The organism is Streptomyces mauvecolor (genome assembly GCF_039532965.1).
Classification (GTDB): Bacteria; Actinomycetota; Actinomycetes; order Streptomycetales; family Streptomycetaceae; genus Streptomyces; species Streptomyces violascens.
The window spans coordinates 1-99,633 of sequence record NZ_BAAASQ010000015.1; the positions used below are offsets into that span (position 1 = coordinate 1).

The following is a 99,633-nucleotide window of genomic DNA, read 5'->3' on the forward strand; positions in this document are numbered from 1 at the left end:
ACCGCTCTTGCCGAGGAATTGCTGGGGGAGGCCCTCCCGGTGCGTATCCGGGCGTGGGACGGCAGCGAGGCGGGCCCGCCCGGTGCTCCGGTTCTCGTCGTACGCCACCGGCGCGCGCTGCGCCGGCTGCTGTGGAAGCCGGGCGAACTGGGCCTGGCCCGCGCCTGGGTGGCGGGCGAGATCGACGTCGAGGGCGACCTGTACGCGGCCCTCGGCCTGCTGGCGGGGCTGATCTGGGAGCGCGGCGGCGAGCCCAAGGACACCGTCCACCCGGTCCGCGACCCGAGGCTGCGGGCCGCCGCCAAGGCGCTGGTGAAGCTGGGCGGCGCGCTGCCCCCGCCGGCCCCGCCCGCCGAGGAGATGCGCCGCCGCACCGGCCCGCTGCACACCCGGCGCCGCGACAAAGAGGCGATCAGCCACCACTACGACGTCGGCAACGACTTCTACGCGCTGGTGCTCGGCCCGTCGATGGTCTACTCGTGCGCCTACTGGGAGAGCCCCGAGGCCACCCTCGAAGACGCCCAGCGCGACAAACTGGACCTGGTCTGCCGCAAGTTGGCCCTGAAGGAGGGCGACCGGCTGCTCGACGTCGGCTGCGGCTGGGGTTCCATGGCCATCCACGCGGCCCGCGAGTACGGCGCCCGTGTCGTCGGCATCACGCTGTCGCGCGAACAGGCCGCGTTCGCCCGCAAGCGGATCGCCGAGGAGGGGCTCACCGACCGGATAGAGATCCGCGTCCAGGACTACCGCGACGTCAAGGACGGCCCGTTCGACGCGATCTCCTCCATCGGCATGGCCGAGCACGTCGGCTCGGTGCGGTACGCGGAGTACGCGGGCATCCTGCACGCGCTGCTCAAGGACGGCGGGCGGCTGCTCAACCACCAGATCGCCCGACGCCCCGAGCGGGACGAATCGGCGTACCAGGTGGACGAGTTCATCGACAAGTACGTCTTCCCCGATGGCGAGCTCGCTCCGGTCGGCCGCACCCTGGCCGCCCTGGAGGAGGCCGGGTTCGAGGCTCGCGACGTCGAACCGATCCGCGAGCACTACGCCCTGACGCTGCGTCACTGGGTGGCGAACCTGGAGTCCGACTGGGCCCGGGCCGTGCGGTACGCCAGCCCCGGCCGGGCCCGGATCTGGCGGCTCTACATGGCCGCCTCGGCGATCTCCTTCGAGCGCAACCGGATCGGCGTCAACCAGATCCTCGCGGTGAAGACCCCGGTGGGCGGCGCCTCGGGAATGCCACTGAGGGCCCGCACCTGGAACTGAGTGCGACCGCAGGGCGAAGCCGAAGGGCCCCGGGAGGCGCACTCCCGGGGCCCTTCGACTCGATTGTGTTCAGCGGTACTTGACGACTACTCGGTCTTGATGGCGGTCAGCATGTTGAGCTTCGCGGCGCTGCGGGCCGGCCACATGGCGGCGAGCACGCCCACCAGGCCGGCGAGCAGCAGGAAGATGCCGATGCGGTCCCACGGGATGACCAGCGCGTAGTTCGGGATGGACTTCTTGATGGTCTGGCCGATGGCCCAGGCGAGGAAGGAGCCGAGGCCGATGCCGATCACCGCGCCGAACATCGAGATGACGATGGCCTCCAGGCGGATCATGCGCTTGACCTTGCGGCGGTCCAGGCCGATCGCCCGCAGCATGCCGATCTCCTGCTGACGCTCGAAGACCGACATCGCGAGGGTGTTGACGACTCCGAGGACCGCGATGATCAGGGCCATCGCGAGCAGGCCGTACATGATGTTGAGCAGCGTGTTGATCATGCCGCCGAACTCGTTGCGGATGTCCTGCTGGTCCATGATGCTGATCGCCGGGTTGTCGCCGAGCGCGCTGACCAGGGCCTTCTCATTGGCGCTCGTCGCGCCGCCGTCGGTCTTGACGAAGATCTGCGGGATGTAGGGCTTGGTCTCGTGCGGGTCGAGCACGGAGGTCGGGGCGAGCACCGAGTCCAGGAACTCGTTCTCCTTGTACGTCGCCCCGATGGTGAGCGAGCCCTTCTTCTTGTCGGCGAACTCGACGGCGACCTTGGAGCCGGGCTTCCAGTTGTGCTGGGCGGCGGTCTTGTCGTCGACGGCTATCTGCCCCTGGCCGAGGGTGGCGAGGGAGCCGGACACCGGCTCGATGTTGAGGAGCTTCTCGATGTCGCCGGGCGTCACGCCGGCCACCGACCGGCCGTTACCGTCGATCTTCAGGTACGAGGACTCCTTGGGCGAGACCGCCGAGACGCCCGGGGCCTTGCGCAGAGCGGTGAGGACGTCCTTGTCGAGCCCGGAGCCGTTGGCCGCCATCTGGACCATGTAGTCGGCCTTGATGTTGTCGGTCGTCATCTTGTCGATGGCGGTGCCGAGCGTGACGCCGAGCACGGACAGGCCCGTGACGAGGGTGAGGCCGATGGCGAGCGCGGAGGCGGTGGCGCCGGTGCGGCGCGGGTTGCGCACCGCGTTCTGGCTGGCGAGCTTGCCGGAGACGCCGAACACCTTGCTGAGCGCGGGGCGTACGAGGGCGATGACCGGGCGGGACAGGAGCGGGATCAGGATGATGATGCCGACCAGGGCGAGGAAGGCGCCGAGGCCGATGAGCATCTTGCCGTCCTTGCCTGCGGCGGCACCGGCCATGACGGCGGCCGCACCGGCGAGGGTGATCACGCCGCCGATGGAGTTCCGTACGACCAGGGACTTGGTGGTGGCCACGCCGTGCACGCTGTTCATGGCGGCGACCGGCGGGATCTTGGCGGCGCGCCAGGCGGGCAGCAGGGCGGCGATCAGGGTGACGAGGACGCCGACGGCGAGGGCGGCGATCACGGGGGTCGCCGAGACGATCAGCGGGCCGTCCGGCAGCTTGGCGCCGAAGGCGCCCATCGCGGAGCGCAGCCCGGTCGCGAGACCCAGACCGAGCACGAAGCCGATCGCGGAGGCGATCGTGCCGACCACCAGGGCCTCGGCGAGCACCGAGCGGCGGACCTGGCCGCGCGAGGCGCCGACGGCACGCATCAGGGCGAGCTCACGGGTGCGCTGGGCGACCAGCATGGTGAAGGTGTTGGAGATCAGGAAGATGCCGACGAACAGCGCGATCGCGGCGAAGGCGAGCAGCGTCTGGTTGAGGCCGCTGAGGCCCTGCTCGATGTCCTTGGCCTCCTGGTCGGCGAGCGCCTGGCCGGTCTTGGCGTCGGCGTCCTCGGGGAGCAGCGGCTTGACCTCGGTGAGGATCTTCTGGGCGTCGGCGCCGGGGGTGGCGGCCACACTCACGTTCTGGAAGTAGCCCGGCTTGAGGTAGAGCTGCTGCGCGACGGCGGTGTCGAACAGGACGAGGCTGCCGCCCGCGTTGACCGCGCCGTCCTCGGTGGTGAAGACGCCGGCGAGCTTGTAGGTCTTGACCGGCCCGTTGGTGGCGACGCGCACGCTGTCGCCCACGCTGTACTCGCCCTTGTCGGCGGTGTCCTTGTCGAGGGCGATCTGGTCGTCCTTCACCGGGCCCGCGCCCTGGGTGAAGGTGTACGCCGGGTCCTTGCCGTCCTTGCCGGGGGCGAAGTTGCCGCCCTTGTTGGCCCAGCCCTGGCCGATCAGCTTGCCGTCGGTGCCGGCCACACCGGCGAAGCCGTCCACCCGGCCGGTGGCCGAGGCGACCCCGTCGAGCTTCTCGATCTTCTGCAGGGTCTGCTTGCTGACACCGGGCTCCCGCTCGGCGTCGTCACGGCTGCCGTACGTGGTGACGGCGACGGCCACCTTGTCGTAGCTCTTGGACGACTGGTTGCGGAAGGCGTTGCCGAGGGTGTCGGTGAAGACGAGCGTGCCGGAGACGAAGGCGACGCCGAGCATGACGGCAAGCACCGTCATCAACAGCCGGGCCTTGTGCGCGAGCACGTTGCGCAGGGCGGTCTTGAACATGGGGTTTCTCAGTCCTGGTTGATCGAGGGCCGGTCAGCGAGCATCGGGCGGCCAGCCCATCCGACTCCGGACGCCGGAAAATCAGCCTCTCCGGCGTTTGAGGAGCGGGGGTCTGGGGGCGGAGCCCCCAGCGGTACCGGGCGAGGGCGAAGGGGCCCGGCGACAAGGGGCTGGGGGGCCTGGGGGCAAAGCCCCCAGCGGCTCCGGGTCAGCTGGTGCGGCCCTTCGCATCGAAGGCCTTCATCCGGTCGAGCACCCCGTCCGCGCTGGGCCGGAGCATCTCGTCGACGATCCGCCCGTCGGCGAGGAATATGACCCGGTCCGCGTAGGACGCGGCGACGGGGTCGTGGGTCACCATGACGACGGTCTGCCCCAGCTCGCGCACCGAGTTGCGCAGGAAGCCGAGGACCTCGGCGCCGGAGCGCGAGTCCAGGTTTCCGGTCGGCTCGTCACCGAAGATGATCTCCGGCTGGGAGGCGAGCGCGCGGGCCACGGCGACGCGCTGCTGCTGGCCGCCGGAGAGCTGGGTGGGCCGGTGGCCGAGCCGGTCGGAGAGGCCGACCATGGCGATGACCTGGTCGAGCCACTGCTTGTTGGGCTTGCGGCCCGCGATGTCCATGGGGAGCGTGATGTTCTCCAGGGCGGTCAGCGTGGGCAGCAGGTTGAACGCCTGGAAGATGAAGCCGATCTTGTCGCGGCGCAGCTGCGTGAGCTGCTTGTCCTTGAGCGAGCCGAGCTCGGTCTCGCCGATGCGGACGGAGCCGGAGCTGAAGGAGTCGAGGCCCGCGACGCAGTGCATCAGCGTGGACTTGCCGGAGCCCGACGGGCCCATGATCGCGGTGAACTCGCCCTGCCGGAAGTCGACCGTGACCTGGTCCAGGGCGACCACCTGGGTCTCGCCCGTGCCGTAGACCTTCGACAGCTCGATGGCGCGGGCGGCCACCGCGGTCGCGCGGTGTGCGGTGGGGATGGTGGTCACGGAGGTACTCCTGTCGAACGGCTTTCGGGGACTTCTCCATCCTTGCGGCCGCACGGCGCCGGATCGTCAGTCCCTGTGCCCGTTCGCCAGCCCTCTTGAGTCGGACGGAAGAACCCCCTCCGTCCTCCTGAGGTATGACGGCACCCCTGAGAGGCGCGCGGGATCGATGCGGGCTCCGCCACGGCTCGAGGCGGGCTCCGGCGAGCCGTGCCAGCGTCGGGTGCGGGGCCGAACCGGGCATCGACTTTCCGTCATTCCGGACCCGTATTCCGGGCACCCCGGGCGCCCCTGCCAACCGCCTCCGGCATGTGCCAACACCGCCCCGAGCTGTGCTGACGCACCCTCAGGCGTCAATAAAATAAGACAACATCGGGTGGTTGTTCCGCTGTTCGGGGGATGCGTCGGGCTAGGCTCGTCCCGCGAAACGCGGAGCCGCGCGCCCTTGCCCGGATGGTGGAACGCAGACACGGCGAGCTTAAACCTCGCTGGCCTTCGGGCCGTGCCGGTTCGAGTCCGGCTCCGGGCACTCATGCAGGTTCCGGCTTCCCGCGCGTCGGGTCGTCGGACCCTTGCACCCCCCTCCTCCACGCGTGAAGATCCTCCCTAGGCATTACGTCGGTTTCTTTGCGAGCCCATTACTCTTGACGACAAGGCCGCGCACGGTGGCCATGGAGGAGTGAGATGAGGAGCAGCAACCCGGTCTTCTCGCGACGGGGCTTCAGCCGTGACAACGGCTACGCCGGTTTCAACACCGCGCAGCAGCCGCAGGCCGGGGGCAACCCGTACGCGCAGGCGCCCGCGAACCCGTACGCGACGAACCCGTACGCCCAGCAGGACACGCAGCAGGCACCGGCCCGCTCCGGTGCGATGACGATCGACGACGTGGTCACGCGCACCGCGATCACGCTCGGCACGGTCGTCGCCGGTGCGGTCGTGGCGTGGCTGGCGCTGCCGGTCGACGCCGCGAACATCGGCAAGTCGTACGGCATCGCCATCGGCGCCGCGCTGATCGCGTTCGTCCTCGCCATGGTCCAGTCCTTCAAGCGCAGGCCGACGCCGGCGCTGATCCTCGGGTACGCGGCCTTCGAGGGCGTCTTCCTCGGCGTGATCAGCTCGGCCGTCACGACGCATGTGTCGGCGGGCGCGGTCCCGCAGGCGGTGCTCGGCACGATGGCGGTCTTCGCCGGTGTGCTCATCGCCTACAAGACCCGGCTGATCCGGGTCAACCGCCGCTTCACCGGCTTCGTCATGGCCGCGGCCATCGGCTTCATGCTGCTGATGCTGGTCAACCTGCTGTTCTCGGCGATCGGCGGCGGTGACGGTCTCGGCTTCCGCAGCGGTGGCCTCGGCATTCTCTTCGGGATCATCGGCATCGTCCTCGGCGCGTGCTTCCTGGCCATCGACTTCAAGCAGGTCGAGGACGGGATCACGTACGGCGCTCCGCGCGAGGAGTCCTGGCTGGCGGCCTTCGGCCTCACCATGACGCTGGTGTGGATCTACCTGGAGGCGCTGCGGCTGATCTCCATCCTGCAGGGCAACGACTGACGCCTGCGCCGCCGTTCCGTGACGAGGGGCTCCGCCCCGGGCATGACGCCCGGGGCGGGGCCCCTCGCCCGTTGTGCCGAGCGGGCGGTCCGGCTCCCGGGGCTCCGCCCCAGACCCCGTTCGCGCCTGAAGGGCGCCCGTCCTCAAACTCCCCCAAGGCCATAAGGGCCGACCCCATGACGGGCTGAAGATGCTCGGCCCTGTCAGCAACACCCCGCTAGGGGCGCGGGGAACTGCGCGACCAGTCACGCACGGTCCGCAGCAGAAGTCCGACCCGGGGGCCGGGGGCAGCGCCCCTGGGAACGGACATCAGCCCACCTCCTCCCCCGGAGGGTCCGGGGAAGGGGCGGGGTGGGGGTCAGCGGCCGAAGGTGAACCAGTTCAGGTTGACGAAATCCGCGGGCTGACCGCTGCTGAAGGTCACATACACATCATGCGTACCCGTCACCCCGCTGATATTCGCCGGCACCGTACGCCAGCTCTGCCAGCCCCCCGTGTTGGCCACGGAGAAGCTGCCCACGGGCGCGGCGGCCGGGCTGTCCAGGCGTACTTCCACCAGACCGCTGACCCCGCCCGCCGCCCCGCCGGCCACCCTCGCGGAGAACTGTCTGGCCGGCGTCGTACCGAAGTTCACGCCCTTGTAGAGCGCCCAGTCGCCGTTCGCGGCCGAGCCGAGGTCCTGGCCGCCGCCGCTGTCGGTGGTGGTCTCCTTCGTCAGGCCGGACTGCTGGTCGTACGACTCGGCCTGGACCGTGCCGTACGCGTCCCGGCTCCCGGCGGGCGGCGTAGTGGAGCCGGAGCCCGCCGACTGCTGCACGGTGACGTAGTCGACGAGCAGGGAGTGGCCCGGCTGGGTGCCCGCGTCGGGGCCGCCGCCGAACGCGTCGGGGAAGCCGCCGCCCATGGCGACGTTCAGGATGACGAAGTAGCCGTGGTTCGTGGCGTTCGCCCACGTTGTCGCGTCCACCTGGTTCTGGTTCACGGTGTGGAAGGTGACGCCGTCCAGGGAGAAGCGCATCTGCTCGGTGGGGCCCGAGCGGTCCCATTCGACGGCGTACGTATGGAATCCGCCCTGGCAGGTCGTGCCGTCGCAGGCCTTCTGGCCGCCGATGCCGGTGGTCTCGTTGCAGGGGCCGCCGGGGCTGGTGCCGCAGTGCATGGTGGACCAGTTGTTGTTGAGCCCCTGGACGTTCTCCATGACGTCGAGCTCGCCGATGCCGGGCCAGTTCCACCAGTTGCCGCGGAAGGGCGCGCCAAGGGCCCAGAAGGCCGGCCAGTAGCCCTTGGCGGCGGGGCCCGTCACGTCCGGCATCCGCAGGCGCGCCTCGATGCGGAGCGTGCCGCCGGCCGGGGGCTGGAAGTCGGAGCGTCTGGTCTCGACGCGGCCGGACGTCCAGTGGCCCGAGGCGTCGCGCTGCGGGGTGATGCGCAGGTTCCCGGCGCCGTCGAGCGAGACGTTGCTGGTGGCCGAGGTCATCGTCTCGACCTCGCCGGTGCCGAAGTTGGCGGGGCCGCCGGGGTAGCTGGTGCCGGTCGTGTACTGCCAGTTCGCGGTGTTCACGCCGGACCCGGCCGGGCCGTCGAAGTCGTCGGAGAAGACCGTGGACCAGCCCGCCGGGGGCGGCGGGGCGGAGGCGTCGGCGGGCAGGGCGACCAGCGCGGCGGAGGCCGCTGCGAGGCCGAGGGTGGAGAGCACGGCGATCACGGCTCGCCTGGCCGGGCTGCGTCTGTGGGACGTCGGGCGCATGTGGGGGGTGCCTCTCTCGGAAAGAGAGCGCTCTGAGAGCGCTCTCAGCGACGGGCTGCGCGGTCACTGTGCTCCCCGTCGTCCGGAGCGTCAAGAGGTGAAGCGGTGAAAGTCCTTGCAGGGATGGGGAGTTCATCTACTGAAGGCGCGCGAGGTGTCGTGCGCTTCCGGGCAGCACTTCGCCCCGCCGACCGGTCGTCGGCGGGGCGAAGGGGCGGTGCGCTTCCCCTCGGGAAGCCTGGAAGCCGAGTGGATCGTCTCGGCAGCGGAACATTTCCTCCCGGAGCTAGAGCAGGCGGCGCGCGGCCCGCCTCAGGTCGTACTCATGGATGATCGCCTTGGCGTGCCCATAGGCGAGATCGTGCTCGCTCCGGAGCCAGCTGACCTTCTCCTCGAAACGGAAGAGGGAGGGGCCTTCCTCGACGGTGCGGAGCCAGTCGGACACTTCACGACCGGTGCAATGGGGGATGCGGGAGAGCAGGTTGCGATGGGTCTCTTCGGAGAAGACTTGGGACATCGGCGCCTCCGGAGGCATTGCGCTTACTGGTCCTTCACTGCACCGTGCCTGAGGGTTCGCGTATTGGCAACAGTGCGGGGGAGGCGCGTAGGGTCGCGGCGTGCTCGATGTGAACCCGTTGATCTTGTCCGTGGACCGCTTCGCCGACCGGCTGCGTGCCGCTCCCGAGAGCCGGCTGCGGCGCGGAGCCGCGGCCGAAGGGCTCGCGCTCGCCCGGGAGTTGGCCGTCCGCGCGCAGCGCGTCGAGGATGCCGGGCGCGAGCCGCGGATCATGCCGGACGCCGGCGTGTTCGCGGTGGCGGACCAAGTCATGGTCGCCGGACGGGATTTGGCGCAGGCGCTCCACACGGCGAAGACCCCGCCCGGCGGGGAGCCGGACGGGGCCGTGGAGCTGGTGGAAGCCGCGGGGAAGCGGGCCTTCGGTTAGGCCTCGCCTGCGCGGGAGGGTCAGCGCGAGGCGATGACCCGGTCCGCGAGGATGTAGACGCTCTCCTCGCCGCACGAGAAGGTCAGCGCGTACGCGCCGGACACTCCGGAGCCGCCGAGCAGCACCGGGGCGTCGCCGTCGCGCAGGGCGTCCGCGAGGCGCTCGGCGGTCTCGCGGTGGCCCGGGGTCATGCAGAGCGTGGTGCCGTCGGCGAAGACGTACACGTCGAGCGTGCCGAGCGGCCCGGGGCGTACGTCCGCGAGCGCGGTACGGGACTCGGCGAGCTCCTCCAGGCGGGAGACCGTGGCCTCGTGGTCGGCGACGACGGGCGTCTGGACCGGTACGAAGTCGGGGTGCGAGGGGTGGCGGCGGCGGGCCGCGGCCAGCTCGGGGGAGTCCTCGGGGAACTCCTCCGCGGTCTCCAGTGCCTCGGCCATCTCCAGGGCCTCGGCCTCCAGGCCCACGAAGTCCGCCTGGCGGGGCAGGAAGAACGCGGCGTCCTCACCGAGGCCCGCGAGCCCGCCCAGCATCGGCGAGGGCGCGTCGGCGGCGTCCCTGGCCTCCTGGGCGGCCCAGAAGGCGCGCGCCTCGGCCAGCTCGCGCTCCCGCTCCTCGGCGAGGGCCTCGGCGACGGCGGCACGTATTTCGGCGGCCGGGGTCGCGCCGGCGCGGGCCTGCTGGGGCAGGGAGACGCTGTGGTCGGCGCGGTGTTCGGCACGGGCGGCTGCCAGGTCTTCGCGCAGAGCCACGACCTGCTTGCGCAGCCCGTGGGCGGCGTGCAGGGCAGCGGCGCCCACGGCCGTGGCAGCGGCCGTGGTCAGCAGCAGGGCAAGAGGCATGGCGCTCACTGACTTACTCCCGGATTCAAACGATTCCCCGACTTCCTACATCAGCTTGTCGTGAGCCCGCGCCCGGTGTCAGTGCATTACGTCACGAAATGGACAGGTCTTTGGGCCTGGGGTTTCGCGGCACACCTGCGCTGACCTGGGGAAATGCTCTTCCCGCAGGAGATACGTCACATCCTGGGGGAGATTCGGTCACGGTTAGGACGCGGAACGATTGGCTGTGAGCTCCCTGTGGGACGCGAGAGCCCAGGTCAGGGGGCCGAGGGTCGCCCTGTGCGTTCAACCTGTGGCGGCCGGAGCGTCAACACTGCGTCGACCGTGCGTCAACGCAGTGCTCCGGCCGCCCGGGACCTCTTTCGGCCGAGGCCTTGGCCGAGGTCCGGTCGAGGTTCTGGCCCGGTCTCAGCTGAGGCGCTCGATGACCATGGCCATGCCCTGGCCGCCGCCGACGCACATGGTCTCCAGGCCGAACTGCTTGTCGTGGAACTGGAGGCTGTTGATCAGCGTGCCGGTGATGCGGGCGCCCGTCATGCCGAAGGGGTGGCCGACCGCGATGGCGCCGCCGTTGACGTTCAGCTTGTCCAGCGGGATGCCGAGGTCCTGGTAGGACGGGATCACCTGGGCGGCGAAGGCCTCGTTGATCTCGAAGAGGTCGATGTCGTCGACGGTGAGCCCGGCGCGCTTCAGCGCCTGGCGGGACGCCTCGACCGGACCCAGGCCCATGATCTCGGGCGACAGGCCCGTGACGCCGGTGGAGACGATGCGGGCCAGCGGGGTCAGGCCGAGCTCCCGGGCCTTGGTGTCGCTCATGATCACGAGGGCCGCGGCGCCGTCGTTCAGCGGGCAGCAGTTGCCGGCGGTGACGAGTCCGTCCGGACGGAAGACGGGCTTGAGGCCCTGGACGCCCTCGACGGTGACACCCGCGCGCGGGCCGTCGTCCTTGCTGACCACGGTGCCGTCCGGCGTCGTGACCGGGGTGATCTCGCGCTCCCAGAAGCCGTTCTTGATGGCTTCCTCGGCGAGGTTCTGCGAGCGCACGCCGAACTCGTCCATCTCCTGGCGCGAGATGCCCTTGAGGCGGGCGAGGTTCTCGGCGGTCTGGCCCATCGCGATGTACGCGTCCGGGACCAGGCCGTCCTCCCGCGGGTCGTGCCAGCCCGCACCCTCGGACTGCGCGACGGCGGCGGTGCGCGCCTCGGCGTCGGCGAAGAACGGGTTGTGGGTGTCGGGCAGGCCGTCACTGCTGCCCTTGACCGAGCGGGACACCATCTCCACACCGGCCGAGATGAACACGTCGCCCTCGCCCGCCTTGATGGCGTGCAGCGCCATCCGCGAGGTCTGGAGCGAGGACGAGCAGTACCGGGTGATCGTGCAGCCCGGCAGGTGGTCCATGCCCATCTGCACGGACACGATGCGGCCCAGGTTGTGGCCCTGCTCGCCGCCGGGGAGACCGCAGCCGAGCATCAGGTCGTCGATGTCGCGGGGGTCGAGCTCGGGGACCTTGGCGAGGGCGGCCTGGATGATCGTGGCCGTGAGGTCGTCGGGGCGGAGGTCCTTGAGCGACCCCTTGAAGGCGCGGCCGATGGGGGAGCGGGCGGTCGAGACGATCACGGCTTCGGGCATCACGGCTCCAGGGGATGGGAAGGCAGGACTCCCTGGGAAGTTACCCGTACGTACTGGATTGGTCATCCGGGGTGGCGTGTGATGCGGGACTCTTTTCTAAGCGGTTGCTCAGGGGGCTGCCGGGGGCCGTCACTGTTTCGTGTGCGAGCCGTTGCGGGCCGGCTCCACCGGGGCCGGAAGCCGCCGTCGGCGCCGGTGCTTGAGCAGGGCCCAGGGCGCGCGGGCCGCCGTGACCTCGGAGCCCGCCTGGGCCGCCGCGGCCGAGGCCGCCTTCGCCACCGGCAGGATGTCCTCGTCGCGCGAGGCGTCGGGGTGGTCGGATTCGGGCCACAGCCCGAGCGCGGCGCACAGCGTGGGCAGCACCGCCATCGCGGCGGTCGCGTACCCCTCGGCCGAGGGGTGGTAGTTGTCGGGCCCGAACAGCTCCCGGGGGTTCGCCTCGAACTCCGGGCCGAGCAGATGGCCGAGCGACACCGTGCGGCCGCCCTGCTCCACCACCACGATCGTCTGCGCCGCGGCGAGCTGGCGCGAGACACGGCGGGCCAGCCAGCGCAGCGGCTGGTAGACGGGCTCGATGGTGCCGAGGTCGGGGCAGGTCCCGACGACCACTTCGGCCCCGGCGGTACGCAGACGGCGTACGGCGGTGGACAGGTAGCGCACCGAGGTCGTGGGCGCCATCCGGGTGGTGACGTCGTTGGCGCCGATCATGATCACGCAGACGTCGGGGAGGCGGGCGGGGTCGTCGAGCAGCAGGGACACCTGGCGTTCGAGGTCGTCCGAGCGGGCACCGGGCAGCGCCACGTTCCGCAGCGTCACCATGCGCTCGGCGACCGCCGCGAGGCCCGAGGCGAGCAGTGCGGCCGGGGTCTGGCCCGCTCTTCGCACCCCCTGTCCGGCCGCCGTTGAGTCGCCCAGCATGCCGAGCCTGAGCGGCTGCGTACCGTCGGCGAAGGCCGTTCCGTACAGCCCGTCCGCGTTCGGGGCCTGCGGGGAGCCGCCGCCCACCGAGCGTTTCGCGAGCGCCAGCTCGGCCAGGACGACGCCGACCGCGGCCCCGGCGAGCAGCCCGATGCCGCCGCCGCCGAACGCCGCGCCCGTCGCGATCCGCCGTGCCGCCCTGGCTCTCGACAGAGTCCCGGCCACCGCCACCTCCCTGGAGCTTGCCGTCGTACACCAGCTAACTGCCCGGTAGCGGGTGTCGCTCAATCCAGCGCAAAGGTGAACACCCCGTCGTGGTCCGCATACGCTGGCGGTACCTAATCGGAGACCCGGAGACAACGGTGCGATTCCACGACTCGATGATCAGCCTCGTAGGCAACACCCCGCTGGTGAGGCTCAACAGTGTGACCCAGGGCATTCAGGCGACAGTCCTGGCCAAGGTCGAGTACTTCAACCCGGGCGGCTCGGTGAAGGACCGGATCGCCGTCCGCATGATCGAGGCGGCCGAGCAGTCCGGCGCGCTCAAGCCCGGCGGCACGATCGTGGAGCCGACCAGCGGCAACACGGGCGTGGGCCTGGCCATCGTGGCCCAGCAGAAGGGCTACAAGTGCATCTTCGTCTGCCCTGACAAGGTCTCCACGGACAAGATCAACGTGCTGCGGGCGTACGGCGCCGAGGTCGTGGTCTGCCCGACGGCGGTCGACCCGGAGCACCCGGACTCGTACTACAACGTCTCGGACCGCCTGGTGCGCGAGACGCCGGGGGCCTGGAAGCCGGACCAGTACAGCAACCCGAACAACCCCCGTTCGCACTACGAGACCACCGGTCCCGAGCTGTGGGAGCAGACGGAGGGGAAGATCACCCACTTCGTCGCGGGCGTCGGCACCGGCGGCACCATCTCCGGCACCGGCCGCTACCTCAAGGAGGCCAGCGACGGGAAGGTGCGCATCGTCGGCGCGGACCCGGAGGGCTCCGTCTACAGCGGCGGCTCCGGGCGTCCGTACCTGGTGGAGGGCGTCGGCGAGGACTTCTGGCCGACCGCCTACGACCAGGACGTCACCGACGAGATCGTCGCGGTGTCGGACAAGGACTCCTTCCAGATGACCCGGCGCCTGGCCAAGGAGGAGGGCCTCCTGGTCGGCGGCTCCTGCGGCATGGCCGTCGTGGCCGCGCTCAAGGTCGCCGAGGGCCTCGGCCCCGACGACGTGGTGGTCGTGCTCCTGCCGGACTCCGGCCGCGGCTATCTGTCGAAGATCTTCAACGACGAGTGGATGGCGGACTACGGCTTCCTGGAGGAGGCCGGTCCCTCGGCGCGCGTCTCCGACGTGCTCGGCTTCAAGGAGGCCGGCCACCTGCCCTCGCTGGTGCACATGCACCCCGAGGAGACGGTCGGCCAGGCCATCGAGGTGCTCCGCGAGTACGGCGTCTCGCAGATGCCCATCGTGAAGCCGGGCGCGGGTCACCCCGATGTGATGGCCGCCGAGGTCATCGGCTCGGTCGTCGAACGCGAGCTGCTCGACGCCCTGTTCACCCAGCGCGCGCTGCTCGACGACCCGCTGGAGAAGCACATGAGCGCGCCGCTCCCGCAGGTCGGCTCGGGCGAGCCGGTCGGCGACCTGATGTCCGTGCTCGGCAAGGCCGACGCGGCGATCGTGATCGTCGAGGGCAAGCCGACCGGTGTGGTCAGCCGCCAGGACCTGCTGGCCTTCCTGGCCCGCACCCCGCAGTAGTCGGGGCGCTGCCGCCGCTCCCGTAACTCCCCTCCGGGAAGCGGGAGTCGGCGAGGCAGCCGAAGTCGCACAACCGGTACGAGCGCGACATGTGCGCGCAGCACCCGCTTAACACGGCTCGTGCACAGTGGTGGATGTCGGCGGGGGAACCCGGGCAGGGGCCCCGGCCGACGACACCAGCGGCGTCGAGGAACCTCCGGAGCGGCTCCCGGACTTTCCCCCGTACGCCCAGGACGCGGAGACCGGCCCTGACCCGGACCGTGTCCCTCGCGGGGACCGCCGTCGTCCCGCCCCCCGGGCGACCGGGGGTGCGGCGGTCCCCGCGATCACCTTTCCGGGGCCGACGGGGACCCGACTCGCCACTCCCGTACGGCGGTTGCGGCTCAGTCGTCCTCGCGGGAGCGCCGGATGTGCTGCCACGGCCAGCGGTGCGCCGCATGCACGGCGTTCACGGCGACGATGCCGAGCCAGGTCACCACCAGACCCTTGAAGCCGGCGTTGACCCCGCCGATCGCGGACAGCGGTACGGCGAGGATCAGCGAGATCATCGCGAAGCCGAAGCGCTCGCCGAAGTTGCTCTCGGGGCCGCCCCGGTCCGGGCGGCCGCCGCGGGCCACGACCATCTGCTGCTCCGCCAGCTGCCGCCGCACCCGCCGGTCCACCGAGCCGTCGACCCGCTGCTCCACCTTCTCCAGGAAGGAGTCGACGAGCGCGGACTCGTACTCGGGGCCGAGGTCCCTACGGGCGTGCAGGGTGGCGTCGAGTTCCTTCTTGAGCTCGGCGTCCTTCAGGAGGCTGGGCCTGGGCTCGGTGTCACGGACATCCATGCATGTGACGGTACGGAGCGGAGGCCTTGTCCGCACTGGGGGTACCCCCCGTATTTCTCCCTCGTGCCAGCACGAAGAAGAGCGCCGCCGGTACGGCGAGCCCCACGATCCACGAGATGTCGGCGCCGCCGAGCCGCTCGACCAGCGGGCCTGTGTAGAAGCCCGTGGCCAGGAACGGGAGCTGGGCGAGCACGCCGACCGCGTACACCGAAAGCGCGTCCCAGCGCCAGGCGCCGTAGCGGCCGCGGGGATCGAAGAGGGCCGGGATGTCGTAGCGCTCGCGGGAGATCAGGTAGTAGTCGACCAGGTTGATCGCCGACCACGGGGTGAAGAAGGTCAGCAGGAACAGCAGGAAGTCCTTGAACGAGGCCAGGAACGAGTCCTTGCCCGCGAGCGCCACCGCCGTGCCGGCCAGCATGATGCCGCCGATGTAGAGGGCGCGGGCGCGCGGCCCGATCGTCTTCTGGGCGCGGAAGCCGCTCACGCTGGTCACCATCGACATGAACCCGCCGTAGGTGTTCAGCACGTTGATGGTGAGCTTGCCAAGCGCGATCGTGAAGTACAGGAACGAGGCGATCAGGCCGGTGCCGCCGAGCCCGACGACGTACCCGACCTGGTTGGCGAGGAAGGCGTCGCCCGCGGTGGCCGCCACCAGGACGCCGAAGGTCATCGACCACTGCGAGCCCAGCGCCGACCCCGCCAGCGTCCACCAGAACGTGGCGCGGGTGCTCGTCGTGCGGGGCAGATAGCGCGAGTAGTCCGCGACGTACGGGCCGAAGGCCAGTTGCCAGGAGGCGGAGAGGGAGACCGCGAGCAGGAACATCGGGAGGTGGAAGGCGCGGTCGTGCAGGACGGCCGTCAGGTCGATCCCGTCGAGCAGGCGTATGCCCAGGTAGACGAAGGCCAGCGCGCAGATCACGCTCGCCACCCGGCCCAGCGCGTGGATCACCCGGTAGCCGATTGTCGCCGTCACGGCGGTGACCAGGGCGAAGATGACGATGCCGGGGGTCTCGCCGAGGTGGGTGAGCTCGCCGGTCGCCTGGCCCGCGAGCACGCTGCCGCCGGCGAAGAAGCCGACGTACATCACGATCACCAGGAGCAGCGGCACCACCGCCCCGCGCACGCCGAACTGGGCCCGCGAGGAGATCATCTGCGGCAGCCCCAGGCGCGGGCCCTGCGCCGAGTGCAGGGCCATCACGGCGCCGCCGAGCAGGTTGCCGGCGACGAGGCCGATGAGCGACCAGAACGCGCCGCCGCCGAAGACCACCGCGAGGGCGCCGGTCACGACGGCGGTGATCTGGAGGTTGGCGCCGAGCCACAGGGTGAACTGGCTGAAGGCGCTGCCGTGGCGCTCGTCGTCCGGGACGACGTCGATGGAGCGGCGCTCGACGAGGGAGGCGCCAGGCCCAGGGGGTTCGGGGGATGCGGTCATGGGGTGCTCCTTCGTGACGAGGAGGCGGTGAAGGCTTGCCCGGCTGTATATCGTCATGCAGAGTTCTGGGTGTCTGAATAACTTGTCAATGGCTCACGCCCGGGCCGTTGATCCCGCGTCCGGAAATGGTGGTGTTCGCGCATGTTGTCGTCCCACGTCGTGGACGCTTCGCAGGATTCGCCGACGGGGATCGTCGTGCTCGACGGCGAGACCCTGCCCGTCGCCGACGTCGTCCGGCTCGCCGACGGAGCCGCGCGCCCCGTGCCCGGCACCGAGGCGATGCGGCGCGTCGAGCACGCCTGGCACACCGCGCGCGAACTCGCCGCGTCCGGGCGGGTGTACGGCCGCTCCACCGGCGTCGGCGCCAACCGCAACGAGGCCGTGCCCACCGAGGCCGCCGCGGGCCACGGCCTGCGCCTGCTGCGCAGCCACGCCGGGGCGATCGGCGAGGAGCTGCCCGCCCGCGAGGTCCGCGCGATGCTCGCGGTGCGGGCCAACCAGCTGCTCGCGGGCGGCGCGGGCCTGCGCCCGACCGTCGTCACCGCGCTGTGCGAGGCCCTTGAGGCCGGGGCGCAGCCGGTGGTCAACGCGTTCGGCTCGGTCGGCACCGGCGACATCGCCGCCCTCGCCCAGGTCGGCCTCGCGCTCGCCGGGGAGCACCCCTGGCAGGGCGGCCCCGAGCCCGAGGCGCAGCCCCTCGACAACAACGACGCGCTGGCGCTGATCAGTTCCAACGCCCTCACCCTCGGCCAGTCCGCGCTCGCCCTCGACGAGCTGCGCCGCCTGGTCGCGGCCACCGAGATCGTGGGCGCCTTCTCGCTGCTCGCCGTCGACGGCTCCTACGAGGCCTACGCGGAGCCCGTGCACGCGGCGCGCCCGCACCCCGGCTCGTACGCCACCGCCGCCCGCATGCGCCGGCTGCTCGGTGCCCCCGAGCGTCCGACCCCGCCGCTCGGCCGCATCCAGGACCCGTACGGATTCCGCTGCCTGCCCCAGATCCACGGGCCCGCGCACGACGCCGCCGACGCCCTGGAGCGGGTCCTCGCGATCGAGATCAACGCGGCCGCCGAGAACCCGCTGATCTCGCCCGACGACCTGGCGGCCTACCACCACGGCGGCTTCTACCTGGCCCAACTCGCCCTGGCGCTCGACCACTTCCGGCTCGCCGTCACCCAGGTCGCCCGCCTGTCCACCTCGCGCCTCTCGGCCCTCAACGAGCCCGCCTACACCCGCCTCAGGCCCTTCCTCGCGGACGCCGAGCCCGCCTCGTCGGGCGTGATGATCCTGGAGTACGCGGCCGGCGCCGCCCTCGGTGATCTGCGGGCCTTCGCCGCCCCGGCCTCGCTGGGCCACGCTGTACTCTCTCGGGGCGTCGAGGAGCAGGCCAGCTTCGCCTCGCTCGCGGCCCGCCAGGCGCTGCGGCTGGGCGGGGCGCTGCGGCTGGTGGTGGGGTGCGAACTCGTCGCGGCGGTAAGGGCGTTGCGCCAGCGCGCCCTGCGCCCGGACCCGGAACTCCCGGTCGGGCGGGCGTTCGCGCTCGCCGAGTCCGTGCTCGACGAGGACGTCACCGACCGGCCGCTGACCGCGGACGTCGACCGGGCGGCCGCACTGCTCGACCGGTTCAAGGACCTGTACGCATGAAGAAGGACCTGAAGGCATGAAGGGGGACGGCATGAGCGACAGCCCTGCCGCACGGCTGCAACAGCTCTTCGAGGGGCGCAGGCTCACCCCGACCCAGCGGCGCATCGCGCACTGCATGGTGCGCCGCGCCGCCGACGTGCCCTTCCTGTCCAGCGTCGAACTCGCCGAACTCGCCGGGGTCAGCCAGCCGTCGGTGACCCGGTTCGCGGTCGCCCTCGGCTTCGACGGCTATCCGGCACTCCGCCGCCACCTGCGCGAAGTCGCCCCCGCCACGACCGGCGAGGAGGCCGAGACCTCGTACAACGAGTACCAGCAGGCCGTCCTCGCCGAGATCGAGAACCTCCAGCACCTGGCCGGGCTGCTCGCCGATCCGCGCCCGGTCGAAGACGCGGGCCGGCTGCTCGCGGCCTCCCGGCCGCTGCCGGTGCTCGGCCTGCGCGCGGCCTCCTCACAGGCTCGCGGCTTCGCCTACTTCGCGGCCAAGGTCCACCCCGACGTCCGCCTGCTCGACGAGGGCGGCACCACGCTGGCCGACCGGATCGACGCGGCGCTGCGGGCCGGGGCCTCGGCGCTGCTGTGCTTCGCGCTGCCGCGCCACCCCAAGGAGGTCGTGGAGGCGCTCGCCTACGCGCAGTCCGTCGGGCTCACCGTGGTCACGGTCGCCGACTCGGCGTTCGCGCCGGTCGCCAAGTACAGCGACCTGCTGATCCCGGCGGCTGTCGGCACCGGCCTCGCCTTCGACACGGCGTGTGCGCCGATGCTGCTCGGCCGGGTCCTCCTGGAAGCCATGTGCGACGACCTGCCGGACGCACAGGCCCGCCTGGAGGAGTTCGACGCGAAGGCCGCGGCGCGGGGCCTGTTCGTGGAATAGCTCTTCGGGTCCCGGCCTCTATAGCTCTTCGGGTCCCGGCCTCTAAGGAACCGCTCAGATTGCCCGGCTAGCCTCCGCGCCAGTATTCGAGCGTGCGGAGGTGGGACGTGGGTCGCGGAGGGCAGGCGCTGGCGCGCGTGGCGGTGATCGTACGGGCCGGGGCGGCCCCGCTGTGGTGGTTCGGCCTGCTGGCCGCGGGCCTCGGAGCGGTGCTCCCGGTGAGCCTGACGGGCCGCCGGATCGGGCTGCTCGCGGGCGCCGCACTGTTCATCGTCTCGGCGGCCGTCGTGTTCCTGGCCGGGCGCCGCCGCTACACGCACTTCGCGAAGGCCGCGTCCCGCGCCGCCAAGGCGGACTTCCTCCAGGACCGGTCGGTGACCGTACGCACCTGGCGGCGGGCCTGGCGCTGGTGGCTGCTGCTCGGCTTCCTCGCGGCGGCGGGCTCCTCCTTCGCGCTGCCCGGCGCGGGCGGCCTGCTGATGGCCGGCGCGGGGGCGGGCCTGTGGCTGAAGGCGGGCTGGCTGGGGCGCCTGGAGCGTGCGGGCGACGCGCTGGTCTGGGTCCGCACGGACTGGGTGCCCAAGGGCGCGCCGGTGGGCAAGAAGGTGCGGGGCTTCCGGGCGACCGGGCCCGGCGCGGGGGACGCGGCGCCCGGCGGGGCCCGGCGCCGCTGACGCAGAGCTCTCTCAGAGCAGGGCGTCCGCGTGGGCGCCGCCCGCCTCCTCGACCAGGTCCGCGATGGACTGCGGGCTGCGCACCGTCGCGAACTCCACCCCGTCCGCCGTGGCCGTGAAGCCGTAGATCCCGGGCCGGGCAAGGGAGTTGTAGGAGTAGTGGTGGGCGAAGTAGTACGCGCCGGTGTCCAGGACTCCGGTGTAGTCGCCCTGGTCGAGCAGGGGCAGCGGGCGGTTCTCGGCGAGCAGGTCCCCGGCGAAGCAGGCGGGCCCCGCGATGTCCTGGGCGACCGCCGGGCCCTGCTTGGGGCGCCCCTTCGCGTCGTACGCCTCGATCCGCAGCGGCCAGGAGGCGGGCGCGTACACGGTGCGGGCGGCGATCTGCACCCCCGCGTGGGTGACCGCGATGGGGCGGCCGCCCGAGCTCTTCGCGTACTCGACCCGGGCGAGGACGAGACCGTGCTTGGCGAGCAGTGAGCGGCCGAACTCGGTCACCAGGCCGTACCGCCCGTCGAACAGTCCCGGCACCTCCTCCTTGAGGAGGCGTGCGTACGCGTCGTACGTGGGCGTCTCTTCGTCGGAGCCGAAGTTGACGGGGAGGCCGCCGCCGATGTCGATCGTGTCGACCTGCCGGCGGCCCACCGCCCGGTTGATCTCCTCCGCGAGGTCGAAGACGGCCCGCACGCCCCGCGCCATGAGGGAGAGCGCCACGCCCTGCGACCCGGAGTGCGTGTGCAGCCGGGTCAGCCAGGGGCGCTCGGCGTACGCCCGGACGACCCAGTCCCGGGCGCCCTCGTCGAGCAGGGCCACGCCGAACTTCGACGTGGCCGTCGCCGTGGACAGCGCGTCGATGGACCCGGCGCCGAGCTGCGGGTTGACCCGGATGCCCAGGGGCGAGGTGCTCGGCGCAGAGGAGATCAGCGCGTCCAGGCGGGCCAGTTCCTGGGGGTTGTCCGCGTTGACGGCGATGCCGAGGGCCAGGGCCTCGCGCAGCTCGGCCGGGGTCTTGGCGGGGGAGTCGAGCACGGTGGCCTCGGGGCGGATCCCGGCGGCCCTGGCCAGCGCGAGCTCGCCCGGGCTCGCCACCTCGGCGCCCAGGCCCTCGGCGAGCAGCAGCCGCAGCACGGGGACGAGCGGGCAGGCCTTCACGGCGAAGGCGTGCAGTACGGGGGCGGTCGTGACGGCGGCGAAGGCGGCCCGCAGGGAGGCGGCGCCCGCGCGGATGCCGGTGGTGTCGAGGAGGGCGACGATGGGGGCGTCGGGCCCGGCCAGACCCTGCTCCACCGCGGCCCGCACGGCCTGTTCGCGGCGCTCCGCCGCGGCGGTCCCGGCGGTGCGGGACGTTGCCTGGGAAGTCATGCGATCAAGCCAATCACCGGGTGGCTCCGAGCGCAGAGGGTACGCATCTATTGACTAGTTCTATTCAGTGACACAGGATGTGAATATCTGGATCAGGTCACGAGGAGGCATCGCCATGTCAGGACCCCGCCCCGTACGGGCACCGCGCGGCACGGAACTGAGCGCCCTGGGATGGCAGCAGGAAGCCGCGCTGCGCATGCTCCAGAACAACCTCGACCCCGAGGTCGCGGAGCACCCCGACAAGCTCGTCGTCTACGGCGGCACCGGCAAGGCCGCCCGCGACTGGCGCTCCTTCGACGCCATGGTGCGTACGCTGCGCACGCTCAAGCAGGACGAGACGATGCTGGTCCAGTCCGGCCGCCCCGTCGGTGTCATGCAGACCCACGAGTGGGCGCCGCGCGTCCTGATCGCCAACTCCAACCTGGTCGGCGACTGGGCCAACTGGGAGGAGTTCCGCCGCCTGGAGGCCCTCGGCCTCACCATGTACGGCCAGATGACGGCCGGCTCCTGGATCTACATCGGCACGCAGGGCATCCTCCAGGGCACGTACGAGACGTTCGCCGCCGTGGCCGCGAAGAAGTTCAACGGCACCCTCGCCGGAACGATCACGCTGACCGCCGGGCTCGGCGGCATGGGCGGCGCCCAGCCGCTCGCCGTGACGATGAACGACGGCGTCGCGATCTGTATCGACGTCGACCCGCGCGCCATCGAGCGCCGCATCGAGCACCGCTACCTGGACGTGAAGGCGGACTCCCTGGAGCACGCCCTCCAGCTGGCCGTCGAGGCCCGTGACGCCCGCAAGCCGCTCTCCATCGGCCTCCTCGGCAACGCGGCGGAGCTGCTCCCGCGCATGCTCGCCGAGGGCGCCCCGATCGACATCGTCACGGACCAGACCTCGGCCCACGACCCGCTCTCCTACCTCCCCGTCGGGGTGGACTTCGACGACATGGCGTCGTACGCGGCGAAGGACCCGGCGGGCTTCACCACCCGGGCCCGCGAGTCGATGGCCAAGCACGTCGAGGCGATGGTCGGCTTCATGGACGCCGGCGCCGAGGTCTTCGACTACGGCAACTCCATCCGCGGCGAGGCCCAACTGGCGGGCTACGAGCGGGCGTTCGCGTTCCCCGGCTTCGTGCCGGCCTACATCCGCCCGCTGTTCTGCGAGGGCAAGGGCCCCTTCCGCTGGGCGGCCCTTTCGGGTGAGGCGTCCGACATCGCGAAGACGGACAAGGCGCTCCTGGACCTGTTCCCGGAGAACGAGTCCCTGCACCGCTGGATCAAGATGGCGGGCGAGCGGGTCCACTTCCAGGGCCTCCCGGCGCGCATCTGCTGGCTCGGCCAGGGGGAGCGCGACAAGGCGGGCGACATGTTCAACGACATGGTCGCGGACGGCACCCTCGCCGCGCCCCTCGCGATCGGCCGCGACCACCTGGACTGCGGCTCGGTGGCCTCCCCGTACCGCGAGACCGAGGCGATGCTGGACGGCTCCGACGCGATCGCCGACTGGCCGCTCCTGAACGCGATGGTGAACGTCGCCTCCGGTGCGTCCTGGGTGTCCATCCACCACGGCGGCGGCGTCGGCATGGGCCGCTCCATCCACGCGGGCCAGGTGTCCGTGGCGGACGGCACGAAGCTGGCGGGCGAGAAGATCCGCCGCGTCCTGACGAACGACCCCGGCATGGGTGTCATCCGGCATGTCGACGCCGGTTACGACATCGCGGAGCGGGTCGCGGACGAACGCGGGGTCCGCATCCCGATGCGGGAGGGCGAGTGACCCCGCCGGGCCCCACCCCGGGGGCTCTGCCCCCGGACCCCTCCGACCCTGCCAGGGGCGCGGGGAACGGCGCGACCAGCCAGGTACGGTCCGCGGCCGACCGACCCGCAAACTCAGCCCCTCCGGCATTTGAGGAGCGGGGTCCGGGGCGGAGTCCCGTGGCCACCGGGTCGCACCCGGACTCCTCACCCCCGGAGGGTCTGGGGAAGGGGCGGGGTGGGGAATCCGCGTCCTTCCACGAGATGTGGCGCGAGCTCGCGCCCATCGGCCGCGACCCCGGCACCCACGGCTACCGCCGCTTCGCCTGGACCGCCGCCGACGCCGACTGCCGGGACTGGTTCCGCGCGCAGGCCGAGTCCCGAGGGCTCGCCTACGAGCTCGACCGCAACGGCAATCAGTGGGCCTGGGCCGGAGACCCGGAGGCCGGGGACGCCGTCGTCACGGGGTCGCACCTCGACTCCGTACCCGACGGCGGCGCCTTCGACGGCCCCCTCGGCGTCGTCTCGTCCTTCGCCGCGCTCGATGAACTACGGCGCCGAGGGGCCCGGTTCACCAGGCCCCTGGCCATCACCAACTTCGGTGACGAAGAGGGCGCGCGGTTCGGGCTCGCCTGCGTCGGGTCGCGGCTCGCCGCAGGACAGCTCACCGTCGACGCCGCGCACCGCCTGCGCGACGCGGACGGCGTCAGCCTCCCGCAGGCCATGGAGCGCGCCGGGTACGACCCGGACGCCATCGGCCCCGACCCCGAACGCCTCGCCCGCATCGGCGCGTTCGTGGAGCTGCACGTCGAACAGGGCCGGGCGCTCGACCTCAGCGGCGACGCCGTCGGCATCGCCTCCGCGATCTGGCCGCACGGCCGCTGGCGGTTCGACTTCGCGGGCGAGGCCAACCACGCCGGCACCACCCGCCTGGTCGACCGCCGCGACCCGATGCTGACGTACGCCGAGACCGTCCTCGCCGCCCGCCGCGAGGCGGAACTCGCGGGCGCCGTCGCGACGTTCGGCAAGATCTCCTGCGAGCCCAACGGGGTCAACGCGATCCCCTCCCTGGTGCGCGGCTGGTTGGACTCGCGGGCTGCCGACCAGTCCACCCTGGACACGGTCGTCGCCGCGATCGAGCAGGCCGCCGAGGAGCGCGCCGAGCGGGACGGCGTGGACCTGACCGTCGTACGGGAGTCGTTCACGCCGGTCGTGGAGTTCGAGCACGCCCTGCGGGACGAGCTGGCCAAGATCCTCGGCGGCCACACTCCCGTCCTCGGGACCGGAGCGGGACACGACGCCGGAATCCTGTCCGGCTCGATCCCGACCGCCATGCTGTTCGTACGCAACCCCACCGGCGTCTCGCACTCCCCGGCCGAGTTCGCCGGCGAGGACGACTGCGTCGCCGGGGTGCTCGCACTCGCCGATGTACTGGAGGGCCTGGCGTGCAGGTGACGTACTGGCTGGAACATGCCTGGCTCGACCCCGAGGTCGAGCCGGGCGTGGTCGTGGAGGTCGCCGACGACGGCCGAATCGCCGCTGTCCGCAGGGGAGTCGAGGCTCCACCGCCCGGCTCCGTGGTCCTGCGGGGGTTCACGGTCCCCGGGCTCGCCAACGCCCACTCGCACGCCTTCCACCGCGCCCTGCGCTCCACCGTGCAGGTCGGCTCCGGGACCTTCTGGACCTGGCGCGAGATCATGTACCAGGTCGCGTCCAAGCTCACCCCGGACACCTACCACGCCCTCGCCCGCGCCGTGTACGCGGAGATGGCGCTCGCCGGGATCACCGCGGTCGGCGAGTTCCACTACGTCCACCACGCGCCGGGCGGCACCCCCTACGCCGACCCCAACGCCATGGGCGAGGCGCTGATCGCCGCGGCCGCCGAGGCGGGCATCCGCATCACCCTGCTGGACACGGCGTACCTCTCCTCCGGCTTCGGCGCCGCACCCGACCCGCACCAGCTCCGCTTCTCGGACGGTACGGCCGAGGCCTGGGCGGAACGCTGCTCGGCCCTCAAGGACCGCGAGCACGCCCGCATCGGCGCGGCCATCCACTCCGTACGGGCCGTGCCCGCACGGGAGTTGGGCACGGTCGCGGAGTGGTCCGAGGCACGGCGGGCCCCGCTGCACGTCCACCTGTCCGAGCAGACGGCGGAGAACGACGCGTGCCTCGACGCGCACGGTCTGACGCCCACCCGGCTGCTCTCCGAGCACGGGGTGCTGGGCCCGCGCACGACGGGCGTCCACAACACCCACCTCACCGACGGGGACATTTCGCTGCTCGGCTCCACCGGCACGGGCACCTGCATGTGCCCCACCACCGAGCGCGACCTCGCGGACGGCATCGGCCCCGCGCTCGCCCTCCAGCGGGCAGGGTCCCCCCTGTCGCTCGGCAGCGACAGCCATGCCGTGATCGACATCCTGGAGGAGGCGCGGGCGATGGAGCTCGACGAGCGCCTCCGTACGCGGACGCGGGGGCACTGGACGGCGGCGGCCCTGCTGCGAGCCGCCACGGCCGACGGGCATGCGGCCCTCGGCTGGGCCGAGGCGGGCCGCATCGAGGCGGGGTCCCTCGCGGACCTCACCACGATCGCCCTCGACTCGGTCCGGACGGCGGGCCCGGTTCCTCGGCTGGCCGCGGAGACGGCGGTGTTCGCGGCGTCCGCGTCCGACGTCCGTCACGTGGTGGTGGGTGGGCGTCAGGTGGTGCGGGACGGGTCCCACGCCCTGATACCCGACGTGCCGTCGGAACTGGCGGCGGCGATCGGCGCGCTGAGATCGTAGGAATCCCCCACCCCGCCCCTCCCCGCTGTGACACTGTGCGGCTGCGCCGTGGGGCCTCCGGGGGGTGTGACGGACTGAGCTGGACTCCTGGGGCTCCGCCCCGGACCCCGTTCGCGCCTGAAGGGCGCTCGTCCTCGAACTCCCCCAAGGCCTCAAGGGCCAGGGGCGACCGCCATGACAGGCTGGGAATGGGCTGATGTCTGTCATCGCCTGACGGCAGGGACACCCCTGCCAAGGGGAAACCGGCCAGGGAGGCAACCCAGCAAAGACCAACCCTGTCAGGGGCGCGGGGAACTGCGCGACCAGCCCCCACCGGGTCGCAGATGGTCGACCGGCCTCTCAGCCCCTGGGGGTCCCCCCTGCTACAAAGTCCTCGGGGGAGTTTGAGGAGCGAGGTCCGGGGCGGAGCCCCGGGAGGCGACCACCGGGCCGCAGCCCAGACACTCACCCCCGGAGGCCCCGCGGCGGAGCCGCACAGTGTCACAGCGGGAAGGGGCGGGGTGGGGAACAAGGAAAGGACACCATGAGCAGCACCCTCGTACACAACATCACCACCCTCGTCACCAACGACCCCACCAGGGAAACCGGCCCCCTCGGCCTCATCCAGGACGCCGCCCTCGTCATCGAGGACCAGACCATCGCCTGGGTGGGGCGCAGTCAGGACGCACCGCCCACCGACACCGCCCACGACGCCCACGGCCGAGCCGTGATCCCGGGCTTCGTCGACTCCCACTCCCACCTGGTCTTCGCGGGCGACCGCACCCAGGAGTTCAACGCCCGCATGTCCGGCCAGGCCTACGCCGCCGGCGGCATCCGCACCACCGTCGCCGCCACCCGCGCAGCGAGCGACGAGGAACTGGGGGACAACGTCGCCCGGTACCTCGCCGAGGCGCTGCGGCAGGGCACCACCACCCTGGAGACCAAGTCCGGGTACGGGCTCACCGTCCACGACGAGGCCCGCGCGCTGCGCATCGCCGCCGAGCACACCGACGAGGTCACCTACCTCGGCGCGCACATCGTGGCCCCGGAATACGCCGACGACCCGGCCGGATACGTCGCCCTCGTCACCGGCGAGATGCTCGACGCCTGCGCCCCGTACGCCCGTTGGGTCGATGTGTTCTGCGAGAAGGGTGCCTTCGACGGGGATCAGGCCCGTGCCATTCTGACCGCGGGCCAGGCCAAGGGGCTGCTGGCGCGCGTCCACGCCAACCAGCTGACGTACGGGCCCGGTGTGCAGCTCGCCGTCGAGCTGGAGGCCGCGTCCGCCGACCACTGCACCCACCTCACCGACGCCGACGTCGACGCCCTCGCCAACAGCGCGACCGTCGCCACCCTGCTGCCCGGCGCCGAGTTCTCCACCCGGGCCCAATGGCCGGACGCCAGGCGGCTGTTGGACGCGGGCGCGACCGTCGCCCTGTCCACCGACTGCAACCCCGGGTCGTCCTTCACGTCCTCGATGCCGTTCTGCATCGCGCTCGCCGTCCGGGACATGGGGATGACCCCGGACGAGGCGGTCTGGTCAGCCACCGCGGGCGGCGCCGCCGCGCTGCGCCGCACCGACATCGGCCGCCTCACCCCGGGCGCCCGCGCCGACCTGGCGTTCCTGGACGCGCCCTCGCACGTCCACCTCGCCTACCGGCCCGGCGTCCCGCTGGTGAGCGAGGTCTGGCGGGCGGGCCGCAGGGCCTGATCGGTCGGCCGTTCGTTCACGCTGCCGCGGCCCGCCGCTCCAGGCGGGCCACCCAGCGGCGCAGCCCCAGCGAGAAAGCCCCGGCGAGCACGAAGAGACCGGTCGCGATGCCCACCGTCACCCAGCGCAGGTCCTTCGACACCAGGAGGTGCGCGCCCGCGCCCGGGTGCACCTGGCTCAGCAGCACGTGGAAGAAGAAGGTCAGCGCGACCAGATACAGCGCGTACCAGGCGGGCCTGTTCCACTCCTTGAGCACGCGCCCGTCCATCCCGGACAGCGGCAGCATCCCGAACACCACCACCTCGACCCCGCCCACCACCGCCAGGCCGACCGTGTACGCGAGCACGTACGACAGGTCCCCGGGATCGGCGTCGCGCCCCGCCTCGACCAGGGGCGCGCCCAGCGTCCACACCAGGAGCGAGGCCGCCAGTGTGCAGATCCCGCCGACCAGCACGGCCTGTCCCTTCGGCACACCGCCCGAGACGCGCGGCGGGGCGCCCAGTACCAGATACACTGCGACGAGCCCGTAGACGTACGGCACGGGGGACTCCAGCCACCTCGACAGCGCAGCCATCACCACGGCGAGCGCCAACCCGGCCGGAACCACGCGGAGTTCGGCCGGGACACCGCCCCGGCCCGGCCGCAGCAGCGAGTCCTTCGTCTTCTCGTACGTCACGAGGATCAGCAGCATCCCGGCCGCCGCTCCGACGACCTTGACGGCGGTCCCCGCGCTCCAGTGCGTGGTGGCGTCCGCCCACACGACGAGCGCCCCGCCGCCGACCGAGTAGCAGCCCATCCGCAGCCAGCCGGGCATCCTGGCGGGGCCGGCGTGCTGCCGCCGCCTGCGCCACCAGCGGGTCAGCGCGTTTTCGGCGATCTGCGAGGGGAACGCCTTCTCCAGGAGCAGCACCATGAACAGGAACCAGACGGCAAGCCCGGCCGAACCGGCCAGGTCCTTGAGCGCCCACGACACTTCGGCGGGTGTACGCAGACTCCCGACGAGCCCGATCCCGTGACCGTGGCCGCTTCCGGATCCGCCGCCCCCGGTCTTCGGCGGGGGCGTGGAGGACGGGGAAGAGACGGCGCCCGAGGTCTTGCGCGAGGAGGTCGGGTCCGGCGATCCGAGCTTCGTGCCGGGGTCGCCCGGTGTCGCATGCGGGCTCGGGCTCGGGGTCGCGTCCGTGTGCTGGCCGGGGGGCCTGGCGTGACCGGTGGACGGGGTCTGCGAGCCCTTGTCGTCCGGTGTGGGCGTGGGCGTGGGCGTGGGTGTGGGTGTGGGCGTGGGTGTGGGCGATGACGGGGACGGCGACACGGGCGGGGTGACCGCCGTCGCGGGCACCGTGAACCGGGCCGAGGCCGTGAGCTGCTCCCCGGGCGTGGTGTGGCCCCCGGTACTGGCGACGGGCAGCCCCTGACAGGTGACGGTCACCTTGTGCGGGCCCGTCGCGGCCCCCGCCGGCACGGCGAAGGAGACCCTGAGCTTCCAGTCCGCCCTCGACGCGGTCCCGGAAGCGACGGCCGTCCCGTCCCACAGGACAGTGGCCGCCGCACCGCACTGGAAGGACGTGCCGAGGACATTCACGGTGCTGCGGGGTGCGCCGGATCCAGGCGTGAGCGAGACCGAGGGCGACGGCAGAACCGGTGGCGGATCGGGCGCGAGGACCCGGAAGCTCCCGCTCCGGCTCACCGAGGGGCGCGACGCGCAGGTCGCGACCACCGTGTACGTCCCTGGCGTGGCGTTCGCAGGCACCACGTACCTGTACGTGAAGGCGCCCGACGTGTCGGTCCACCCCTTGACCGGCGGGAAGAAGTCGCTGGTCAGGGTGATCGGTCCGGCGAACCCGTCGTCGTTCCCCGCACAGTCGAAGCCACTTCCGTTCACATGGAGGGGCCCGCCCTCCTTGGCCGTCGGGTACACGGTGAACACGGGCTTCGCGGACGGCCGTGGGGAAGGCCCCGCGGCATGCGTCGGCGCAGGAGATGTGGGCCCGGCCAGTGGCGTGGAAGGGCCGGGCCCCGGCGTGGACGCGGAGGGGGCGGAGCCGACCGCGGCGGCCGTCGCCGCCGTGGTCACCATGCGCTCGGGCGCCGCCGGATCCGGCACCCCGGTGAGGGCAGGCAGCACTGCCGCCGTACCCACCGCCACGCATAAACTCCGCTGCCACAGCCTCTTCTCCATCGGCTGTGCCCCCCTCGTCCGCGCGGCCCTCCCCGGACCGCTGCGCCTCCGGTTACGTGTCCTAGGACGCCACGACCCCGGCGAGAAGGTTCCGGCGCGTAGGCGGCGCTCAGGAGCGCGATTGCCCGATGGATATGCGCCGTGCGCCCCTCAGGCACCCCTCAAGAACCGGCCAGGCGCTCGATCTCCGCGGTGTCGCCCGCCGCGAGCAGCCCGAAGAGCCGCAGCACCTCGTCCTTGGACACGCCGGACAGCTGGCGCGGCGGCGCGTCGGGCTCGTCCAGGTTCTCCCAGAGGAGCCAGAGCAGCTCTCCGCTCGGGAAGGCGCTGAGGGACCAGCCGTTCTCGTGGGTCAGGGAGACGTCGGGGTGCTCGTCGTCGGCATCGGCCAGGCCGTCGAGGATCGTGCGCATCATCGCCTCGTCGGGCTCCTCGACGGAGGTGCCCGACAGGTCGGTCATGAAGTAGCTCATACCGTGCATTACCTCACGCCGAGCGCCACCCCCGTACCTCCGGGCCCGTCAGCCCCACCCGTCGCCCGCCCCGGGACGGGGACAGAACCACGACGGCGTACCAACCTTCACCGTATGGTCACAAACTGCGGGAGGGTACCTACCGTCGGGTGAAATCGACCGGTACCGTCCAGGTTCAGCGTGGCTCAGGGGGAGACCGGGGGGTCGAAAGTTGAGCAGTCTGCGCGGGAGTGGCGCCGCCGAGGGCGCGCGGGGTCGAATACGGGTGGCCAGGCCCGGAGATCTGAACGCCGGGGAGCTGGAGGTCTGGCGCGAGCTGCGGGCCAAGTCGCAGGCGCCGGAAAATCCCTTCATGGAGCCGGAGTTCACTCTGGCGGTGGGCCGAGTGCGGTCCTCGGCGCGGGTCGCCGTGGTGTACGAGGGCGGCGAGCCGGCGGCCTTCTTCCCGTACGAGAAAGGGAAGGTGGGTCAGGGACGCGCCATCGGGTTCGGGGTGTCGGACTGTCAGGGGGCGATCGTCCGGCCTCAACTCGCTCTCGAACGAGACGAGTTGATGCGGGCCTGCGGTCTGTCCTCCTGGGAGTTCGACAACCTGGAGGCCGGGCAGTCGCTGTTCGTGCCGGACGCCGCCGCCGAGTACGCCTCCTTCGTGATCGACGTGGGGGACGGTTACGCGTCGTACGAAACGATCCTGCGGCAGCAGTCGCCGAAGTTCTTCAAGACGACCGCGGCCAAGGAGCGCCGCCTTGGCCGGCAGGCCGGGGAGGTCCGGTTCGTCTTCGACGAGCGGGACCCGGCGGCGCTCGCCCGGCTCATGGAGTGGAAGTCCGCGCAGTACCGCCGCACCGGGCGGCGCGACCGGTTCGCGCAGGACTGGATCAACACCCTGGTGCAGCAGCTCGCCCACACCCGTGCGCCGGGCTGCTCGGGGGTGCTCTCCGTGCTCTACGCGGGGGAGCGGCCGGTCGCGGCCCACTTCGGGCTGCGTTCGCGCACGGTTCTGGCCTGCTGGTTCCCGGCGTACGACCCGGAGTTCGCCAAGTTCTCGCCGGGTCTGGTGCTCCATCTGCGGATGGCGGAGGCCGCCGCGGCCGAGGGGATCGGGATGCTCGACCTCGGGCGGGGGGCCGCGGAGTACAAGGACGCGCTGAAGACCGGCGAGATACCGGTGTACGAGGGGGCGTCCACCCGGCCGGGCGCGGGCGCGGTGCTGCACTGGATCGGCCGCGAGCCGTCCCGCCGGGCGCACGGATTCGTACGGAACAGGCCGAGGCTCGCCGAGTTCGCGCAGCGCAGCCTCAAGCGGGCCGGGCGGTTGCGCGGGGCCGGAAAGTAGCCCCGCGAGGGCATTGAGCACATCTGGAGACCCGGAGCACGGGGGGAAGCACAGTGTCGGACAGGTCGTCGCAGTCGTCGCAGGGCCCGGAGGCCCAGAACCTCGTGAGACCGCAGGGCATCAGGCAGGGGATCAGCGTGGGGGAGCTGGACCTCGACGGCCTGGACGGGGACGTTTTGTCGCTCACGCCCGCGCCGGGCGGGCCGCCGGTCGGGCCCGGCGAGGTGTACGTCCTGGTCAGGCTGCGGGGGCGGCCGGTCGGGACGGTGCTCGGGCAGGTCAGGGAGGTGGACGACACGGCCGAGGTGCTCGCCGCGGCGGCCCGCAAGCAGCTCACCGGGTTCGTGCCCGAGGAGCGGCCCGCGCCTTCGCCCACGCTCCCGCGCGCCAGCGTCGTCGTCGCCACGAGGGAGCGGGCCAGTCAACTCGCCCGCGCCCTCGACTCGTTGCTCGGCCAGGACCACCCCGACTACGAGATCCTCGTCGTCGACAACAACCCGGTCACCGACCAGACCCGCGAGCTCGTCGAGCAGCGCTACGCCGCGCTGGGTGTGCGCTACGTCGTCGAGCCCGTGCCGGGTCTCGCCGCAGCCCACAACCGGGGTGTCGCGGCCGCTCACGGCGAGATCCTCGCGTTCACCGACGACGACGTGATCGCCGACCGGCGCTGGCTGTCCTCGCTGGCCGCGCCCTTCGCGGACGACCCCCGGCTCGGCTGCGTCACCGGGCTCATCCTGCCCGCCCGCCTCACCACCCCCGCGCAGATCCTGCTCGAAAGCCACGGGGGTTTCACCAAGGGCTTCGCGCCGCGCCACTTCGACCCGCGCAGGCCCCCGGCCGACGAGCCGCTGTTCCCGTTCACAGCGGGGCGGTTCGGCTCCGGCGCCAACATGGCCTTCCGGGCGCACGCCATCCGCGCGGTCGGCGGCTTCGACCCGGCCACCGGCACCGGAACCCCGGCCAGGGGCGGCGACGACCTGTACGCGTTCGCCCGGGTCGTCGTCGCAGGCCACCGGCTCAGCTACACGCCGGAGGCGCTGGTGTGGCACCACCACCGCGAGACCTGGCAGGACCTGGAGAACCAGGCGTACGGCTACGGTGCCGGGCTCACCGCCTACCTCACGGCGATCATCGTGCGCCGCCCGGCGCTGCTGCCCGCGCTGCTCGCCCGCCTTCCGCGCGGCCTCGCGCACGCGCTGGCGATCAGCGCCCACCGCGACGCGGGCGAGCAGTCCGTGCCGGGCGAGCACGGTTCGCAGAGCTACCCGTGGCCGCGCTCGCTGTCCCGCCTGGAGCGCCGGGGCATGCTGTACGGGCCGCTCGGCTACCTCCGCGCCCGGCGCCGGGTGCGCGGTCACCGGCTGCCCTGGGAGGCGACCCGATGAGTCCGCCGCGCTCCGACGCGCCCCGCATCCCGGTGCTCCTGTACCACGCGGTGATGGACGACCCGCCCGACTGGATCGCCGAATTCACCGTCGCGCCAAGGGAGTTCGAAGCCCACCTCGATGCGATCCGCGCCAGCGGACGTACGCCGGTGGCCATGAGCACGCTCGCCGCGCACTTCGCCGGGCGGGCCCCGCTGCCGCCCCGGCCCGTCGCGCTCACCTTCGACGACGGCTTCGCCGACCTGCCGGGCCGCACCGCCGAGGCGCTCGCCGCACGCGGCATGCCCGCCACCGCCTACCTCACCACCGGCGCGATCACGCCCGGCCGGCGCAGCCTGCTGCCGCCCGCGCCGATGATGACCCTCGACCAGGCGAGGCTCCTGGAGGAGTACGGGATGGAGGTCGGCGGCCACACCGTCTCCCACCCCCAGCTCGACACGCTCGGCGTGCGGGATCTGCGGCGTGAACTGGCCGAATCCAAGGCCGAGTTGGAGGACGCCCTCGGTCACCGGATCGATCATCTCGCCTATCCGCACGGCTACAACAGCCGCGCCGTGCGGCGGGCCGCGCGCGCGGCGGGATACGAGACGGCCGTCGCGGTGCGGCACGCGCTCAGCTCGGAGCGCGACGAGGCGTACCGCATCGCGCGGCTCATCCTGCGCCGCACGCACACCGTCGCCGACGTCGAGGCATGGATGCGCGGGGAGGGGGCACGGGTCGCCCCGTACAACGACTCGCCGCGAACGGTCGGCTGGCGGCTCTACCGGCGGACCAGGGCCCTCGTGAAGGGGCCGGTCTTCGCGGGGTGACGGGAGCGGGGTGATCTGCGGTGTAGCCGTACAAACGCGAAGAGTGTTCCTATACTGCGCTCAGGCGCAGGATCTCAAGGGGACAGCCAGCACAACAGCCAGGGGACAGCGGCGTGACGGCCGTGACCACATCTGTGGGGGGAGTCGCACTGTGCAGCAACGTGTGCCCACGCCGGTCCAGGGGAGCAAGCAGCAGCCCCCCGGCGGCCCGGCCGGGGAGCAGACGGCGGACGCGCCGACGAAGGGCGCGCGGCGCTGGTCGAGACCGGATCCGATCCAGCCTCAAATCCTGTTCACCTGGCTGCCGTTGGTGGTCGCGACCGCCTTATGGGTGTACTCGCTGCCGCACATCGACTACCGGCACATGGACGACTGGGGCCTGCTCGACCAGCTGCCCGCCGCGTTCTACCTCTCCCTCGCCTTCCTCACCGGCGGCTTCGTCGTCAGCCTGCGGCGGGCGGGCACCGCGCCCTGGTGGCCGGGCCTCTACAGCGTCGCCCTGCTCTTCGCCCTCAAGGCGCCGACCGCGATCCTGTACAACTCGGTGCGCTACCCCTGGTCCTCCAAGCACGACGCGGTGGTCAACCACCTCCTCGCCAACCAGGAGCTGCGCCCGGGCGTGCCGCTGTCGGGCAACATGGCGGCGTACGACCAGTGGCCCGGCTTCTTCACGCTCAACGCGGGCCTGGTGCGCGCCTTCGGCGTGGACACCGCGGCCTCGTACCTCAACTGGGCCTCGCTCTTCTACGGTGTCGTCCTCATCCCCGTACTGGTCCTGATCTACCGCACCTTCGCCGAGGACTGGCGCCTGGTGTGGACCGGCGTCTGGATCTTCGAGGTCGCCAACTGGGTGGGCCAGGACTACTTCTCGCCCCAGGGCATGGCGCTCATCCTGGACCTGGCCGTACTGGCCGTGGTCTTCCGGCACTTCGTACGTCCCGGTGCCGCGGGCGAGCTGCGCTCACGGGCCAACCTCGATCCGGCCGCCGCCAGCATCCCGCCGCCCACCACGGGCCGCCAGCGCGCGGTCTGCGTCGCGATCCTGGCCCCGCTGATCGCCGCCATCAACTTCACCCACCAGCTCACTCCGGTGATGCTGTGCGTCGCCCTGTTCGCGCTCAACCTGACCCGGCGCTACCGCAACCCCGGGCTGCTCGTCGTCACGGCTGTGATCATGCTGATCTGGGACGTCACGATGGGCCGGCCCCTGTTCGTGGAGACGCTGGCCTCGCTGAAGGAGTCGGTGGGCAACCTGCTGAACAACTCGCGGGCGGGGTACGCGGGTGAACTGACCGGTCCTGGGCCGGTGTTGCAGGGCCGGGCGGACGTGGTGATGGTGCTGGTGATCGCCGGGTTGGCGGCGGTGGCGGTCGTGCTGCGCCGGAAACTGGTGAAGAGCGCGCTGCCGTTGCTGTTGGTGTCGATCGCGCCGGTGCCGCTGTTCGCCGTCAACGACTACGGCGGCGAAATGCTCTTCCGCGTCTATCTGTTCGGGCTGCCGGGGGCCGCCTTCTTCGCGGCGGCGGCGCTCGTGCCCGCGGCGGCGGGGCAGGGGAAGGGGCGCATCAGACCTGTGGTGCGGCAGCGGGTCGCGGCGGTCGCGCTGCCGTTGGTGCTCGTCCTGCTGGTGGCGGGGTTCATCCCCGCGTACTACGGCAAGGAGCGGATGTACTACACGCCTCCGGCCGAGACGGCGATGGTGACGAAGGTGCTCGACAACGCGCCCAAGGGGTCGATGATCCTGGCCGTCACCGGGTCCTTCCCGCAGGCGCTGCACCGGTACGACCAACTGGAGCACTGGTATGTCGCGGAGCAGGAGGAGCCGCAGAACGCGATCATGCTGCGGGATCCTGTCGGGTATCTGGAGCCTCAGCTGCCCAAGGACGGGCGGCCCGTGTACTTCATCCTCACGCGGACGCAGGACTTCTACACGGCGGGGGAGGGGTTGCTCCCTGCGGGGGGCTTCGCGGAGCTGAAGTCGAAGCTTGAGGCTTCGCCGCGGTTCAGGGTGATCGACGGGAATGCGTACGGAACGGTGCTGCAGTATGTGGCCCCGCGCCCTGGTTAGCCCCACCCCGCCCTTCCCGCTGTGACACTGTGCGGCTCCGCCGCGGGGCCTCCGGGGGTGTGGGTGTGCTGAGCTGGACTCCTGGGGCTCCGCCCCAGACCCCGTATCGCGCCTGAAGGGCGCTCGTCCTCAAACTCCCCCAAGGCCTCAAGGGCCAGGGGGGACCCCCATGACGGGCTGGAGTGGGCTGACGTCCGTCGTCGCCCGAGGGCTGCCGATGCCCGCATGGGCAGCCCCGCCAGGTCCAACCCTGCTAGGGGCGCGGGGAACTGCGCGAGAACCACGCACGGTCTGCGGGCGAAAGGGGGTTCAGGGGCGCGGGGAACTGCGCGAAAGGCAACCGCCCGCTGCCGGGCAGCAACGCACGTTCAGGATCACCACCCTCACCGACCCGGAGGCCACCGCACATGACCCTCAGCCAGACGCACGTCAGAGTCACCGTCGCCCTCTCGGGGTGGCTGGCCCTCGCGGCGACCGCGCTGCCCGCAGCGAGCCCCGCCCGATGGATCCCCGTACTCCTCTTCGTCACCCTCGGCCCCGGCTTCGCGCTCCTCTACCCGCAGCCCGGCACCCTGCGCCCCGGCGCCCGCCTGGAGGCACTCGCACTGGTCGCGCCGCTCAGCCTCTCGTTCGGGGCACTCGTGTCCACCTGCCTCTTTCTCGTGCACGGGTTCTCCGCCACCGCCTTCCTGATCTCGCTCGCCGCGTTCTCGACCGTGGCCTGCGCCTTCCCGGGGCTGCCCCTGCCCGCCGCGACCCGGGGCGCCGTGGAGCGTACGAAACGGGCCAAACCCGGGGCCGGGCGGTGACCCGGCGTGCGGTCACCGCGGCCACCCTGCTGGTCGCGGCCGGACTCGTCGCCGGGTTCGCCGTCTGGCTCGACAAGCCCGAGAAGCGGGACGCGCTGCCCGCCAACGCCGCCTCCGGCCCCGCGCCGAGCGGACCCTGTGCCCCCGACGCCAAGCTCGCCCCGCCGTGCGGAGCCTGGTGGGGCGCGTACGTCCCGTACGCGGAGAACGGCTCCCTGAAGGACCCCGTACTCGACTTCGAGAGCAAGATCGGGCGCAGGCTCGACCTGCTGTATACGTACCACGACATGTCGGACAAGCCGCTCGACGGCGAGCTGCTCACCCCCGACGAGCAGGAGCTCGGCCGCGACCGGCTGCTCATGCTGGCCTGGGAGTCCACGGTCTGGCGCAAGCCGCACCACGAGGGGTACACGGAAGATCAGTTGGGGTGGGCGAAAGTTGCCTCGGGGGCGTACGACGAGTCGATCATTGATCCGCAAGCGCTGCGCATCAAGGCCTACGGGAAGCGGGTTTTTCTCTCCTTCGACCAGGAAGTCGACGCCCGCACCCCGGACGCCGGCACGCCCGAGGAGTACGTCGCCGCCTACCGCCACCTCCACGACCGCTTCAAGGAACTCGGCGTGGACAACGTGGTGTGGGTGTGGACCGTCTCCGGCTATCTCGCCAACGGTCCACTCTTCAAGCGCTTGTACCCCGGCGACGACTACGTCGACTGGATCGGCATGGACCAGTACAACTACTTCCTCTGTCACAGGACGACCGACTGGAAGGACTTCTCCCGCAGCCAGAAGCCCACCTACGACTGGCTGCGCGCGAACATCTCCGACCGCAAGCCGATCATGCTCTCCGAGTTCGCCACCGCCCCTGATCCCCAGCAGCCCGAGCGGGCCCGGCAGTGGTACGAGCAGGTGCCGGACGTCGCCAAGTCCGCTCTGCCCGACGCCAAGGCCCTGGTCATGTGGAATCGGTCCGTTCCGGGGAAGGGCTGCGACCTCACCGTCAACTCCGGGCCCCCGCTTGCCGGTTACCGGGCCGCCGGCTCGGACGGGTACTTCAAGCAGCCCGTTCCCGGTCGGTGAACCAGCGGTTCACCAGGGCCGCCGCCGTCGTCGCGCACAGCCCAGCGAAAACCGGCAGCGCGGCCTCGGCGAACGCGTGCTGGGCCGCCCAGCCCGCCACCGCAAGCACCCACACCACGACCGCGGTGACCCGCCAGTGCACCCGCAGCGCCCGCAGGGTCACCGTCGCCAGGGCCAGGCAGAGCAGTTGCAGGGCGATCGGCAGCCAGCGTTCGACGCCGTTGTGAGAGGCGAGTCGGGCGGTCTCGGTGAGGAAGCGGACGAGTGGGGTGTGCCAGGGGCCCGACACCGGGTCGGGCGGTACGCCGAGGATGACCGGTGCGGTGTGCAGGCCCGCCACCGTCACCCACAGGCCGGCCGCGAGCAGCCCCGGGCGCGGCCGGTACAGCGACACCGCCGCGCTGCACACCACGATGAGCAGTACCCCCGCGGTGAGGCTCACCGGCGGCAGGTAGTGCAGGAGGCCGGTGCCGTTGAGGTTGCCGCCGGGGACGTCGGCGGCGCGCGACAGCGGCACCCAGAACAGGCCCGCGGCGAGGCCGAGGAGCAGCCACAGGGCGGTCGTCAGGAGCGACTCGTCGCTCTCGCGGGCCGCCGGGTCGGGCAGGGTGCGCAGATGCAGGGTGGTCGCGGAGCCCTGTTCGGGGTGGTGGGCGCCGGGGACGTACACGGGGATGCCGAGCGCGGGGGTCGCGGTGTCCATGCCGCCGCGCAGATACGCGGTCTGGGTGGCCCAGCGGGTGCCGTACTCCTGGGCCTCCTCGGTCCGGGCGGCCTGCGCGAGCAAGGCCCAACTGGTGCCGAACTCGGCCGCCTTGGCGGGACGCGGGGGCCGGACGGCGGCGCGGCCCACGAGCGCCGCGCGCAGCCCGGGCACGCAGCACAGCGCCATCACGGTCATCGCGCACAGCTGGGCCCAGCCGGCGCCGGAGATGCCGAACACGCCGAGCAGCACGGCGGCGCTGCCGAGGACCAGGGTGCACATCGTGCCCTGGAGGATCGCCAGCATGCCGGTGCGGCCCTGGACGCGCAGCACGCCGATGTACAGCTCGACGGCGACCCGGGGGATCGCGGCCGCGGCCAGCAGCTGGAGCACGAGCGTGCCGTGCTGGGCGTAGTCGCCGCCGAACGGGCCGAGGATCTGCTGGGCGAACAGGATCAGGAACAGCACCACCGGGATCAGCAGGAGCGCCATCCGGCGCAGCGCCCCGCGCACCCCGTCGGCGAGCTTGTCGGGGCTGTGAGAGGAGTGCGCGGTCAGGGACGAGGCCATGTTGATGGCCATGAACTCCATGGTCCCGCCGACCGTGTACGCGATGAAGAAGAAGCCGTTCTGCGCGGCCGGGAAGCGCACCGCGACCATCACCGGCAGGAGGTTGATCATGGCGAGCGAGAACAGCGCGCCGACCGAGTCCCCGGCCAGGAAGCGGCCGATCTCGCGCAGCTCCGGGACCGGCCGGTCGCGGTCCGCGGCGGCCTGCGCCGGGATCAGCCGGCGGAAGATCAGCCAGCCGAGCGGCAGGACGGAGAGCACCATCGCGGCGGCCCAGGAGATGAAGACGCCGAGCGCGAGCGCCGAGAACACGGCGAGCAGGAGCAGCTTGCCGAGCGAGAACACCGCGTTGCCGACGGGCACCCAGATCGCCTTGCGCAGGCCGGTCAGGACGCCGTCCTGGAGGGTCAGGATCGCCCAGACCACGGACGACGCCGTGAAGATCACCCCGGCGGTGAGCCCGGACAGCGGCGCGTACGAGGGCCCCCACAGCGGCAGCGTGAACAGGAAGACGACGCAGGCCACCGCCACCACGACGGTGCTGGCGACGTAGGCGCGCCGCACGAGCGGGCCGGTCGAGCGGCCGGCCCGGGGTACGTAGCGCACCACCGCGCCGATCATGGTGGTGGCGGTGATCGAGGCGAGCAGCTTCATCGCGGCGATGGCCGCGGAGCCCTGCCCGACCGCCTCCTCGCTGTAGTAGCGGGCCGCGACCAGCCAGAAACCGAGGCCGAGGGCGGCCGAGACGGCCGTGGACAGCATCAGGGCGTAGGCGTTGCGGAACATCGAGTCGCCGCCGCCGGCGGGCGGGGGGCCGTCCGTGACGGCCTGGTCGGACGGCACGGCGGCGATGTCCTCGATCTCGGTTCTGGCCGTGTCAGACACCGGCGGGGCCGCCCCTCGCGGGCCGGGTGCCCGCCGCACGCAGCACCTCGATGGTGCGCGCGGCCTTCAACGGGTCGACGGGCAGGGCGTGCCGGGCGAACCAGCGGCCCGCCTCGGGGGCGGGCGAGAGGCCGGTGAAGGCCTCGCCCGCGTAGTCGTCGAGCGGCGGGTCGTACAGATAGCCCACCGTGATCCGCTCCCGGGCCAGGGCCGCGCGGGCCGCGTCCCGGTCCTCGACGAGCAGCGGCACCCGGAACAGCGGCTGGACGGGCCCGGCTTTCGGCCGCGCCCACTCGGTGGCGAGCAAGCGCTCGGCGCCCCGGCGGTGCGCGTCGAGTACGGCGTCGAGCCTGCCCAACTTCCGCTGGATGCGGGCCAGTCGGACCTTTCCCGGGGTGGCCCGGTAGTCGTGCATGTCGACCCGGGCCCAGGAGTGGAAGGGGGCGAGGCCCGGCGCGGCCTCGATCGCGCGGCGCAGTTCGCCGGGGCGCAGCGGCATCCGGATGTCCTCGCGCTCCTGCTGCCCGAGCATGCGCAGCACCGACCGGGCGGCGGGCGCCAGGCGAAGACCGCGTACGGTCGCCTCCGCGTAGGGCCGTGCCCAGTAGGCGAGTTCGGCGCCGGGGCGGCGGGGGGCGAGGAGGGTGTCGCGGGTCTTGGCGAGGGCCTCGCGCAGGCCGGGGTCGGCGATCGCGAGGAAGCCGCCCGCTTTGGCCGCGGTGTGCTTGGAGAGGCTGAACAGGGAGGCTTGGCCGAAGGTGCCGACCCTGCGCCCGGCGGCCTCGCTGCCGATGGCGTGCGCCGCGTCCTCGATGAGGGGGATCCCCAACTGCCCGCATCTGGCAGCCAGTTCGGGTGCCGGGTCGGGGTTGCCGTACAGATTGGTGGTGAGGACGGCGGACAGCCGCGGCCAGAGTTCGTCCGGTACGGCGGCGAGGTCGATGGATCCGTCGTGCGGATCGAGCGGTGCCTGGACCGGGCGCAGGCCGGCCGCGAGCACCACGAAGAAGATGACGTCGTCGTTGACCGGCGACATCAGCACCCGGCCGCCCGGCGGGCACCAGTGTCTGAGCGCCACGTACAGGCCGAGCCGGCAGGACGGCACATAGAGGCACTCGCGCCCCAGCCGTTCGCGCATCGACCCTTCGAGCTCTTCGTACGCCATGAAGTCCCCCCAGACCCCCCGCATCCCCAGCGCTCAATGTGACCCAGTCCGCACCGCTTCGTCAACAATGCGGAAGGGCCCGCACCTTGACGGAACGGGCCCTTCGGACAGCTGTGCGGCACTCATGGACCGGCCGGTCCTATTCTTCGAGTGTCAGCCCCTTGCGGAGCTTGCGCAGGGTGCGCGAGAGCAGCCGGGAGACGTGCATCTGGGAGATGCCGAGCTCCTCACCGATCTCGGACTGCGTCATGTTGGCGACGAAGCGCAGCGAGAGGATCTTCCGGTCCCTGGCGGGGAGTTCGGCGATCAGCGGCTTCAGCGACTCGACGTACTCGACGCCTTCGAGGTCGTGGTCCTCGTAGCCGATGCGGTCGGTGAGCGCGCCTTCGGAGTCGTCCTCCTCGGGCTGCGCGTCCAGCGAGCTCGCGGTGTACGCGTTGCTCGCCGCCATGCCTTCGACGACTTCTTCCTTGGTGATGCCCAGGCGTTCGGCGAGCTCGCCCACCGTGGCCGAGCGGTCCAGCTGCTGGGCGAGTTCGTCGCCCGCCTTGGCGAGGTCCAGACGGAGCTCCTGAAGCCTGCGCGGGACCCGCACGGACCAGGAGGTGTCGCGGAAGAAGCGCTTGATCTCGCCGACGATGGTCGGCATCGCGAAGGTGGGGAACTCCACGCCGCGGTCGAACTCGAAGCGGTCGATCGCCTTGATCAGGCCGATGGTGCCGACCTGGATGATGTCCTCCATCGGCTCGCTGCGGGAGCGGAAGCGCGATGCTGCGAACTTGACCAGGGCCAGGTTCAGTTCGACGAGGGTGTTGCGCACGTAGGCGTACTCGTGCGTGCCCTCTTCGAGGGCGTCGAGGCGGGCGAAGAGCGTCTTCGACAGCGCCCGTGCGTCGACGGGGCCGACCTCGGTGAAGGGCGGGATCTCGGGAAGGCCCTCAAGGGCTTCCGATTCGTGCGATCGTGCATGTGGGGGGCGGATGTCCTGCGGGTCCTGCTTGATCGACGTATCCGCTTGCGATTCGTCGAGCCGGGGTGACATGGGTCTCCTCCATCGTTCTCGGCATATGGCTGCCGATGCCCATACGTGTTGTCCGCGGTCTGCGGCGCCTCCGTGGCCGGTCGTGTTGAATAGCTGTCCCTACTACCCCTACCCGCTTTGAGCACGCTCCCGCAAGGCTTCTTTGTCCCGCTATGTCCGCTTTGTTGGGATGTTCGGGTTCCAGAAGGCGTAGGGAAGGCGTAGTGTTCTTGGGAAGTTACGACGAATCGGCGAAGAGGGACGGCATGGACCGCGGCACGGTCGGCAGCACGAATCGGGGCCGGCTCCGGGTCGGAGTCCGCACGGTGGGCCGCAGTGAGGTCCTGACGCCGGCGGGTGAGCTCGATCACCACACCGCGGATCTGCTCAGGGAACCCCTGGAAGAAGCCATCGCCCAAGGGCGCACCCGGCTCGTCGTCGACTGCTCGCAGCTCGAATTCTGCGACTCCACCGGGCTGAACGTGCTGCTCGGCGCCCGCCTCAAGGCGGAGGAGCTCGGCGGCGGGGTCCATCTGGTGGCGATGCAGCCCGTCGTGGCGCGAGTATTCGAGATCACGGGGGCGGAGGCGGTCTTCACCGTGCATGATTCGCTCGATACCGCTCTGTGTGACTGACCCCGATTCGTCCGGGCAGGAGAGCAGACTGAAGACATTGGCGAATCGGTGAGGTGAAGCGCTGATGAGCACCACCCGGGAGCAGGCTCCGGGCGACCGCGGGCCCGAGCCCCACGGCGCCCGGCCCGGTGCCGTGCCGTCGGAATCCGACGGCACGGCACCCGCCGCGTCCTCGCGCGTCCTCGCGCTGAACGGGGCGAGCGGCATCGTCCCGATGGCCCGCGACTTCACCCGGCAGGCCCTCTACGACTGGGGCTGGCTCCCGGCGGCGACGGCCGAGGGCCGCGCCGCCTGCGAGGACGTGCTGCTCGTCGTCTCCGAGCTGGTCACCAACGCCTGCCTGCACGCCGAGGGCCCCGAGGGTCTGCGGGTCTCACGCACCTCGAAGGTGCTGCGCCTGGAGGTCAGCGACCTCGGTACGGGCCAGCCCGCGCCGCGCACCCCGCACCGCGCGGGGCGTCCCGGCGGGCACGGGATGTTCATCGTGCAGCGGCTGTGCCTCGACTGGGGCGTGGTGCGCACGCCGGGGGTGGCCGGCAAGACGGTCTGGGCGGAACTCGCGGCACCCGCGTAACTCCTGTTCACGGTTACCGGCGGTTCGGACCGCCGGTCCACAGGCATGTCCGCACCTCGATCCCACCCTGTTCTTTGTCTTCCCTCGACAAGGTCCCCGGCGTACCTTGAGCGCCCAATCTGATGTGCCGTCAGTAACTTGGCGGCCTCCGGCAGAACCGGTATGAGGGGAACCAGAGGTGTCGTACCAGAAGAGGACAGCTCTCGCGCTGGCGGCAGCGGTCGCGGGCTCGGTGGTGCTGATCACCGCACCGGCGGCCCAGGCCTCCGTCGTCGACGTCAACTACAACTGCCAGACGCCGATCGGCGCCAAGAGCGCGGTGTCGCCCATCGACATCAAGGCGGTCAAGAGCGGCAGTTCCTACAACGTGACCATGACCTTCCAGAAGGGCGTCTCCTCCAGCCCGGTCGCCCTCGGCGCGGGCGCGATGAACCCGAGCGCGGTGATCAACCTGGGCGGCGCCGACAAGGGCACCGTCGCGGTCAAGGGCCCCGCCAACACCGCGGAGATCCCCGCCAACACCCCCATCAAGATCAGTGATTTGTCGGGTACCTACGTCCCCAAGGCCAACGGCAAGGTCACCTTCACCGCGGGCGTCCTCACCATCAAGGCGCTCGGCACCACCACGACCTGCACCGCGAGCAACAGTCCCGGCCCCTCCCTGGAACTCGACGTCAGCGGAGCCAGTGGCTCGGGCGGCACCAGCGGCGGTGGTGACCCGGCCGCCCTGCCCAAGACCGGCCCCCTCGACTCGGCCGTGGCGCTCGGCACCCTCGGCGGCACCGTGGTCCTGGTCGGCGCGGCCGGAGTGCTGTGGCTGACCCGCCGGGGCCGGCGGGCCTGACCTCCGCTCCCGTACGCCCCGACCAGCAGAACCCCTCGCACCCGAGGAGCCGCCGATGCGTCCGATCCGCCTGGCCCTGCCGGCCGCGGCCCTGCTGCTGTGCGCGCTCTCGGCGCCCGCCGCGCACGGCGCACCGGCAGCGAGCGGGGACTGGACCGCCGCGCCCGCATCCGGCGGCGGGACCCGCCCGAGCGCCGACGGGAGGCCCTGCTTCTACCTGGAGGGCGCACCCGGCACGGTCCTGGAGGACAAGGTCTCGCTGAGCAACCCGACCGGCACGCCCGTGACGCTGAAGCTGCGCGGAGCCGCCGCCTACAACGCCGCGAACGGGGCCTTCGCCGTGCGCCGGGCGCCCGACCCCTGGATCGCGCTCGCCGCGCCCGAGGTGAAGATCCCGCCGCACACCCGCGCCGACGTGCCCTTCGCGGTCACCGTCCCGGCGAGTGCGCAGCCCGGCGACCACCCCGCGGCGCTGGTCGCCGCGGCGGGCGGCCGCGAGGTCGGTGTACGCCTCCAACTCCGGGTCTCGGGGCCGACGTTGAGCGCCCTGACCGTGGAGTCCGTACGCGTCGACAAGGCCCATGGGCTCATCCGCTACGCCCTGGTCAACCGGGGCAACACCGCCCTGACCCCGCGCCTCGCACTGCGCGCCGACGGGGTGTTCGGGCGCGCCCTTGACCGCCCGGCCCGGACCCTGCCGGTCGAGCTCCTGCCCGGCCAGCGCGTCGAGCTGACCGAACCCTGGGCGCACCCGCCCGCCCTCGACCGGGTCACCGTCCGCCTCGACGTCACCGCGGACGGCGGCGCGCACTCCACCGCCGAGGCGAGCGCCGCCTTCGTGCCGTGGGGCGCGGTCGGCGGGGCGGGCCTGGTGCTGCTCGGGGGTGCGGCGGGAGCCCTCCGGCTGGTACGACGCCGCAGACGCCGGGCCGCCGATGGCCCCGAACCACACGTAACGGAACGCGAGTTGGTGCAGACAGGAGCTCGTCAGTGAAGCCACGCCCGCGGGGCCCGGCCCTCGTCCTGCTGCTCGGCCTGCTCGGCCTGCTCGCGCTGCCGATGGCCGGGCCCTCGTACGCCGACGCAGGCAAGCCCACCGTCGCGCTCTCCAAGGCCGAGGCCGCCAAGGGCGCGGACGTCACCGTCACCGGCCAGGGCTGGCGCCCCAATGCGCTGCTCATGCTGCTCGTCTGCGGGCAGTCCGACCCCGACAAGGGCGTCATCGGCGGCACCAACTCCTGCTCCAACGCCGACGGGCAGGCCGTCACCACCGACGCCGGGGGCTCCTTCAGCAAGGTCCTCCCGGCCGCGCCGCCGCCCAGGCCCTGCCCCTGCGTCGTGCATGTGGCGACCGTGCAGGGTGAACAGGCCGTCGTCGACACCGAGTTGAAGATCACCGGGCATCCGGTGGCGCCGCTGCCGACCGCGACCGGCGACGGAAAGCTCGCCGTCCTCGCCGAGCCCCGCCTCGACGGCAGCAGCTCCCTGCTGACCTGGTTCGGCGCGCCGCCGAGCCGCACCCTGGTCTTCACCGTCGGCAATCTGGGCTCGGCCCCCGTCAAGGACCCCGTCTTCCAGCTCGGCACCTCCCACGGAGTGTTCGCGCCGCAGTGGGAGGACCGGCAGTGGAAGGGCACCATCCAGCCCGGCCAGAAGGCCGAGGTCAGGCTGGACTTCGAGCTGTCGGCCGGCGCCCACGGCGACTACCAGGTCTCGCTCCAGTACGCGAAGAAGCTGCTCGCCACCGAGCCGTGGGGAGTGGACCGCCCCTGGGGCGTGACCTTCTTCTGGGTGCTGCTCTGCCTGGTGGTGCCCACCGCGGTCTTCCGCATCGGCATGGCCGTGGTCGACCGGCTGCGCCCGCGCGACCCGAAGCGGGCGGGCCGGGCCCGGCACCGCGGCATGCGGCTGCCCGACGTGACCGTACGGCTCCCGAAGCCGGGCTCCCGGCCGGGCGAGCGGAAGAAGCCGCCCGCCGAACCGGACCGGGGTCCACAGAACGGGACCGCGGCCGCGCTGCCGTGGTTCACCTCCGACTCCGCACCGACCGAGAACCACCCCAACCGTTCATGACGTCCCACGACGAAGGGAAATCCGTGACCACGCAACGGAGGATGAGCGCGGCCGGTCTCGCGCTGATGCTCGGCGGCGCGGGGATCATGCTGACCGCAGGCCCCGCACAAGCAGCCGAAGTCTCGTACGCCACCGAGTGCATACCGCCGTCCATCTCCGGTCTGCCGCCGGTCGAGGGGACGACGAAGGTGCAGATCACCGCGCCCGCCACGGCCAAGGTGGGCGACGTGGTGGACGTCGTCTGGAAGTTCACCCAGGCCGCGTCGAACAACCCCAACGTCCTCGACCTCAACAAGGACGTCGTCCTGCCGACCGGCACCCTCAAGGCGGGCGGCGCGCAGAGCGCCGACATCCCCATGAAGGGCCCCCGGCAGAACCCGCCGATCCCCAAGAACAGCCCGATGATCCTGTCGGACATGACGGCCAAGCTGAAACTGACCAAGGCGGGCGACGTCACCCTGACGCCGGACGCGTACAACATCAACGTCAACCAGATCATGTCGACGGACACCAAGTGCACGCCGAAGGCCGCGGTCGGGGTCGGCGCGACGATCAAGGTGACGGACGCGGGAGGCACGACCGGCGGGACCTCCGGGGGCACCACGGCCGGTGGCACCACCGGCGGCTCCACGTCGGGCGGCACCACGACGTCGGGGGGCACCACGACGTCGGGGGGCACGACCGGCGGGTCCACCACCGGCGGCACGACGACCTCGGGCGGCACCACCGGCGGCACGACCAGCGGCGGCTCCACCTCCGGCGGCTCGACGGCCGGCGGCACCTCCGGCGGCAGCGGCGGCCAGACCGACTTCCCGGGCAAGGAGGTCGCCGTCAACTTCGCCTGCACATCGCCCGGTCCGGCCAGCATCCAGTCCAAGGTGACCATCAACGCCAAGAAGAACGGCGGGAGTTACGACCTCACGGTCAAGACCGCCAAGGGCGTCATGAACAGTCCCGCCGACCTTCCGGCGGGCGCGCTCAAGCCGTCCATGCAGGTCACCGTCGGCGGCGCCGACAAGGGCTCGGTGGCCGTCACCGGGCCCGCCAACCCCGACCCGATCAAGTCGGGCGACCCGGTGAGCCTCACCGACATGACGGGCACCTACAAGCCGGGCGCCTCCGGCAAGTCGACCCTCAGCCCGGGCGACCTGTCCATCGACGTCACCCTCGGCGGCTCGCCGATCCACATCCCGTGCAAGGTCTCCGGCTCGGCGCCGGTCTCCCTGGAGCTCGACACGGCGGCCCAGCCCGGCGGCGCGGCCGGCGGCAGCGGCTCCGCGGGCACGGCGGGCTCCGCCGGCACCGCGGGCACGGCGGGGGCCTCCGGCTCCTCGACGTCCGGGGGCCTGGCCCAGACCGGCGCGAGCGACACGGGCGCCCTGCGCGCGCTCGGCCTGGTCGCGGGCACGGTCCTGCTGCTCGGCGGCGCGATCTTCACCTTCACCCCGTGGCGGCGCCTGCGCGGCACGCGCTGACCCGACCCGGGAACGCGAAGAGCCGCCGCACCTTCGTGGTGCGGCGGCTCTTCACTTGCGTACGCGGTGCTTAGTGCACGCCGCCCATGAGCGGCTTGACCTTCTTGCGGAACATGAAGATCGCGACACCCGCGAGGACGGCGAGGCCGCCCTGGCTGGCGAACCAGTACGTCGAGTCGGTCGGCGCACCGATCAGCTGGAGCAGCGCGATGACCGAGTCGCCGGCCGTGACGGCCAGGAACCAGACACCCATCATCTGGGAGGCGTACTTCTGCGGCGCCAGCTTGGTGGTCAGCGAGAGCCCGACCGGGGAGAGCGTCAGCTCACCGATGGTCTGGATCAGGTAGACGGCGCACAGCCACAGCGGGGTGACCTTGACGTCGCCGGACGCGGCGGCCTGGGCCAGCATCATCACGAAGAACGAGGCGCCGATGAGCGTGAGGCCGAAGGCGAACTTCGACAGCGTGCTCGGCTCCTGGCGGCGCTTGTTCAGGTACACCCAGAGCCAGGCGAAGACGGGAGCCAGGGCCATCACGTACAGCGGGTTCAGGGACTGGAACCAGCTGGACGGGAAGTCCAGGCCGAACAGGTTGTTCGCGGTCTTGTCCTGGGCGAACACGCTCAGCGTCGAGCCGGTCTGGTCGTAGATGCCCCAGAAGACGGCCGCGGCGACGAAGAACCAGACGTACGCCGACATCCGCGACTGCGAGACCTCGTCGAGGTCCTTGTCGCGCTTGATGCGCAGCAGGTACCAGGCCGGGATGACGAGGCCGGCGATGGTCAGCGGCCAGATGGCCCAGTCGACCGTGAAGTGGCCCGAGACGGCGAGGGCGCCGTAGGCGACGACCGCGACGGCCAGCCACAGCAGGACCTTCTTGATGATCCCGGCGCGCTCGGCCTCGGACATCGGCGTCGGGACGACGTCGCTCTCCGCCGACATGTGGCGGGTACCGAGGAAGAAGAACAGCAGACCAAGGGCCATACCCACACCGGCGAGGGCGAAGCCGAAGTGCCAGTTGACGTTCTGGCCGACGGTGCCGATGGTCAGCGGGGCGGCGAAGGCACCGAGGTTGATGCCCATGTAGAAGACCGTGAAGCCACCGTCGCGACGCGGGTCGTTCTTGTCCGGGTACAGGTGGCCGACCATCGTGGAGATGTTGGCCTTGAGGAGACCCGAGCCGATCGCGATGGCCGCGAGCCCGATGAAGAACGAGATCTCGACCGGCACGGCCAGGAGGAAGTGGCCGATCATGATGATCGTGCCGCCGACGGCGACCGTCTTGCGGGCGCCCCAGGCACGGTCGGCGAGCCAGCCGCCCGGCAGGGCGAGCAGGTACACCATCGCGTTGTACACGGAGTAGATCGCGGTGGCCGTGGCCATGTTGAACCCGAGCCCGCCGCTGGACGCCGGGGCGACCAGGTAGAGCACGAGCAGAGCCCGCATGCCGTAGAAGCTGTAGCGCTCCCACATCTCCGTCATGAAGAGGTTGGCCAGGCCGCGGGGGTGGCCGAGGAAGGTCTTCTCGGTGCCAGTGGTGCTGGCGGAGTCCTTCGTCAGGCTGGACGCCATGGTCGATCCTTGCTTGCTCGGGACGCGCGCTTCGTGAGCGTTGAGTCGCGCCCGGTGGGGGAGGGCCGGCACCGGCATGGAGACTGTCCCCCCAACGCCTTTGGGGTCCGGCTCCGTGGGGGAGCGCGGGAAGGACAGACCACACCGGGATCCACACCCCTTGCGCTTCTTCGCGCTGGGGCCCGGCCCGTAGGTCATTCACTGGTCTCAAGACTGGCAAAGCCCGTCTTGTGCAGAAAAGAGACCCTTGGCGCGCCGAGCAAGCCAAAGGTCCCCGTGTAGTGCTATAGGCGTTGGCACACCATACGTCACCCAACTGCGGCATATGGAAGGACTTGAGAGATGGATCACAGGCATCCCTGGAACCGCTGACCGTAATTCGAAGGTGTTAAACAAGATCGCTTCGTACACCCGCAGGGTGGGTGGATCACCTGACGCATTGTCGCCGCCGCGGACTACCATCACCCCCATGACCCGTGTACTGCTCGCCGAGGACGACGCGTCCATCTCGGAGCCACTGGCCCGCGCCCTGCGCAGGGAGGGTTACGAGGTCGAGGTGCGCGAGGACGGCCCGACCGCCCTCGACGCCGGACTGCAGGGGGGCGCCGACCTGGTCGTGCTCGACCTGGGGCTTCCCGGCATGGACGGCCTCGAAGTCGCCCGGAGGCTGCGCTCCGAGGGACACACCGTCCCCATCCTCGTGCTCACCGCCCGCGCCGACGAGGTGGACACCGTGGTCGGCCTCGACGCCGGCGCCGACGACTACGTGACCAAGCCCTTCCGCCTGGCCGAACTGCTCGCGAGGGTCCGGGCGCTGCTGCGCCGCGGCGCCACCGAGCCGGTGCCCCAGCCCGCCACCCACGGGGTGCGGATCGACGTCGAGTCGCACCGCGCCTGGATGGGCGACGAGGAGCTCCAGCTCACCGCCAAGGAGTTCGACCTGCTCAGGGTCCTGGTGCGGGACGCCGGCCGGGTCGTGACCCGCGACCAGCTGATGCGCGAGGTCTGGGACACCACATGGTGGTCCTCGACCAAGACGCTCGACATGCACATCTCGTGGCTGCGCAAGAAGCTCGGCGACGACGCGGCCAACCCGCGCTACATCGCCACCGTCCGCGGAGTCGGCTTCCGCTTCGAGAAGAGCTAGAGCACCTCCGCACATGCGCCGTCGACTGATCAACTCCACACTCGCGGTCGTTCTCGTGGTGATCGCGGTCTTCGGCGTCTCCCTCGTCATCGTCGAGACACGGACCATCAGCAGCAGCGCCCAGGAGAGTGTCGACTCCGAAGCGCTGCGGCTGGTCTCCGTCGTCGACAGCCGCACCCTGGCGAACGAGACGATCAACGCGCAGGTCCTGGACGAACAGATCGACCCCAAGCGCTACGCCCGCATCGCGATCCCGGGCCGCCCGGTGATGGAGATCGGCCAGAAGCCCGAGGGCACCGTCATCAAGGGCACCGCGGTGGGCGAGCGCGGTGAGTCCGTCCTGGTCGAGGAGTCCCGCTCCACGGTCACCAAGGAGGTCGGGCGCACGCTGCTGATCATCGGCGCGGTGGCCCTGCTCGCCATCGTGTCCGCGGTGCTCCTGGCCGTACGCCAGGCCAACAAGCTGGCCTCCCCGCTCACCGACCTCGCCGAGACCGCCGAGCGGCTCGGCTCGGGCGACCCGCGCCCGCGGCACAAGCGGTACGGGGTGCCCGAGCTCGACCGGGTCGCCGATGTGCTCGACTCCTCGGCCGACCGGATCGGCCGGATGCTCACCGCCGAGCGCCGCCTCGCGGCCGACGCCTCGCACCAGCTGCGTACGCCGCTCACCGCGCTGTCCATGCGCCTGGAGGAGATCGCCCTCACCGACGACCTCGACACGGTCAAGGAAGAGGCGACGATCGCGCTCACCCAGGTCGAGCGGCTCACCGACGTCGTGGAGCGCCTCCTCACCAACAACCGGGATCCGCGCACCGGCTCGGCCGTGGTCTTCTCCCTGGACGAGGTCGTCAAGCAGCAGCTGGAGGAGTGGCGCCCGGCCTACCGCAGCGCGGGCCGCGCGATCGTGCGCTCCGGGAAGACGGGCCTGAAGGCGGTCGGGACGCCGGGCGCGGTCGCTCAGGTGCTGGCCGCGCTGATCGAGAACTCGCTGATGCACGGTGGCGGCACGGTCGCGGTACGTACCCGCGTCACGGGAAACCAGGCCGTGGTGGAGGTCACCGACGAGGGCCCGGGTGTGCGTCCCGACCTCGGCGCGCGGATCTTCGAGCGGACCATCAGCGGCCGCAACTCCACGGGCATCGGCCTCGCCGTCGCCCGCGACCTCGCCGAGGCCGACGGCGGGCGGCTCGAAATGCTCCAGCAGCAGCCCGCGGTGTTCGCGCTGTTCCTCAGCAGGGAGGCGCGGGGGCGCCGGGAGCCGGAGCGCACGGAGACGATCCGCTGAACCGCTCCCGGTTCAGCGCACGCGGTCAGCGCTTGGCGGGGACGGCGGGCCGGGGGTCGTCAAGAAACGATTCCGCCGTCTGCACGGCCTCCCGGGCGGGCAGCGCGCGGAAGACCCAGGTGCGGTAGGACCAGAACCGGAACAGCGTGCCGAGGCCGATGCCGGCGAACTTGAAGAAGTTGTTCTGCCACGGGCTGTTCCAGCCGAAGCCGTACGTCGCCGCGTACAGAATCCCGTTCTCGATGACCGCGCCGACCACGCTGAACAGCAGGAACAGGGTGAGCTCACGGGCCCGGCCGCTCTTCTCGCGGTCCCGGTAGGTGAAGTAGCGAAAGCCCAGGTAGTTGAAGGCGATCGCGATCGCGGTGGCCAGCAGGCTCGCCCGCACGACCTGGAGCTCGGTCGTGTGCCGCAGCAGGTTGAAGGCGCCCATGTTCACGAGCACCCCGAGCCCGCCGACGGCGCCGAACTTGGCGACCTCCCGGACGAGCAGTCGCAGTCGCGATGGCGACGCGCCCTGTGCACTCATGGTGATCGCCCAGCCCCGTCCGAGTAGGTGTGCTTTTCGTGCCAGTCAACCCGCCCATGCTAACCACCCCCTCCGCACGACGCCCCCGGGCATCCGTATTGCCCCGGGCGGAACCCGGCCATGGAGGGCCCACGGAGGCGGCGGATACCCTGGAGGTGTGACGTTCCCGGTAGTCGGCATGGTCGGCGGCGGTCAGCTCGCCCGCATGACCCACGAGGCGGGCATCCCCCTCGGCATCAGATTCAAGCTCCTCAGTGACACCCCGCAGGACTCGGCGGCCCAGGTGGTGAGCGACGTCGTCATCGGCGACTATCGCGACCTGGACACGCTGCGTGACTTCGCGCGCGGCTGTGACGTGATCACGTTCGATCACGAACACGTTCCGACCGAACACCTGCGGGCCCTGGAAGCGGACGGCATCGTCGTCCGGCCGGGGCCCGACGCGTTGGTGCACGCCCACGACAAGGGGGTGATGCGCGCCCGGCTCAGCGAAATCGGCGCGCCCTGCCCCCGCCACCGCATCGTGGCCGACCCGGCGGACGTCTCGGCGTTCGCGGCGGAAGGGGAGGGCTACCCGGTCATCCTCAAGACCGTCGTCGGCGGCTACGACGGCAAGGGCGTGTGGTTCGTGCGCTCCGAGGCGGACGCGGCCGACGCCTTCAAGGCGGGCGTCGACGTCCTCGCCGAGGAGAAGGTGGACTTCGTACGGGAGCTGGCGGCCAACGTCGTACGCTCCCCCAGCGACCAGGCCGTGGCCTACCCGGTCGTCGAGTCGATCCAGGTCGACGGGGTCTGCGACACGGTGATCGCCCCCGCGCCCGACCTCGACGACGGTCTGGCGGGCGAGGCCCAGCAGCTCGCCCTGCGCATCGCCTCCGAGCTGGGCGTCGTCGGCCACCTCGCGGTCGAGCTCTTCGAGACCCGCGACGGCCGCATCCTCGTCAACGAGCTCGCCATGCGCCCGCACAACTCCGGCCACTGGACCCAGGACGGCGCGATCACCTCGCAGTTCGCCAACCACGTCCGCGCCGTCCTCGACCTCCCCCTGGGCGACCCGCGCCCGCGGTCGAAGTGGACCGTGATGTGCAACGTGCTCGGCGGCGACTACCCGGACATGTACTACGCGTACCTGCACTGCATGGCCCGGGACCCGCAGCTCAAGATCCACATGTACGGAAAGGACGTGAAGCCCGGCCGCAAGGTGGGCCACGTCAACACCTACGGCGACGACCTCGCGGACGTCCGCGAGCGGGCCCGCCACGCAGCCGACTACCTCAGAGGAACGATCACCGAATGAGCAGCGCATCCGTCAACGGCCCCGTCGTCGGCATCGTCATGGGCTCGGACTCCGACTGGCCCGTCATGGAGGCCGCCGCCAAAGCCCTCGACGAGTTCGAGATCCGGTACGAGGTCGACGTCGTCTCCGCGCACCGGATGCCGCACGAGATGATCGCGTACGGCGAGCACGCGGCGGACCGCGGCCTGAAGGCGATCATCGCGGGCGCGGGCGGCGCCGCCCACCTGCCGGGCATGCTGGCCTCGGTCACCCCGCTGCCGGTCATCGGCGTCCCGGTGCCGCTCAAGTACCTGGACGGCATGGACTCGCTGCTGTCCATCGTGCAGATGCCGGCCGGGGTGCCGGTCGCCACCGTCTCGGTCGGCGGCGCGCGCAACGCGGGCCTGCTCGCGGCGCGCATCCTGGCGACTCAGGACGCCGAACTCCTCGCCCGCATGCGGGAGTTCCAGCAGGAGCTCAACGACCAGGCCACCGAGAAGGGCAAGCGGCTGCGGGCGAAGGTCGAGGGTTCGGGCGCCTTCGGTTTCGGAAAGTGAGTCCCATGACGCATCTCGACGAAGCCCGCGCCCTGCTCTCCCGCCACCCCGTCGTCGACGGCCACAACGACCTGCCCTGGGCGCTGCGCGCCAAGGCCCGTTACGACCTCGACCGCTGCGACCTCGCGACCGACCTGACCGGCCGCACCCACACCGACCTCAAGCGGCTGCGGGCGGGCGGGGTCGGCGCGCAGTTCTGGTCCGTGTACGTCCGTACCGACCTGGCGGGCGACGAGGCGGTCAGCGCGACCCTGGAGCAGATCGACTGCGTCGACCAGATGCTGGCCCGCTACCCCGGCGACCTGGCGCCCGCGCTCACCGCGGACGACATGGAGGCGGCCCGCGCCGAGGGCCGCATCGCCTCCCTGAAGGGCGCCGAGGGCGGCCACTCGATCAACAACTCCCTCGCCACCTTGCGGGCGTTGTACGCGCTGGGCGTCCGGTACATGACCCTGACCCACAACGACAACCTCCCCTGGGCGGACTCGGCGACGGACGAGCCGGGGGTGGGCGGCCTTTCGCCGTTCGGCCACGAGGTCGTACGCGAGATGAACCGCATGGGCATGCTGGTGGACCTGTCGCACGTGGCGGCGACGACGATGCGGGACGCGCTGTCGACGACGGCGGCCCCCGTGATCTTCTCCCACTCCTCCTCGCGGGCGATCTGCGACCACCCGCGGAACATCCCGGACGACGTCCTGGCCCAGCTGCCGGGCAACGGCGGGGTGGCGATGGCGACGTTCGTGCCGAAGTTCATCCTGCCGGCGGCGGTGGCGTGGACCCAGGCGGCCGACGAGAACCTGCGGGCGCACGGGCACCACCACCTCGACACGTCGCCGGAGGCGATGAAGCTCCACGAGGCGTTCGAGGCGGCACATCCGCGGCCCGTCGCGACGGCCGCGACGGTGGCGGACCACCTGGACCACATGCGGGAGGTCGCGGGCGTGGACCACATCGGGATCGGCGGCGACTTCGACGGCACGGCGTTCACCCCGTCCGGCCTGGACGACGTCTCGGGCTACCCGAACCTGGTGGCCGAGCTGCTGTCCCGGGGCTGGTCCTCGGCGGACCTGGCGAAGCTGACGTGGTCGAACGCGGTGCGGGTGCTGCGCGACGCGGAGTCCGTTTCCAGGGAGCTGCGCGCTCAGCGGGGTCCGTCGAACGCGGTGCTGGCGGACCTGGACGCGTAACCCGGGGCACTTGTGGGGCGGGCTCCGCCGGGGCTCCGCCCCGGACCCCGCTCCTCAATCGCCGGAGGGGCTGAGTGGGTGGTCGCTCGGCCGCGGGCCGTGGGCGGCTGGTCGCGCAGTTCCCCGCGCCCCTAGCAGGGTTGATCCTCGCCGGTTCCGACATCTTCAGCCTGTCATGGGGGTCCCCCCTGGCCCTTAAGGCCTTGGGGGAGTTTGAGGACGAGCGCCGTTCAGGCGCGATACGGGGTCTGGGGCGGAGCCCCCGGAAACCGGCCTCCCTCTTACTCCAACCCCCGGCGGGTTTAGGGAAGGGGCGGGGTGGGGCCGAGACGGGGTCTGGGGCGGAGCCCCCGTGCTTGTCCGGGCTGCCCGGGGCTGGCCGGAGTGGGGGAGGATCCCCCGGACAGCCCACCCGTCGTGACCCCGCCGCCCCCGCATGGCACCGTGGCCCTACTGCCGCCACCGCCGACCCGCCGGGAGCCCCGCCATGGCAGATCTGCAGGACGCCCCCGAGGACACCTCGGCCGTCGGCGAGCTCAAGCCGAATCCCGGACCCCCCGACCCGGTACACGTACCGGAATACGGCGAGGACTGCCTCGACCGGGCCCGGAACCTGCTCGCCACATACCCCGTGGCGGACGGGCACAACACCCTGGCCAAGGCTCTCGGGCAGATCCCCTGGCACGACCTGGAGGTCGGCGAGAGCGGGCTCGACACGGACATCCCGCGGCTGCGGGCCGGCCGGGTGGGCGCGCAGTTCTGGGCGCTGACCGCGGAAGCCGACTGCCCGGACCCGGCCGGGGTCACCCTGGACCGGCTCGACCGGATCCGCTCCCTGATCGCCTCGTACCCGGAGTGGCTGCGGCTCGCCCTGACCGGCGGGGACCTCGCGGACGCCCGCAACTGCGGCCGCATCGCCTCGTTCCTCGGCCCGGTGACCGCGCACGCGCTCGGCGACTCGCTGGGCACCCTGCGGGCGTACCACCTCCTCGGCGTGCGGGTCCTCGCGCTGGGCCCGGGCACCCGCTGGACCGAGCCGGGGCTCACCCGCTTCGGCCTGGAAGTGGTGCGCGAGGCGAACCGGCTCGGGATGCTGCTCGACCTCTCGGGCGCCGAACCGGGCACCTGGCGCCGCACCATCGACAATTCCAAGGCCCCGGTGCTGCTCTCGCGCTCGGCGGCGGCCTCCCTCACCAAGCACCCGCTGAACGCCTCCGACGAGCTGCTCGCCGAGCTCGGCAGGAGCGGCGGGGTCTGTCTGGTGAGCTTCGACCCCGAGCAGATCGAGCAGGGTGGCCGGGCCGTCACCGTATGCGATGTGGCCGATCACATCGAGCGGGTGCGGGATGTGGCCGGGCCCTCCCACGTGGGGCTTGCGGGAACGTTCGGGCTGGTCAGGGGCGCCCCGCGGATCCCCGGCCTCGAAGATGCCTCCTGCTATCCGACGCTGATCGCCGAGCTTCTCGGCCGGGGCTGGACCGAACCCGAAATCGGGGCGCTGACCTGGGAGAACTTCGCCCGGGTCGTCCGCGATGTGGAGTTCACCGCCCGCGCCACGGCGCCGCGCCGAACCCCGTCGAAGGCCACCATCGAGGACCTGGACGGGCCCTGAGCGAGGCCCCGGCCGCAGGGGCCGTCAGGCGCGCGGACGTCCCATCGCGCGGTACGTCCAGCCCGCCTCGCGCCACTTCGCCGGGTCAAGGGCGTTGCGCCCGTCCAGGATGATCCGGCTGGGGGTCGCCTTCGCGAGCTCGGCCGGGTCGAGGTCGCGGAACTCGCGCCACTCGGTCAGATGCAGCACGACATCGGCCCCGCGCACCGCGTCGTAGGCGGAGTCGGCGTAGCCGAGCGTCGGGAAGAGGCGGCGGGCGTTGGCCATGCCCTTCGGGTCGTACACCGTGACCTGGCCGCCCTGGAGATGGATCTGCCCGGCGACGTTCAGCGCGGGGGAGTCCCGTACGTCGTCGGAGTCGGGCTTGAAGGTGGCGCCGAGGACCGCCACCCGCTTGCCGAGGAAGGTCTCGCCGCCCACCGCCTCGCGGGCCAGCTCCACCATGTGGCCGCGGCGGCGCATGTTGACCGAGTCGACCTCGCGCAGGAAGGTCAGCGCCTGGTCGGCGCCGAGCTCGCCGGCCCGCGCCATGAACGCCCGGATGTCCTTGGGCAGGCAGCCGCCGCCGAAGCCGATGCCGGCCCGCAGGAACTTCTTTCCGATCCGTTCGTCGTGGCCGATGGCCTCGGCCAGCTTCACCACGTCGCCGTCGGCGGCCTCGCACACCTCGGCCATGGCGTTGATGAACGAGATCTTGGTGGCGAGGAAGGAGTTCGCCGCGGTCTTGACCAGCTCGGCGGTCGGGAAGTCGGTCACCACGAACGGCGAGCCCTCGCCGACCGGAGTCGCGTAGACCTCGCGGAGCAGCTTCTCGGCGCGCTCGCTCTCCACGCCGACCACGATCCGGTCCGGGTGCAGGGTGTCGTCGACGGCGAAGCCCTCGCGCAGGAACTCCGGGTTCCACGCCAGCTCCACGCCCTCGGGCAGCGCCGCCGCAAGCCGGGCCGCCGAGCCGACCGGCACCGTCGACTTGCCCACGACCAGGGCGCCGTCCCGCAGATGCGGGGCGAGCGAGCCGAAGGCGGCGTCCACGAAGCTCATGTCACAGGCGTACTCGCCGTGCTTCTGCGGGGTGTTCACGCAGACGAAGTGCACATCGCCGAACGCCCCGACCTCCTCCCAGGAGGTGGTGAAGCGCAGCCGCCCGGTCGCGCCCTCGATGCCCGCGACGTGCTTGCGGAGCAGCTCTTCGAGCCCCGGCTCGTACATGGGGACGCGCCCCTGGCCGAGCATCTCGATCTTCTCGGGAACCACGTCGAGGCCGAGCACCTCGAACCCCAGCTCCGCCATGGCCGCGGCATGAGTGGCTCCGAGGTATCCGGTGCCGATCACGGTGATCTTGAGGGCCATGCGGTGCTCCTGGAAGTGCGGGCTCGGGAGGCGGGCAGCGTACGGGCGACAAACGCGCTGCCCGAGCATAGTCGGGCCCCGGACAGGCCCCCTTTGCGGGCTGTCGCCAAGCTCACGTATGCCTGCGGCGGTCCGGCCCCCTAAAATTAGGTTACTTAACGGTAGTTAGCGTCTTGGGGAGTGAGAGACCTTGGCCGGAACGGCTGGCAACTCGGAGTTCGACCTGTACCGCCCGTCCGAGGAGCACGACATGCTCCGCGACGCCATCCGCTCGCTCTCCGAGGCCAAGATCGGCCCGTTCGCGGCCGAGGTCGACGAGCAGGCCCGCTTCCCCCGGGAGGCGCTCGACGCGCTGGTCGCCAACGACCTGCACGCCGTGCACGTGCCGGAGGAGTACGGCGGCGCCGGCGCCGACGCGCTCGCGACCGTCATCGTGATCGAAGAGGTCGCGCGGGTCTGCGCCTCCTCCTCCCTCATCCCCGCCGTGAACAAGCTCGGCTCGCTCCCGGTGATCCTCTCCGGCTCCGAGGAGCTGAAGAAGAAGTACCTGGGCCCGCTGGCCAAGGGCGAGGGCATGTTCTCGTACTGCCTCTCCGAGCCGGACGCCGGCTCGGACGCGGCCGGGATGAAGACCAAGGCCGTCCGCGACGGCGACTTCTGGGTCCTCAACGGCGTGAAGCGCTGGATCACCAACGCCGGTGAGAGCGAGTACTACACGGTCATGGCCGTGACCGACCCCGAGAAGCGCTCGAAGGGCATCAGCGCCTTCGTCGTCGAGAAGTCGGACGAGGGCGTCTCCTTCGGCGCCCCCGAGAAGAAGCTCGGCATCAAGGGCTCGCCGACCCGCGAGGTCTACCTCGACAACGTCCGCATCCCCGCCGACCGCATGATCGGCGAGGAGGGCACGGGCTTCGCGACCGCCATGAAGACCCTGGACCACACCCGCATCACCATCGCGGCCCAGGCCCTCGGCATCGCGCAGGGCGCCCTCGACTACGCCAAGGGCTACGTCCAGGAGCGCAAGCAGTTCGGCAAGGCGATCGCCGACTTCCAGGGCATCCAGTTCATGCTGGCCGACATGGCCATGAAGCTGGAGGCCGCCCGCCAGCTCACCTACGCGGCCGCCGCCAAGTCCGAGCGCCTCGACAGCGACCTGACGTTCTTCGGCGCCGCCGCCAAGTGCTTCGCCTCCGACGTCGCCATGGAGATCACCACCGACGCCGTCCAGCTCCTCGGCGGCTACGGCTACACCCGCGACTACCCGGTCGAGCGCATGATGCGCGACGCCAAGATCACCCAGATCTACGAGGGTACGAACCAGGTCCAGCGCATTGTGATGTCCCGCAACCTGCCGTAGCGGCAAGGGAGTTGACGAAGGGCCCGCATCCGTCGCGTATGGATGCGGGCCCTTCGTCGTGCTGTGCTGTGTGTCAGTGCTGGGCGGCCTTGCGGCGGCGTACGAGGGCGATCGCTGAGGCGCCGAGGACCACCGCGCCGCCCGACAGGGCGAGCTGGGGGAGTGCCGAGGAAGAGCCCGTCTCCGCCAGGGCGCCGCTCTGGGGAGCGGTGGCGGACAGCGGGGTCGCCGCGGCGCCGCCCTGGGGCCGAGGGGCCGTGCTCGGCTTCGACTCGCCGGTCTTGGTGGGCTTGGCGCCGGCGGCCAGGACGTCGAACTCGTACCTGGCCTGGCTCGGCGTCCCGCCGCATGTGCCGTCCGCGTTGCGGTAGTCGGCGGCCACGAACAGGTCGGTCCTGCCGAGCGGCGTCGAGCCGTCGACCTTCAGACGCAGCTTCACATCGGCGCTCTTGCCGGCCGCGAGGTTGGTGACCGGGCCCGCCTGGTTGAGCGGCAGGTCCTTCCAGCCGTTCGAGCCGGCGTCGGACCACTGGAGGTGCACCAGCTTGTCGATGTCCTTGCCGCCGCCCTTGCCGTTGACGTACGCGTAGACGAACGGCCACAGGCGGTCCAGCTGCTTGCCGGTCCCGTTCGTCACGCGTACCGAGAAGTCGGCGCTGGAACCGGCCGCGATCTGGGACGGGAAGCCGTTCAGGACGGCCGTGAGACCCATGTCCTGCGCGCACTTGCCGCCCTGGCCGCCGGTGCCGCCCTCGCCGCCGGCCGCCTTGGCGTCGGCGAGCGCCTTGTCGGCGGCCTGCTTGTCGGCGAGCGCCTTGGCGGTGGCGCCCTTGGCGCGGTCGAGCTCGGCCTTCGCCGCGCTCTGGGCCTGGTCGGCCGCCTTCTTGGCGGTGGCGAGCCTGCCGGCCGCGGCGCTGTTCGCCGTGTCGGCGGCGGTCACCGCCGCCTCCGCCTTGGCGACGCGCTGGGCCGCGAGGTCCTTGTCGACCGGGCTCGCGGTGGCGGGCAGCGCGTTCTGCCATGCCTTCGCGTCGGTGAGCTCCTGGTCGGCGGCGGCCTTCACACGGGCGGCCTCGTCCGCGTCCTTCTGGGCGGCCTTCAGCGCGACGATGGCCGGCGCCGAGTCGAGGTCGGCGAGCGCCTTGCGGGCCGCGCTCTCGTCGGCGGCGGCCTTGTCGTACGCCTTCTGCGCCTCGGCCGCCGCCTTTTCGAGCTCGGCGATCGTGGGCTGCTTCGCGGTCTGTGCCGCCGGTTTTCCGTCGGCGAATGCCGGGGTTACGGAAAGCAGCAGAGCGGGTGTGGTGACGGCGGCGGCGACGGCCGTCGCGAGAGTACGGCTTATCTTCACTGGAGCCCTTTGTGAGTCCAAAAGAACGGTCCAAAAGAACGCAAAAGAAATAGGCCGTGATCGTAGGGCCGCGACGTGGTGCGGGGGAAGCGGAAAAACGCCCGCCGCCGGGCACCCGGTGGGTGCCCGGCGGCGGGCAAATCACAGCAACTGGGGGCAGTTGCCCACGGTTCCTATGGTTTCTCTGTGACTCATGTCATGCGGCACCGGCCAACGCCCGTGCCCCGGCGGCTACTTGACCGTGACCGTCTCGTCGTTCTTCAGCTCGTTCACGAGCTGGGTGACCTTCGGCTTGTCCCACAGGAGCGAGGTCTGCGGGCCGTCGCCCGCGACCGGCATGTTCATCGAGATGCCGTCGCCGCCGGTGATGCCCTTCATCGCCCAGAACATGGACCCCAGGTCGAACAGGCTCATGTCCTTGTCGACGATGAGGGTGTCCAGGCCCGCGCCCATCACGGGGTACAGCTTGAACGGGTTGAGGATCGTCGTCGGCGTCGCCGTCTGGCTGGCGAGCGCGGACAGGAACTTCTGCTGGTTCTTCGTGCGCTCCAGGTCACCGGCGGCATAGCCGTGCCGGTTGCGGACGAACGCCAGGGCCTGCTGCCCGTCCAGGGTCTGCTTGCCCTTCTTGAAGTCCGCGCCGGAGTCCTTGTCCTTGATGTCCTGCGGAATATCGAGTTCCACGCCGCCGACCGCGTCCACGATGTTAGCGAATCCCGCGAAGCCGATCTCCGCGTAATGGTCGATGTGCAGTCCGGTGTTCGCCTCAATGGTGCGGACGAGCAGTTCGGGACCGTCTATGGAGAACGCCGCGTTCAGCTTGTCCTTGCCCTTGGACGGGAACGACTTTCCGGAGTCGGAGCCCTTGAAGCTGGGGATCGTGACCCAGGAGTCGCGAGGCAGCGAGACCATGGTGTTCCCGTTGTCGCCGACGTGCAGCAGGATCATCGAGTCGGTCCGCTTGCCCTCGGCCGAACCGGTGTGCAGCTTCTTCTTCTCGTCCGCGGACATGCCGTCGCGGGAGTCGGAGCCGACGATCAGGTAGTTGGTGCCCTTGCCCTCGGCGGGCCGGTCGATGACCTTGGACAGGTCGACCTCGCGGCGCACCTTGCCGTCCGCCCAGAAGTACGTGGCGACCGAGGTGACCAGGAGTACGACGACCAGGGACAGCACCCCGATCGTGATCCGCTTGCGCCAGTTCGGCGCCGCTCCCGGCCTGCGCCCGCCGCCGCGCCGCGGCCCCTCGGGGCCACCGGGGCCGCCCGGACCCGCCGGACCCCGGCCCGCCGGGCTGCCGTACACCTGGCCCTCGCTGTATCCGCTGTCGTACGAGCTCTGTGCGGGCACGCCGCGGCCGTACTGCTGCGGCTGTCCGTAGCCGTCGTCGTACCCGGGCTGCTGCTGCGGGACGGAGCGCTGCTGGGGAGGGACGGGCCGCTGGACGTGCTGCATCCGGCGCGCGCCCTCGGGCTGCGCGGCGGAGCTGCCGCGGCCGTAGGCGTCGTCGCCGTTTCCGCGGGCGTTGCCACTGCGGGCGTCGGGCCATTCGTTCATGCGGTCCAGCATGCACGGCGGCCCCGGGCCGCTGACAGGGCAGGTTGGGATTCGGGGCAGGGCTGTTGCAAGGCTGATGCAAAGAGGTTCGGCGCGTCGCCGCCTAAAGTGAAGACATGACTGATCTTCCGGGCAAGCCGACCTCGGCCTCCCGAACCACCCTGAGCCACATCATGACCACCCATGACACCAACCTCCTCGGCACGGTGCACGGCGGCGTGATCATGAAGCTGGTGGACGACGCCGCGGGCGCGGTGGCCGGACGCCACTCGGGCGGCCCGGCCGTCACCGCCTCCATGGACGAGATGGTGTTTTTGATGCCGGTCAGGGTCGGCGACCTGGTGCATGTGAAGGCGCAGGTCAACTGGACGGGCCGGTCCTCGATGGAGGTCGGCGTGCGGGTGCTCGCCGAGCGCTGGAACGAGTCGACCCCGGCCCAGCAGGTGGGCTCCGCCTACCTCGTCTTCGCGGCGGTCGACGCCGACGGCAAGCCCCGCCCGGTGCCGCCGGTGGTCCCCGAGACCGAGCGCGACGAGCGGCGCTACCAGGAGGCCCAGATCCGCCGCACCCACCGCCTCGCACGACGCCGCGCGATCATGGAGCTCCGGGAGAAGCGATCCGCCGAGGGCTTGGACGACTGAGCACTCCGTGGGACGGCTGTTCGGCTGCGGGCCGTCATGGGCCGGTCGCGCAGTTCCCCGCGCCCCTTCAGGGCTCAGCACCCCCCCGGTGTCAGGGACAGATCACCTTGTCCCCCGTCACCGTTCCGAAGACGCCCTGGGGCTGTTCCTCCGCGCGCACCGGGACCACGTCCTTGAAGTCCGCGCCCGCCGTCACCCTCAGCGTGGCGCCCAGGCCCTTGACCGGGCGCAGCTCGCTGCCCGGGAGGGCGATCGCCAGGGAGCCGGCGGAGCGGTCCCAGCGCGGGTCGTACTCGATCAGGGTGCGGTGCACGGCCGGGTTGGTGCTCGGCCGGGGGAAGCCGGTGGTCTTGAAGCCGGCGGCCTGCAGCGCGTCGTCGACGCGCTGGCCGAGCCCGTCGTTGTGGGTCCCGTTGTAGACCTGCACCTTGATCCGCGCGGGGTCGACCTCGACGATCGCGCCGGGGTTCCGGGGCGGCTTCGCGTCCTTGGAGGCCGGCTTCGACGGGGCTGCGTGCGGGGTCAGCGGCTTGTCGTCGCGGAGCAGCTGGAACAGCTTCTTCGCCTTGGCCTCGTCCCACTTCACGGTCGAGCCGACGCCCTTGATCTGGATGCCGAGCTGCGCGAGCGGCACGGTGGTGAAGTCCGAGGAGGAGGGCGAGAACCCCTTCATCGCGGAGGTGAAGTTCAGCATCTCCTCCACCCCGAAGCCCTCGTCGGCGCGTACCGAGGAGAGCATGGACGAGGCGAACTCGCGGAACTTCACCGGGTTCAGGAGCACCCCGTTGCTCGTGGCCTTCGCGACGAGCGCGGCCAGGAACCGCTGCTGGCGCTGCATCCGGCCGAGGTCGGAGGAGCCGTCGGTGTGCCGGGAGCGCACGTACTGGAGGGCTTCGCCGCCGTTCAGCTGGTGGGTGCCCGCGGCGAGGTCGAGGCCGGTGTAGGCGTCCTTCATGGGGCGGGCCGTGCAGATCTGCACCCCGCCGACCACGTCGACCGTCCTCATGAAGCTGGTGAAGTCGAGCTCCAGGTAGTGGTCGATCTTCAGCCCCGTCGCGTGCTCGACGGTGCGCACGGTGAGCGGGGGCCCGCCCTCGGCGTAGGCCGCGTTCAGCTTCACGGGGTGCTTGTCGTGGTGCTTGCCGGCCTCGTCGGTGTGCTCGGGGACCTCGGCGTAGGAGTCGCGCGGCAGGCTCACCACGCTGACCCGGTCCCGCTCCGCCGACACGTGCACCATCATGATCGTGTCCGTGCAGTGGCAGGGCGCCCCGCCGAGCCGGTACTTCTGCTTCTCCTCCGCCGTGATCTTCTCCCGCCCGTCGGTGCCGACCAGCAGGATGTTCGTGCCCCGGCTGCCCTGCGGCCGGTTCTTCATGTCCCGGAACGGGTCGACCCGGCCGATCCCGTTGTTCAGGCTGGTCACCACCGCATGCCCGACCCCGCCCGCGCCGAGCACCAGGACGGACAGCGTGGTGGCGAGCCGCAGGCCCCAGCGGGGGCGCTCGTCGTGCTGTCTGCTGCTGGGCTGACCGGGTCGTAGGGAGCGCGGACGGGGCGGCGTGGGCACGGGGACCTCCGCGGGTGACAGGGGGATCTTGAGCACCGTAGGCCCATACGATCAGCTACCCCGGGCACCGCCCCGGCCGCCGCGCGACCGTGTCCCCCATTCGCGGTAACGTGACCACCGATGAACGCCACGCCTGCTGTTTCCGTGATCATGCCGGTCCTCAATGAGGAGCGGCACCTGCGCAACTCGGTCCGTCACATCCTGGAGCAGGAGTACGCGGGCGAGATGGAGGTGGTGATCGCGCTCGGCCCGTCCACGGACCGCACCGACGAGATCGCCGCCGAGCTGGTGGCCGAGACCGCGTCCCATGAACGGGCCCGGGTCCACACGGTCCCCAACCCCACCGGGCGCACGCCCGCGGCCCTGAACGCCGCCATCAAGGCCTCCCGCCACCCGATCGTGGTGCGCGTCGACGGCCACGGCATGCTGTCGCCGAACTACATCGCCACCGCCGTACGGCTCCTGGAGGAGACCGGCGCGCAGAACGTCGGCGGCATCATGCACGCCGAGGGCGAGAACGCCTGGGAGGACGCGGTCGCCGCCGCGATGACCTCGAAGATCGGCGTGGGCAACGCGGCCTTCCACACCGGAGGCGCGGCCGGGCCCGCCGAAACCGTGTATCTGGGTGTCTTCCGCCGCGAGGCCCTTGAACAACAGGGCGGCTACAACGAGGAGTTCATCCGTGCCCAGGACTGGGAGCTGAACTTCCGGATCAGGGAGGCCGGCGGCCTCATCTGGTTCTCGCCCGAGCTGAAGGTCCAGTACCGGCCCCGGCCCTCGGTGAAGGCGCTGGCCAAGCAGTACAAGGACTACGGACGTTGGCGCCATGTGGTGGCCCGCTACCACGAGGGCTCCATCAACCTGCGCTACCTCGCGCCGCCGACCGCCGTCTGCGCGATCGCCGCGGGCGTGGTGGTGGGTGCGCTGATCACGCCGTGGGCGTTCGTGGTCCCGGCCGGCTATCTCGCCGCGATCGCCGCGGGCTCGCTGCCGGCCGGCAAGGGCCTCTCGCTCAAGGCCCGCGCCCAGATCCCGGTGGCGCTCGCCACGATGCACATGTCGTGGGGCTACGGCTTCCTGACCAGCCCGAAGGCGCTGGCCAAGAAGGTCATCGCGAGCCGCCGCCCGAGCGTGCGGACCACGTCCGTCTGAGCGGACGACACAGAGCCGACGAAACAGCGCGTACGAAACAGGGGGCGCCCGGTGCCGCACAGCACCGGGCGCCCCCTTTCGCATCCGTGCGCGGGCTAGAAGCGGTAGGGCGCGTACACCTCCATGCAGGCGCCCTTGTCGGCTCCGTTGACCGACTCGGTGTCCTTGAGCGGGTCGCTCGCCCTGGGGTCCTGCTTCGGGTAGCTGTCGCCGGTGCGCCAGTCGCCGCCGACCACCAGGGTCAGGCCCTTGACGTCGGAGGCCTTGACCGCGGAGGCGGGCAGGCCGAGCGCCGTGGCGACCGACTCCGCGTCCGCCTTGCCCTGTGCGCCCGCGGCCTTGGGGTAGTCGACCTCACTGGTGGAGGCGGGGCTGCCGGAACCCGTGTCGGCCTTCTTGAAGCCCTTGGCCTTGAGGGCGGTGACCACTTCGGTGGCCCGGCCCTTGGCGGCGACGCGGCCGCCGGTGCCGGTGCCGTTGACCACGGTCACCGCGAGCGAGTCCGGGGCCGCGGCGGCCGGGCCCTTGGAGGGCACGGGGGCGGGCTTGCCGTCGTCCTTGCCGTCCAGCGGTTTGTCGTCGCGCAGCAGCGCCCACAGTGCGTCGGCCTTCGCCTTGTCCGGCACCACGTGGGCCTCCGGGTCCTTGGGGTCGGGCAGGCGCGGCATGGTCAGCATGTTGATGCGGTCCATGGGGATGTTCTTGAGCTCCATCCCGAGGCCGAGCAGCTTCGGGACGGTGCCGATCTCGGAGGAGACCTGGAGCACCTTGACCGCCGTGTCGGCGATGTCCAGCAGGCGGCCCGTGTCGGTGAACGCGTTCTGGTCCTTGAGGTTGCGGATCACCGAGTTCATGTACATGTGCTGAGCCTGGGAGCGGCCGATGTCGCTGCCGAACGCGTGCCGGGTGCGCAGCCACTGCAGGGCCTGCTCGCCCTTCACTGTGTGGTTGCCCGCGGTCAGGTGCAGGTGCGAGCCGCCGGGCTGGGCCTTGGTGGGGTGGTCGTCGATGTTCTGCTTCACGCAGACGTCGGCGCCGCCCACCGCGTCGGAGATGGCCACGACACCGGCGAAGTCGACCATCATCCAGTGGTCGATGTAGATGCCGGTCAGCTTCTCCCAGGTGTCCAGGACACAGCCGGCCCCGCCCCGCCCGAGTGCCTCGTTGATGATGGTGTTGGTGGCCGGGTTGACCTTGTTCTTCACGCTGTCCTTGCACTCGGGCACGTCCACCCGGGTGTCGCGCGGGATGCTCACGACCGAGGCGTTCTTGCGGTCGGCGGAGACGTGGAGCAGCATCTGCACGTCCGCGTGCGGATCGCCGCCCCGGTCCTGCTTCGCGCCGCCGAGCTTGACGTTCTCGTCCGAGTTACGGCTGTCGGAGCCGATGAGCAGGATGTTCAGCGGCGTCTGGCCGTCGGCGTTCGGCGCGGTCTTCTTGGCGTCGCTGCCGCCCGCGCTGCGGTCGCCCTTGCGGATGCTGTTGTTCAGGTGCTGGTAGTACAGGTAACCGGCGGTGGCCGTCCCGAGTATGAGGACCGCGAGCGTGATCGCGGTCCATCTCAGTATCCGGTGCTTGCGTTTGCCGCGTTTGCGGCGGCCGCCCCTGCGGTGGCCGCTGCCGGACGCCCCCACATCCCCGGGCGTGCCGCTGCCACCGGACGCGCCGGAGCCGCCCTCCGGCTCCGAACTGCCGGACTTCTCCGGCGAGTTGGACCCGCCGGGCGCGTCGTCCTCGTACAGGCTCTCGTCCCAGCCGAGTTCGTCGGCGTGCCCCACACGTCCGTCCGTCCCCTCCCCGCGCACACTGTTCCTGCCCACCCCAATACCCCCTGTCCTTCAGACTCCCCCTGAGGCCCGGGCGGGCCGTGAGTCTGCTACTTGGCGCACACCGACTTGTCGGCTTCGACCTTCTGAATGCCCTCCGGTGCCTTGGCCGGAGCGGCTATGGGTGTTCCCGCCTGCTTGAAGTCGGGGCCGAGGGTCAGCACCATGGGCTCCTTGCCCACGGCGTCCTTCGTGCCCGGCTGCAGTGCCGAGGCGGCCAGGCCGAGCAGATCCGCGAGTTTGCGGGCCTGGTCGGCCTGGTTCGGTGCGTAGGCCAGGACCGTGGCGGGCACCTTGGCCGGCGCGTTCGATCCGTTGCTCGACTTGAGCACGCCCTCCTGGTTCTGCATCCAGGTGACCATGTCGCCCGCGGAGCCCGCCGCCGCGCCGCCGTTGAGCACGTTGACCCGTACGTCGGAGGCCTTGGCACGGGGGCCGTTGAGGCGGGCGGCCTCCTCGGCCGCGGCCGCGTTCTTGGCGTCCGCCTCCTTCTTCTTCACCTCGGTGAGCGAGGTGTCGGCGCGCATCATCGCGAACAGCGCATCGGCCTTCGTCGGGTCGGGCACCACGGTGATGTGTTTCTTGCCCTCGGCCGGGTTGTCGATGACCGGCAGCGTGGTGAAGGTGATGTTCTTCGCGTCGATCTTGCCGAGCACTTGGGCGAGGTCGGTCAGCTTCTTGATGCTGCCTATCCCCGAGTCGACCGTGAGCGCCTTGGTCGCCGCGTCCGCCAGTCCGTACATCTTGGTCGGGCTGCCCAGGGTGTCGTCCGACTTCATCTGCCGGATCATCGAGCTCAGGAACTGCTGCTGCTGCTTGATCCGGGAGAGGTCGCTCTCGTCGCCGAAGCTGTGCCGGGTCCGTACGAACGCGAGGGCCTGCTCGCCCTTGACGACGCTCTCGCCGGCCGGGAGCTTCAGATGCGACTTGGGGTCGTTCACCGGCTTGGCGAGGCAGACCTTGACGCCACCGACGGCCGTGGACAGCTCCTTGACGGCGTTGAAGTCGGCCATCATGAAGTGGTCGACGTTGAGCCCGGTGAGCTGCTTGACCGTACGCATCGTGCAGCCCGGGTCGCGGCCCTCCTGGCCCAGGCTCGTGTTGAACCGCACCTTCTTCTCGCCCGGCACCGTCTTGGTGGAGCCGTCCTTCTGCTTCGTCGGGCAGGAGGGGATGTCGATCACCATGTCGCGCGGGATGGACATCGCGGTCGCGTTGGTCCGGTCCGCCGAGACGTGGAAGAGGATGTTGGTGTCGGCGTGGCCCTCGCTGCCCGCGTCGCCGTAGCCCTCGTTGCCCGCGCCGGTGCGCTTGTCGGTACCGATGACCAGGATGTTGAACGCGCCGTCCGGCACCGAGCTCTTGCTGCCCGCGTCACCGACGTCGACGGTGTTGAGGTTGCCGTTGAAGTGCTGGTAGAGCCAGTACGCCCCGCCCGCGCCGACGACGAGGACGAAGCCCATCACGCCGCCCGTCCACAGCAGCGCCCTCTTCTTGCGCGTCGCCTTGGGCTTGCGCTTGCGGCGGCCCGGGGTGTCGGGGGCCCCCTCGGGGGACCGGTTCGATCGGCGGTTGCGCTGCCCGGGCACCTCGCGGCGCCCGGAACGTCCGGACTGCCCTGATCTTCTGTCCGACGCGGGACCGGTCGACGACCGGCCGGGAGCGGAATTCGACTGCGTTCCGGAAGGATTCAGTCGCAATTCGTAAGTGCCGGTGTCCGGGTTGAGGACCCACTGGTCTGCGGGGTCGACATCATCGGCCCGCCCACGGCTCTGCGCATCCACGGTTGCTTCTGTCCTCCGTCGGTGCCGAGTCGCTTCCCCCAAAGCGCTCAATCATTCGCTCCTGCAGTGCCCGGCCCTCTGGCCGGTAGCACCGGATCGCGTCACACTATCTGGCCAGTTCGCCCAAGAGCGACGGCCGTGACAAATTCCACGCCCTTTACAACCGGGCATTTGGCCCCAATCCGCTGGTCGTTGCGTGCATTTCACAGGTTGTCGACATACACGCCCGGCTAGCCGCACATGCCGGAGGCAGCGTTCGTCCCCGAGTAGACGGGTGTCGCCGACGCGCTCGGCGAGGGGTCGGGATCGTCGGGCCGCTTGTCGTCCCCGCCGGAGCCGGGCTTCCCGCTCTCCTTGGCCTTCGGCACGTCCGCGGCGGGCGCCACCTTGATCGGCCGGTCTTCGCGCAGCTGCTGGAAGAGCCGGTCCGCGTCCGGCTGCACAAGCTCGTCGCGGTTTCCGTCGTACGCATAGGGCTGACGCGGAACGGTCAGGAAGCGAATGTTCTCGGTCGGAATTCCGCGCACCGAGCGCACCAGGTCGTACAGGTCCCGCAGGGTGTTCAGGCCCGGGTCCGTGGTGATGGAGCGGGTCGCCGCGTCCAGGACCGGGAAGAGGCGGGTTGGGTTGAGCAGCACCCCGTTGCTCTGCACCTTCTTGATCAGCGAGCCGAGGAACTGCTGCTGGCGGTCCATGCGCTGGGTGTCGCTGCCGTCCCCGAAGCCGTGCCGCGAGCGCACGAAGCCCAACGCCTGCTCGCCGCGCAGCAGTTGGCGTCCGGCGGGGAGTTTCAGATGGGCCTGACGGTCGTCGACCGGCTCCTTCAGGCAGACCTCCACGCCGTCCACCGCGTCGACCATGTCCTTGAACCCGCTGAAGTCGACCACCATGTGGTGATCGATCCGGATGCCGGTCATCTTCTCGACCGTACGGATCGTGCAGGCCGCGCCGCCCATTTCGAACGCCGAGTTGAACTGGGCGAATTGCGGCTTGGTCTCGCCGCCCTGAGGCCTGCCGCAGGCGGGGATGTCCGCCATCAGGTCACGGGGCAGCGAGACGGCGGTGGCGCTGAGCCGGTCGGCGGCCAGGTGCAGCAGGATCGTGGTGTCCGAGCGCTGGCTGCCGCCGTCGTCCCTGCCGTACGAGGAGTTGTTGCCCGCGCGCGAGTCCGAGCCGATGAGCAGCAGGTTCTGCGCGTCGTGCACGACGGAGGCGGGCCGGTCCCGCTCGTACTTGTCCAGCTCGTGCGCGGCGGTGGTGTCCGTCTGGATGTTGCTGTCGAGCTTGCGGTAGAACCACCAGCCGGTTCCGGCCGCCGCGAGGACGACGACGGAGACGCCGAGCGCTGTCCAACGCAGCCAGCGACGGCCGCCCTTGGCGTCCGGGGTCTCCGGGTCCTCCTCGGTGTCGGTGGTCTCCGCGGGCCCGGGGGCCCCGGGCTCCGCGTCCGGGTCGGTGCCGGTGGGCGGCGGCGGTGGCTGCTCGGCCCCGGCCCGGTCTTCCGGTTCAGGGGGAGTGCCAGCACTGTCGGTCACGTCGGCGTCCATCCTCACGGGCCATCACGGGGTCGGCGGGCGCGCCGCCGGGCACCCCGGTAGACGGCCGAATCGCGCGCATGGTTGTGCGTACGGTCGATCATGTACCGGAGGTGCCACCGGGGCCCGGGGGATCGGCCCCCGAGTGGGCCACAAGGGTGGAGATCGGCGGACGGTCACAGCGAGCGGTGCGTGACCCGCTCACTCTCGGCGCGCTTTTCGAGGCCGCCGTCGGCCAGTTGGGCCAGATTGCGGCACAGGACGACCGAGCCGCCCGAGGCGAGCGGCGCGTACAGACCGCTCGCGAGACCGGGCCAGCTGTCGTACGGGAGCGCCGAAAGCAGCCGCGAACCGGAGCCGAGGCCGAGTTCGGCGGCCTCGGCGCGGGCCCGCGCGACGAGTTCGGCGGCGCTCGGTTCGAGGCCGTCGACGGCGAGCGCGGGGGCGTCCGGGTCGACGGGCATGAACGGCGCGAACCGGTCGCCCTGGCTCGGCACCTCGACGGCGTAGTCCATGAACCCGGCGGGCGGCTGCGGGAAGCGGCCGCCGAGCGGGCGCAGCGCGAGCGCCACCCGCTCGCCGGTGCAGGCGCGGGCCTCGTCGAGGGTGTCGGGGCCGCTGACCACGAGGTCGGCCGCGGCCACGTCGCCGCCGATCTCGACGGCCACGCCCACCGAGTGGCAGGCCATCAGCCACACGGCGCTCTGCCAGTGCGCGGGGAGCAGCAGCGCGAGGCGGTCGCCGGGCTCGGCGGCGAGATCGCCCTGGAGCAGATTCGCGGTCTTGGCCACCCAATTGGCGAAGGTGGCGACGGACAGTTCCACGCGCTCGCCGGTGGCGTCGTCGTAGAACGTGATGAAGGGGCGGCCCGGGTCCGCGGCGAGCGCGGATCGCAGCAGGTCGGCAGGGGTGCGGTCGCTGGCGTTCACGCGGGCAAGGCTACGTGGGGCGCGGCCTTGGCACCGGCACCGGTGGGCGGGGTGCGTACACCGGTTTGGCGGACGGCCCGTCAGTTCCGCAATGGACAGGATTGTCCCTCTATGTCCACGATCGTCAGCATGCGTAGCTTCCATGCGTCTTCGATCGGCGTCGCCGCTGTCGCGGCCCTCGCCCTCCCCCTGGCGGCCACGACACCCGTAGCGGCGTCGGGTTCCGCGCCGCCGCCCGCCGCGGAACTGGCCGGCTCCACCCAGTCGCTGCCTCTGGAGCCGCTGCCCGGCACGGACCGCGCGGCGGACGGCACGTCCCAAGAGGGCCTGGCCCAGCGGGAAGTACGGCCGTTCTCGCTGGTCGGCGTGGTCTGGGACAACGCGGACGACGAACTGCACGGCAGCGTCCAGGTCCGCACCCGGGGCCGCGCGGCCGGCACCTGGTCCGCCTGGCAGGACCTGGAGACCCACAACCACGACCATGCCGCCGACCCCGACACCCCCGAGGCCGCGCGCCCCCTGCACGGCTCGACCGCGCCGCTGTGGGTCGGCGACTCGGACGCCGTCGAGGCACGCGTACGCGCCGAGGGCGAACCGCTTCCCGAGGGGCTGCACCTGGACCTCGTCGACCCGGGCGCCGACCCCGACGAGCAGGACGCGGGCGAGGGCACCCGCGAGACCCGGGTCCCCGATGTGCTGCCCGCGCTCGACGAGCCCGCGGGTCAGGACGAGGCCGAGGCCGCCGAGGCCGCCGAGGCCTCGGAGGTGGCGGGGTCCCCTGCCGAGGCCCGCCCGTATGTCGGGAAGCGGCCGCGCATCATCACGCGCAAGGGCTGGGGCGCCGACGAGCGGATGCGCGAGAGCGGGTTCATCTACACCAAGAGCGTCAAGGTCGCCTTCGTCCACCACACCGGGACCGGCAACGCATACAGCTGTGCCCAGGCGCCCTCCGTCCTCCGCGGTATCTACCGCTACCACGTCAAGAGCAACGGCTGGCGGGACATCGGCTACAACTTCGCCGTCGACAAGTGCGGAAACATCTACGAAGGCCGTGCCGGGGGTGTGGCCAAGGCCGTCATGGGCGCGCACACTCTCGGTTTCAACACCAACAGCATGGGCATCGCGCTCCTTGGCACCTACAACAACACGAACCCGTCCGCCGCCGCGCTCAAGGCCATCGAGCAGCTCTCGGCCTGGAAGCTCGGGCTGTACGGAGTGAACCCGAAGGGCAAGAGCACGCTCGTCTCCGCCGGCGGCAATCGCTACAAGAAGGGGACAAGCGTCAAGCTCAACGCCATCTCCGGTCACCGCGACGGATTCGCCACCGACTGCCCGGGGACGCGCCTGTACGGCAGGCTCGGTGCGGCCCGGGTCGCCGCGGCCCACTACCAGGGCCGGCGCTGACCGGGCGGCATGAGCATCCGGACAGTCTGCATACACTGGCCGGCCGGGAGTTCCGCCCGAACGTGACGGAATCCGAAGGCCGGCCCCAGCAGGAAGCAGAGACGACAGGTGACAGAAGCGATCCTCCTGGTCGGCGGCAAGGGCACGAGGCTGCGCCCGCTCACGGTGAACACACCCAAGCCGATGGTTCCGGCGGCCGGCGTCCCCTTCCTCACCCACCAGCTGGCCCGGGCCCACGCGGCGGGCGTCGACCACATCGTCCTGGCCACCTCCTACCTGGCCGAGGTGTTCGAGCCGTACTTCGGCGACGGCTCCTCGCTCGGCCTCAGCATCGAGTACGTCACGGAGGACGAGCCGCTGGGAACGGGCGGCGCCATCCGCAACGTGGCGTCCCGTCTCCGTTCGGGCCCCGACGACCCGGTCCTGATCTTCAACGGCGACATCCTGACCGGCCTGGACATCAAGGCCCTCGTGGACACCCACAACACCTCCGGCGCGGACGTCTCCCTGCACCTGACCCGGGTCGACGACCCGAGGGCGTTCGGCCTGGTCCCCACGGACCCGACCGGGCGGGTGACGGCGTTCCTGGAGAAGCCCCAGACGCCGGAGGAAATCGTCACGGACCAGATCAACGCGGGGGCGTACGTGTTCCGCCGCTCGGTGATCGACGACATCCCGGCAGGCCGCCCGGTCTCGGTGGAGCGCGAGACGTTCCCGGGGTTGCTGGCGGAAGGCGCCCACCTCCAGGGAATGGTGGATTCAACCTACTGGCTGGACCTGGGCACCCCGCAGGCCTTCGTCCGCGGCTCGGCGGACCTGGTCCTGGGCCGCGCCCCCTCCCCGGCCGTACCGGGCCGCTGCGGCGACCGCCTCGTCCTCCCCACGGCGGAGGTGGCCCCCGACGCGAAGCTGACGGGCGGCACGGTGGTGGGCCACGGTGCGGTGGTGGGCGAGGGCGCGCGGATCACGGGCAGCACGATCCTGTCGGACGCGGTGGTCGAAGCGGGCGCGGTGATCACGGACTCGCTGGTCGGAGCGGGTGCGCGCATCGGCGCGCGGACGATCCTGGCGGGGGCGGTCGTGGGTGACGGCGCGAGGGTGGGCCCGGACAACGAGCTCCGCGAGGGGGTACGGGTGTGGTGCGGGGCGGTGCTGCCGGCGGGGTCGGTGCGCTTCTCCTCGGACCAGTAGCTCCGCCTCAACCCTGCTCCTCATACGCCGGAGGGGCTTAGGGGGTGGCGGTTTCGGCTGGCGGGCCGGTGGGGGCTGATCGCGCAGTTCCCCGCGCCCCTGGCAGGGCTGAACTTGGGCAGAGTGCTCATGCAGGCATTCCTGGCCGTCAGGCGATCACGGACGTCAGCCCCCTCCAGCCCGTCATGGGGGTCCCCCCTGGCCCTTGAGGCCTTGGGGGAGTTCGAGGACGAGCGCCCTTCAGGCGCGAACGGGGTCTGGGGCGGAGCCCCAGGAGTCCAGTTCAGCCCATCCACACCCCCGGAGGCCCCGCGGCGGAGCCGCACAGTGTCACAGCGGGGAGGGGCGGGGTGGGGAAGTAAAAGCCGCGTACCCTCGAAGGGCAGCCCACCCTCCGAGGAACCCCCGTGGCAGGACGATTCACTCCCCGCACACCCAGCCGCCGCCCCGTCCCCGCCCCCCGCGCGGCAGGGCGGACCCGGACGTGGGCCCCGGCGGAGGGCCCCCTCGACCTCGCCCTGACGCTCGGCCCCCTCAGACGCGGCCCCGCGGACCCCACCTACCGCACCACCCCCGACGGAGCGGTATGGCGCACATCGAGGACCCCCGCCGGTCCCGCCACCCTGCGCGTGACCGCCGCGAACGACACCGCGCACGCCGAAGCGTGGGGCGAGGGCGCGGAGTGGATGCTGGACCAACTCCCCGCACTGCTGGGCGAGTTGGACGACCCGGGGGCCTTCGCGCCCCGCCACCGCCTCGTGGCCGAGGCACACCGCAGGCGCCCCGGCCTGCGCCTCGGCCGTACCGGACTGGTCCTCGAATCCCTGATCCCCTCCGTCCTGGAACAGAAGGTCACCACCACCGAGGCCTACCGCGCCTGGCGGCTGCTCGTCCGCAAGTACGGCGAGCCCGCCCCCGGCGCCCCCGACGGGATGTACGTCATGCCCGACGCCAGGACGTGGGCGCTGATCCCGTCCTGGGAGTGGCACCGTGCCGGTGTCGACTCCAAGCGCTCGGACACCGTCATGCGCGCGGTCAGGGTGGCCCGCCGCATGGAAGAGGCGGCCGCCATGGACCCGGAGAAGGCCGCCGAGCGGCTCCAGGTCATCCCCGGCATCGGCCCGTGGACCGCCGCCGAAACGCTCCAACGGGCCATCGGCGCAGCCGATTTGGTGACCGTCGGCGACCTCCATCTGCCCGGAATCATCGGCCACGCCCTCGCGGGCAACCGGAACGCCGACGACGCCGAGATGCTGGCCCTGCTCGAACCGTACGCGGGCCAGCGCCACCGGGCCGCCCGTCTGATCCTGCTCAGCGGCCGCACCCCGGAGCGCCGGGCCCCGCGCATGGAGCCCCGCGACATCGCCCCGCTGTAGGCGAGTTGAGCGAAGGGGACCGGTTCAGCGGACCTCTATGAACGCCGACGCCTCCCGCTCCGGCCGCTGCCTCGGCGGCTCCGCCGCGTGGCCCACCGCCACCGCCCCCATCGGGTCCCAGTGGGCGGGCAGGCCGAGGGTGTCGCGTACGACGTCGCGGCAGAACATCGTCGAGGACACCCACGCCGAGCCGAGCCGCTCGCCCGCGAGGGCCACCAGGAAGTTCTGGACGCCCGCGCCCGCCGCGACCACGAACATCTCGCGCTCGGCGCCGTCGCGGCGGGCATCGCCGTAGGAGTGCGAGCCGTCCATCACCAGGCAGGGCACCACCAAGTACGGCGCGGCGCGCAGGACTTCGCCCCGGGCGACCCGCTTGGCGATCGACTCCTCGGACCTGCCGTCGCGGCGCAGGTCCTCGATCCAGGCGTCCCGCATCGCGTCGAGCAGCCGCGTGCGCGACTCCTCGGATTCGAGCAGCACGAAGCGCCAGGGCGTCGTGTGGTGCGGGGCAGGCGCGGTGACCGCCGCCGCCACCGCCCGCCGTACCGCGCCCGGGTCGACGGGCTCGGCCGTGAAGGCCCGTACCGTACGCCGCTGGGTGACCGCCTCCCGTACCGCCTCCGAGGTGCCGAGGCGGAACATGTCGTCGACGGAGGCGCGGACCATCTCGCGGGCCGAGCCCTCGCCCAGGATGTGGCCGAGCCCGCGGACCACGGCGACCGGTAGCCCGCCTGCCTTGCCCTTGACCAGGTCGCCCGCGGCGGCCAGCTCGTCGGCGAGCGAGATCACGGTCGCGTTCAGCGGGTTGCCGTGCGCGTCCGTGCCGCCGCGCAGATCGTCCAGGACGCGTACGCCACTGGCGCCGATCGCCACGTCGGTGAGCCCGTTGCGCCACGGCCGTCCGAAGGTGTCCGTGACGATCACGCCGACCTCGACGCCGAGCGCGTCGCGCAGCCCGGCGCGGATAGCGGCCGCCGAGGCGTCCGGGTCCTCGGGCAGCAACAGGACTGTCCCGGCAGGGGTGTTGGAGGCGTCGACGCCCGCCGCGGCCATGATCAGGCCCTGCCGGTTCTCGACTATGCGCAGGGTGCCGCGCCGGGCCACCACCCGTACCGTCTCGGCGTCTATGGCCGCCTCGCGGTCGGCGGCCTCGGTGATGCGGCCCTCCGCCTTGGAGACGATCTTCGAGGTGACGAGCAGGATGTCGCCGTCGGCGAGCTCGGGCTCGGCCGCCGCGATCAGCTTCGCGAGGTCGTCACCGGCCCGCACCTCGGGAAGACCCGGCAGCGCCCACACCCGGAAGGAAGGGTTCACGCGCGGACCTCCTCCGCCAGCGTGAGGGCCTCGCGGGCCATCGCCGCCGTCGCGTCCAGGTCCGTCATCATCAGCGGCACGGCCCGGCAGCGGATGCCCGCCTCCTCGATCCGCGCGACCGATCCGGCGTCCACGCTGTCGACCAGCCAGCCGTCGAGCAGCCCCGAGCCGTAGTGCTCGGCGACCGCCGCCGCAGTGGACTCCACACCGACCGCCGCGAGCACCTTGTCGGCCATGCCGCGCACCGGGGCGTCGCCCACGATGGGGGAGAGGCCGACCACGGGCACGCCCGCCTCGGCGATCGCCTCGCGGATGCCGGGCACGGCCAGGATCGTGCCGACCGAGACGACCGGGTTGGACGGCGGGAACAGGATCACGTCGGCCGCGGCGATCGCGTCGAGGACGCCGGGCGCGGGCTTGGCCTGCTCGGCGCCGACCGGCACGACGGCCTGCGCGTCCACGGAGGCCCGCAGCTTCACCCAGTACTCCTGGAAGTGGACGGCCTTGCGCTCGCCGTCCATGTCGATGGCCACATGGGTCTCCACGCGGTCGTCGGACATCGGGATGAGCCGGACGCCGGGCTGCCAGCGGGCGCACAGCGCCTCGGTGACGGCGCTCAGCGGATAGCCCGCGCCGAGCATCTGCGTACGGACGATGTGGGTCGCGAAGTCGCGGTCGCCGAGCCCGAACCACTCGGGCCCCACCCCGTACGCGGCGAGCTCCTCCTTCACGGTGAAGGACTCGTCGGTACGTCCCCAGCCCTGCTCCTCGTTGATGCCACCGCCCAGGGTGTACATCACGGTGTCGAGGTCGGGGCAGACCTTCAGGCCGAACAGATGGATGTCGTCACCGGTGTTGCCGATGACGGTGATGTCCGCGTCGGGGGCGGCGGACTTCAGACCACGGAGGAAGCGGGCACCACCGATGCCGCCTGCCAGAACCACAATGCGCATGCCGACAGTCTGTCAGGCGGAGCCTGATCCTTTGAGGGGCGGTGGTGGGGAGTGGGGGCCTCCCCCGCTCGCTGAGAGCTTGGGGAAGGGAGGGCGTGTCAGGCGGGTACGACATCCTGGGTCGCCGGGGAGGAGCTCTGGCTCGCATGCATCGGCATGTCGGTGAGGCCCGGGTAGTAGACGTGCAGGCTGACGGCCGGCTCCAGGGAGTCGTTGACGACGTCGTGCACATAGCCCGGCGCGAAGACCCGCTGGGATCCGGCGCCCAGGTTCCGTACGCCGCGCTCGGTGCGCTCGGTCAGCTCGCCGGCCAGGACGGTCAGCACGCCCGAGGACGCGCCGTGGTCGTGCGCGCCGCTGCCCTGGCCGGGCACCCAGGACAGGAGCCAGACCTCGTAGCCGGGCCCGGTGCGCAGGCGGTGGTACCAGCGGGAGACCGCGTCGTACTGGACGAGGTGGGCCCACTGGGAGCGGTCGGCGGCGATCGAGCGGGCGAGTCCGGCGAACTCGGCGACGGTGGCGGGGTGCTCGCGGGCGGGCTGCAGGAGGTGCTGGACCTCGAGGATGTCGCCGGCGATCTGGAGGTCGCTGTGGCTGCTGTTCATGGTGCGGGGGTTCCTCGGCAGAAGTGCTGGGGTGTCGCAGATGAGGTGTCTCGCTGAGACGGCGGCCGCCCGGAGCGGACGCGTGGCGTCTCAGGGGAGGCGGGGGGAGAAGCTGGATCGCACGTGGCGCAGGGGGTGCGGGATCAACAGCTGGAACAGCAACAGCGTGCCTGGACAGCGCTGCGGAACCCACGGGTGTGGGTCGCTCGGTGCGCTGCGGTCACTGACATGCGGTCCAGGAGAACGGGTCGGTGGGTGTGTTGTCAACCCAATGACCGATTTGGCGGCAATGTTTCACCTCATCCGGTTACTGGAGCCGGAGAAAGGTTTGTGCAGTCGCGGGGCCGGAGATGTGGCGCAGTAACTGTGCAACCAAACGCCGTTGCCTTCTCGTGATCCGAATGTGATCCGGGCCGCTTTCCGGGTACGGGCGCAACAAGATCAACACTCGGCTCGTCCTCCTCTGCAGTCGCAGTCGAGCGGGGGTCGAGCGAACCGGTGAGGAGGGGTGTCGGTGTGGCGCAGTGGCGGGTGTCACCTTTTAACCGATTTGAACACTTTCCGCATGGCCTTGGTTCCGCAGAGTGAATACGGGGCCCAATAGCAGATCTCGGCTTGACTGGCCCGGATCCACGCACTTGTAATTTCACTCGTGTCGTTCAGCCGGATTCGGTAACGGCAACATCACGGGGCAGCAAAAGACAGACGAGGGGCGCACATGACCGAGCTGTTTCAGGAACTGCTGGTCGACGAGGCCGAAGAGGAGCTCGGCTGGCAGGAACGGGCACTCTGCGCCCAGACCGACCCCGAATCCTTCTTCCCCGAAAAGGGCGGCTCCACCAGGGAGGCCAAAAAGGTCTGCCTCGCCTGCGAAGTGCGCTCCGAATGCCTTGAGTACGCCCTCGCCAACGACGAGCGGTTCGGTATCTGGGGCGGCCTGTCCGAGCGAGAGCGCCGCCGCCTGAAGAAGGCCGCCGTCTGAACTCCTCGGGAAGGGCCGTCAAGAAGCGCCCTCGGGAACGCCGCCGTCTGACCCCCGGCGGCCACCCTCGGGGGGCCCAAACCGCCCAACTCCGTACACAACCAACGGTCCGTCCCCTGCGCCCCGTCCGCAGGCGGCGGACCGTTTGTGTGGCAGCCGTTAGTGTGGGGCGCTGTCCACGGCACTCCGGTCACGTCAGAGCCCGTCTCGCAACACCGGCCGCGCCGACCGCAGTCAGCACAGCAGCCTTCCGGGGCGGAGGGGCCCGTACCTCGATGTCCGTGCACAGCCAGTCGACGGCCCCGTACGAGGCGGCCGCGACTCCCGAGTTCCCCCGACATGTCGTCACCGCCGTGGTCGTCTCGCACGACGGCGCACGCTGGCTCCCCGACGTCCTGGCCGGACTCCTCGGCCAGGAACGCCCTGTACAGAACGCATACGCCGCCGACACCGGCAGCGCCGACGACTCCGCCCGCCTGGTCACCGAGGCCCTCGGCGCCGAACGCGTCCTGCACCTCGCCCGCCGCACCGGATTCGGCGCCGCCGTCGAGGAGGCCGCCCGCACCGCACCCGTGCTCGGCCCCGAGGAACTGCCCTATCTGAAGCGCCCCAGCGGCTGGGACCCGGTCTCGCGCACCTGGCGCGACGACAGCTACGACCTGCCCGAACTCCCGCACGGCGAGCCCGTGCAGTGGCTCTGGCTGCTCCACGACGACTGCGCGCCCGAGCCCGAGGCGCTCGCCGAACTGCTGCGCGTCGCCGACTCCAACCCCTACGCCGCGATCATCGGTCCCAAACTCCGCGGCTGGTACGACCGCAAGCAACTCCTCGAAGTGGGCGTCTCCATCGCCCACAGCGGGCGCCGCTGGACGGGCCTCGACCGGCGCGAACAGGACCAGGGCCAGCACGACCAGGTCCGCCCCGTCCTCTCCGTGTCGTCCGCGGGCATGCTGATCCGCCGCGACGTGTGGGACGAGCTCGGCGGCTTCGACCGCAGGCTGCCCCTCATGCGCGACGACGTCGATCTGTGCTGGCGCGCCCACGCCGCGGGCCACACCGTCCTCGTCGCCCCCGACGCCGCGGTCCGCCACGCCGAGGCCGCCGCCCGCGAGCGCCGCACCGTCGACTGCGCGGGCCGCTCGGTCGTCAACCCGCACCGGGTCGACAAGGCGGGCGCCGTCTACACCATGCTCGTCAACTCCCGTCCCGTACTGCTCCCTTACGTGCTGCTCCGCATCGTGATCGGCACGCTCCTGCGCACCGTCGCCTACCTCGTCGGCAAGGTGCCGGGGCAGGCCGTCGACGAGGTCATGGGCCTCTTCGGCACCCTGCTGCGGCCGGGCAGGATCGTCGCCGGACGCAAGCGGCGCGGCAAGAGCGGCGTCGAGGCGAGCGAGCTGCGCCCGCTGTTCCCGCCGCCCGGCGCCACCATCCGCGCCACCGTCGAATCCGTGGCCGGCAGCCTCGGCGCGGGCACCGAGGACACCGGCGGCTCCCGGCACGGCGCCGTCGAATCCGGACCCGGCGGCGACGACGCCGACTTCCTGGAGATCGAGCAGTTCGCCCGTCTCAAGAAGATCGCCCGCAAACCGGCGCCGGTCCTCTTCGCGCTCCTCCTGCTGGTCTCCCTCGTCGCGTGCCGCGATCTGCTCGGCGGCGGCACCCTCATGGGCGGCGCCCTGCTGCCCGCCCCCGACCACATCGGCAGCCTGTGGGGCCGCTACGCCGACGCCTGGCATCCCATCGGCGCCGGCGGCACCCAGACCGCGCCGCCCTACCTCGCGATCATCGCCGTCCTGTCCGCGCTGTGCTTCGGCTCGACCGGCTTCGCGCTGACCCTGCTCCTGGTCTGCTCGGTCCCGCTGGCCGGGCTCACCGCGTACTTCGCCTCGCGCCCGCTCGTCGCATCCCGCCAGCTGCGCGCCTGGGCGGCCATCGCCTACGCCTTCCTGCCCGCCGCCACCGGCGCGCTCGCCGCGGGCCGGCTCGGCACCGCCGTCCTCGCGATCCTGCTGCCGCTGATCGGCCGGGCCGGGGTGTCCGCCGCCGGGTTCCGCGACGACGGCGCCCGCGGCAGCTGGCGCGCCACCTGGACGTACGCGCTGCTCCTGACCATCGCTACGGCGTTCACGCCGGTCGTGTGGCCGGTCGCGGTGCTGCTCGGCATCGGCGTGCTCGCCCTGCGCCGGGGCGACCTCGGGGCGTACGGCCTGCGGTTCCTGGCCGCCGTCGGCACCCCGCTCCTGATGCTCGCGCCCTGGTCGCTGACCCTGGTCACCGGCCCGTCCGGCTTCCTCGGGGAAGCGGGCCTGGAGTACGGCGACGGCTCGGCCGGCGCGCTCGACCTGCTCGGGGCAAGCCCCGGCGGGCCCAAGACCATCGGCGGGCTGCTGCTCATCGGCTTCGTCGGGGCCGCGCTCGCCGCCCTGCTCCGCTCGGAGCGCACCTTCGCGATCCGCACCGCCTGGGCCGTCGCGCTCACCGGCTTCCTCTTCGCGGCCCTGTCGAACCACAGCGCCTGGGCGGGCCCCGCGACCCTCGTGTACGGGCTCGCGCTGCTCGCCGCCGGGGCGCTCGGCGCCGAGAACGGCCGGACCCGGGTCGCCGGGCACGGCTTCGGCTGGCGCCAGCCGGTCGCGGCGCTGATCGCACTCGCGGCCGCCCTCGGGCCCGTGTACTCCGCCGCGAACTGGATGATCGGCGGCGCCGCGGGCCCGCTGGAGCGCCGCAACCCCGTGCAGGTGCCGGCGTTCGTCGCCGAGGAGAGCGGCACCCGCGACCAGGCCCGCACCCTGGTGCTCGGCGGCACCTCGCCCGCCAAGGTCGCGTACACGCTGGTGAGGGGCTCGGGCGCACAGCTCGGCGACGCCGAACTCGCCGCGTCCGGCGGCGCCGACGCCGGGCTCGGCAAGGTCGTCTCCAACCTCGTCGCGGGCTCCGGCGCCGACCAGTCGACGCAGCTCAGCGGCTACGCCGTGCGCTATGTGCTGGTCCGCGACGGCGCGCCCCGCTCCTTCGCGCGCACCCTCGACTCGACGCCCGGCCTCAGCCGCCTCAGCCAGCTCGACGGCAGCGCGCTGTGGCGGGTCGACCGCCAGGTCGCCCGCGCCGTGATCGTCCCGGCCAAGGGCGGCGAGAGCCTGCCCGTGGCCGCCGACCCCGTCGACATCCACACGAAGATCCCGGCGGACCAGGCGGGCGGCGTCCTGCGCATCGCCGACAAGGCCGCCCCCGGCTGGACCGCCACCCTCGACGGCAAGGCGCTCAAGAAGACCACCGTCGACGGCTGGGCCCAGGGCTTCGAACTCCCCGCCGGCGGGGGCACGTTGGACGTCACCTATGACGCCCCCTTCACCCACACCGCCTGGATCTGGCTGCAAGCCGCGCTCGCCCTCGTCCTGCTGGTGCTCGCCCTGCCGGGCCGCCGCCGCGAGATCGACGACGACCTGCCCGAGGCCGAGGAGGCGCTGGCGGCCGTTCCCGCGCAGCCCGTCGCGGGCGAGGGCCGCCGGGCCCGCAGGCTCCGCGCCCAGGCCGAGGCCGAGGCCCCCGGCGAGGCCCCGGGCGCCGGACAGCCCGCCGAGCAGCCCGGGATCCCGCAGCAGCCGGCGTACGACGAGTGGGACGCGGCGCAGTACGCCACCGCCTCCCCGGCCACTGACCCCGCCCAGCACGATCAGCAGGCACAGCAGCAGTACGACCCGTACCAGCAGCAGTACCCCGGCTACCAGCAGTACCCCGACGGCCAGTACGCCCAGGTCCCGTACCCCGAGCAGCACTACCCCGAGACCCCGTACCCCCAAGTCCCGGACGCCGACGGCCAGTTCGGCCATAGCCAGTACGCCGACGGGCAGGGGCAGCAGCCGTACGACCCCTACCAGCAGCAGGCGCAGGGCCAGCCGCTGCCGCCGGACGGGAGCTACGACCCCTACGGCTACGGATACCCGCCCGAGCAGCCCGAGCAGCAGCCGCACCGCCCCGACGGGAGCCAGCAGTGAAGCGCACCACCCTCTCCCTCGCCGCGGGGGCGGTCGCCCTCGCAGCGCTCACCGGCTTCGCCTCGCTCACCGCGCCCAGCGGCTCCGCCGACACCGGCGCCAAGTCCCCGGCCCGGCTGCCCGTCGAACGCTCCAGCCTGCTGTGCCCGGCGCCCAGCACCTCCGACCTGGCCCAGACGACGTACACCGCGTTCACCCCGAAGGGCGCCGCGGGCGGCCCGCAGGGCAAGCCGGGCACGGCCGTGCTGAACCCGGCGGTGCCGCCGCCCGCCGACACCGGCGCACCCTCGCCCACCGCCTCGACCGACAAGGCGAAGGACGGCAAGGGCAAGGACGGCAAGGGCAAGAAGCCGGCCGACAAGCCCGCCTCCGACAAGCCGGTCATCGCCCTGAAGGAGCCCGGCAAGCCGGCCGCCGCCACCGCGTCCGGCGCCGACGCGCCCGCCCTCACCGGCTCCGCCGACGGCCTGCTCGCCCCGGGCTGGGCAGCCCAGCAGACCACCCAGATCACCGGCGGCGCCGGGCGCGCCCTGCTCGGCACCAGCTGCACCGCGCCGGACGCCGACTTCTGGTTCCCCGGTGCGTCCACGGCCAAGGACCGCCAGGACTACGTCCACCTGACCAACCCGGACGACACCGCGGCCGTCGCCGACATCGAGCTCTTCGGCAAGGACGGTCCCATCAAGGCCGACATCGGCGAGGGCATCACGATCCCCGCCAAGTCGAGCGTCCCCGTTCTCCTCTCCACGCTGACCGGCACGGTGGCCGACGATCTGACGGTGCATGTCTCCACCCGCGCCGGCCGCGTCGGCGCGGTGGTGCAGGCCACGGACGCGAAGGCGGGCGCGGACTGGCTGCCCGCGTCGGCGGACGCGGCCGCCTCCCAGGTGCTTGCGGGCATCCCGGGCGACGCCACCGACGTACGCCTGATCGTGCACGCCAAGGGCGCGGACGACGCGGACCTCAAGGTGAAGCTCATGGGCAAGGGGGGCAGCTTCACACCGGCGGGGCTGGACACCGTCCACGTGAAATCGGGGATGACGGCGTCCTTTGATTTGAAGAACGTCACGAGGGGCGAGACGGGTTCCCTTCTGCTCACCCCGGATTCGGACGGCAGCACTCCGGTCGTCGCGGCGCTGCGCGTGGTCCGCGGCACCGGCGACAAGCAGGAGATCGCCTTCATCCCGGCGACCAACCCGGTCGGCACCCGCTCGACGGTCACCGACAACCGAGACAAGGCCGCCACGCTCGCGCTGACGGCGCCGGGCGCCAAGGACGCCACGGTGAAGGTCACCTCCTCCGCGGGCACCGAGGCGGGCGAGCCGCAGTCCAAGACGTACACCGTGAAGGCCGGCACCACCCTCGCCGTCGACCCGCCGGTCCCCCCGGGCCTCAAGGGCTCGTACGCGCTGACCGTCGAGCCCGATCCGAACGGCGGGCCCGTCTACGCCTCGCGCACGCTGGCGATCACGCAGGACGGGGTCCCGATGTTCACGGTGCAGACGCTGGCCGACGACAAGGGCACGGTCGCCGTGCCGGCCGCCTCCCAGGACCTCTCGGTCCTGGAGAAGTAGGCCCTGAGAAAGAAGAGCGCGCTCAGTCCTGTCCGTACCGCGGGTCGACCGACTCGGGTGCCAGGCCCAGGAGTTCGGCGACCTGCTCGACCACGACCTCGTGGACGAGCAGGGCCCGCTCGTCCCGGTTCTTGGTGCGGATCTCGACCGGCCGGCGGTAGACCAGGATCCGGGCGGGCCGGTCCTTGCCCGCCGGGAGCGCACGGCCCAGCGGCACCGCCTCGTCGCTCCAGGCCGCCGATTCCCCGTCGTCGTCCGCGGTGCCGGGGGAGTCCTTGAACGGCACGTCGGTGACCAGGAACTCCACCTCCGCCAGCTGCGGCCAGCGCCGCTCCAGGCGCTCCACGGAGTCGAGTACGAGATCGCGGAAGGCCTCGGCCCTGCTGGCCGAGAGCGGCACCTGGGGAGGCGCCACGGGCCCGCGCATGCCACGGCCGTGCCGGTCGCGGCGCCGGGGCCCCGATCGGGAGCCAGTACCTTCGGCTGAGCTGGAGCTGTCCATCACTGACGCAGCGTAGCCCTCCGGAGCCGGTGGCGATCGCGGCGACGGCCCGGGGGACCGCATGTCGCGGGCGTGGCGCGGGCATGTCGCGGGATGACCATTTCGGCCACGCATGAGAGCGGTTACCGGCCCGTCCGACACCTAGGATTTCACGTCGTTTGACCGAATCGTTCCCAAGTGGCGGTCGGCACAAGGTCGGTAACTGCCCGTGGCCCCCTGTTCCCGTGCAGGTCAGCGCAGTTGCTCGGACGCCTCCTGTGTGCGAGCTCACACCGCGACACGGGGGAGTGACCTGGTGGAGAGTCGTCGCGGCCCGGTCAAGAGTGCGGTACCGTCCAACGTCGTGAGCCCTGTACGTCGCTGTTCGCGCACCGCGTGCGGCCGCCCTGCCGTCGCGACACTGACGTACGTCTACGCGGACTCGACCGCAGTTCTCGGTCCGCTCGCCACCTACGCCGAACCCCACTGCTACGACCTGTGCGCCGAGCACAGCGAGCGCCTGACCGCGCCCCGCGGCTGGGAGGTCGTCCGCCTGACGGATGCCTCCGCCCCGGCCCGCCCCAGCGGCGACGACCTGGAGGCGCTCGCCAACGCCGTACGGGAGGCCGCACGTCCCCAGGAGCGCGCCGCCGAGCCCGGCGGCGCGCGCGCGGCGGACCCGGCGGAAGTCGGCCGCCGCGGCCATCTGCGCGTCCTGCCCTCGCCCGAATCCTGACCCGGATCCGCCGTCGTCGGAGGGTCTCCCGAGCTGTCGCCCCGCAACCCACAGGTGTCGCGGCCGAGTTGACACAGTCGTCCCGGTTCCACCGAAGCTGTGGCCGGGGCCCAGGTGGCGGCGGGTAGTTTGGGAGCCCGGTCGGCGCCCCGGGGAGGACGCCGTCGACGACATCAGGGAAGGTTGGGCCGTGGCTGCTGATCTGTCGCAGATCGTGAAGGCGTACGACGTCCGCGGAGTGGTGCCGGATCAGTGGGACGAGTCCCTTGCCGAGCTGTTCGGCGCGGCTTTCGTCACCGTGACGCGGGCGGACGCCATTGTCGTCGGCCACGACATGCGGCCCTCGTCGCCCGGCCTCTCGGCGGCCTTCGCGCGCGGCGCGGCCGCCCTGGGCGCGGACGTCACGCTCATCGGCCTGTGTTCCACGGACCAGCTGTACTACGCCTCCGGCGCCCTGGACCTGCCGGGCGCGATGTTCACCGCCTCGCACAACCCGGCCCAGTACAACGGCATCAAGATGTGCCGCAAGGGCGCGGCCCCGGTCGGCCAGGACACCGGCCTCGCCGAGATCCGCGAACTGGTCGAGCGGTGGTCCGAGCAGGGCGCCCCGACCCCGGCCGCCGAGCCGGGCACGATCGGCGAGCGCGAGACGTTGACGGACTACGCGGCCCATCTCCTGTCCCTCGTCGACCTCTCCTCCATCCGCCCCCTGAAGGTCGTGGTCGACGCGGGCAACGGCATGGGCGGGCACACCGTGCCCACCGTGTTCGCGGGGCTGCCCCTCGACCTGGTCCCGATGTACTTCGAGCTCGACGGCACCTTCCCCAACCACGAGGCCAACCCGCTCGACCCGGCGAACATCGTGGACCTCCAGGCCCGCGTCATCGCCGAGGGCGCCGACCTGGGCCTCGCCTTCGACGGCGACGCCGACCGCTGCTTCGTCGTCGACGAGCGGGGCGAGCCGGTCTCGCCCTCCGCGATCACCGCCCTGGTCGCGGCCCGCGAGCTGGCCCGGCACCCCGGCGGCACCGTGATCCACAACCTGATCACCTCCTGGTCCGTCCCCGAGGTGGTCCGCGAGAACGGCGGCACCCCCGTCCGCACCCGGGTCGGCCACTCCTTCATCAAGCAGGAGATGGCGGCCACCGGAGCGATCTTCGGCGGCGAGCACTCCGCGCACTACTACTTCGCCGACTTCTGGAACGCGGACACCGGCATGCTGGCCGCGCTCCACGTCCTCGCCGCGCTGGGCGGCCAGGAGGGCAGCCTCTCCGCCCTGGTCGCCCAGTACGACCGCTACGCGGGCTCGGGCGAGATCAACTCCACGGTCGAGGACCAGGCGGGCCGCGCGGCCGCCGTCCGCGCCGCCTACGAGGGCCGGGCCGGCCTCACCCTGGACGAGCTCGACGGCCTGACCGTCACCGCCCAGGACTGGTGGTTCAACCTGCGCGCCTCCAACACCGAGCCCCTGCTCCGCCTGAACGTCGAGGCGCGCGACGTCCCGACGATGGCGAAGGTACGGGATGAGGTCCTGGCGATCGTCCGGGGCTGAGGCAGGCCCTGACCGCGGGTGCACCCGGAGTCGGCTTCCGAAGGGCGTGGGCGGCCGGGCCGCCCACGCCGGGCGCCGGGTGCCGCCCATGCTTCACGCCGGGCGGGACTCCCTTCACCGGGCACGCACCCCGGCCACCCCGGCGGTAGGCTGACCTGGCCCGACCCCCGCGCGCGTTCCGGACGCGTACGGAACGAAGAAACGCCGAAGGGAACCCCATGCCGCTCGAAGCCGGCCTCCTCGAGATCCTCGCCTGCCCGGCCTGCCACGCCCCGCTCAGCGACGCGACCTCGGCGGACGAGCCCGAGCTGATCTGCACCGGCAAGGACTGCGGCCTCGCCTACCCCGTGCGCGACGGCATCCCGGTCCTCCTGGTGGACGAGGCCCGCCGCCCCGCGTAAGCAGGGTGCGGGCCCGGCCCGCGCACTCCCGGTAACCCGTCAAGCCAGAGCCGGAGGCCGACCTACATGCTCGACGAGTCGCTGCTCGATGCACCGGAAGCCCTCGCCAGGGCCGATCGCCGTGGGCTGTTGCGCGGCGCGGCGGAGGCGGGCGCCCGCGTCCGCACCGCGGCCCGGCACGCGGCCGAGGCCGGTATCGCCGAGCTGAAGCCGGAGGGCCGCCCCCGGTCCGTACTGATCGCGGGTCCCGGCACCGCGGCCGCGGGAGTGGCCGACCTGATCACGGCGCTCGCGGGCGCGTCCGCACCGGTCACCCGCCTGGAGTCCACCGGCGTCGCACCCGCCGCGGGCGCCCTGCGCTGGAGCCTGCCGGGCTGGGCGGGCTCCGTCGACCTGCTGCTCATCACCACCACCGACGGCACCGAGCCGGGCCTGGCCGTGCTCGCCGAGCAGGCCTACCGCCGGGGCTGCAACGTCGTCGCGGTCGCCCCGCAGCGCTCTCCGCTCGCGGAGGCCGTGGACGGCGTGCACGGCCTCGTCGTCCCGATGGCGTCGGCTCCCTTCGAACCCGACGAGGCGGAGATGTCCGCCGCGAGCCCGGGTGCCCTGTGGTCGCTCTTCACGCCCCTGCTCGCGCTCCTCGACCGGGTCGGGCTGCTCAGCGCGCCCCCCGAGACCATCGAGAAGGTCGCCGCCCGCCTGGACCGCACCGCCGAACGCTGCGGCCCGGCGATCGCGACCTACAGCAATCCCGCGAAGACGCTCGCCTCCGAGCTCGCCGAGTCGCTGCCGCTCATCTGGACCGAGGGCGCTGGCGCGGCCTCGGCCGGACGCCGGTTCGCCGCCGTGCTCAGCGAGCTGTCCGGCCACCCGGCGCTCGCCGCCGAACTCCCCGAGGCGCTGCCCGCGCACGGCGTGCTGCTCGCGGGCTCGCTCGCGGCCGGCGCCGACCCGGACGACTTCTTCCGCGACCGCGTGGAGGAGCCCGAGCACCTGCACGCCCGCGTCGTCCTGCTGCGCGACCGGCCCGTCGGCGGCCTCTCCGCGGCCCCGGCCGCCCGTGAACTCGCGCTGAGCCACGACACCCCGATCAGCGAACTCGAACCCGAGGAGGGCAACGAGCTCGAATGCCTCGCCGAGCTCCTCGCCATCACCGACTTCGCGACCGTGTACCTGACGATCGCGTCGACCTGACCCCGCCCGCGCCGCGCGGCCGGGGTCTGCCCAGGGACAGGGCGCCTGCCACAGCCAGTCCGCCACCGGGAAGCCAATAGCCTTCGGCACCCCCCGAACGCGGAACCCCCGCATGCGGAACGTCTCCCGGAACCGTCTTCCGGAGCCGGCTTCCGGAACCCGAAAGAGAACACAGGACGACCCATGGACCGTCTCACCAACACCATCCGTCCCTACGCCTGGGGCTCCACCACCCTCATTCCGGAACTCCTCGGCGCCACCCCCAGCGGCGAGCCCCAGGCCGAGATGTGGATGGGCGCCCACCCCGGAGCCCCGTCCCGGCTCGACCGCGGCACAGGCCCGACATCGTTGTCAGACGTGATCGCGGTGGACCCGGCGGGCGAGCTGGGCCGCGCGGCCGTGGCCCGGTTCGGCCCCCGCCTGCCCTTCCTGCTCAAGCTCCTCGCGGCCGGCGCCCCCCTCTCCCTCCAGGTCCACCCCGACCTCGCCCAGGCGAAGGAGGGCTACGAGGCCGAGGAGCGGGCCGGGGTCCCGATCGAGGCCCCGCACCGCAACTACAAGGACGCCAACCACAAGCCCGAACTGATCTGTGCGCTCACGCCCTTCGAGGGCCTGTGCGGCTTCCGCGCGCCGGAGGAGGCCGCGCAGACCCTGGCGGCCCTTGAAGTCGACTCGCTCAAGCCCTACGTCGACCTGCTGCGCGCCCACCCCGTCGAGGCGGCCCTGCGCGAGGTCCTCACCGCCGTACTGAGCGCCGACCGCGAGGAGATGGCGGCGACGGTGACCGAGACGGCCGCCGCATGCGAACGCCTGGGCGGCGCGCAGTACACGGCATACGCCTCCCTCGCGCACCATTACCCCGGAGATCCGGGTGTGATCGCGGCGACGCTGCTCAACTACGTCCAACTCCAGCCCGGCGAAGCCCTGTTCCTCGGCGCCGGAGTGCCGCACGCCTATCTCAGCGGCATGGGCGTGGAGATCATGGCCAACTCCGACAACGTCCTCCGCTGCGGTCTGACTCCCAAACATGTCGACGTCCCCGAACTGCTCCGGGTCGTACGCTTCGAGCCGACCGACCCCGGCGTGCTGCGCCCCGAGGCGTCGGCGGCGGGGGAGGAGCTGTACGAGACCCCGATCGACGAGTTCCGCCTGTCCCGTTTCGTACGGGCCGAGGGCGCGGCCCCCACCGACCTGACGGCCCAGACCCCGCAGATCGTCCTCTGCACGGCGGGCAGCCCCTCGGTCGGGGGATTGACACTGACCCCCGGCGCGTCCGTATTCGTACCGGCAGAGGAAGAGTCCGAACTGTCCGGTACGGGAACGGTGTTCCGCGCCACGGTGGTTGCCTGATGTAACAATGTGCCGCCGCGGGGTCCGGCATCGGCCGGCCCCGCAGAGGGCAACCGACGAAGGGAAGACGGCTACTCCATGAGCGCGTCAGGCGGAACCAAGGCCATCGTGGCGGCACTGAGCGCCAACCTCGCCATCGCGGCGGCGAAGTTCGTGGCGTTCCTGTTCAGCGGTTCGTCGTCGATGCTCGCGGAGAGCGTGCACTCGCTCGCCGACTCGGGCAACCAGGGCCTGCTGCTGCTCGGCGGCAAGAAGGCCCAGCGCGAGGCGACGCCCCAGCACCCCTTCGGCTACGGCCGCGAGCGCTACATCTACGCGTTCCTCGTCTCGATCGTGCTGTTCTCGGTCGGCGGCATGTTCGCGGTGTACGAGGGCTACGAGAAGATCCAGCACCCGCACGCGATCGAGGCCTGGTACTGGCCGGTCGGCGTGCTGGTCTTCGCGATCGTCGCGGAGGGCTTCTCGTTCCGTACCGCGATCAAGGAATCGAACGTCACCCGGGGCGGCCTGTCCTGGAAGGAGTTCATCCGCCGGGCGAAGGCGCCCGAACTCCCCGTCGTCCTCCTGGAGGACTTCGGCGCGCTGGTCGGCCTGGTCCTGGCCCTCCTCGGCGTGGGCCTCGCGCTGGCCACGGGCGACGGCGTCTGGGACGGTATCGGAACGCTGTGCATCGGCGTCCTGCTGATCCTGATCGCCCTCATCCTGGCGGCGGAGACCAAGTCGCTGCTGCTCGGCGAGTCGGCCGGCGTGGACGAGGTGGCGAAGATCAAGGCGGCGATCGTGGACGGCGACACGGTGACCTCGGTCATCCACATGCGTACCCTCCACCTCGGCCCGGAGGAGCTCCTGGTGGCCGCCAAGATCGCCGTCCAGCACGACGACACGGCCCAGGAGGTCGCCACCGCGATCAACGAGGCGGAGTCCCGCATCCGCGCGGCCGTCCCGATCGCGAGGGTGATCTACCTGGAGCCCGACATCTACAGCGCGGAGGAAGCAGCGGCGGGCCCCGACCCCGCCGCCACCCCGGGCGGCCGCTGAGCCATCACAGCCTTCGGCGGGGGCGCTTTGGCTCTGGGGTGCCTTGGCTTGGCTGGCTTGGTTTTGGCTCTGGCCGGTGCCGGCCATCGGCTGGGCTGCCACGGTCTTGGCCAGGTGGGGTCGGTTTTGCTTTGGGGCGGGGCGTCTGGCGCATCGGCTGGGATGCCTTGGCTTGGCCGGGTGCGCTTGGTCTTGGCGGGGCGTCTGGCCGTTGGCCGGGGCGGCCACTTTCGGCCGAGCGGCCCGGCTGACAGCGACCCGGGTGAGGGCGCCGGCCCGCCCCGGCCGCGGCGGCCCTCCTCGGCTGAGCACCCCAGGCCAGGCAACCGGTGCGGGGCGCAGCTGATTCCGTCCCCCGGCCGGGCCGGGCAGGGGACCGTAAGGGTCGGGCCCCCGCGTACGACCCCGGCGACCCAGCCCTTCCGGCGTTCGAGGAGCAGGGGCTGGGGGGCAGAGCCCCCAGCGCACCCACCGGCCGAGGCCGATCAGACCCCCGGGGGGTCTCGGGAAGGGGCTGGGGCGGGGAGCCCCCCCCCACCGCCTACTGGATCTCCGCCAGCACCTCCAGCACCGCCGCCGCGTCTGATGCCTCCGACAACCGCCCCCGGAACCCCGTATCCATCAACTTCCGCGACAGCAACGCCAGAATCCGCAGATGCTCGTCCCCGGCCGCGGCCTCCGGCACGGAGATCATGAAGATGAGCTTGGCCCGCGTCCCGTCGAGCGACCCCCACTCGATGCCCTCGCCAGACCGGGCGAACCCCACGGTCGGCACGGACACCGCATCGGTCTTCGCATGCGGAATGGCGATTTCCTCGCCGAGCCCGGTCGTCCCCTGGGCCTCCCGCGCGAGCGCGACCCGTACGAGTTCGTCGACGTCCCGTACGTTCCCGGTCGAGGCCAGCATCTCGGCCATCTCCCGGATCGCGGCGTCCTTGTCGTGCGAGGCGAGCTGAACCTTGACGGTCTGGGCGGTGAGATACCCGGAGAGCACCTCGGGCGCGGCAACGGAGCCAGAGCGTTCCGGGGCCTGGACGGACAAGGCAGAAGCACCCTGATCACCGACACCCGCAGCACCACCAGCACTCGCAGACCTACTGGCACCCGCAGATCCACCGGCACTCACACCACCGGCACTCGCGCCCCCACCAACAGCCACCCCAGCCAAAGCAGGCTCAGGAACCAAGGCAGCAGCAGCCCCAGCCTCGCCCCGCCGCCCCTTCCGCTCCTTGATGTCGATCAGCGCATTCGTGGTCAGCGCGGTGACAGCCGTACCGATGGCGATGGCCACGAAGAACATCGCCGCCCCGCCCACGGCCCCGAACAGCGAAACGATCGGCCCGCCGTGCGGAACGGAATCCGTCACCCCGGCCGCACCCGCGACCGCACCGGCCACGGCGCCACCCAGCATGTTCGCGGGGATGACCTGGGCCGGACGGGCCGCGGCGAACGGAATCGCACCTTCGGAGATGCCGAAGAAGCCCATGAACAGCGCCGCGATACCGGTCTCCCGCTCCTGGTCGGTGTAGAGCTTGCGCCGCAGCAGCGTGGCCAGGCCCTGGCCGAGCGGCATGACCGGAATGGCCGCCGCGGCCATGCCCATGACGGCGTTGTTCGTGCCGATCAGACCCACCGCGACGAGGAACGCCGTCTTGTTGACCGGCCCACCCATGTCGAACGCGATCATGAGACCGATCAGCGCGCCGAGCACGATCGCACTGGATCCGGTCATGCCGTTGAGCCAGCTGGTCAGATGCGTGAACACCCAGGAGATCGGCTGTCCGATCACGTAGATGTAGAACAGTCCCAACGCCAGCGTCGACACGATCGGGATCACGATGATCGGCATGATCGGCTGGACGAACTTCGGCACCTTGACCTTGCGGATCCACAGCACCAGATACCCGGCGAGGAAACCCGTCGCGATCGCACCGAGGAATCCGGCGTTCGCGTCCGCGCCGTAGATGTTCACGGCGTCGGCGGCGAGGAAGCCGCCGATCATGCCGGGCACCAGGGCGGGCCGGTCGCCGAGGGCGAAGGCGATGTAACCCGAGAAGATCGGCAGCATCAGCTTGAAGCCGAGCGTGCCGAGCGTGTTGACGTAGAACCAGAACGAGTCCTTGTCGAACTCGATGCCCTTCGGCGTACTGTGCCCGCCCAGCGCGATCGAGACGGCGAGCAGCAGACCGCCGACCACCACGAACGGGATCATGTGCGAGACACCGTTCATCAGCGCCTTGTACGCGGCACTGCGCTCCTTGCCGCCACCCGCACCGCCGCCACCGCCGGCCGGGAGGCCGTGGCCGCCCGCGTGCACGGCCGCGCTCTGCACCTGCTCGATGAGCTGCTCGGGACGGTGAATGCCGTCGGCGACCGGCACGCTCAACACCTTCTTGCCGACGAACCGATCGAGCGCGACATCCTTGTCGGCCGCGATGATGATGCCGTCCGCCTCTCTGACATCGTTGTCAGAGAGTACGTTTTCGGCCCCGATGGAGCCCTGCGTCTCCACCTTCATCTCGATGCCGAGCGCCGCCGCAGCCTGGGCCAGCTTCTCGGCGGCCATGTAGGTGTGAGCGATGCCGGTCGGACAGGCGGTCACCGCGAGCAGCTTCAACTTCCGCTGCCCCTCGCTAGCCGGACTGGTCACGTGGGGGTCTCCTAACGCTTCGCGCCTCGTCGCGCAGATCCTGCGTACGTTCCGCTCGTATCCCGAGTCGGGCCGACCCAAGCATCCTCCATCAGGTAAGGGCCAGATCAAAAGTCCGTTAGGCCCGGTTCATCCGGACTCTGGTCCCGATTTCCTGCCGAGGCCATTGGCCGGGCACGCTGGGGCACGCTCGGCCGATCGGTGTAGATTCGTGACCAGAGCCAGACGTCGCTGCTGATGGCGGTCGGTCGGTCCTTCATGGACCCGGCCGAGGGAGAGAGGGCCTCCGACGGACTGCGCTGCGAGCGCGTTCGGGCACTCCCATGCCCATCGCCGCGCCCGCAGACCAGCCGTACCCACCCTCGCCACCAACCCACGAGGAGCAGCCCGCCATGACGACTGACGCCACCGGCGCCGGCCAGGACTTCAAGGTCGCCGACCTCTCCCTCGCCGCCTTCGGCCGCAAGGAGATCACCCTCGCCGAGCACGAGATGCCCGGCCTGATGTCGATCCGCAAGGAGTACGCCGCCACGCAGCCGCTGGCCGGCGCCCGCATCACCGGCTCGCTGCACATGACCGTGCAGACCGCCGTGCTGATCGAGACCCTGGTCGCCCTCGGCGCCGAGGTCCGCTGGGCCTCCTGCAACATCTTCTCCACCCAGGACCACGCGGCCGCCGCCATCGCGGTCGGCCCGAACGGCACCCCGGACGCCCCCGCCGGCGTCCCGGTCTACGCCTGGAAGGGCGAGACCCTCGAGGAGTACTGGTGGTGCACGGAGCAGGCGCTGACCTGGCCGAACACCCCGACCGGCGGCCCGAACATGATCCTGGACGACGGAGGCGACGCCACCCTCCTGGTGCACAAGGGCGTCGAGTTCGAGAAGGCCGGCGCGGCCCCGGACCCGTCGACGGCGGACTCCGAGGAGTACGCCCAGATCCTCACCGTGCTGAACCGCACCCTGGGCGAGAACCCGCAGAAGTGGACCCAGCTCGCCTCCGAGATCCGCGGTGTGACGGAGGAGACCACCACCGGTGTCCACCGCCTGTACGAGATGATGCGCGACGGCGACCTCCTCTTCCCGGCGATCAACGTGAACGACGCCGTGACGAAGTCCAAGTTCGACAACAAGTACGGCTGCCGACACTCCCTGATCGACGGCATCAACCGCGCCACCGACGTCCTCATCGGCGGCAAGACCGCCGTCGTGTGCGGCTACGGCGACGTGGGCAAGGGCTGCGCGGAGTCCCTGCGCGGACAGGGCGCCCGCGTGATCATCACCGAGATCGACCCGATCTGCGCGCTCCAGGCGGCGATGGACGGCTACCAGGTCACGACGCTGGACGAGGTCGTCGACAAGGCGGACATCTTCGTCACCACGACGGGCAACAAGGACATCATCATGGCCTCGGACATGGCCAAGATGAAGCACCAGGCGATCGTCGGGAACATCGGTCACTTCGACAACGAGATCGACATGGCCGGCCTGGCCAAGATCCCGGGCGTCGTCAAGGACGAGGTCAAGCCCCAGGTGCACACCTGGACCTTCCCCGACGGCAAGGTCCTGATCGTCCTCTCCGAGGGCCGCCTGCTGAACCTCGGCAACGCGACCGGTCACCCCTCCTTCGTCATGTCGAACTCCTTCGCGGACCAGACGCTGGCCCAGATCGAGCTCTTCACCAAGCCGTCCGAGTACCCGACCGACGTCTACGTGCTGCCCAAGCACCTCGACGAGAAGGTCGCCCGCCTCCACCTGGCGTCGCTCGGCGTCAAGCTCACCGAACTCCGCCCGGAGCAGGCCGCGTACATCGGCGTAGAGGTAGAGGGCCCGTACAAGCCGGACCACTACCGCTACTGAGCACCTGACACCGGCACCCCGAGGACTGCAGGGCGTCGGGCCCAACGGCCCCTGCAGTCACCGGAGTTGACGCATCGTCGGCCCAGCGGCCACCAGGCGCACGGGCTCCATCGGTACGTCGTCGGTACCCGGGCAGGTCATCGGTACTGAGGCAGGCCCCCGCACCCCCGTGACGGGGGCCTGCCCCATACCGCCCCCACACCGAGTCAGCGCCCGACTCCCGAGGACCCCGAGATCCCATGCCCCGCGGCCGATATTCGCTTCACGATCCCCACGACCACACCCCTCTCGGTGAAGAACACTTCCACTGCGCGCCCGGCCCCTCCGGCTGGCGCTACGTCTCCCAGCTCACCACCCCCTCCGGAGACCATGCGGGCTCCGTAGACCTGGCCCTCGACGAACTCGGCCGACCGATCCGCCTCGAACTCCATGCCGCCGGCTGGCAGGTACGAGGCGCCGCGCTCGACGGCGTCACCTGGGTCCGTACAGACCCTTCCGGGGTCCACGCCACCGAAGGCAATGTCCGCGCCCACGCCTTCGCCGGCAGTTCACCCGCGTTCCTGGTCGCCACCTCCCGTCTGCTCCGCCTCACCCCCCAGTCCCCGACGACGCGCGTCCGCCTCGTCGCCTTCACGGACCCGGTCCTCGCCCCGCGGACGATCGACCAGTCCTGGGCCCTGATGAAAAGTGAAGCGCACGCCACTGACAATGGCCCCCTGACCGTGGACGAGTACCAGGTCAGCGCCCTGGACACGGGGGAGCAGCACACCGTCCACATCGCGGGTGACGTAGTCCTCGCGGCCCCGGGAATCGAGCTGGAATCCCTGGAATCCCCACCCTCGACGTTCCCCACGCCGTAGCCCCGGCACCGAACGCTCGAACACCCCGGTCCGGACGGCTGGCCGCCCGGACCCCGCCACCGGCGGCCCAACTCCGGCCCACCGTCAGGCGGGTGGCGCGAACCCCGTCGAACGCACGCGAGACTCAGCGTTGTTCGCCGCCTCGACACCCGGCCCCCCGGAACCAGTCGGCTCAGCGGCACCGCCCGAAGCCGGCAGACCCGCCGACGGGAAAACCGCAGGCGGAACCGGGGCCGGTCGCGGCCCCGCGCCCGAACCTCGAACCGGACCCGGACCCAGGCCCACGAACCAGGGCGGAGCAACCGCAGCCACCGTGCCACCGCCGGCCTGCCCCGGCCCGAATGCCCGTCGCGCATCCCGCGCCTGGCGCTCGCCCACCACACCGGCCAGATAGGCGGCAGGCGGCACCCCGTCCGGGAGGGGCGTCCCCGTACAGGCCGCCATGTCCTCGGCCAGGCGGACCGCCATCGTCCAGCTCACCTGCGGATCGAGCTGTCGCATACGCATCAGGTACTGGCGCACCGCAAGCCACAGCCCGTCCGGCACCCGCGACAGGTCCAGCCCGGCGAACCGCCCCACCAGCCACGGCGGCGGAGGCGGAACGGCCGCGGCCCACCCCGACGACACCCGCTCCCGCACAACCAGCGTCCCTGCGAAGACGTCCCCTATCCGCCGCCCGCGCTCAGAGACGAGCGACGCGATACAGGCGACGACCCCGAACGTCAGCAGAATCTCGATGACCCCCATGGCCCCCCGGACCAGCGCGTGCCGGAACCGGATCGGCCCCCCGTCGTCCCGCACCACCCGGAGCCCGCAGGCAAGCTTCCCCAGCGACCGCCCGTGCGACAGCGTCTCGACCGCTATGGGGCCCCCGACCAGCACAAGCACGAACAGGGCGACGGTCGTCGCGGCCTGGGCAGCGGCATCCAGCGACGCGGTGGCGAACAACATGACCAGCGAGACCAATATGTACGCGGCCCACACCACGGCCAGATCGATCACCAACGCCAGTGCCCGACTCGGCAACCGCGCAGGCCGCAGCCCCAGTACGACCGCGTCCCCCGTGACCAGCGCGCTCACTCGATACCCCACCCTCCACTGCAAACGGCCTTGCCCACCCCTTTGACCACCCAGTCTGCCAAGCTGGCCCGCAGCGCGCCGCGTAGTACGGACCGTACGCACCCAGTGCCTGGAGCAGCAGCAGAACATGGACCTAGACGTCTTCGTGACCGCCCACCACGCGGAGTGGGACCGACTCGAACACCTCCTGCACCGCGGCCGCCGCCTCACGGGCGCCGAGGCGGACGAACTGGTGACGCTCTACCAGCGCACGTCCACCCACCTCTCCCACATACAGTCCAGCGCCCCGGACCCCCTGCTCACCGCTCGCCTGACGCAACTGGTGGCCCGCGCGCGCTCCACCGTCACCGGCACTCGCCGCGCGACCTGGCGCGATGCCGCCCGCTTTCTTACGGAGGGCTTCCCTGCGGCCGTCTACCGCTCCCGCCGCTGGTGGATCCCCTCGGCCTTGACCTCCATAGCCGTCGCCGCGGTCATCGGCTGGTGGATAGGCACCCACCCGGAGGTCCAGTCCGCTATAGCCGCGCCCGACGCCCTGCGCCAGATGACGCGGCCGGGCGGCGAATACGAGACGTACTACTCGAGCCACCCGGCAGCGTCCTTCGCGGCCCAGGTCTGGACGAACAACGCCCAGGCCGCCGCAATGTGCCTGGTCCTGGGCGCCTTCCTCGGCATCCCGGTCCTGTGGATCCTCTTCCTCAACATGCTCAACCTGGGCGTCGGCATCGGCCTCATGTCGTCAGCGGGACGCCTCGACACCTTCCTCGGCCTGGTCCTGCCGCACGGCCTCCTGGAACTGACCGCGGTGTTCGTGGCGGCGGGTACGGGGATGCGCCTCGGCTGGACCGTCGTCGACCCGGGCCCGCGCACCCGCCGAGCAGCCCTCGCCGAACAGGGCCGCGCAGCCGTAGGCATGGCCATCGGCCTGGCCCTGGTGCTGTTCGTCTCCGGCACGATCGAGGGTTTTGTAACTCCCTCCGGCCTCCCCACCTGGGCTCGAATCACCATCGGCATCGCCGCCGAACTGGCCTTTCTTGTGTACGTGTACGTCCTGGGCGGCCGAGCCGCACGGGCCGGTGAGGTGGGCGACGTCGAGGCCACGGCCCGCAGTGCCGAGCTCCCGACGGCCGCGTGATGTGCGCACGACCCCTCTGACCTGCTACTGTCCTCTTCGCCCACAAAAACCGTTGACACGGTCGGAGTGGGGAGGTAGATTCAAACGGTTGCCCCGGACTGGACAAGCTCGGGAGCACTGGCTAGCATCTCTCTCGCTCTCATCGGAAATTGAATTTCTGAATGATGAGCCATTTCGATTCATCATTCGAAGTCAATGAAGCCGATTCGGTCGGCCGAAAAGCTTCTGATAGAGTCGGAATCGCCGAAAAGGGAAACGCGAAAGCGGATATCGAATCGGCAGCCCGCTCCAGCGGGTGGCAGAAACGGGAAATCGGATCTGCTAAGCTGGAAACACGAAATAC

The 99,633-nt window shown here is 71.5% G+C and carries 79 protein-coding genes and 1 tRNA gene; 49 read left to right on the forward strand and 31 right to left on the reverse strand.

From position 1 onward, the window contains the following. Positions 1-1,269 (forward strand): class I SAM-dependent methyltransferase (locus tag ABD346_RS20880; protein WP_344376754.1); only part of this gene is annotated, 1,269 nt, incomplete at its 5' end. An 86-nt stretch (positions 1,270-1,355) separates the two neighbouring features. Here the strand turns inward: ABD346_RS20880 and ABD346_RS20885 are convergent. Continuing rightward, entirely contained in the window at positions 1,356-3,887 is a 2,532-nt protein-coding gene (locus ABD346_RS20885) for an ABC transporter permease (protein ID WP_344376755.1), read from the reverse strand. A 208-nt stretch (positions 3,888-4,095) separates the two neighbouring features. Continuing rightward, positions 4,096-4,866 (reverse strand): ABC transporter ATP-binding protein, encoded by a 771-nt coding sequence (locus tag ABD346_RS20890; protein ID WP_189961493.1) that lies wholly within the window; start codon positions 4,864-4,866, stop codon positions 4,096-4,098. Between the two features lie 444 nt (positions 4,867-5,310). Between ABD346_RS20890 and ABD346_RS20895 the strand changes: the two genes are divergently transcribed. Both ABD346_RS20895 and ABD346_RS20900 read left to right on the forward strand, forming a co-directional pair. Continuing rightward, positions 5,311-5,392, forward strand: a tRNA-Leu gene (locus ABD346_RS20895). A 155-nt stretch (positions 5,393-5,547) separates the two neighbouring features. Next, positions 5,548-6,411, forward strand: coding sequence for a Bax inhibitor-1/YccA family protein (locus ABD346_RS20900; protein WP_344376757.1), 864 nt, complete (start codon positions 5,548-5,550; stop codon positions 6,409-6,411). Positions 6,412-6,769: 358 nt separating this feature from the next. Here the strand turns inward: ABD346_RS20900 and ABD346_RS20905 are convergent, their stop codons facing one another. Together ABD346_RS20905 and ABD346_RS20910 are read right to left on the reverse strand one after the other, a co-directional pair. Next, complete coding sequence (locus tag ABD346_RS20905; RefSeq protein ID WP_344376758.1) at positions 6,770-8,158, reverse strand: glycoside hydrolase family 16 protein; 1,389 nt, start codon at positions 8,156-8,158, stop codon at positions 6,770-6,772. A 286-nt stretch (positions 8,159-8,444) separates the two neighbouring features. Then, positions 8,445-8,675 (reverse strand): DUF4287 domain-containing protein, encoded by a 231-nt coding sequence (locus ABD346_RS20910; RefSeq protein WP_053725101.1) that lies wholly within the window; start codon positions 8,673-8,675, stop codon positions 8,445-8,447. A 100-nt stretch (positions 8,676-8,775) separates the two neighbouring features. Between ABD346_RS20910 and ABD346_RS20915 the strand changes: the two genes are divergently transcribed. Then, positions 8,776-9,102: a hypothetical protein gene (locus ABD346_RS20915; RefSeq protein WP_344376759.1), complete on the forward strand. Its 327-nt coding sequence runs from the start codon at positions 8,776-8,778 to the stop codon at positions 9,100-9,102. Between the two features lie 20 nt (positions 9,103-9,122). Here ABD346_RS20915 and ABD346_RS20920 read toward each other — a convergent pair whose 3' ends face one another. The 3 genes from ABD346_RS20920 to ABD346_RS20930 form a co-directional block, all read right to left on the reverse strand. Further along, positions 9,123-9,941 carry a hypothetical protein gene (locus tag ABD346_RS20920; RefSeq protein WP_381225919.1) on the reverse strand — a complete coding sequence of 273 codons (819 nt, stop codon included), beginning with the start codon at positions 9,939-9,941 and terminating at the stop codon, positions 9,123-9,125. Between the two features lie 408 nt (positions 9,942-10,349). Then, entirely contained in the window at positions 10,350-11,570 is a 1,221-nt protein-coding gene (locus ABD346_RS20925) for an acetyl-CoA C-acetyltransferase (RefSeq protein WP_344376760.1), read from the reverse strand. Positions 11,571-11,699: 129 nt separating this feature from the next. Then, positions 11,700-12,713 carry an SGNH/GDSL hydrolase family protein gene (locus tag ABD346_RS20930; protein ID WP_344376761.1) on the reverse strand — a complete coding sequence of 338 codons (1,014 nt, stop codon included), beginning with the start codon at positions 12,711-12,713 and terminating at the stop codon, positions 11,700-11,702. Positions 12,714-12,850: 137 nt separating this feature from the next. On the opposite strand from ABD346_RS20930, the gene ABD346_RS20935 reads away from it, so the two are divergent. After that, complete coding sequence (locus ABD346_RS20935; RefSeq protein ID WP_344376762.1) at positions 12,851-14,239, forward strand: cystathionine beta-synthase; 1,389 nt, start codon at positions 12,851-12,853, stop codon at positions 14,237-14,239. A gap of 383 nt (positions 14,240-14,622) precedes the next feature. On the opposite strand, the gene ABD346_RS20940 is transcribed toward ABD346_RS20935, so the two are convergent. Then, positions 14,623-15,066, reverse strand: a complete 444-nt coding sequence (locus ABD346_RS20940) for a hypothetical protein (protein ID WP_344376763.1) — start codon at positions 15,064-15,066, stop codon at positions 14,623-14,625. Next, the gene (locus ABD346_RS20945; protein ID WP_344376764.1) at positions 15,053-16,498 is read right to left on the reverse strand and encodes a purine-cytosine permease family protein; all 1,446 of its coding nucleotides are present in this window, start codon (positions 16,496-16,498) and stop codon (positions 15,053-15,055) included. The genes ABD346_RS20940 and ABD346_RS20945 overlap by 14 nt, the downstream gene beginning before the upstream one ends. Before the next feature lie 141 nt (positions 16,499-16,639). Here ABD346_RS20945 and ABD346_RS20950 point away from each other — a divergent pair, with 141 nt between their 5' ends. From ABD346_RS20950 to ABD346_RS20960, 3 genes are all read left to right on the forward strand, one after another. Beyond that, the gene (locus ABD346_RS20950; RefSeq protein WP_344376766.1) at positions 16,640-18,139 is read left to right on the forward strand and encodes an aromatic amino acid ammonia-lyase; all 1,500 of its coding nucleotides are present in this window, start codon (positions 16,640-16,642) and stop codon (positions 18,137-18,139) included. A 31-nt stretch (positions 18,140-18,170) separates the two neighbouring features. Then, entirely contained in the window at positions 18,171-19,010 is an 840-nt protein-coding gene (locus tag ABD346_RS20955; protein WP_344376767.1) for a MurR/RpiR family transcriptional regulator, read from the forward strand. 107 nt (positions 19,011-19,117) lie between these two features. Then, on the forward strand, positions 19,118-19,684 hold the full coding sequence (locus ABD346_RS20960; protein WP_344376768.1) for a hypothetical protein: 567 nt from the start codon (positions 19,118-19,120) through the stop codon (positions 19,682-19,684). Positions 19,685-19,696: 12 nt separating this feature from the next. Here ABD346_RS20960 and ABD346_RS20965 read toward each other — a convergent pair whose 3' ends face one another. Then, positions 19,697-21,043 carry a type III PLP-dependent enzyme domain-containing protein gene (locus ABD346_RS20965; protein WP_344376769.1) on the reverse strand — a complete coding sequence of 449 codons (1,347 nt, stop codon included), beginning with the start codon at positions 21,041-21,043 and terminating at the stop codon, positions 19,697-19,699. Between the two features lie 115 nt (positions 21,044-21,158). Between ABD346_RS20965 and hutU the strand changes: the two genes are divergently transcribed. The 4 genes from hutU to hutI all read left to right on the forward strand — a co-directional run bounded on the left by hutU (position 21,159) and on the right by hutI (position 27,268). Beyond that, the gene (gene hutU, locus ABD346_RS20970; RefSeq protein ID WP_344376770.1) at positions 21,159-22,817 is read left to right on the forward strand and encodes a urocanate hydratase; all 1,659 of its coding nucleotides are present in this window, start codon (positions 21,159-21,161) and stop codon (positions 22,815-22,817) included. A 242-nt stretch (positions 22,818-23,059) separates the two neighbouring features. Continuing rightward, positions 23,060-24,250 (forward strand): allantoate amidohydrolase, encoded by a 1,191-nt coding sequence (locus tag ABD346_RS20975; protein WP_344376841.1) that lies wholly within the window; start codon positions 23,060-23,062, stop codon positions 24,248-24,250. Next, positions 24,241-25,578, forward strand: coding sequence for a formimidoylglutamate deiminase (locus tag ABD346_RS20980; protein WP_344376771.1), 1,338 nt, complete (start codon positions 24,241-24,243; stop codon positions 25,576-25,578). Before ABD346_RS20975 ends, ABD346_RS20980 begins: the two co-directional genes overlap by 10 nt. A gap of 523 nt (positions 25,579-26,101) precedes the next feature. Next, positions 26,102-27,268 (forward strand): imidazolonepropionase, encoded by a 1,167-nt coding sequence (gene hutI / locus ABD346_RS20985; RefSeq protein WP_344376772.1) that lies wholly within the window; start codon positions 26,102-26,104, stop codon positions 27,266-27,268. Between the two features lie 16 nt (positions 27,269-27,284). On the opposite strand, the gene ABD346_RS20990 is transcribed toward hutI, so the two are convergent. Both ABD346_RS20990 and ABD346_RS20995 read right to left on the reverse strand, forming a co-directional pair. Beyond that, entirely contained in the window at positions 27,285-29,414 is a 2,130-nt protein-coding gene (locus tag ABD346_RS20990) for an FGLLP motif-containing membrane protein (protein ID WP_344376773.1), read from the reverse strand. A 194-nt stretch (positions 29,415-29,608) separates the two neighbouring features. Then, on the reverse strand, positions 29,609-29,920 hold the full coding sequence (locus ABD346_RS20995; RefSeq protein ID WP_344376775.1) for a hypothetical protein: 312 nt from the start codon (positions 29,918-29,920) through the stop codon (positions 29,609-29,611). 259 nt (positions 29,921-30,179) lie between these two features. Between ABD346_RS20995 and ABD346_RS21000 the strand changes: the two genes are divergently transcribed. The 6 genes from ABD346_RS21000 (at position 30,180) to ABD346_RS21025 (ending at position 37,406) form a co-directional block, all read left to right on the forward strand. Further along, positions 30,180-31,256, forward strand: a complete 1,077-nt coding sequence (locus tag ABD346_RS21000; RefSeq protein WP_381225916.1) for a GNAT family N-acetyltransferase — start codon at positions 30,180-30,182, stop codon at positions 31,254-31,256. 131 nt (positions 31,257-31,387) lie between these two features. Then, positions 31,388-32,641: a glycosyltransferase family 2 protein gene (locus tag ABD346_RS21005; RefSeq protein ID WP_381225913.1), complete on the forward strand. Its 1,254-nt coding sequence runs from the start codon at positions 31,388-31,390 to the stop codon at positions 32,639-32,641. Further along, positions 32,638-33,450 carry a polysaccharide deacetylase family protein gene (locus ABD346_RS21010; protein ID WP_344376779.1) on the forward strand — a complete coding sequence of 271 codons (813 nt, stop codon included), beginning with the start codon at positions 32,638-32,640 and terminating at the stop codon, positions 33,448-33,450. Before ABD346_RS21005 ends, ABD346_RS21010 begins: the two co-directional genes overlap by 4 nt. Positions 33,451-33,601: 151 nt before the next feature. Beyond that, positions 33,602-35,518, forward strand: a complete 1,917-nt coding sequence (locus ABD346_RS21015; protein WP_344376780.1) for a hypothetical protein — start codon at positions 33,602-33,604, stop codon at positions 35,516-35,518. A 407-nt stretch (positions 35,519-35,925) separates the two neighbouring features. Next, entirely contained in the window at positions 35,926-36,327 is a 402-nt protein-coding gene (locus tag ABD346_RS21020; protein ID WP_344376781.1) for a hypothetical protein, read from the forward strand. Further along, the gene (locus tag ABD346_RS21025; RefSeq protein WP_344376783.1) at positions 36,324-37,406 is read left to right on the forward strand and encodes a glycoside hydrolase family 26 protein; all 1,083 of its coding nucleotides are present in this window, start codon (positions 36,324-36,326) and stop codon (positions 37,404-37,406) included. Before ABD346_RS21020 ends, ABD346_RS21025 begins: the two co-directional genes overlap by 4 nt. Here ABD346_RS21025 and ABD346_RS21030 read toward each other — a convergent pair. From ABD346_RS21030 to ABD346_RS21040, 3 genes are all read right to left on the reverse strand, one after another. Beyond that, on the reverse strand, positions 37,381-39,564 hold the full coding sequence (locus ABD346_RS21030) for a lipopolysaccharide biosynthesis protein (RefSeq protein ID WP_381225577.1): 2,184 nt from the start codon (positions 39,562-39,564) through the stop codon (positions 37,381-37,383). The two genes, ABD346_RS21025 and ABD346_RS21030, sit on opposite strands and share 26 nt — an antisense overlap. Then, positions 39,557-40,729: a DegT/DnrJ/EryC1/StrS family aminotransferase gene (locus ABD346_RS21035; protein ID WP_344376784.1), complete on the reverse strand. Its 1,173-nt coding sequence runs from the start codon at positions 40,727-40,729 to the stop codon at positions 39,557-39,559. The genes ABD346_RS21030 and ABD346_RS21035 overlap by 8 nt, the downstream gene beginning before the upstream one ends. 139 nt (positions 40,730-40,868) lie before the next feature. Continuing rightward, on the reverse strand, positions 40,869-41,771 hold the full coding sequence (locus ABD346_RS21040; protein WP_344376785.1) for an RNA polymerase sigma factor SigF: 903 nt from the start codon (positions 41,769-41,771) through the stop codon (positions 40,869-40,871). A 245-nt stretch (positions 41,772-42,016) separates the two neighbouring features. Here ABD346_RS21040 and ABD346_RS21045 point away from each other — a divergent pair, with 245 nt between their 5' ends. The 6 genes from ABD346_RS21045 to ABD346_RS21070 all read left to right on the forward strand — a co-directional run bounded on the left by ABD346_RS21045 (position 42,017) and on the right by ABD346_RS21070 (position 47,351). Next, a complete protein-coding gene (locus ABD346_RS21045) occupies positions 42,017-42,385 on the forward strand; it encodes an STAS domain-containing protein (RefSeq protein WP_344376846.1) in 369 nt (122 codons plus the stop codon). A 64-nt stretch (positions 42,386-42,449) separates the two neighbouring features. Continuing rightward, positions 42,450-42,959 carry an ATP-binding protein gene (locus ABD346_RS21050; protein ID WP_344376787.1) on the forward strand — a complete coding sequence of 170 codons (510 nt, stop codon included), beginning with the start codon at positions 42,450-42,452 and terminating at the stop codon, positions 42,957-42,959. A gap of 178 nt (positions 42,960-43,137) precedes the next feature. Beyond that, complete coding sequence (locus ABD346_RS21055; RefSeq protein ID WP_344376788.1) at positions 43,138-43,803, forward strand: peptidase; 666 nt, start codon at positions 43,138-43,140, stop codon at positions 43,801-43,803. 55 nt (positions 43,804-43,858) lie between these two features. Further along, a complete protein-coding gene (locus ABD346_RS21060; RefSeq protein WP_344376790.1) occupies positions 43,859-44,797 on the forward strand; it encodes a COG1470 family protein in 939 nt (312 codons plus the stop codon). Between the two features lie 65 nt (positions 44,798-44,862). Then, positions 44,863-45,876: a hypothetical protein gene (locus tag ABD346_RS21065; RefSeq protein WP_344376847.1), complete on the forward strand. Its 1,014-nt coding sequence runs from the start codon at positions 44,863-44,865 to the stop codon at positions 45,874-45,876. 41 nt (positions 45,877-45,917) lie between these two features. After that, positions 45,918-47,351: a hypothetical protein gene (locus ABD346_RS21070; protein WP_344376848.1), complete on the forward strand. Its 1,434-nt coding sequence runs from the start codon at positions 45,918-45,920 to the stop codon at positions 47,349-47,351. A gap of 70 nt (positions 47,352-47,421) precedes the next feature. On the opposite strand, the gene ABD346_RS21075 is transcribed toward ABD346_RS21070, so the two are convergent. Beyond that, positions 47,422-48,921, reverse strand: coding sequence for a peptide MFS transporter (locus ABD346_RS21075; protein ID WP_344376791.1), 1,500 nt, complete (start codon positions 48,919-48,921; stop codon positions 47,422-47,424). Between the two features lie 469 nt (positions 48,922-49,390). Here ABD346_RS21075 and ABD346_RS21080 point away from each other — a divergent pair, with 469 nt between their 5' ends. Together ABD346_RS21080 and ABD346_RS21085 are read left to right on the forward strand one after the other, a co-directional pair. After that, positions 49,391-50,068: a response regulator transcription factor gene (locus ABD346_RS21080; protein ID WP_053725082.1), complete on the forward strand. Its 678-nt coding sequence runs from the start codon at positions 49,391-49,393 to the stop codon at positions 50,066-50,068. A 13-nt stretch (positions 50,069-50,081) separates the two neighbouring features. Further along, entirely contained in the window at positions 50,082-51,353 is a 1,272-nt protein-coding gene (locus tag ABD346_RS21085; RefSeq protein ID WP_344376794.1) for an ATP-binding protein, read from the forward strand. Between the two features lie 25 nt (positions 51,354-51,378). On the opposite strand, the gene ABD346_RS21090 is transcribed toward ABD346_RS21085, so the two are convergent. Continuing rightward, the gene (locus tag ABD346_RS21090) at positions 51,379-51,882 is read right to left on the reverse strand and encodes a GtrA family protein (RefSeq protein WP_344376796.1); all 504 of its coding nucleotides are present in this window, start codon (positions 51,880-51,882) and stop codon (positions 51,379-51,381) included. 157 nt (positions 51,883-52,039) lie between these two features. On the opposite strand from ABD346_RS21090, the gene ABD346_RS21095 reads away from it, so the two are divergent. The 4 genes from ABD346_RS21095 (at position 52,040) to ABD346_RS21110 (ending at position 56,517) form a co-directional block, all read left to right on the forward strand. Beyond that, positions 52,040-53,179 (forward strand): 5-(carboxyamino)imidazole ribonucleotide synthase, encoded by a 1,140-nt coding sequence (locus tag ABD346_RS21095; protein WP_381225568.1) that lies wholly within the window; start codon positions 52,040-52,042, stop codon positions 53,177-53,179. Next, entirely contained in the window at positions 53,176-53,715 is a 540-nt protein-coding gene (purE, locus tag ABD346_RS21100) for a 5-(carboxyamino)imidazole ribonucleotide mutase (protein ID WP_344376797.1), read from the forward strand. Before ABD346_RS21095 ends, purE begins: the two co-directional genes overlap by 4 nt. A 5-nt stretch (positions 53,716-53,720) precedes the next feature. Further along, positions 53,721-54,905: a dipeptidase gene (locus tag ABD346_RS21105; RefSeq protein ID WP_344376799.1), complete on the forward strand. Its 1,185-nt coding sequence runs from the start codon at positions 53,721-53,723 to the stop codon at positions 54,903-54,905. Positions 54,906-55,392: 487 nt separating this feature from the next. Beyond that, the gene (locus tag ABD346_RS21110; RefSeq protein ID WP_344376801.1) at positions 55,393-56,517 is read left to right on the forward strand and encodes a dipeptidase; all 1,125 of its coding nucleotides are present in this window, start codon (positions 55,393-55,395) and stop codon (positions 56,515-56,517) included. A 24-nt stretch (positions 56,518-56,541) separates the two neighbouring features. Here ABD346_RS21110 and ABD346_RS21115 read toward each other — a convergent pair whose 3' ends face one another. Further along, positions 56,542-57,867: a UDP-glucose dehydrogenase family protein gene (locus tag ABD346_RS21115; protein WP_344376803.1), complete on the reverse strand. Its 1,326-nt coding sequence runs from the start codon at positions 57,865-57,867 to the stop codon at positions 56,542-56,544. Between the two features lie 190 nt (positions 57,868-58,057). Between ABD346_RS21115 and ABD346_RS21120 the strand changes: the two genes are divergently transcribed. Further along, positions 58,058-59,224 carry an acyl-CoA dehydrogenase family protein gene (locus tag ABD346_RS21120; RefSeq protein WP_267886987.1) on the forward strand — a complete coding sequence of 389 codons (1,167 nt, stop codon included), beginning with the start codon at positions 58,058-58,060 and terminating at the stop codon, positions 59,222-59,224. A 73-nt stretch (positions 59,225-59,297) separates the two neighbouring features. Here ABD346_RS21120 and ABD346_RS21125 read toward each other — a convergent pair whose 3' ends face one another. Together ABD346_RS21125 and ABD346_RS21130 are read right to left on the reverse strand one after the other, a co-directional pair. Beyond that, a complete protein-coding gene (locus ABD346_RS21125; RefSeq protein WP_344376805.1) occupies positions 59,298-60,572 on the reverse strand; it encodes a peptidase in 1,275 nt (424 codons plus the stop codon). A gap of 231 nt (positions 60,573-60,803) precedes the next feature. Next, complete coding sequence (locus ABD346_RS21130; RefSeq protein ID WP_344376807.1) at positions 60,804-62,126, reverse strand: LCP family protein; 1,323 nt, start codon at positions 62,124-62,126, stop codon at positions 60,804-60,806. Positions 62,127-62,242: 116 nt separating this feature from the next. Between ABD346_RS21130 and ABD346_RS21135 the strand changes: the two genes are divergently transcribed. Further along, positions 62,243-62,767, forward strand: a complete 525-nt coding sequence (locus ABD346_RS21135; protein WP_189961459.1) for an acyl-CoA thioesterase — start codon at positions 62,243-62,245, stop codon at positions 62,765-62,767. Positions 62,768-62,858: 91 nt separating this feature from the next. Here the strand turns inward: ABD346_RS21135 and ABD346_RS21140 are convergent, their stop codons facing one another. After that, entirely contained in the window at positions 62,859-64,334 is a 1,476-nt protein-coding gene (locus ABD346_RS21140) for an LCP family protein (protein ID WP_465270249.1), read from the reverse strand. Between the two features lie 120 nt (positions 64,335-64,454). On the opposite strand from ABD346_RS21140, the gene ABD346_RS21145 reads away from it, so the two are divergent. Beyond that, entirely contained in the window at positions 64,455-65,486 is a 1,032-nt protein-coding gene (locus ABD346_RS21145; RefSeq protein WP_344376808.1) for a glycosyltransferase family 2 protein, read from the forward strand. Between the two features lie 95 nt (positions 65,487-65,581). Here ABD346_RS21145 and ABD346_RS21150 read toward each other — a convergent pair whose 3' ends face one another. The 4 genes from ABD346_RS21150 to ABD346_RS21165 all read right to left on the reverse strand — a co-directional run bounded on the left by ABD346_RS21150 (position 65,582) and on the right by ABD346_RS21165 (position 71,560). Then, positions 65,582-67,306: an LCP family protein gene (locus ABD346_RS21150; RefSeq protein ID WP_344376810.1), complete on the reverse strand. Its 1,725-nt coding sequence runs from the start codon at positions 67,304-67,306 to the stop codon at positions 65,582-65,584. Positions 67,307-67,362: 56 nt separating this feature from the next. Further along, complete coding sequence (locus ABD346_RS21155; RefSeq protein ID WP_344376811.1) at positions 67,363-69,096, reverse strand: LCP family protein; 1,734 nt, start codon at positions 69,094-69,096, stop codon at positions 67,363-67,365. 230 nt (positions 69,097-69,326) lie between these two features. Further along, on the reverse strand, positions 69,327-70,631 hold the full coding sequence (locus ABD346_RS21160) for an LCP family protein (protein ID WP_344376812.1): 1,305 nt from the start codon (positions 70,629-70,631) through the stop codon (positions 69,327-69,329). Positions 70,632-70,807: 176 nt separating this feature from the next. Then, the gene (locus ABD346_RS21165) at positions 70,808-71,560 is read right to left on the reverse strand and encodes a TIGR03089 family protein (protein ID WP_344376814.1); all 753 of its coding nucleotides are present in this window, start codon (positions 71,558-71,560) and stop codon (positions 70,808-70,810) included. 129 nt (positions 71,561-71,689) lie between these two features. Here ABD346_RS21165 and ABD346_RS21170 point away from each other — a divergent pair, with 129 nt between their 5' ends. The 3 genes from ABD346_RS21170 to ABD346_RS21180 all read left to right on the forward strand — a co-directional run bounded on the left by ABD346_RS21170 (position 71,690) and on the right by ABD346_RS21180 (position 75,531). Beyond that, the gene (locus tag ABD346_RS21170; protein WP_344376815.1) at positions 71,690-72,964 is read left to right on the forward strand and encodes a peptidoglycan recognition protein family protein; all 1,275 of its coding nucleotides are present in this window, start codon (positions 71,690-71,692) and stop codon (positions 72,962-72,964) included. A gap of 108 nt (positions 72,965-73,072) precedes the next feature. After that, a complete protein-coding gene (manB, locus tag ABD346_RS21175) occupies positions 73,073-74,155 on the forward strand; it encodes a mannose-1-phosphate guanylyltransferase (RefSeq protein WP_344376816.1) in 1,083 nt (360 codons plus the stop codon). 407 nt (positions 74,156-74,562) lie between these two features. Next, positions 74,563-75,531: a DNA-3-methyladenine glycosylase family protein gene (locus tag ABD346_RS21180; RefSeq protein ID WP_344376817.1), complete on the forward strand. Its 969-nt coding sequence runs from the start codon at positions 74,563-74,565 to the stop codon at positions 75,529-75,531. Positions 75,532-75,555: 24 nt separating this feature from the next. Here the strand turns inward: ABD346_RS21180 and ABD346_RS21185 are convergent, their stop codons facing one another. From ABD346_RS21185 to ABD346_RS21195, 3 genes are all read right to left on the reverse strand, one after another. After that, positions 75,556-76,845 carry a coenzyme F420-0:L-glutamate ligase gene (locus ABD346_RS21185; protein ID WP_344376819.1) on the reverse strand — a complete coding sequence of 430 codons (1,290 nt, stop codon included), beginning with the start codon at positions 76,843-76,845 and terminating at the stop codon, positions 75,556-75,558. Beyond that, complete coding sequence (gene cofD, locus ABD346_RS21190; protein ID WP_344376820.1) at positions 76,842-77,798, reverse strand: 2-phospho-L-lactate transferase; 957 nt, start codon at positions 77,796-77,798, stop codon at positions 76,842-76,844. The genes ABD346_RS21185 and cofD overlap by 4 nt, the downstream gene beginning before the upstream one ends. Before the next feature lie 98 nt (positions 77,799-77,896). Continuing rightward, entirely contained in the window at positions 77,897-78,403 is a 507-nt protein-coding gene (locus ABD346_RS21195) for a cysteine dioxygenase (RefSeq protein ID WP_344376821.1), read from the reverse strand. Between the two features lie 718 nt (positions 78,404-79,121). On the opposite strand from ABD346_RS21195, the gene ABD346_RS21200 reads away from it, so the two are divergent. The 3 genes from ABD346_RS21200 to ABD346_RS21210 all read left to right on the forward strand — a co-directional run bounded on the left by ABD346_RS21200 (position 79,122) and on the right by ABD346_RS21210 (position 84,957). Further along, complete coding sequence (locus tag ABD346_RS21200; RefSeq protein WP_053723761.1) at positions 79,122-79,385, forward strand: WhiB family transcriptional regulator; 264 nt, start codon at positions 79,122-79,124, stop codon at positions 79,383-79,385. 275 nt (positions 79,386-79,660) lie between these two features. Continuing rightward, on the forward strand, positions 79,661-83,383 hold the full coding sequence (locus ABD346_RS21205) for a glycosyltransferase family 2 protein (protein ID WP_344376823.1): 3,723 nt from the start codon (positions 79,661-79,663) through the stop codon (positions 83,381-83,383). Next, positions 83,380-84,957 carry a DUF5719 family protein gene (locus ABD346_RS21210; protein ID WP_344376825.1) on the forward strand — a complete coding sequence of 526 codons (1,578 nt, stop codon included), beginning with the start codon at positions 83,380-83,382 and terminating at the stop codon, positions 84,955-84,957. The genes ABD346_RS21205 and ABD346_RS21210 overlap by 4 nt, the downstream gene beginning before the upstream one ends. Before the next feature lie 22 nt (positions 84,958-84,979). Here the strand turns inward: ABD346_RS21210 and ABD346_RS21215 are convergent, their stop codons facing one another. Continuing rightward, entirely contained in the window at positions 84,980-85,522 is a 543-nt protein-coding gene (locus ABD346_RS21215) for a metallopeptidase family protein (protein ID WP_381225551.1), read from the reverse strand. Between the two features lie 232 nt (positions 85,523-85,754). On the opposite strand from ABD346_RS21215, the gene ABD346_RS21220 reads away from it, so the two are divergent. The 6 genes from ABD346_RS21220 to ABD346_RS21245 all read left to right on the forward strand — a co-directional run bounded on the left by ABD346_RS21220 (position 85,755) and on the right by ABD346_RS21245 (position 91,709). Then, positions 85,755-86,174 carry a DUF3499 domain-containing protein gene (locus ABD346_RS21220; RefSeq protein ID WP_189961444.1) on the forward strand — a complete coding sequence of 140 codons (420 nt, stop codon included), beginning with the start codon at positions 85,755-85,757 and terminating at the stop codon, positions 86,172-86,174. A 190-nt stretch (positions 86,175-86,364) separates the two neighbouring features. Continuing rightward, complete coding sequence (locus ABD346_RS21225) at positions 86,365-87,726, forward strand: phosphomannomutase/phosphoglucomutase (RefSeq protein WP_344376827.1); 1,362 nt, start codon at positions 86,365-86,367, stop codon at positions 87,724-87,726. A 218-nt stretch (positions 87,727-87,944) separates the two neighbouring features. After that, positions 87,945-88,127 (forward strand): Trm112 family protein, encoded by a 183-nt coding sequence (locus ABD346_RS21230; RefSeq protein ID WP_053723767.1) that lies wholly within the window; start codon positions 87,945-87,947, stop codon positions 88,125-88,127. A 66-nt stretch (positions 88,128-88,193) separates the two neighbouring features. Beyond that, positions 88,194-89,321 carry an SIS domain-containing protein gene (locus ABD346_RS21235; protein WP_344376829.1) on the forward strand — a complete coding sequence of 376 codons (1,128 nt, stop codon included), beginning with the start codon at positions 88,194-88,196 and terminating at the stop codon, positions 89,319-89,321. Positions 89,322-89,504: 183 nt separating this feature from the next. Further along, complete coding sequence (gene manA, locus ABD346_RS21240) at positions 89,505-90,671, forward strand: mannose-6-phosphate isomerase, class I (RefSeq protein WP_344376830.1); 1,167 nt, start codon at positions 89,505-89,507, stop codon at positions 90,669-90,671. Positions 90,672-90,749: 78 nt separating this feature from the next. Continuing rightward, entirely contained in the window at positions 90,750-91,709 is a 960-nt protein-coding gene (locus ABD346_RS21245; RefSeq protein ID WP_344376832.1) for a cation diffusion facilitator family transporter, read from the forward strand. 541 nt (positions 91,710-92,250) lie between these two features. Here ABD346_RS21245 and ABD346_RS21250 read toward each other — a convergent pair. Beyond that, positions 92,251-94,275, reverse strand: coding sequence for a fructose-specific PTS transporter subunit EIIC (locus tag ABD346_RS21250; RefSeq protein WP_381225907.1), 2,025 nt, complete (start codon positions 94,273-94,275; stop codon positions 92,251-92,253). Between the two features lie 476 nt (positions 94,276-94,751). Here ABD346_RS21250 and ahcY point away from each other — a divergent pair, with 476 nt between their 5' ends. Both ahcY and ABD346_RS21260 read left to right on the forward strand, forming a co-directional pair. After that, on the forward strand, positions 94,752-96,215 hold the full coding sequence (gene ahcY, locus ABD346_RS21255) for an adenosylhomocysteinase (protein WP_344376833.1): 1,464 nt from the start codon (positions 94,752-94,754) through the stop codon (positions 96,213-96,215). Between the two features lie 239 nt (positions 96,216-96,454). Then, complete coding sequence (locus ABD346_RS21260; RefSeq protein ID WP_344376835.1) at positions 96,455-97,075, forward strand: hypothetical protein; 621 nt, start codon at positions 96,455-96,457, stop codon at positions 97,073-97,075. An 84-nt stretch (positions 97,076-97,159) separates the two neighbouring features. Here the strand turns inward: ABD346_RS21260 and ABD346_RS21265 are convergent, their stop codons facing one another. Next, a complete protein-coding gene (locus ABD346_RS21265) occupies positions 97,160-98,155 on the reverse strand; it encodes an RDD family protein (RefSeq protein WP_344376836.1) in 996 nt (331 codons plus the stop codon). A 127-nt stretch (positions 98,156-98,282) separates the two neighbouring features. Between ABD346_RS21265 and ABD346_RS21270 the strand changes: the two genes are divergently transcribed. After that, positions 98,283-99,290: a stage II sporulation protein M gene (locus ABD346_RS21270; RefSeq protein WP_344376838.1), complete on the forward strand. Its 1,008-nt coding sequence runs from the start codon at positions 98,283-98,285 to the stop codon at positions 99,288-99,290. A 161-nt stretch (positions 99,291-99,451) separates the two neighbouring features. Beyond that, the coding region (locus ABD346_RS21275) for a hypothetical protein (RefSeq protein ID WP_344376839.1) at positions 99,452-99,633 on the forward strand (182 nt) is incomplete at its 3' end.

Coding starts and splice junctions, on each gene's coding strand:
- ABD346_RS21080 (WP_053725082.1), top strand. CDS start 49,391: ATGACCCGTGTACTGCTCGCCGAGGACGACGCGTCCATCTCGGAGCCA.
- ABD346_RS20905 (WP_344376758.1), bottom strand. CDS start 8,158: ATGCGCCCGACGTCCCACAGACGCAGCCCGGCCAGGCGAGCCGTGATC.
- ABD346_RS21195 (WP_344376821.1), bottom strand. CDS start 78,403: ATGAACAGCAGCCACAGCGACCTCCAGATCGCCGGCGACATCCTCGAG.
- ABD346_RS21270 (WP_344376838.1), top strand. CDS start 98,283: ATGGACCTAGACGTCTTCGTGACCGCCCACCACGCGGAGTGGGACCGA.
- ABD346_RS21245 (WP_344376832.1), top strand. CDS start 90,750: ATGAGCGCGTCAGGCGGAACCAAGGCCATCGTGGCGGCACTGAGCGCC.
- ABD346_RS21010 (WP_344376779.1), top strand. CDS start 32,638: ATGAGTCCGCCGCGCTCCGACGCGCCCCGCATCCCGGTGCTCCTGTAC.
- ABD346_RS20900 (WP_344376757.1), top strand. CDS start 5,548: ATGAGGAGCAGCAACCCGGTCTTCTCGCGACGGGGCTTCAGCCGTGAC.
- ABD346_RS21205 (WP_344376823.1), top strand. CDS start 79,661: ATGTCCGTGCACAGCCAGTCGACGGCCCCGTACGAGGCGGCCGCGACT.
- ABD346_RS20945 (WP_344376764.1), bottom strand. CDS start 16,498: ATGACCGCATCCCCCGAACCCCCTGGGCCTGGCGCCTCCCTCGTCGAG.
- ABD346_RS20995 (WP_344376775.1), bottom strand. CDS start 29,920: ATGAGCTACTTCATGACCGACCTGTCGGGCACCTCCGTCGAGGAGCCC.
- ABD346_RS20920 (WP_381225919.1), bottom strand. CDS start 9,941: ATGCCTCTTGCCCTGCTGCTGACCACGGCCGCTGCCACGGCCGTGGGC.
- ABD346_RS20955 (WP_344376767.1), top strand. CDS start 18,171: ATGAGCGACAGCCCTGCCGCACGGCTGCAACAGCTCTTCGAGGGGCGC.
- ABD346_RS21235 (WP_344376829.1), top strand. CDS start 88,194: ATGCTCGACGAGTCGCTGCTCGATGCACCGGAAGCCCTCGCCAGGGCC.
- ABD346_RS21065 (WP_344376847.1), top strand. CDS start 44,863: ATGGCCGGGCCCTCGTACGCCGACGCAGGCAAGCCCACCGTCGCGCTC.
- ABD346_RS21110 (WP_344376801.1), top strand. CDS start 55,393: ATGGCAGATCTGCAGGACGCCCCCGAGGACACCTCGGCCGTCGGCGAG.
- ABD346_RS21020 (WP_344376781.1), top strand. CDS start 35,926: ATGACCCTCAGCCAGACGCACGTCAGAGTCACCGTCGCCCTCTCGGGG.
- hutI (WP_344376772.1), top strand. CDS start 26,102: ATGAGCAGCACCCTCGTACACAACATCACCACCCTCGTCACCAACGAC.
- ABD346_RS21060 (WP_344376790.1), top strand. CDS start 43,859: ATGCGTCCGATCCGCCTGGCCCTGCCGGCCGCGGCCCTGCTGCTGTGC.
- ABD346_RS21035 (WP_344376784.1), bottom strand. CDS start 40,729: ATGGCGTACGAAGAGCTCGAAGGGTCGATGCGCGAACGGCTGGGGCGC.
- ABD346_RS21040 (WP_344376785.1), bottom strand. CDS start 41,771: ATGTCACCCCGGCTCGACGAATCGCAAGCGGATACGTCGATCAAGCAG.
- ABD346_RS21200 (WP_053723761.1), top strand. CDS start 79,122: ATGACCGAGCTGTTTCAGGAACTGCTGGTCGACGAGGCCGAAGAGGAG.
- ABD346_RS20965 (WP_344376769.1), bottom strand. CDS start 21,043: ATGACTTCCCAGGCAACGTCCCGCACCGCCGGGACCGCCGCGGCGGAG.
- purE (WP_344376797.1), top strand. CDS start 53,176: ATGAGCAGCGCATCCGTCAACGGCCCCGTCGTCGGCATCGTCATGGGC.
- ahcY (WP_344376833.1), top strand. CDS start 94,752: ATGACGACTGACGCCACCGGCGCCGGCCAGGACTTCAAGGTCGCCGAC.
- ABD346_RS21130 (WP_344376807.1), bottom strand. CDS start 62,126: ATGAACGAATGGCCCGACGCCCGCAGTGGCAACGCCCGCGGAAACGGC.
- ABD346_RS21045 (WP_344376846.1), top strand. CDS start 42,017: ATGGACCGCGGCACGGTCGGCAGCACGAATCGGGGCCGGCTCCGGGTC.
- ABD346_RS20975 (WP_344376841.1), top strand. CDS start 23,060: ATGTGGCGCGAGCTCGCGCCCATCGGCCGCGACCCCGGCACCCACGGC.
- ABD346_RS21230 (WP_053723767.1), top strand. CDS start 87,945: ATGCCGCTCGAAGCCGGCCTCCTCGAGATCCTCGCCTGCCCGGCCTGC.
- ABD346_RS21170 (WP_344376815.1), top strand. CDS start 71,690: ATGCGTAGCTTCCATGCGTCTTCGATCGGCGTCGCCGCTGTCGCGGCC.
- ABD346_RS21075 (WP_344376791.1), bottom strand. CDS start 48,921: ATGGCGTCCAGCCTGACGAAGGACTCCGCCAGCACCACTGGCACCGAG.
- hutU (WP_344376770.1), top strand. CDS start 21,159: ATGTCAGGACCCCGCCCCGTACGGGCACCGCGCGGCACGGAACTGAGC.
- ABD346_RS21050 (WP_344376787.1), top strand. CDS start 42,450: ATGAGCACCACCCGGGAGCAGGCTCCGGGCGACCGCGGGCCCGAGCCC.
- ABD346_RS21070 (WP_344376848.1), top strand. CDS start 45,918: ATGAGCGCGGCCGGTCTCGCGCTGATGCTCGGCGGCGCGGGGATCATG.
- ABD346_RS21145 (WP_344376808.1), top strand. CDS start 64,455: ATGAACGCCACGCCTGCTGTTTCCGTGATCATGCCGGTCCTCAATGAG.
- ABD346_RS21250 (WP_381225907.1), bottom strand. CDS start 94,275: ATGGCCGCCGAGAAGCTGGCCCAGGCTGCGGCGGCGCTCGGCATCGAG.
- ABD346_RS20925 (WP_344376760.1), bottom strand. CDS start 11,570: ATGCCCGAAGCCGTGATCGTCTCGACCGCCCGCTCCCCCATCGGCCGC.
- ABD346_RS21105 (WP_344376799.1), top strand. CDS start 53,721: ATGACGCATCTCGACGAAGCCCGCGCCCTGCTCTCCCGCCACCCCGTC.
- ABD346_RS20910 (WP_053725101.1), bottom strand. CDS start 8,675: ATGTCCCAAGTCTTCTCCGAAGAGACCCATCGCAACCTGCTCTCCCGC.
- ABD346_RS20885 (WP_344376755.1), bottom strand. CDS start 3,887: ATGTTCAAGACCGCCCTGCGCAACGTGCTCGCGCACAAGGCCCGGCTG.
- ABD346_RS21260 (WP_344376835.1), top strand. CDS start 96,455: ATGCCCCGCGGCCGATATTCGCTTCACGATCCCCACGACCACACCCCT.
- ABD346_RS21085 (WP_344376794.1), top strand. CDS start 50,082: ATGCGCCGTCGACTGATCAACTCCACACTCGCGGTCGTTCTCGTGGTG.
- ABD346_RS21115 (WP_344376803.1), bottom strand. CDS start 57,867: ATGGCCCTCAAGATCACCGTGATCGGCACCGGATACCTCGGAGCCACT.
- cofD (WP_344376820.1), bottom strand. CDS start 77,798: ATGCGCATTGTGGTTCTGGCAGGCGGCATCGGTGGTGCCCGCTTCCTC.
- ABD346_RS21090 (WP_344376796.1), bottom strand. CDS start 51,882: ATGAGTGCACAGGGCGCGTCGCCATCGCGACTGCGACTGCTCGTCCGG.
- ABD346_RS21135 (WP_189961459.1), top strand. CDS start 62,243: ATGACTGATCTTCCGGGCAAGCCGACCTCGGCCTCCCGAACCACCCTG.
- manA (WP_344376830.1), top strand. CDS start 89,505: ATGGACCGTCTCACCAACACCATCCGTCCCTACGCCTGGGGCTCCACC.
- ABD346_RS20940 (WP_344376763.1), bottom strand. CDS start 15,066: ATGGATGTCCGTGACACCGAGCCCAGGCCCAGCCTCCTGAAGGACGCC.
- ABD346_RS20950 (WP_344376766.1), top strand. CDS start 16,640: ATGTTGTCGTCCCACGTCGTGGACGCTTCGCAGGATTCGCCGACGGGG.
- ABD346_RS21215 (WP_381225551.1), bottom strand. CDS start 85,522: ATGCGGTCCCCCGGGCCGTCGCCGCGATCGCCACCGGCTCCGGAGGGC.